The 101,405-nt window shown below is 72.9% G+C and carries 80 protein-coding genes, 2 pseudogenes and 1 riboswitch; of the genes and pseudogenes, 55 read left to right on the top strand and 27 right to left on the bottom strand.

Translation table 11 applies throughout. From position 1 onward, the window contains the following. On the bottom strand, positions 1–696 hold a 696-nt coding region (locus ACH5A8_RS28205), incomplete at its 3' end, for a maltotransferase domain-containing protein (RefSeq protein ID WP_399006603.1). A gap of 612 nt (positions 697–1,308) precedes the next feature. On the opposite strand from ACH5A8_RS28205, the gene ACH5A8_RS28210 reads away from it, so the two are divergent. Continuing rightward, entirely contained in the window at positions 1,309–3,957 is a 2,649-nt protein-coding gene (locus ACH5A8_RS28210; protein WP_399006605.1) for a glycosyltransferase family 1 protein, read from the top strand. Positions 3,958–4,020: 63 nt separating this feature from the next. On the opposite strand, the gene ACH5A8_RS28215 is transcribed toward ACH5A8_RS28210, so the two are convergent. The 9 genes and pseudogenes from ACH5A8_RS28215 to ACH5A8_RS28255 form a co-directional block, all read right to left on the bottom strand. Continuing rightward, positions 4,021–4,542: a DUF1990 domain-containing protein gene (locus tag ACH5A8_RS28215; protein WP_399006606.1), complete on the bottom strand. Its 522-nt coding sequence runs from the start codon at positions 4,540–4,542 to the stop codon at positions 4,021–4,023. A 72-nt stretch (positions 4,543–4,614) separates the two neighbouring features. After that, a complete protein-coding gene (locus ACH5A8_RS28220) occupies positions 4,615–6,267 on the bottom strand; it encodes a M4 family metallopeptidase (RefSeq protein WP_399006608.1) in 1,653 nt (550 codons plus the stop codon). A gap of 248 nt (positions 6,268–6,515) precedes the next feature. After that, positions 6,516–8,576 carry a M4 family metallopeptidase gene (locus ACH5A8_RS28225; RefSeq protein WP_399006610.1) on the bottom strand — a complete coding sequence of 687 codons (2,061 nt, stop codon included), beginning with the start codon at positions 8,574–8,576 and terminating at the stop codon, positions 6,516–6,518. Positions 8,577–9,085: 509 nt separating this feature from the next. Then, the gene (locus ACH5A8_RS28230; RefSeq protein WP_399006611.1) at positions 9,086–9,745 is read right to left on the bottom strand and encodes a 1,4-alpha-glucan branching protein; all 660 of its coding nucleotides are present in this window, start codon (positions 9,743–9,745) and stop codon (positions 9,086–9,088) included. A gap of 74 nt (positions 9,746–9,819) precedes the next feature. Then, a pseudogene (locus tag ACH5A8_RS28235) lies at positions 9,820–10,315 on the bottom strand (TetR/AcrR family transcriptional regulator). Between the two features lie 581 nt (positions 10,316–10,896). Further along, entirely contained in the window at positions 10,897–12,723 is a 1,827-nt protein-coding gene (locus ACH5A8_RS28240; RefSeq protein WP_399006613.1) for an ABC transporter ATP-binding protein, read from the bottom strand. Continuing rightward, positions 12,720–14,441: an ABC transporter ATP-binding protein gene (locus ACH5A8_RS28245; protein ID WP_399006615.1), complete on the bottom strand. Its 1,722-nt coding sequence runs from the start codon at positions 14,439–14,441 to the stop codon at positions 12,720–12,722. The genes ACH5A8_RS28240 and ACH5A8_RS28245 overlap by 4 nt, the downstream gene beginning before the upstream one ends. Positions 14,442–14,478: 37 nt before the next feature. Further along, a complete protein-coding gene (locus ACH5A8_RS28250; protein ID WP_399006617.1) occupies positions 14,479–16,338 on the bottom strand; it encodes an ABC transporter ATP-binding protein in 1,860 nt (619 codons plus the stop codon). Continuing rightward, positions 16,335–18,200, bottom strand: a complete 1,866-nt coding sequence (locus tag ACH5A8_RS28255) for an ABC transporter ATP-binding protein (protein WP_399006619.1) — start codon at positions 18,198–18,200, stop codon at positions 16,335–16,337. Before ACH5A8_RS28255 ends, ACH5A8_RS28250 begins: the two co-directional genes overlap by 4 nt. Positions 18,201–18,408: 208 nt before the next feature. Here ACH5A8_RS28255 and ACH5A8_RS28260 point away from each other — a divergent pair, with 208 nt between their 5' ends. Genes ACH5A8_RS28260 through ACH5A8_RS28275 form a run of 4 tightly spaced genes read left to right on the top strand, consistent with a single transcriptional unit; the run spans position 18,409 to position 22,027 of the window. Then, the gene (locus tag ACH5A8_RS28260) at positions 18,409–19,317 is read left to right on the top strand and encodes an ABC transporter ATP-binding protein (RefSeq protein ID WP_399006621.1); all 909 of its coding nucleotides are present in this window, start codon (positions 18,409–18,411) and stop codon (positions 19,315–19,317) included. Then, complete coding sequence (locus ACH5A8_RS28265) at positions 19,314–20,063, top strand: ABC transporter permease (RefSeq protein WP_399006623.1); 750 nt, start codon at positions 19,314–19,316, stop codon at positions 20,061–20,063. The genes ACH5A8_RS28260 and ACH5A8_RS28265 overlap by 4 nt, the downstream gene beginning before the upstream one ends. A 25-nt stretch (positions 20,064–20,088) precedes the next feature. After that, a complete protein-coding gene (locus ACH5A8_RS28270) occupies positions 20,089–21,339 on the top strand; it encodes a sensor histidine kinase (RefSeq protein ID WP_399006625.1) in 1,251 nt (416 codons plus the stop codon). Then, a complete protein-coding gene (locus tag ACH5A8_RS28275; RefSeq protein WP_399006627.1) occupies positions 21,329–22,027 on the top strand; it encodes a response regulator in 699 nt (232 codons plus the stop codon). Before ACH5A8_RS28270 ends, ACH5A8_RS28275 begins: the two co-directional genes overlap by 11 nt. Here ACH5A8_RS28275 and glgX read toward each other — a convergent pair. Further along, complete coding sequence (gene glgX / locus ACH5A8_RS28280; RefSeq protein ID WP_399007000.1) at positions 22,024–24,231, bottom strand: glycogen debranching protein GlgX; 2,208 nt, start codon at positions 24,229–24,231, stop codon at positions 22,024–22,026. The two genes, ACH5A8_RS28275 and glgX, sit on opposite strands and share 4 nt — an antisense overlap. A 509-nt stretch (positions 24,232–24,740) precedes the next feature. Here glgX and ACH5A8_RS28285 point away from each other — a divergent pair. The 9 genes from ACH5A8_RS28285 to ACH5A8_RS28325 all read left to right on the top strand — a co-directional run bounded on the left by ACH5A8_RS28285 (position 24,741) and on the right by ACH5A8_RS28325 (position 33,330). Further along, the gene (locus ACH5A8_RS28285) at positions 24,741–25,928 is read left to right on the top strand and encodes an Ig-like domain-containing protein (RefSeq protein ID WP_399006629.1); all 1,188 of its coding nucleotides are present in this window, start codon (positions 24,741–24,743) and stop codon (positions 25,926–25,928) included. A 178-nt stretch (positions 25,929–26,106) separates the two neighbouring features. After that, positions 26,107–27,366 carry an Ig-like domain-containing protein gene (locus tag ACH5A8_RS28290; protein WP_399006631.1) on the top strand — a complete coding sequence of 420 codons (1,260 nt, stop codon included), beginning with the start codon at positions 26,107–26,109 and terminating at the stop codon, positions 27,364–27,366. Between the two features lie 141 nt (positions 27,367–27,507). After that, the gene (locus tag ACH5A8_RS28295; RefSeq protein WP_399006633.1) at positions 27,508–28,275 is read left to right on the top strand and encodes an enoyl-CoA hydratase/isomerase family protein; all 768 of its coding nucleotides are present in this window, start codon (positions 27,508–27,510) and stop codon (positions 28,273–28,275) included. A 338-nt stretch (positions 28,276–28,613) separates the two neighbouring features. Beyond that, positions 28,614–29,117, top strand: a complete 504-nt coding sequence (locus ACH5A8_RS28300) for an ATP-binding protein (protein WP_399006635.1) — start codon at positions 28,614–28,616, stop codon at positions 29,115–29,117. A gap of 200 nt (positions 29,118–29,317) precedes the next feature. Then, positions 29,318–30,127: a polysaccharide deacetylase family protein gene (locus ACH5A8_RS28305; RefSeq protein WP_399006637.1), complete on the top strand. Its 810-nt coding sequence runs from the start codon at positions 29,318–29,320 to the stop codon at positions 30,125–30,127. Beyond that, positions 30,127–31,332, top strand: coding sequence for a beta-propeller fold lactonase family protein (locus ACH5A8_RS28310; protein WP_399006639.1), 1,206 nt, complete (start codon positions 30,127–30,129; stop codon positions 31,330–31,332). Before ACH5A8_RS28305 ends, ACH5A8_RS28310 begins: the two co-directional genes overlap by 1 nt. 153 nt (positions 31,333–31,485) lie before the next feature. Then, positions 31,486–32,103 (top strand): ADP-ribosyltransferase, encoded by a 618-nt coding sequence (locus ACH5A8_RS28315; protein WP_399006641.1) that lies wholly within the window; start codon positions 31,486–31,488, stop codon positions 32,101–32,103. Between the two features lie 126 nt (positions 32,104–32,229). Then, on the top strand, positions 32,230–32,442 hold the full coding sequence (locus ACH5A8_RS28320) for an EF-hand domain-containing protein (RefSeq protein WP_399006643.1): 213 nt from the start codon (positions 32,230–32,232) through the stop codon (positions 32,440–32,442). A gap of 144 nt (positions 32,443–32,586) precedes the next feature. Then, the gene (locus ACH5A8_RS28325) at positions 32,587–33,330 is read left to right on the top strand and encodes an NADPH-dependent F420 reductase (protein WP_399006645.1); all 744 of its coding nucleotides are present in this window, start codon (positions 32,587–32,589) and stop codon (positions 33,328–33,330) included. 7 nt (positions 33,331–33,337) lie between these two features. On the opposite strand, the gene ACH5A8_RS28330 is transcribed toward ACH5A8_RS28325, so the two are convergent. The 5 genes from ACH5A8_RS28330 to gcvT form a co-directional block, all read right to left on the bottom strand. Beyond that, positions 33,338–33,892, bottom strand: coding sequence for a GH25 family lysozyme (locus ACH5A8_RS28330; protein WP_399006647.1), 555 nt, complete (start codon positions 33,890–33,892; stop codon positions 33,338–33,340). 190 nt (positions 33,893–34,082) lie between these two features. Then, positions 34,083–35,450, bottom strand: a complete 1,368-nt coding sequence (locus ACH5A8_RS28335) for an L-serine ammonia-lyase (protein ID WP_399006649.1) — start codon at positions 35,448–35,450, stop codon at positions 34,083–34,085. A 135-nt stretch (positions 35,451–35,585) separates the two neighbouring features. Next, the gene (glyA, locus tag ACH5A8_RS28340) at positions 35,586–36,848 is read right to left on the bottom strand and encodes a serine hydroxymethyltransferase (protein WP_399006651.1); all 1,263 of its coding nucleotides are present in this window, start codon (positions 36,846–36,848) and stop codon (positions 35,586–35,588) included. Positions 36,849–36,866: 18 nt separating this feature from the next. Then, a complete protein-coding gene (gene gcvH, locus ACH5A8_RS28345) occupies positions 36,867–37,244 on the bottom strand; it encodes a glycine cleavage system protein GcvH (protein WP_399006653.1) in 378 nt (125 codons plus the stop codon). A gap of 109 nt (positions 37,245–37,353) precedes the next feature. Then, on the bottom strand, positions 37,354–38,481 hold the full coding sequence (gene gcvT / locus ACH5A8_RS28350) for a glycine cleavage system aminomethyltransferase GcvT (RefSeq protein ID WP_399006655.1): 1,128 nt from the start codon (positions 38,479–38,481) through the stop codon (positions 37,354–37,356). Positions 38,482–38,676: 195 nt separating this feature from the next. After that, a riboswitch (glycine riboswitch) is annotated at positions 38,677–38,777 on the bottom strand. Positions 38,778–38,944: 167 nt separating this feature from the next. Between gcvT and ACH5A8_RS28355 the strand changes: the two genes are divergently transcribed. From ACH5A8_RS28355 to ACH5A8_RS28400, 10 genes are all read left to right on the top strand, one after another. Beyond that, positions 38,945–39,646, top strand: a complete 702-nt coding sequence (locus tag ACH5A8_RS28355) for an AAA family ATPase (RefSeq protein ID WP_399006657.1) — start codon at positions 38,945–38,947, stop codon at positions 39,644–39,646. 41 nt (positions 39,647–39,687) lie between these two features. Further along, positions 39,688–40,491 (top strand): enhanced serine sensitivity protein SseB, encoded by an 804-nt coding sequence (locus ACH5A8_RS28360; protein WP_399006659.1) that lies wholly within the window; start codon positions 39,688–39,690, stop codon positions 40,489–40,491. A 212-nt stretch (positions 40,492–40,703) separates the two neighbouring features. After that, complete coding sequence (locus tag ACH5A8_RS28365; protein ID WP_399007001.1) at positions 40,704–41,459, top strand: enhanced serine sensitivity protein SseB C-terminal domain-containing protein; 756 nt, start codon at positions 40,704–40,706, stop codon at positions 41,457–41,459. 413 nt (positions 41,460–41,872) lie between these two features. Next, the gene (locus tag ACH5A8_RS28370) at positions 41,873–42,871 is read left to right on the top strand and encodes an ABC transporter permease (protein WP_399006661.1); all 999 of its coding nucleotides are present in this window, start codon (positions 41,873–41,875) and stop codon (positions 42,869–42,871) included. 37 nt (positions 42,872–42,908) lie between these two features. Next, the gene (locus tag ACH5A8_RS28375) at positions 42,909–44,675 is read left to right on the top strand and encodes an ABC transporter substrate-binding protein (RefSeq protein WP_399006663.1); all 1,767 of its coding nucleotides are present in this window, start codon (positions 42,909–42,911) and stop codon (positions 44,673–44,675) included. Positions 44,676–44,747: 72 nt separating this feature from the next. Beyond that, positions 44,748–45,755, top strand: coding sequence for an ABC transporter permease (locus ACH5A8_RS28380; RefSeq protein ID WP_399006665.1), 1,008 nt, complete (start codon positions 44,748–44,750; stop codon positions 45,753–45,755). Further along, positions 45,752–46,846, top strand: a complete 1,095-nt coding sequence (locus ACH5A8_RS28385; RefSeq protein ID WP_399006667.1) for an ABC transporter ATP-binding protein — start codon at positions 45,752–45,754, stop codon at positions 46,844–46,846. Before ACH5A8_RS28380 ends, ACH5A8_RS28385 begins: the two co-directional genes overlap by 4 nt. Next, positions 46,843–48,507 (top strand): ABC transporter ATP-binding protein, encoded by a 1,665-nt coding sequence (locus ACH5A8_RS28390; RefSeq protein WP_399006669.1) that lies wholly within the window; start codon positions 46,843–46,845, stop codon positions 48,505–48,507. Before ACH5A8_RS28385 ends, ACH5A8_RS28390 begins: the two co-directional genes overlap by 4 nt. Before the next feature lie 105 nt (positions 48,508–48,612). Beyond that, on the top strand, positions 48,613–50,004 hold the full coding sequence (locus ACH5A8_RS28395) for a M1 family metallopeptidase (protein WP_399006671.1): 1,392 nt from the start codon (positions 48,613–48,615) through the stop codon (positions 50,002–50,004). 56 nt (positions 50,005–50,060) lie between these two features. Further along, positions 50,061–50,717, top strand: coding sequence for a trimeric intracellular cation channel family protein (locus ACH5A8_RS28400; protein ID WP_399006673.1), 657 nt, complete (start codon positions 50,061–50,063; stop codon positions 50,715–50,717). On the opposite strand, the gene ACH5A8_RS28405 is transcribed toward ACH5A8_RS28400, so the two are convergent. Beyond that, complete coding sequence (locus ACH5A8_RS28405; RefSeq protein ID WP_399006675.1) at positions 50,626–51,954, bottom strand: alpha/beta hydrolase; 1,329 nt, start codon at positions 51,952–51,954, stop codon at positions 50,626–50,628. The genes ACH5A8_RS28400 and ACH5A8_RS28405 overlap by 92 nt on opposite strands. A 154-nt stretch (positions 51,955–52,108) precedes the next feature. Here ACH5A8_RS28405 and ACH5A8_RS28410 point away from each other — a divergent pair, with 154 nt between their 5' ends. Then, positions 52,109–52,969: a thioesterase family protein gene (locus tag ACH5A8_RS28410; RefSeq protein WP_399006677.1), complete on the top strand. Its 861-nt coding sequence runs from the start codon at positions 52,109–52,111 to the stop codon at positions 52,967–52,969. Here ACH5A8_RS28410 and ACH5A8_RS28415 read toward each other — a convergent pair. Then, complete coding sequence (locus ACH5A8_RS28415; protein WP_399006679.1) at positions 52,956–53,543, bottom strand: TIGR03086 family metal-binding protein; 588 nt, start codon at positions 53,541–53,543, stop codon at positions 52,956–52,958. The two genes, ACH5A8_RS28410 and ACH5A8_RS28415, sit on opposite strands and share 14 nt — an antisense overlap. 161 nt (positions 53,544–53,704) lie before the next feature. Between ACH5A8_RS28415 and ACH5A8_RS28420 the strand changes: the two genes are divergently transcribed. Then, the gene (locus ACH5A8_RS28420; RefSeq protein ID WP_399006681.1) at positions 53,705–54,772 is read left to right on the top strand and encodes a helix-turn-helix transcriptional regulator; all 1,068 of its coding nucleotides are present in this window, start codon (positions 53,705–53,707) and stop codon (positions 54,770–54,772) included. 112 nt (positions 54,773–54,884) lie between these two features. Here the strand turns inward: ACH5A8_RS28420 and ACH5A8_RS28425 are convergent, their stop codons facing one another. Then, on the bottom strand, positions 54,885–55,511 hold the full coding sequence (locus ACH5A8_RS28425) for a TetR family transcriptional regulator (RefSeq protein WP_399006683.1): 627 nt from the start codon (positions 55,509–55,511) through the stop codon (positions 54,885–54,887). A 152-nt stretch (positions 55,512–55,663) separates the two neighbouring features. Between ACH5A8_RS28425 and ACH5A8_RS28430 the strand changes: the two genes are divergently transcribed. From ACH5A8_RS28430 to ACH5A8_RS28440, 3 genes are all read left to right on the top strand, one after another. Then, positions 55,664–55,825, top strand: a complete 162-nt coding sequence (locus ACH5A8_RS28430) for a hypothetical protein (RefSeq protein ID WP_399006685.1) — start codon at positions 55,664–55,666, stop codon at positions 55,823–55,825. 110 nt (positions 55,826–55,935) lie between these two features. Beyond that, positions 55,936–56,202, top strand: coding sequence for a DUF4190 domain-containing protein (locus tag ACH5A8_RS28435; protein ID WP_399006687.1), 267 nt, complete (start codon positions 55,936–55,938; stop codon positions 56,200–56,202). Between the two features lie 81 nt (positions 56,203–56,283). Further along, positions 56,284–57,453, top strand: a complete 1,170-nt coding sequence (locus tag ACH5A8_RS28440; protein WP_399006689.1) for a cysteine desulfurase family protein — start codon at positions 56,284–56,286, stop codon at positions 57,451–57,453. Positions 57,454–57,751: 298 nt separating this feature from the next. Here the strand turns inward: ACH5A8_RS28440 and ACH5A8_RS28445 are convergent, their stop codons facing one another. Beyond that, positions 57,752–58,468, bottom strand: a complete 717-nt coding sequence (locus ACH5A8_RS28445) for an N-acetylmuramoyl-L-alanine amidase (RefSeq protein WP_399006691.1) — start codon at positions 58,466–58,468, stop codon at positions 57,752–57,754. Positions 58,469–58,528: 60 nt separating this feature from the next. Here ACH5A8_RS28445 and mnmA point away from each other — a divergent pair, with 60 nt between their 5' ends. Continuing rightward, complete coding sequence (mnmA, locus tag ACH5A8_RS28450) at positions 58,529–59,659, top strand: tRNA 2-thiouridine(34) synthase MnmA (protein WP_399006693.1); 1,131 nt, start codon at positions 58,529–58,531, stop codon at positions 59,657–59,659. A gap of 28 nt (positions 59,660–59,687) precedes the next feature. On the opposite strand, the gene ACH5A8_RS28455 is transcribed toward mnmA, so the two are convergent. The 3 genes from ACH5A8_RS28455 to ACH5A8_RS28465 all read right to left on the bottom strand — a co-directional run bounded on the left by ACH5A8_RS28455 (position 59,688) and on the right by ACH5A8_RS28465 (position 61,663). Further along, positions 59,688–60,227, bottom strand: coding sequence for an SRPBCC family protein (locus ACH5A8_RS28455; RefSeq protein ID WP_399006695.1), 540 nt, complete (start codon positions 60,225–60,227; stop codon positions 59,688–59,690). Between the two features lie 239 nt (positions 60,228–60,466). Then, on the bottom strand, positions 60,467–61,246 hold the full coding sequence (locus ACH5A8_RS28460; protein ID WP_399007002.1) for an alpha/beta fold hydrolase: 780 nt from the start codon (positions 61,244–61,246) through the stop codon (positions 60,467–60,469). Between the two features lie 84 nt (positions 61,247–61,330). After that, on the bottom strand, positions 61,331–61,663 hold the full coding sequence (locus ACH5A8_RS28465; protein ID WP_399006697.1) for a DUF427 domain-containing protein: 333 nt from the start codon (positions 61,661–61,663) through the stop codon (positions 61,331–61,333). 75 nt (positions 61,664–61,738) lie between these two features. On the opposite strand from ACH5A8_RS28465, the gene ACH5A8_RS28470 reads away from it, so the two are divergent. The 16 genes and pseudogenes from ACH5A8_RS28470 (at position 61,739) to ACH5A8_RS28545 (ending at position 81,420) form a co-directional block, all read left to right on the top strand. Then, a complete protein-coding gene (locus ACH5A8_RS28470; protein WP_399006699.1) occupies positions 61,739–62,278 on the top strand; it encodes a TIGR00730 family Rossman fold protein in 540 nt (179 codons plus the stop codon). A gap of 15 nt (positions 62,279–62,293) precedes the next feature. After that, on the top strand, positions 62,294–62,992 hold the full coding sequence (locus ACH5A8_RS28475; RefSeq protein WP_399006701.1) for an SDR family oxidoreductase: 699 nt from the start codon (positions 62,294–62,296) through the stop codon (positions 62,990–62,992). Between the two features lie 466 nt (positions 62,993–63,458). Continuing rightward, the gene (locus ACH5A8_RS28480) at positions 63,459–64,466 is read left to right on the top strand and encodes a methionine synthase (protein WP_399006703.1); all 1,008 of its coding nucleotides are present in this window, start codon (positions 63,459–63,461) and stop codon (positions 64,464–64,466) included. A gap of 15 nt (positions 64,467–64,481) precedes the next feature. Beyond that, positions 64,482–66,677: an NAD-dependent DNA ligase LigA gene (gene ligA / locus ACH5A8_RS28485; RefSeq protein WP_399006705.1), complete on the top strand. Its 2,196-nt coding sequence runs from the start codon at positions 64,482–64,484 to the stop codon at positions 66,675–66,677. A gap of 263 nt (positions 66,678–66,940) precedes the next feature. Further along, positions 66,941–69,205 carry a putative bifunctional diguanylate cyclase/phosphodiesterase gene (locus ACH5A8_RS28490; protein ID WP_399006707.1) on the top strand — a complete coding sequence of 755 codons (2,265 nt, stop codon included), beginning with the start codon at positions 66,941–66,943 and terminating at the stop codon, positions 69,203–69,205. Positions 69,206–69,247: 42 nt separating this feature from the next. Further along, a pseudogene (locus ACH5A8_RS28495) lies at positions 69,248–69,572 on the top strand (hypothetical protein); the annotation flags it as partial. 195 nt (positions 69,573–69,767) lie between these two features. Beyond that, positions 69,768–70,064, top strand: coding sequence for an Asp-tRNA(Asn)/Glu-tRNA(Gln) amidotransferase subunit GatC (gene gatC, locus ACH5A8_RS28500; protein ID WP_006130840.1), 297 nt, complete (start codon positions 69,768–69,770; stop codon positions 70,062–70,064). A 6-nt stretch (positions 70,065–70,070) separates the two neighbouring features. Then, positions 70,071–71,564 carry an Asp-tRNA(Asn)/Glu-tRNA(Gln) amidotransferase subunit GatA gene (gene gatA, locus ACH5A8_RS28505; protein WP_399006709.1) on the top strand — a complete coding sequence of 498 codons (1,494 nt, stop codon included), beginning with the start codon at positions 70,071–70,073 and terminating at the stop codon, positions 71,562–71,564. Then, a complete protein-coding gene (locus tag ACH5A8_RS28510; protein ID WP_037858086.1) occupies positions 71,561–71,803 on the top strand; it encodes a hypothetical protein in 243 nt (80 codons plus the stop codon). The genes gatA and ACH5A8_RS28510 overlap by 4 nt, the downstream gene beginning before the upstream one ends. Before the next feature lie 16 nt (positions 71,804–71,819). Then, positions 71,820–73,331 carry an Asp-tRNA(Asn)/Glu-tRNA(Gln) amidotransferase subunit GatB gene (gatB, locus tag ACH5A8_RS28515; RefSeq protein ID WP_399006711.1) on the top strand — a complete coding sequence of 504 codons (1,512 nt, stop codon included), beginning with the start codon at positions 71,820–71,822 and terminating at the stop codon, positions 73,329–73,331. Positions 73,332–73,525: 194 nt separating this feature from the next. Continuing rightward, positions 73,526–74,071, top strand: coding sequence for a hypothetical protein (locus ACH5A8_RS28520; protein WP_399006713.1), 546 nt, complete (start codon positions 73,526–73,528; stop codon positions 74,069–74,071). Positions 74,072–74,374: 303 nt separating this feature from the next. Beyond that, a complete protein-coding gene (locus ACH5A8_RS28525) occupies positions 74,375–76,603 on the top strand; it encodes an MMPL family transporter (RefSeq protein ID WP_399006715.1) in 2,229 nt (742 codons plus the stop codon). 295 nt (positions 76,604–76,898) lie between these two features. Then, entirely contained in the window at positions 76,899–77,537 is a 639-nt protein-coding gene (locus tag ACH5A8_RS28530) for a hypothetical protein (RefSeq protein ID WP_399006717.1), read from the top strand. Positions 77,538–77,739: 202 nt separating this feature from the next. Next, on the top strand, positions 77,740–77,925 hold the full coding sequence (locus tag ACH5A8_RS28535; RefSeq protein ID WP_399006719.1) for a hypothetical protein: 186 nt from the start codon (positions 77,740–77,742) through the stop codon (positions 77,923–77,925). A 155-nt stretch (positions 77,926–78,080) separates the two neighbouring features. Next, positions 78,081–81,134: an AAA family ATPase gene (locus ACH5A8_RS28540; RefSeq protein WP_399006721.1), complete on the top strand. Its 3,054-nt coding sequence runs from the start codon at positions 78,081–78,083 to the stop codon at positions 81,132–81,134. Between the two features lie 37 nt (positions 81,135–81,171). Then, on the top strand, positions 81,172–81,420 hold the full coding sequence (locus tag ACH5A8_RS28545; RefSeq protein ID WP_399006723.1) for a DUF6191 domain-containing protein: 249 nt from the start codon (positions 81,172–81,174) through the stop codon (positions 81,418–81,420). Positions 81,421–81,548: 128 nt separating this feature from the next. Here the strand turns inward: ACH5A8_RS28545 and ACH5A8_RS28550 are convergent, their stop codons facing one another. Then, positions 81,549–82,709 (bottom strand): PQQ-dependent sugar dehydrogenase, encoded by a 1,161-nt coding sequence (locus ACH5A8_RS28550; RefSeq protein WP_399006725.1) that lies wholly within the window; start codon positions 82,707–82,709, stop codon positions 81,549–81,551. A 375-nt stretch (positions 82,710–83,084) separates the two neighbouring features. Further along, positions 83,085–84,083, bottom strand: coding sequence for an aldo/keto reductase (locus ACH5A8_RS28555; protein ID WP_399006727.1), 999 nt, complete (start codon positions 84,081–84,083; stop codon positions 83,085–83,087). Between the two features lie 78 nt (positions 84,084–84,161). Between ACH5A8_RS28555 and ACH5A8_RS28560 the strand changes: the two genes are divergently transcribed. The 6 genes from ACH5A8_RS28560 to serA all read left to right on the top strand — a co-directional run bounded on the left by ACH5A8_RS28560 (position 84,162) and on the right by serA (position 94,576). Next, positions 84,162–85,151, top strand: a complete 990-nt coding sequence (locus ACH5A8_RS28560; RefSeq protein WP_399006729.1) for a 2-hydroxyacid dehydrogenase — start codon at positions 84,162–84,164, stop codon at positions 85,149–85,151. A 386-nt stretch (positions 85,152–85,537) separates the two neighbouring features. Beyond that, positions 85,538–88,732, top strand: coding sequence for a putative bifunctional diguanylate cyclase/phosphodiesterase (locus ACH5A8_RS28565; RefSeq protein ID WP_399007003.1), 3,195 nt, complete (start codon positions 85,538–85,540; stop codon positions 88,730–88,732). Between the two features lie 281 nt (positions 88,733–89,013). Next, complete coding sequence (locus tag ACH5A8_RS28570) at positions 89,014–90,858, top strand: acetolactate synthase large subunit (RefSeq protein WP_399006730.1); 1,845 nt, start codon at positions 89,014–89,016, stop codon at positions 90,856–90,858. Positions 90,859–90,878: 20 nt separating this feature from the next. Beyond that, positions 90,879–91,403, top strand: coding sequence for an acetolactate synthase small subunit (gene ilvN / locus ACH5A8_RS28575; protein ID WP_399006732.1), 525 nt, complete (start codon positions 90,879–90,881; stop codon positions 91,401–91,403). 119 nt (positions 91,404–91,522) lie between these two features. After that, positions 91,523–92,521, top strand: coding sequence for a ketol-acid reductoisomerase (gene ilvC, locus ACH5A8_RS28580; protein WP_399006734.1), 999 nt, complete (start codon positions 91,523–91,525; stop codon positions 92,519–92,521). A gap of 465 nt (positions 92,522–92,986) precedes the next feature. After that, positions 92,987–94,576 carry a phosphoglycerate dehydrogenase gene (gene serA, locus ACH5A8_RS28585; protein ID WP_399006736.1) on the top strand — a complete coding sequence of 530 codons (1,590 nt, stop codon included), beginning with the start codon at positions 92,987–92,989 and terminating at the stop codon, positions 94,574–94,576. Between the two features lie 71 nt (positions 94,577–94,647). On the opposite strand, the gene ACH5A8_RS28590 is transcribed toward serA, so the two are convergent. After that, positions 94,648–96,213, bottom strand: a complete 1,566-nt coding sequence (locus ACH5A8_RS28590) for an MFS transporter (RefSeq protein ID WP_399006738.1) — start codon at positions 96,211–96,213, stop codon at positions 94,648–94,650. Positions 96,214–96,310: 97 nt separating this feature from the next. On the opposite strand from ACH5A8_RS28590, the gene ACH5A8_RS28595 reads away from it, so the two are divergent. Beyond that, positions 96,311–96,916: a TetR/AcrR family transcriptional regulator gene (locus tag ACH5A8_RS28595; protein WP_399006740.1), complete on the top strand. Its 606-nt coding sequence runs from the start codon at positions 96,311–96,313 to the stop codon at positions 96,914–96,916. A gap of 48 nt (positions 96,917–96,964) precedes the next feature. Here ACH5A8_RS28595 and ACH5A8_RS28600 read toward each other — a convergent pair whose 3' ends face one another. Then, entirely contained in the window at positions 96,965–98,287 is a 1,323-nt protein-coding gene (locus ACH5A8_RS28600) for a PucR family transcriptional regulator (RefSeq protein WP_399006742.1), read from the bottom strand. A gap of 181 nt (positions 98,288–98,468) precedes the next feature. On the opposite strand from ACH5A8_RS28600, the gene ACH5A8_RS28605 reads away from it, so the two are divergent. Together ACH5A8_RS28605 and pruA are read left to right on the top strand one after the other, a co-directional pair. Continuing rightward, positions 98,469–99,449 carry a proline dehydrogenase family protein gene (locus tag ACH5A8_RS28605; protein ID WP_399006744.1) on the top strand — a complete coding sequence of 327 codons (981 nt, stop codon included), beginning with the start codon at positions 98,469–98,471 and terminating at the stop codon, positions 99,447–99,449. Between the two features lie 186 nt (positions 99,450–99,635). Then, a complete protein-coding gene (pruA, locus tag ACH5A8_RS28610; protein ID WP_399006746.1) occupies positions 99,636–101,267 on the top strand; it encodes an L-glutamate gamma-semialdehyde dehydrogenase in 1,632 nt (543 codons plus the stop codon). The last annotated feature ends 138 nt before the right edge of the window (positions 101,268–101,405 follow it).

The following is a 101,405-nucleotide window of genomic DNA, read 5'->3' on the forward strand; positions in this document are numbered from 1 at the left end:
GAGGGGCAGGGGCGTGGAGGCGGTGACCAGCTCGCGCAGCGGGTGGCGGGCCAGGACCGCGTCCACCTCCGGCGTCAACGCCGCCGCCAGGCGTGAGGCGGCCGGGCGGCCGTCGTCGCGCAGGGCCGCCACGGCGGCCAGCACGGCGGCCCTGCCCTCCTCGTCCTCGGGCACCCCGGCGGCGGCCCGCTCGTACAGGCGCGCGCCCTCCTCCAATACCAGTTCGGTGTCCTGGCCCGCCGGGATCTTGATCCGCGCGTGGTGGCGCCAGGTGGTCACCGGATCGCTCCAGGCCTCCACCGAGTACGTCCAGCGGCCGGGCTCGCCGACGGTGACGGTCGCGCCCCAGCGGTCCGTGCCGGGGGCCAGCTCGCGCATCGGCGTCCACGGACCCGGACGGCCCCGCGGATCGCGCAGGACGACGTCGGCGGCCACGGCGTCGTGGCCCTCGCGGAACACGGTGGCCGAGATCTCGAACGACTCGCCGGTCACCGCCTTGGCGGGCCTGCGGCCGTGCTGGACCACCGGCCGGACGTCCAGCACGGGGATCCGGCCGACGGCGGTGGCCTCCCCCGTGGCGGCGTCCTTCGGCGAGGGACGGGAGCCGGGGTCCGCGGCCGGTGGACCGGCGTCGCGCGGGCGCCTGCTGCTCCTGCTGGTGGTCGGGGGTGCTGCCGAGTGGTGCTTGGCGGGCATGACCGCTCCTGTCCGCGTCAACGAGGGTGTGGGCGGATGTGTGTGGGGAGGTGGGTCCTGCGGGGTCTGCCGGGGTGAGCCGGGGTGCGGATGTACCTCTGGATGTGCCTGGGGCCGGTCGGGTGTACCGGAGGAGCCTTCCCACCCTGTTCGGGTGAGCATTCCGGCACTTTGTTAACTACTCATGCGTATGTCCACACACAAGACCGGCCCTGTCCGGCCAGGCGTGAAGCCGGAACCGGCGTTCGGCCGCTGCACCCCCTGTAGCTGCGTAAACGTGTTCGACAGGCCGATCCCCGCCGCCGAAGAGCGCCGGAGACCTGGCCGGATACCTCATCCACTGGGCGCGTACCCCGCACGCACACCGCCACGCCCCGGCATCCGGGGCCGGGAAAATGGCCGATTCCCGGCGTGCCGGGACGAAGCCGTTCAGGTCGACGGCCCAGGACCGGCGGCGTCGGTCCCGGCCCTGCCCACGCCATGACAGGTACGGTTTTGAGTGACGGGGCGCACAGTGCCGTGCGTCCTTCCAGCGAAGCGCAAGGTGTCGTGCGCGCTTTCGGCGAAGCGCGCCGTGCCATGCGTCCATCAGCGAACGCGCCGAGGTGGAGTGTGAAGGCGATCCGTCGGTTCACCGTCCGTCCCGTTCTCCCCGAGCCCCTACGACCGCTCAGCGAGCTGGCCCGCAATCTGCGCTGGTCATGGCATGCCGAGACGCGTGACCTCTTCCAGTCCGTCGACCCCGAGCGCTGGTCCTCCTCGGGCGGCGATCCGGTACGGCTGCTGGGCAGCGTGCCCGCGGCCCGGCTCGCCGAGCTGGCCGGCGACCGCCGCTTCCGGCGCCGGCTGACCGCCGTCGCCGACGACCTGCACGACTACGTGAGCGGCGACCGCTGGTACCAGGAGCAGCCCGCCGGGCTGCCGGCCGCGATCGCCTACTTCTCGCCCGAGTTCGGCGTCACCGCCGCCCTGCCGCAGTACTCCGGCGGCCTCGGCATCCTCGCCGGCGACCATCTGAAGGCCGCCAGCGACCTCGGGGTGCCGCTGATCGGCGTGGGGCTGCTGTACCGGCACGGGTACTTCCGCCAGTCCCTCTCCCGGGACGGCTGGCAGCAGGAGCACTATCCGGTGCTGGACCCCAACGAACTGCCCGTCACCCCGCTGGCCGAGGCCGACGGCAGCCCCGCCCGGGTCTCCCTCGCGCTGCCCCGCGGCAGGTCGCTGCACGCCCGGATCTGGCTGGCCCAGGTCGGCCGGATCCCGCTGCTGATGCTGGACTCCGACGTGGAGGAGAACGACCTCGGCGAGCGCGGTGTGACCGACCGGCTCTACGGCGGCGGCAGCGAGCACCGGCTGCTCCAGGAGATGCTGCTCGGCATAGGAGGGGTGCGGGCGGTGCGGACGTACTGCCGGCTCACCGGGCACCCCGAGCCGGAGGTCTTCCACACCAACGAGGGACACGCGGGCTTTCTCGGGCTGGAGCGGATCGCGGAGCTGTGCGCCGGCGGGCTCGACTTCGACGCCGGCCTGGAGGCGGTGCGCGCGGGCACGGTGTTCACCACCCACACGCCCGTCCCGGCGGGCATCGACCGCTTCGACCGGGAACTGGTCGCCCGCCACTTCGGCCCCGAGGGCGAGCTGCCGGGCATCGACGTGCAGCGGATCCTGCAGCTCGGCATGGAGACGTATCCGGGCGGCGAGCCGAACCTGTTCAACATGGCCGTGATGGGGCTCAGGCTCGCCCAGCGCGCCAACGGGGTGTCGCTGCTGCACGGCAGGGTCAGCCGCGAGATGTTCTCCGGGTTGTGGCCGGGGTTCGACGCCGACGAGGTGCCGATCACCTCGGTGACCAACGGGGTGCACGCGCCCACCTGGGTGGCGCCGGAGGTGTTCCGGCTCGGCGCCCGGCAGATCGGGGCGCAGCGCGCCGAGGACGCGCTGTCGGTGGGCGGCTCCGACCGCTGGGACTCGGTCGCCGACATCGCCGACGAGGACGTCTGGGAGCTGCGCCGGGAGCTGCGCGGGCAGCTGGTGGAGGAGGTGCGCCGACGGCTGTGGGCGTCGTGGCGGCAGCGCGGCGCGGGCGCCGCGGAGCTGGGCTGGGTCGAGGGCGTGCTCGACCCGGAGGTGCTGACCATCGGCTTCGCGCGCCGGGTGCCCTCGTACAAGCGGCTGACGCTGATGCTGCGCGACCGCGACCGGCTGATGGACCTGCTGCTGCACCCCGAGCGGCCGATCCAGATCGTGGTCGCGGGCAAGGCGCACCCGGCGGACGACGGCGGCAAGCGGCTCATCCAGGAACTGGTCCGCTTCGCCGACGACCCGCGCGTACGGCACCGGATCGTCTTCCTGCCCGACTACGGCATGGCGATGGCGCAGAAGCTGTACCACGGCTGCGACGTGTGGCTGAACAACCCGCTGCGGCCGCTGGAGGCGTGCGGCACCTCGGGGATGAAGGCGGCCCTGAACGGGTGCCTCAACCTGTCGGTGCTGGACGGCTGGTGGGACGAGTGGTACCAGCCCGACTTCGGGTGGGCGGTGCCGACGGCGGACGGCGCGGACGGGGGTTCCCCCGCGCGGCCGGCGACGGGGGAGGACGCCGACCACCGCGACGACGTGGAGGCCGCCGCGCTGTACGACCTGCTGGAGCAGCGGGTCGCGCCCCGCTTCTACGAGCGCGGCCGGGCGGGGCTGCCCGACCGCTGGATCGAGATGGTCCGCCGGACCCTGACCCTGCTCGGCCCGAAGGTGCTGGCGGGGCGCATGGTCCGCGAGTACGTCGAACGGCTGTACACCCCCGCCGCGCACGCCCATCGCGCGCTGGGCCCGGACGCGGCGCGTGAGCTGGCGCGGTGGAAGGCGCGGGTGCGGGCGGCCTGGCACGAGGTGACGGTCGACCACGTGGAGACCTCCGCCGGGTCGGCCACCGCCGAACTCGGCAGCACCCTCGGGCTGCGGGTGCGGGTCGGGCTGGGCGGCCTGGGCCCGGACGACATCGAGGTGCAGGCGGTGTCAGGCCGGGTCGACGAGGAGGACCGCATCGCGGACGCCACCGCCGTCGCGCTGAAACCCGCGGGCGCCCCCGACCCCGACGGCCACTGGGTCTACGAGGGCCCCCTTTCCCTGGACCGTACCGGCCCCTGCGGCTACACGGTCCGCATCCTCCCCTCCCACCGTCTGCTCGCCTCCACCGCGGAACTGGGCCTGATGACGGTCCCCTCGGAGGGGGCGACGGGCGGAGCGGGAGTGCTGCTGCGCTGACCGCGCGGACCGGGGGCCGGGGCGGGGAGCACCTCCCGCCCCGGCCCCCGGCTCCCGGGGCGCTCAGGCGTCCGGGTCGGCCTCCGCGCACAGGTCGCGCAGGACCTTCGCGCAGCGGCGGGCGTAGGCGTGCTGGAGGGCGCGGGTGGCGGGGCCGCCGGCGCGGGCGTACCACTTGGCGGCGCGGCTGAAGGCGTTCACCGTGAGCCAGACCGTGCCGTCGCCGGTGCGGTCCACGACGAAGGACTCCTCGCCGCACTCCGGGTGGCCGGTCAGCGTGCCGTAGGCCCAGCCGGCGCGGCGGGGCTCCTCGACCGTCCACACGACGCGGCAGGGCGCCCTGACGACGCCGGCGAGGGTCACGGTGACGTCCGCGCCGGGCGCGGCGCGCTCGGCGGCCGTGGCGACGCCGACCCCGAGGGCGCGGTGCATCTCCCAGGTGAGCACGGCCTCGGCGGCCCGCCGGAACACCTCCTCGCCCTCGCCGATGCGGGCGCGCACGTGCAGGGGGTGGAAGCCGGGCGGGCAGTGGCCCTGTTCACGGGTCGCGCCGACCTCCTCGTAGGTGAAGTTGGCCGAAGACATGGGACCCAAGAGTAGGACGGCACCCGGAAGATCCCTCCTCCCGGGTGCCGCAGTACGTCAACTACCCCCTGTTCAGCTGACGTTCACCGCGGTCCAGGCCGCCGCGACCGCCTTGTACTCGGCGCTGGTCGAGCCGTACAGGGCCGAGGCCGCGCTCAGGGTCGCCGTGCGGGCGCTCTTGTAGTTGGTGGTGGACGTCATGTACGTGGTCAGCGCCTTGTACCAGATCTGCAGCGCCTTGTCCCGGCCGATGCCGGTGACCGCGGCGCCGTTGTACGTCGGCGAGTTGTAGCTGACGCCGTTGATCGTCTTGGCGCCGCTGCCCTCGCTCAGGAGGTAGAAGAAGTGGTTGGCGACGCCGGACGAGTAGTGCACGTCCTTGTTGCCCACCGAGGACGACCAGTAGTCGGCGGAGCCGCCGTCCTTGCTGGGCTTGTCCATGTAGCGCAGCGGGGTGCCGTCGCCGTTGATGTCGATCTTCTCGCCGATGAGGTAGTCGCCCTTGTCGGAGGCGTTGTTGGCGTAGAACTCCACGCCGGTGCCGAAGATGTCCGAGGTGGCCTCGTTCAGGCCGCCGGACTCCCCGCTGTAGTTGAGGCCGGCGGTGTTGGAGGTGACGCCGTGGCTCATCTCGTGGCCGGCCACGTCCAGCGAGGTCAGCGGGTGGTTGTTGCCCGAGCCGTCGCCGTAGGTCATGCAGAAGCAGCTGTCGTCCCAGAACGCGTTCACGTACGAGTTGCCGTAGTGGACGCGGGAGTAGGCGCCGACGCCGTTGTTCTTGATGCCGGTGCGGCCGAACGTGCTCTTGTAGAAGTCCCAGGTCTCCTGCGCGCCGTAGGCGGCGTCGGCGGCGGCCGTCTGGTCGGTGCTGGAGCTGGAGGCGGCGCCGGTGCCCCACACGTTGTCCGCGTCGGTGAACAGCGAGCCGGTGCCGGACGTCTTGTGCGCCAGGTTGTACGTCTTGTGCCCGCCGCGCGAGGTGTCGTACAGCTGGTACGTCGAGCCCGACAGGGTGGTGGTGAGGCTGACGGAGCCGGAGTACAGGGTCTTGCCGGTGCCGGTCGCGTTCTCGATGCCCTGGTACTCGAAGAGCTTCTTCCCGGTGGCCGCGTCGGTGATGACGTGCAGCTGGTTGGGGGTGCCGTCGTCCTGGAGGCCGCCGACGACCGTCTCGTAGGCGAGGACCGGGGTGCCGTTGCCCGCCCAGACGACCTTGCGCGGCGCCTGGTCGGCGGCGGTGGACGCCGAGCCGGCGTCCTTGGCCAGGCCCACGGCCTGCTTCTCGGCCTTGGCCGGGGTGACCTTCGGCGTCAGCGAGGCCACCTTGATGGTCGCCTTGACGGCCTTGGTGACGCCCTCGGTCTTGCCGGCCTTGGAGTGGACGATCAGGTCGCCGCCGAGGACGGGCAGACCGGCGTAGGTGCGCTCGTAGCGGGTGTGCACCGTGCCGTCGGCGTCCTTCACGACGTCCTTGACGACCAGCTTCTCCTTGGCGCCCAGGCCTATGCTCTGCGCCGTCTCGGCCGCGTCGGTCTGCGCCTGCTGGATGAGCGAGGTGCGGGCCGCGGCGGTCAGGGTGGTGGGCGCGGCGGCGAGGGTGGTGGCGTCGGACTCGGCCTGCGCCGAAGCACTGGTGGTCAGACCGGTGCTGAGGAGGGCTCCGGCGGCGACGGCGGTGGCGACGGCCAGAGTGGTGCGCTTGTGACGCGCGTAGCGGGGAGTCACACGAGCTCCTTTTGTGGGGGAGTCCGCCCGGCGTGGGGTTGCCGGACCGGATCGGGTGTCAGGTTGCTGTGCGGCGGGTGACAGGAAGAGTGGCACCTAGGGCGCGTACATGTCATGACCCCGAAGTGATGTTGGCCGAAAAATGACGAGCCGGTTGATGTTTCGGGGATGTGAACGGGCGCCGTTCCAGGTGCTTCACCACCGGAACGGCGCCCTGACCTGGGACCGAGTCGGTCTACAAGAGGCCTTTACGGGAAGGTCAGTTTCCAGCCGTCGATGTAGCCGGTGTCCTGCGGACCCTTGTCCTGGACCTTCAGCTTCCAGGTGCCGTTGGCCGTCTCGGAGGAGGCGTTGACCGTGTAGGTCTTGTGCACGTCCGGCGTCGGGTCGTAGCCGCTGCTCTTGAGCCGGTACGTCGAGCCGTCGGGGGCGACCAGGTCGATCTGGAGGTCACCGCTCCAGGTGTGCACGATGTCGACCGTGACCTGGAGGTTGGAGGGCGCCTTGCCGGTGCGCCCGGAGACCGTGATGGACGAGGTGACCGCCGAGCCGTAGTCCGGGATCTGGACGTCGGAGGTGTTCTCGAACGTCGAGCCGTCGCCCGGGTCGCCCGGGTCGCCGCCACCGCCGTCCGAGCGCGAGCCGACGTTCACGGCCGCCCAGGCGTCCTGCACCGCCTTGTACTCGGCGCTGGTGGTGCCGTACAGCTCGCCGGCCGCCGCGAGGGAGCCGGTGCGGGCGCTCGCGTAGTTGGTGGTGGAGGTGAACTTCGTGGTCAGCGCCCGGTACCAGATCTGCAGCGCCTTGTCCCGGCCGATGCCGGTGACCGGAAGCCCGTCCGAGGTGGGCGAGTTGTAGCTGACGCCGTTGATGACCTTGGCGCCGCTGCCCTCGCTCAGCAGGTAGAAGAAGTGGTTGGCGACGCCGGACGAGTAGTGCACGTCCTTGCTGCCCACGCCCGAGGACCAGGAGTCGGCCGAGGCGCCGTCCTTGCTGGGCTTGTCCATGTAGCGCAGCGGGGTGCCGTCGCCGTTGATGTCGATCTTCTCGCCGATGAGGTAGTCGCCGACGTCCGTGCTGTTGTTGGCGTAGAACTCCACGCCGGTGCCGAAGATGTCCGAGGTGGCCTCGTTCAGGCCGCCGGACTCCCCGCTGTAGTTGAGGCCGGCGGTGTTGGAGGTGACGCCGTGGCTCATCTCGTGGCCGGCCACGTCCAGCGAGGTCAGCGGGTCGGCGTTGCCCGAGCCGTCGCCGTAGGTCATGCAGAAGCAGCTGTCGTCCCAGAACGCGTTCACGTACGAGTTGCCGTAGTGGACGCGCGAGTACGCCGCCTTGCCGTCGTTGCGGATGCCGCTGCGGCCGAAGGTGGACTTGTAGAAGTCCCAGGTGACGGCCGCGCCGTAGTGCGCGTCGGCCGCCGCGGTGGCCGCGTTCGACGTGGTGCTGTTGCCCCAGGTGTCGCTGGACTGCGAGAACAGCGTCCCGGTGCCGGACGAGCCGTGGTTGAGGTTGTACGTCTTGTGGCCGCCGCGCGAGCCGTCGTTCAGCGTGTACGTCGAACCCGACTGGGTCGTCGTCAGCGAGACCTGCCCGCTGTACTGGGTGTTGCCGACACCGGTCTCGATGCCCTGGTACCGGAACAGCTCCTTGCCGGTGCTCGCGTCCGTGATGACGTGCAGCTGGTTCGGCGTGCCGTCGTCCTGGAGCCCGCCGATCACCGTCTCGTACGCCAGCACCGGCGTGCCGTCGGCCGCCCAGACGACCTTGCGGGAGGAGGGGGCCACCGAGGTCTTCTCCGCGCCGAGCGCCTGCGCGGTGCGCAGTGCCTGCTTCTCCGCGGTCGCCTTCGACACGGCCGGCGTGAGGCTGAGCACCTGCACGGCCGCCTTCGTGGCCTTCACGACCCGCTCGGTCCGCCCCGACTTCGCGGTGTCCACGACCAGGTCGCCGCCGAGGACGGGCAGGCCGGCGTAGGTGCGCTCGTAACGGGTGTGGAGGGTGCCGTCGGCGTCCTTCACGACGTCCTTGACGACCAGCTTCTCCTGGGCGCCGAGCCCGAGGTCCTTGGCCGTGGTCGCCTTGGCGCCGTCGGCGTCGCGGATCAGCTCCGCGCGCTGCGAGGGCGTGAGCCTCACGGCGACGTGCGCCGGGTTGAGCTTGCCGGGGTGCGGCGCCTGCGTGGGCGCGGCGCTGGCGGCGCCCGACTGGACGGCCGTGGCGATGAGGGCGGCGACACCGGCCAGGGCGACGCCCGCGGCCCGGCGGTGGGTGATGTGGGAGGTGCGTCTGCGAGAGCTGCTGCTACTCAACACTGACTCCTTCTGCGTGGCCACGGGTCGCGCGGCCATTGGGGAGATCCGGACGGGGGGTGAGCCGTCCGGGCAGAACTGCGAAGTGCCGAAGTGCCGAAGTGCGAAGTGCCGAAGTGCGAAGTGCCAGGTGCCGAGGTGCGCCGTGCTGACGTGCCTGGTGCTGACGTGCGCGGTGCCGAGGTGCGAGGCGCGCGAGGTGCACGGCGCCGAACGGCGGGATGCCGGCCGGACCACAGCCGCGAGACGGTGGGGGGTGCTGTGGGATGGCTGTGAACGGCCGAGGGGAAGAGTGGCAGGAGGACGCCGTCCTTGTCAGGACCGCGTCATCAACTTGGCTGGAAATCGTTCGTTGTCCGGATGTTCATGTTCGGTATACGGACCGGACGCCCGACCGGGCGCCGGACTCCGTTCGGCCCCGGCGCCTCCCCGGCCGCGGCTGGGAGCCCTGCCGCGCGGCGACGTGCGGCAGGGCTCGGGTGCGGGTGTCGCCGGGCGTCCGGCGGCGGTCAGCCGAGGGCGGGGTGGAGGGTGGCGAACAGTCCGTGGGCGCGGGCGCCGTCCGGCAGCTCCCAGGCGCCGGCGACATGGCCGATCGCCGACCGCGGCGGGACGGGCGCGGCGTCCGGGGCGGGCCGCAGGATCCGGTGCAGGCGCAGGGTGACGCCGTTCGGCGCGGACAGCCGGGTGTCCTCCTCGGTGTCGGTCGGCGCGGTGAAGCCGGCCGGGACCGGGTCCAGGGTCGCGCGGGCGGCGGTGACCTCCTTGTCCGGGGTGTCGCTGACGCTCTGCGCCTGGGGCTCGGCCCGCCCGTCGATCAACGCCGCCAACTGGGCGACCAGCACCGGGTCGTGGCAGCCGTCGTAGACCCAGCGCCGTCCGAGCACGCCGTGCTCCATGGTGCCGACCAGGGCGTCCTGAGCCCCGTCGAGCGGGGCGGCGCGGTAGGTGAGCGGCACCAGGCAGGTGACCGGCCGCGGCCCGGAGGAGTCGTTGACGACCATGAACTCGATCCCGACCTCGCCCTCGGGGTCGTCCAGCCGGAAGCCGCCCGCCCTGGCCGGACGAGGTGCGCCCGGGTCGCCCTGGTACCAGGGGCGGGAGGGCAGCCAGGCGGTGAGCAGCTCCAGCTTGGTCGGTTCGAGGGTGGTGCGATGGATGACGGCCATGCCGGCGGTTCTCCTCCGGTGAGTCGGGGCGAGCCCTCACACCTTCGCACCCTCCGACGGCAGGTGACGCCTCCTCAGCGCAGCGCGGCCGCCACCAGGCCGCGGATCTGTCCGGCCGGCACGCCGCCGCCGTTCACCAGGCGGTCGAAGACCAGACCGTCCACGCAGGTCAGCAGGGTGAGCGTCCGCTCGTCGGGTCGGCCACGCCCTGCGTGGCGAGGAACGCGCGCACGGCCTCGCGTCCCGCGTTCTCGCGCGGCGTCAGGATCTCCCGCAGCCCGGGGTGGCGGGCGCTGTCTATGGCGCACGCGTAGCGCGCCTGGGAGCGGTGCGCCGTCCGTCGCCGGTGAGCCGCCGCTCCACGAGGGCGGCGAGGCCGGCCGCGAGCCCCTCCGCGTCGCGCGGCGCCGGCGTCCGCTCGTCGGCCTCCTGGAGTTCGGCGTGGTCCAGCGCGACCAGGCGGCGTACCAGAGCCGTGAGCAGGGCCCGACGGGTGCGGAAGCAGGCGGAGGTGGTGCCGGGCGGCAGACCGGCCGCCCGGTCCACCGCCCGGTGGGTCGGCCCCCGCATGCCGCCGTGCGCGAGCACGTCGACGGCCCGGGGGAGCAGGCACCCGCACGGGCGGCTCCCGAGGACCGGTCACCGGGAGCGGGATCCGGGTCGCCTGCCGCGCCCGGAGCGGTCTGCGGGCACCCGCCTACCGGGACGGGTCCAGGGCTCCGGTCCGCCCGGACGGGCCCGGTGGGCCGGCCTGCCCGGACGGCTCCGGTGCGCCGGCGTCGGTCGCCGGGAGCGGGTTCGGGCGCGCCCGCCGTGCCGGGAGCGGCCTGCGGGCGCTCGTCTGCCGCGACGGGTCCGGGGTGCCGACCTGCTCGGACGGCTCCGATGCGCCGGTCGCCGGGAGCGGGTTCGCAGTCGCCCGCCGTGCCGGGAGCGGCCTGCGGGCGCCCGCGGGTCCGAACGGGACGAGGGCTCCGGTCCGCCCGGACGGGTCCGGTGCGCCGGCCTGCCCGGACGGCTCCGGTGCGTCGGCGCCGGCGCCGGCCGCAGCGAGCTCGTTGCCCGGCGCCCGCCCCCTGGCCGCCGCTCACCGCGTCCGCCCCGGGCCGCTCGCCGGGGCGCGCGTGGCGTCGGCGGGAGCCGGCTCCGGGCTACAGCGCCCGGTCCGGATCGGGGCACGGTGGGGCGTCCGCGGCCTCGTCGTCGGCGGAGGCCGGGCCGGCGGGCTCCCCGTGCCAGGTGTGCCAGAGCGCCGCGTACGCGCCGTCGGCCGCGACCAGTTCGTCGTGGGTGCCGAGTTCGGTCAGACGGCCGGACTCCATCACCGCCACCCGGTCCGCGTCGTGCGCGGTGTGCAGGCGGTGGGCGACGGCGATGACCGTGCGGCCGGCGAGCACGGCGGCCAGGGCGCGTTCGGTGTGGCGGGCCGTGGCCGGGTCGAGGAGCGCCGTGGCCTCGTCCAGGACGAGCGTGTGCGGATCGGCCAGCACCACGCGGGCCAGGGCCAGTTGCTGGGCCCGGGAGCCGTCCGTGCGGCAGCCGTCGGGGCCCAGCCCGGTGTCCAGGCCGGCCGGCAGCTCCCGTACCCATGCGTCCGCGCCCACCGCGGTCAGCGCCGCCCACAACTCCTCGTCCGAGGCGTCCGGTCCGGCGATGCGCAGATTGTCGCGGACCGTGCCGAGGAACACGTGGTGCTCCTGGGTGACGAGGACGACCTGACGGCGCAGCCGCTCCGGCTCCAGTCCCGCGATCGGCACCCCGCCCACCGTTACCGAGCCCGCGCTCGGCGCGTCGACGCCCGCCAGCAGCCGGCTCAGCGTGGTCTTGCCCGCGCCGGACGGGCCCACCACGGCCAGCCGCTCCCCGGGCCGCACCGTCAGGTCCACCCCGGCGAGCACCTCGCCGCCGCGCTCGTAGGCGTAGCGCGCCCCCCGCACGTCGATGCGGTCGTCCGCCGGGGCGGGCGAACCGGCGGCCGGGACCGTCCTCGGCGCACGGGCCAGGCCCTCCACGCGGGCGAAGGAGGCGCCGCTGCTCTGCAGTTGCTCCACGTGCATCAGGATCTGGTCCAGCGGCTCGGTGAACTGCCGCAGGTACAGCGCGGCGGCCACCACCGCGCCCAGGCTCACCGTGCCCCGCGCGTGCAGGAAGCCGCCGACCAGCAGCACCCCGGCCACCGGGAGGGTGTAGGAGATCTCGACCGCCGGGAAGAACACGCTGCGCAGGAACAGGGTGTAGAGGCGGGTGCGCCGGGCCGCGTCCAGCGTGTCCCGGCTCGCCGCGACCCGTCGGTCGGCCAGCCGGAACGCCTCCACCGTGCGGGCCCCGGCGGCCGTCGCCGCGAGGATCTCCGCGACCTCGGAGGTGGCCGCGCCCTCGGCGAGGTAACCGGCTCGGGCCCGGCGCAGGTACCAGCGCAGCGCCAGCCAGATCGGCGTCAGCGCCAGCACGCCGACCGCGCCCAGCAGCGGATCGATCACGAACACCGCGACCAGCACGGCGAGCGCCTGCATCCCGCACACCAGCAGTTCGGGGCCCGAGTCCCGCAGGGTGGTGCCGACGGCCGCCACGTCGGCGGTGCCGCGGGTGGTCAGATCACCGGTGCCGGCCCGCTCCACGACCGACGCGGGCAGCGCCAGCGCCCGGTCCACGAACTGCTCCCGCACCCGCGCCAGCGTGCGTTCGCCGAAGCGGTGCCCCGCGTACCGGGCCCAGCGCGCCAGCAGCAGCTGCGCCAGCGCGCACACCACGATGGCGAGCGCCATCCGGTCCACCCCGGCCGTGCCGCCGCCCGCCCGGACGTGGTCGACGATCCGGCCGAGCAGCCAGGGCCCGGCGAGGCCCGCCCCCGCGGCCAGCACGTTCAGCAGCAGGACGACCGCGACGGCCCGTCCGTCGGCGCGGATGAGCCGTGCCGCGGCCCGCCGCACCTCGGCGGGCTCCGCGATCGGCAGCCGTCCCTCGGTGGGTTCCGTCATCGGACCGCCTCCGGTGCGCTGAGCGCGTCGGCGTCCCGCGCCACCAGCTCCCGGTAGCCCGGCTCGCGGGTGAGGAGTTCGCGGTGGCGGCCGCTCGCCGCGACCTTGCCGTCGACCAGGAAGTGCACGGTGTCGGCGCGGTCCAGCACCAGCGGCGAGGTGGTGGTCAGCAGCGTCGTACGGCCGGCGCGGGCCGCGCGCAGCCGGTGCGCGACCGCCGCCTCGGTGTGCGCGTCGAGCGCCGAGGTCGGCTCCACGGCGAGCAGCACCTCCGGATCGGCCAGCAGCGCCCGCGCCAGCCGCACCCGCTGCCGCTGGCCGCCGGAGAGGCTGCGGCCCTGCGCGGCCACCGCCGAGTCCCATCCGTCGGGAAGTCCCCGCACGATGTCCTCGGCCACGGCCGTGTGCAGCGCGCGCACCACGTCCGCCTCCGGGTGCTCCGCGCGCCCCGACAGCAGCTCCCTGAGGGTGCCGGCGAACAGGTCGGCCTCGTTGTCGGCGACCAGGATCCGCTCCCGTACCTGCGCGAGCCGGATCTCGTCCAGCCGCCGCCCGCCCCAGGTGGCGTCCGAGGGCTCGTAGCGGCCCAGCCGGTCCACGACCGCCGCCGCGTCGGCCGTACGGGCGCACGCCAGCGCCGTGAGCCGCCCCGGCGGCACCCGCACGTCCGACTCGGGGTCGTGGAGCACCGCGGGTCCGTCGGGCGCGTCCGCGGTCCCCGTGTCGGCCTCCGGCTCCACCCGCAGCAGCCCCACCACCCGGCGGGCCGCCACCACTCCCCGGCTGAGGTCGTAGCCCATCTCCACCAGGAAGGCCACCGGGCCGACCAGGACGGCGACATAGCCGTACACCGACACCAGCTCGCCCACCGTCAGCTCGCCCTGGGCGGTCAGCCGGGCGCCGAGCCAGGTCACCACCGCCAGGAACAGCGTCGGCAGGCCCACCCCGAGCGCCTGCATCCAGCTGGTCACCGCGCCGACCCGGTAGCCCTGCGCGCGCAGCCGCTGCGAGTCCCGGCGGAAGGCGTCCGCGAACAGCTCCTTTCCGCCGAGGCCGCCCAGCACGCGCAGCCCGCCCGCGAGGTCGCCGATCCGCGCGGTCAGCAGCCCCTGCCGCTCCCGGTACTCGCCCTCGGCGCCCTGGAGCCGCCGCATCAGCGGCCCGACGAGCACGGCGATCACCGGCATCCCCAGCAGCACCACCACCGCGAGCACCGGCGAGACCCACAGCAGCAGCCCGGCCACCACCGCGTAGACGACGACGGAGCCGACGCCCGGCCCGATGACGGTGAGCGCCCTGCTGATGGTCTGCACGTCGCCGACGCCGATCGTGAGGACCTCCCCGGCCCCCACCCGGCGCGGCAGCGCGGCGCCCAGCCGCACCACGTGGTCGACGACCACCTTGACCGTGCGGAAGTTGGCGTCCATCCGCAGCCTGGTCATCGTGCGGTGCCGCATGATGGACACCCAGGCGTTGACGGCGCCGACCGCGACCAGCGCGGCCGTCCAGCCGGCCAGCGCCGCCGTGTCGCCCGGCTGGAGCCCGTCGTCCACCGCCCGCGCCATCAGGTACGGCGTCGCCGCCATCAGCACCATCCAGGTGCTGGCCAGGACCGCCCCGGCCACCGACCGGCCCGGCTGGCACAGCGCCAGCCACCACAGGTAGTGCCGGCCGCTCCGCCGGTCGGGCGTCCCCGGATCCTCGTACGCGTCGATCACGCTTCCCCCGATCCCCGTCACTCAGAGCCTCAGAGCCTCAGACGAGACTGTCGCGCCAGGCCCGGTGCAGATCCGCGAAGCGGCCCGCACCGGCGATCAGTTCGGCCGGGCGGCCGTCCTCCACGATCCTGCCGTGCTCCATCACCAGCACCCGGTCGGCGATCTCCACGGTGGACAGACGGTGGGCGATCACCACCGCCGTACGACCGTGCAGCACCGTGGCCATCGCGCGCTGCACGGCCCGCTCGCCCGGGATGTCCAGCGAACTGGTCGCCTCGTCGAGGATCAGGACCGCCGGATCGGCCAGCAGGGCCCGCGCGAACGCGACCAGTTGGCGCTGGCCCGCCGAGATGCGGCCGCCGCGCTTGCGGACGTCCGTGTCGTAGCCGTCGGGCAGGGCGCTGATGAAGTCGTGCGCGCCGATCGCCTTCGCGGCGGCCTCGATCTCCTCGCGGCTCGCCTCCGGGCGGCCGATGGCGATGTTGTCGGCGACCGTGCCGGAGAACAGGAACGCCTCCTGGGTCACCATCACCACCCCGCGCCGCAGCTCGGGCACGGCCAGCTCGCGCAGGTCCACGCCGTCCAGCAGGACGCGGCCCGAGGAAGGGTCGTAGAAGCGGGCCAGCAGCTTGGCCAGGGTGGACTTGCCGGCGCCGGTGGAGCCGACCACCGCGACGGTCTGCCCGGCCGGGATGGTCAGGTCGAAGCGGGGCAGCACCTCGCCGCCGGTGCGGTAGCCGAAGCCGACCGCGTCGAACACCACCTCGCGGCCCGGCAGTTCGGAGGCGGGCGGCGGCAGCGGCCGGGGCGCCGACGGTTCGGGCACCGACGGCCTCTGGGCCAGCAGGCCCGCGATCTTCTCCAGGGACGCGGCGGCCGACTGGTAGGAGTTGAGGAACATGCCGAGGCGGTCGATCGGGTCGTACAGACGGCGCAGGTAGAGCACCGCCGCCGCCAGCACGCCCAGCTCCAGCGAGCCGTCCGTCACCCGGTACGCGCCCCACAGCACCATCGCCGCGATCGCCGTGTTGGCCACCAGCCGGGAGCCGACGACATAGCGGGCCATCTCCAGCAGGGCGTCGCCGTTGGCGCGCTCGTGGCGGTGGTTGAGGACGGCGAAGCCGGCGTCGTTGGCGGCCTCGCGGCGGAAGGCCCGCACCGGCCGGATGCCGTTCATCGTCTCCACGAACTTCACGATCACCGCCGCGATCGCCGTGGACCGCTCCCGGTACACCCGCCCGGCGCGCCGCTGGTAGAGCCGCACCAGCAGGTACAGCGGCCCGAAGGAGGCCACCGCGACCGCGCCGAGCCCCAGGTCCAGCCAGAGCAGCATCGCCGAGATGCAGACGAAGGACAGGATGACCGTGACCAGCTCCTGCAGCCCCTCGTTGAGCAGTTCCCGCAGCGACTCCACGTCCGTGGTGGAGCGGGAGATGAGCCGGCCCGAGGTGTAGCGCTCGTGGAAGTCGACGCTGAGCGCCTGGGCGTGCCGGAAGATGCGGCCGCGCAGGTCCAGCAGCACGTCCTGGCTGACCCGGGCCGCGCCGATGACGAACGCCCACTGCAGCGCGCCGGAGGCCAGCGCGCACAGCAGATACCCGACGGCCACCGCCACCAGCGGTCCGCGGTCGTGCGCGCCGAGCGCCGGTACGGCGGTGTCGATCGCGTACGCCACCAGCAGCGGGCCCGCCTGCACGGCCGCCTGCTGGAGCAGCAGCAGGAGCGTCGTCCCGGTGACGCGGGCCTTCATGGGGGCGAGCAGCGAGCGCAGCAGCGCGGCCGTCGCGCCCGCGGGAGTGGGCAGCACGTCCCGGTCGAAGGGGTCGTCGGCGTCCTTCGGGCGCGGCGGGTCCTGCTCGTCCTCGGCCGCGGGGACGGACGTGGTGGAGGCCGTCATCGGTCCTCGTCCTCCTCATCCGGTGAAGATCCGCCCGACATCAGGCGGGCGTACTCGGTGTGGGTGCGCAGCAGTTCCTGGTGGGTGCCCAGGGCGGCGATCCGGCCGCCGGACAGCAGGGCGACGCGGTCGGCCAGCAGCACCGTGGAGGGGCGGTGCGCCACGATCAGGGCGGTGGTGTCGGCGAGGACCCGGCGCAGCGCGGCCTCCACCGCGGCCTCCGTGTGCACGTCGAGGGCGGACAGCGGGTCGTCCAGGACGAGGAACCGGGGGCGGCCGACGACCGCGCGGGCGAGCGCGAGACGCTGGCGCTGGCCGCCGGACAGGCTCAGGCCCTGCTCGCCGACCTGGGTGTCGGTGCCCTGCGGCAGCGCGTGCGCGAAGTCGGCCTGGGCGACGGCGAGGGCCCGGTCCAGGTCCGCCGCGCCCGCCTCGGGGCCGGCGCCCATGAGGACGTTGTCGCCGACGCTCGCGGAGAACAGGGTGGGCTCCTCGAAGGCCACGGCGACCAGGGAGCGCAGCCGTTCCCGGTCCATCGTGGTGATGTCCTCGCCGTCGAGGGTGACGCGGCCGGAGGTGACCTCGTGCAGCCGGGGCACGAGCGCGGTCAGGGTGGTCTTGCCGCTGCCGGTCGCGCCGACCAGCGCGAGGGACTCGCCGGGGCGGATGTGCAGGTCGACTCCGTCGAGCAGCGGCGGGGAGTCCTCGGGGGCGTCGGGGTAGCGGAACCGGACGTTCTCGAACCGCAGCCCGCCGGTGTGCCCGGGGCCGGCGCCGGAATCGGGGACGGTGGAAGCGCCGCTCGGGGCCGTGTCCGCCTCCGGTTCCGCGTCCATCACCTCGAAGTACCGCTCCGTCGCCGTCGCCGCCTCCTGGCTCATCGCGAGGAGGAAGCCGATCGACTCCACCGGCCAGCGCAGGGCGAGCGCCGTGGACAGGAAGGCCACCAGCGTGCCCGCCGACAGCGAACCGTCCGACACCTGGACCGCGCCCACCACCAGCGTGGCCCCGATGGCCACCTCCGGCAGGGTCATGATGACCGCCCAGATCGTCGCCAGCAGGCGGGCCTTGCGCAGCTCCGTGTCGCGCAGGGTGGCCGACAGCCCGGCGAACGCCCGCGCCTGACTGCGGTGCCGGCCGAACCCCTTGACGATGCGGATGCCGAGGACGCTCTCCTCGACCACCGTCGTCAGGTCGCCCACCTGGTCCTGGGCCAGCCGCGCCGCGTGCGCGTACCGCTTCTCGAAGAAGGCGCTCAGCGCGATCAGCGGCACGGCGGGCGCCAGCATCACCAGGCCCAGCGTCCAGTCCTGGACCAGCATGATGGTCACGCCCACCAGGATCGTCACGCCGTTGACCAGGAGGAAGGTCAGCGGGAAGGCGAGGAACATGCGCAGCAGCATCAGGTCGGTGGTGGCCCGGGAGAGCAGCTGGCCCGACGCCCAGCGGTCGTGGAAGGCGACCGGGAGACGCTGCAGATGGCGGTAGAGGTCCGCCCGCATCTCCGCCTCCACGTGCGACAGCGGCCGCGCCACCATCCACCGCCGCAGCCCGAACAGCACCGCCTCGGCCACGCCGAGCAGCAGCAGGTACAGCGCGCCGAGCCACACGCCGCGCGGATCCCGGTCGGCGACCGGCCCGTCCACCAGCCACTTCAGGACCAGCGGGATCACCAGCCCCACGCAGGAGGCGACGATCGCGACGGACGCGGCGGCGGACAACCGCGCGCGCACCGGCCGCACATAGGGCCACAGGCGCAGCAGCGTGCGTACGGCGGAGCGCTCGGCGGGCCCGGCGCCCTCGGGCCGGTCCGTGACGCTCTCCTCGGCGGTCTCCTCGGCGGGAGCGGGTGTCGTGGGCATCAGGAGCGAGCGTACGGATCGGCGCTGACGTCGCCCACCGAGTTTTGGCCGGACCCTGCTCCGCCGCTGGTCCTACGACCTGCGCGTTCGGCCGTCCGGGGGATGGACCGGGCCGCCGGGTCGTAGCCCGGCGTCAACCGATCGGCTGATGCCGCTTCGAGCGCGTCGGGCGATGCGCGCACGAGCCGCCCACCGGGACTCTGAGGTCATGTCCGTCATCGAAGTCAGTGAACTGCGCAAGTCCTACGGCGGCCGGGCCGTCGTGGACGGCGTCTCGTTCTCCGTCGAGGAGGGCGAGATCTTCGGCGTCCTCGGCCCGAACGGCGCCGGGAAGACCACCACCGTCGAGTGCGTCGAGGGGCTGCGGATCCCCGACTCGGGCCGTATCCGGGTCGCCGGCCTCGACCCCGTCGCCGACCACGAGCAGGTCGCCCGCGTCCTCGGCGCGCAGCTCCAGCCAAGCGAGCTGCAGGCCAAGCTCACCGTGCGCGAGGCGCTGGAGCTGTACGCCTCCTTCTACCCGAGCCCGGCCGACTGGCGGCCCCTCGCCGAACGCCTCGGCCTCACCGAGAAGCTCACCACCCGGTTCGCCAAGCTGTCCGGCGGCCAGAAGCAGCGCCTGTTCATCGCGCTCGCCCTCATCGGCGGCCCGCGGGTCGTCGTCCTGGACGAGCTGACCACCGGGCTGGACCCGCGCGCCCGCCGCGACACCTGGCAGCTCATCGAGGACGTCCGCGCCGGCGGCGTCACCGTGCTGCTGGTCACGCACTTCATGGAGGAGGCGCAGCGCCTGTGCGACCGGATCGCGGTCATCGACCGGGGCCGCATCGCCGCGCTGGACACCCCGCAGGGCCTGATCCGCCGCTCGGCCGGCGCGACCGTCATCAGCTTCACCCCGTCCGCGCCGCTGGACGAGCACGACCTGAACGCGCTGCCCGAGGTGGCCTCGGTGGCCTACAAGGACGGCCGGATCACGCTGTCGGGCACCGACGCCACCGTCGACGCCGTCCTCACCCTCCTCGCCCGCCACCACATCACCGCCCACCAACTCCGCGTCAGCGACGCCACGCTCGACGACGCGTTCCTGGACCTCACCGAGACGGAGACCGCCGCATGAGTTCCCCGGTCCTCGACACCGCCGTACTGCGCACCGAGATCCGCCTCTTCCGCCGCGAACCGGGCGCGATCTTCTGGATCCTGCTGTTCCCGACCCTGCTGCTGGTGATCCTCGGCTCCGTCCCGTCCTTCCGGGAGCCCGACGACGCGCTCGGCGGTCTCAGGCTCATCGACACGTATGTGCCGGTCACGGTCCTGCTCGGCCTGATCCTCGGCGGGCTGCAGGGCATGCCGCAGGTCCTCACCGGCTACCGCGAGCGCGGCATCCTGCGGAGGATGTCCACCACTCCGGTGCGGCCCGTGACCCTGCTCACGGCCCATATGGTGGTCTTCGCGGGTGCGGCCCTGGCCTCCGCGCTGCTCGCCCTGCTCGTCGGCCGGCTCGCCTTCGGCGTCCGCCTGCCCGAGCAGCCGTTCGGGTACGCCGTCGCCCTGGTGCTCGCCGTGCTGGTCGCCCTCTCGCTGGGCTCGGTGATCTCCGCGCTGTCCCGCACCACCAAGATCGCCGGCGCGGTCGGCAGCGCGGCGCTCTTCCCGATGATGTTCTGCGCGGGCCTGTGGGCGCCGGTGCAGGCCATGCCCCGCGTGCTCGCCCGGATCGTCGACCGGACGCCCTTCGGCGCCGCGGCCGAGGCCCTGAACGAAGCGGCCGGCGGCCAGTGGCCCGCCTGGACCCACCTGGGCGTGCTCGTCGCCTGGACGGTGCTGCTCACCGCCGGGGCCGCGCGCTGGTTCCGCTGGGAGTGAGCGGGCCGTGCCGGAGACTGGGCCCATGACGAACGCCGAGTGGAAGCCGCGCCGGGCCACCTTCGACGACTGGGGGCCCTACGCGCTGCTCGGCGTGGGCGCCCTGACGGCGGCCGGCTCGGCCGGCGCCGTCGGGATGGGGCGGACCGAGGTCTACGCGGCCGGGGCTCTGACGGCGGCCGCCGTGCTGCTCCAGCTGGGCTGGGGACGGGCCATCCGGAACCGGCCGGTGCCGGGCCGCGTCGGCACCTTCCTGTACTTCCTGCGCTGGGCCATCGCCTTCGTCCTGACCTGGCTCAACCCGTTCTTCGCCTTCTACGCCGTCACCGGCTACTACACCGCCGCCCGGCAGCTGCCCCGCCGCCTGGTGCCGGCCGGACTGTGCCTGACCGCCGTCACCATGGCGGGCAGCGAGGTCGGCGGCATGCCGCCCCGCGGGACGGTCGCCTGGCTCGGCTTCGTCGTGGTGCTCGCCGCCAACGTCGGGCTGGTCGCCCTGTTCACCCGGTTCGCCGAGCAGGAGCAGATCCGCGCCCGCGCCCAGGCCGAGACCATCGCCGAACTGGAGCGCACCAACACGGCGTTGCAGCAGGCCCTCGACGAGAACGCCGCCCTGCACGCGCAGTTGCTCGTCCAGGCCCGAGAGGCCGGGGTCGCCGACGAGCGCCGGCGCCTGGCCGCCGAGATCCACGACACCCTGGCCCAGGGACTGACCGGCATCATCGCGCAGCTCCAGGTCGTCGCCAACGCCCCCGACCTGACCACCGCCCGCACCCACCTGGAGCGGGCCTCCGCGCTGGCCCGGCACAGCCTGGGCGAGGCCCGCCGCTCCGTGCACAACCTCGCCCCCGTGGCCCTGGAGGACACCGGACTGCCCGAGGCGCTCGGCCGGACCGTCGCCGAATGGGGCGAGCGCACCGGCGTCCGCGCCCAGTTCACCGTCACGGGCACCGCCGAGCACCTGCACGACGAGGTGTCGGCCACGCTGCTGCGCATCGCCCAGGAAGCCCTCTCCAACGCCGCCCGGCACGCCCGCGCCACCCGGGTCGGGGTCACCCTCTCCTTCATGGGCGACGAGGTCAGCCTCGACATCCGCGACGACGGCACCGGCTTCGACGCGGTCGCCGTCCCCGCCCGCACCCGCACCGGCGGCTTCGGCCTGGACGGCATGCGCGCCCGCGCCGAACGCATCGCCGGCGCCCTCACCGTCGAGTCCGAGCCGGGACACGGCACGGCGGTCTCCGCTCGCGTACCGTTGGTGCGCCATGACCGATGACACGACCGTCTCCCTGCTGATCGTCGACGACCACCCCGTGGTGCGGGACGGTCTGCGGGGCATGTTCGAGTCCGCGCCCGGCTTCACCGTCCTCGCGGAGGCCTCCGACGGCGTCGAGGCGGTCCGCGAGGCCCTCGCGCTCGACCCGGACGTGATCCTGATGGACCTGCGGATGCCGGGCGGCGCGGGCGTGGACGCCATCCGGGAGCTGACCCGGCGCGGCGCCCGCGCCAGGGTGCTGGTCCTGACGACGTACGACACCGACTCCGACACCCTGCCCGCCATCGAGGCGGGCGCGACCGGCTACCTCCTCAAGGACGCCCCGCGCGACGAGCTGTTCACCGCCGTCCGCGCCGCCGCCGAGGGCCGCACCGTCCTCTCCCCGGCCGTCGCCTCCCGTCTGGTCTCCGCCGTCCGCGCCCCCGCCCCCGGCAACGAGACGCTGTCGGCCCGCGAGCGCGAGGTGCTGACGCTGGTCGCCCGGGGCACCTCCAACCGCGAGATCGCCCGCGAGCTGTTCATCAGCGAGGCCACCGTGAAGACCCACCTCACCCACCTGTACGCCAAGCTCGGCGTCAACGACCGTGCGGCGGCGGTGGCGGTCGCCTACGACCGGGGCATCCTCGGCCAGGGGCTTCCGTCCGGGGCAGGCCCGCGAGCCCGGCACGATCCGAACGAGAGACCCTAGGCCTGCTCCGCGACCCGGAGCAGCAGCACCGAGCGGGCCGGCACCGTGACCGCCGTCCCGGACCGGTGCGTCACGCCCGGCTCCCGTGCCTGCTCCTCCCGCGAGGTGTCGACGACCACCTCGTAGCGCTCCGCCCACGGCACTCCCGGCAGGACGAAAGCGGCCGGGCGGTCCCCGGCGTGCAGGACGGCCAGGAAGCTGTCGTCGAGGACCGGCGCGCCCCGCTCGTCGCGGCCCGGGATGTCCCGGCCGGACAGGTACATCCCGAGGGTGGCCGCCGGGGCGTACCAGTCCTCCTCGGTCATCTCCTCCCCGCGCGCGGTGAACCACGCCAGATCGCGCAGCCCGTCCGCCGAGTGCGCGCTGCCCGAGAAGAACGCCCGGCGGCGCAGCACCGGATGGCGGTGGCGCAGCGCGATCAGCCGGGAGGCCAGCGCGAACAGGGCCGCCCAGCCCGGATCCTCCAGCAGCGACCAGTCCAGCCAGCCGGTCTCGTTGTCCTGGCAGTAGGCGTTGTTGTTGCCGTGCTGGGTGCGGCCCATCTCGTCGCCGGCCACCAGCATCGGCACGCCCGTGGACAGCAGCAGCGTGGTCAGCAGGTTGCGCAGCTGCCTGCGGCGCAGCGCCCGTATCCGCCCGTCGTCGCTCTCGCCCTCCGCGCCGCAGTTCCAGGAGCGGTTGTCGTCCGTGCCGTCCCGGTTGCCCTCGCCGTTGGCCTCGTTGTGCTTGCGGTCGTAGCTCACCAGGTCCCGCAGGGTGAAACCGTCGTGCGCGGTGACGAAGTTGACGGAGGCGTACGGGCGCCGGCCGCCCCAGGCGTACAGGTCGCTGGAGCCGGACAACCGGTAGCCCATCTCCCGCACGTCCGGCAGCGCGTGGCGCCAGAAGTCCCGTACGGCGTCGCGGTAGCGGTCGTTCCACTCCGCCCACAGCGGCGGGAACGCGCCCACCTGATAGCCGCCCGCGCCCACGTCCCACGGCTCGGCGATCAGCTTGACCCGGCGCAGCACCGGGTCCTGGGCGATCACGGCGAGGAACGGGGAGAGCATGTCCACGTCGTGCATGGAGCGGGCCAGCGCGGCGGCCAGGTCGAAGCGGAAGCCGTCCACGCCCATCTCGGTCACCCAGTAGCGCAGCGAGTCGGTGATCAGGCGCAGCACGTGCGGCTGGACGACGTGCAGGGTGTTGCCGCAGCCGGTGTAGTCGGCGTAGCGGCGCGCGTCCTCCTGGAGCCGGTAGTAACGCTGGTTGTCGATGCCCTTCAGGGACAGGGTGGGGCCGTACTCGCCGGCCTCTGCGGTGTGGTTGTAGACCACGTCGAGGACGACCTCGATGCCGGCGGCGTGCAGCGCGCGCACCATCCGCTTGAACTCGCCGACCTGCTGTCCGGTGGTGCCGCCGGCCGCGTATCCGGCGTGCGGGGCGAAGTAGCCGATCGAGTTGTAGCCCCAGTGGTTGCGCAGGCCGCGGCGCAGCAGGTGGTCCTCGTGGGCGAACTGGTGCACCGGCAGCAGCTCCACCGCCGTCACGCCCAGCCGCGTCAGGTGCTCGATCGCCGCCGGGTGGGCGAGGCCGGCGTAGGTGCCTCTCAGCTCCTCGGGGATGCGCGGGTGCAGCTTGGTGAAGCCGCGCACGTGCAGCTCGTAGATGACCGAGTCCGCCCACGGCGTCTTGGGGCGACGGTCGTCGGACCAGTCGTCGTCGTCATGGACGACGACGCCCTTGGGCACGTGGGGCGCGGAGTCGCGGTCGTCGCGCACCGTGTCCGCGACGTGCTGGTCCGGCCAGTCCCGCACGTGCCCGTAGACCTGCGGCGGCAGCCGGAACTCGCCGTCCACGGCGCGCGCGTACGGGTCGAGCAGCAGTTTCGCCGGGTTCCAGCGGGCGCCGGTCCACGGGTCCCAGCGGCCGTGCACCCGATAGCCGTAGCGCTGCCCGGGCATCACGCCGGGCACGAACCCGTGCCAGATCTCGTGCGTCAGTTCGGTCAGCCGGGCGCGGGTCTCCTTGCCGGCCTCGTCGAACAGGCACAGCTCGACCGCCTCCGCGCCGCCCGCCCACAGCGCGAAGTTGGTGCCCGCGACCCCGTCCGGGCCGACGCGGAAACGGGCGCCCAGCGGTGTGGGGCTGCCCGGCCGCACGGGCACGGCGGGCGGGGGCGGCGCGGCCGGGCGCCCGCCGGCCACCACGACGGCCGCCCGCACGGGAGCGGCGACGCCGCCGTCGCCGTTCGGCCGCCCGTCGCCGTTCGGCCGGCCGTTCCCGGCCACCGGTCCGTCCCGGTCCGTCCGCCCGTCGTCGCCGGGCGCTCGCCCGGCCCCGACGGCCGGTGCGTCCCCGGCCGTCCGTCCGATGCCCGCCGCCGGTCCCTTCCCGGCCGGCTGCGGCTCCGCCGGCGGCTGTCCTGTCGGCTGTCCGTCCGCGGTGGCGTTCTCCTCGTCGGTCGTGTGCCCGTCCGCGGTGGCGCGCCCGCCCGCCACCGCCTCCTGCTCGGCTGCGCTGGACACCTGGTCGGCCCCTTTTTTCGGCTGTTGCGGCTCGTTCGCCCCCGGCCCGCTCCTGCGGCTTCCTCCCGGGCGCGGCTCCCCGGCGCTCGGTCCTCCCCACTGTTCTGCCCAGAGGTCGGGTCGCACTCACGTTTCCCGGGAGCGGGCCGGTCGTTGGGCAGCCCGTGAGGCACGTACAACGGCGCGCACGGCGCGCGAGGGCCGTGATGGCCGCCGTACTGACATGGGCAGGACTACTGGCCGGGGCCGCCGGCTGCACCACGGGCGGCCCGGACGCCCTCGGCCACGTCTTCGGCAAACCGCCGGCGCCCGAGGACGTGGTCCGCGTCGTCCCGGAGGACGGCAGCAAGGACGTGCGCCCGGGCACGAAGCTGCGGGTGCGGGTCGCGGACGGCCGCCTGGAGACCGTCAGGGTCGTCAAGTCCCAGGACGCGCAGGACACCGCGGTGACCGGGCGCCTGTCCCGCGACGGCCGGACCTGGCAGCCCGACGACGACCGGCTCGCCCTCGCCGCCAAGTACACCGTCGACGCGGTCGCCGTCGACGGCGGCGGACACCGCGCCGCCCGCCACACCACCTTCACCACGTACGTCCCCGACGAGCGCTTCATCGGATACGTCACCCCGGAGAACCGCTCCGTCGTCGGCACCGGGATGATCGTCTCCCTGTCCTTCAGCCGGCGGATCACCGACCGGGCGGCCGTGGAGCGCGCCGTCAGCGTGACCGCCGAGCCGCCCGTGGAGATCCGCCCGCACTGGTTCGGCAAGGACCGCCTCGACTTCCGGCCCCGGCAGTACTGGAAGCCCGGCACCAAGGTCACCGTCGATCTGCGCCTCAGGGACGTCCAGGGCTCGCCCGGCGTCTACGGGCTGCAGCACAAGACCTTCTCCTTCACCGTGGGGCGCAGCCAGGTCTCCCTGGTCGACGCCGCCGCGCACACCATGGAGGTGCGGCGCGGCGGCGAACTGCTGGCCACCGTGCCGATCACGGCCGGCGCGCCCAGTACCACCACATACAACGGGAAGATGGTGGTGATGGAGATGCTCGAGGTGACCCGCATGAACAGCCGCACGGTCGGCTTCGGCGGCGAGTACGACATCCCCGACGTCCCGCACGCCATGCGGCTCACCGACTCCGGGACCTTCCTGCACGGCAACTACTGGTCGGTTCCCGACCCGTTCGGTCGCACCAACGTCAGTCACGGCTGCGTGGGCCTGAAGGACGTCAAGGGCGGCAGTTCCGGCACCCCGGCGGGCTGGTTCTTCGACCGCAGCCTCGTCGGCGACGTGGTGGAGGTCGTCCACAGCGACGACCGGACGGTCTCGCCCAGCAACGGACTGGGCGGATGGAACGTGAGCTGGGCGGACTGGACGGCGGGCAGCGCGCTCGAGTGACGTGGCGAAGGCCGGTGTCCGGGGCGCGGACAAGCGGTTTCCGGCGGTCGCCGAAGTTGGGACGGAACAGTGACATTTGCCTGACAACTTGCCCCTGACCTTGTGGTTACTATGCGCGAGTGTGCGCGCCAGACGCGCTGGGGCATGGGTCTGACCGGCCCGGGGAGGGGAGACGGACTTGAACGTGCGGCCGATATCGGGGGCGTCGGTTGACGCGCGGGGGCGCGGGGGACGACCGGGGCGCCGGGGGACCAGGGCGATGCTCGCGCTGGTCTCCGGAGCACTGGTCCTCGCCGTCACCGGGTGCGGCGGCGGGGACTCGGACTCGGGGACGGGCAAGAGCGGGAGCAAGGAGGCGGGCGCGGCCCGCAGCGAGCAGTCGCAGGCGGTCGTCACCATCACGCCCGAGGACGGCGCGAAGTCCGTCGACACCAGCGGCGCGCTGAAGGTCGCCGCCGGCAAGGGCACGCTGACCCAGGTCGTCGTCAAGGACGACAAGGGCGAGGAGATATCCGGGGAGATAACCGGCGGCGGAGCCGCCTGGGCGCCGTCCACCCACCTGGCGGCCTCCACGAAGTACACCGTCCACGCGGTCGCCAAGGACTCCGCCGGCCGTGAGGCCGCCGAGGACTCCAGCTTCACGACCTTGACGCCGCAGAACACCTTCGTCGGCAACTTCACCCCCGAGGACGGCTCGACGGTCGGCGTCGGCATGCCGTTCTCGGTCAACTTCACCCGGGGCATCACGCACCCGGACGCCGTCGAGAAGGCCATCGAGATCAAGACCGAGCCGGCCGTCGACGTCCAGGGTCACTGGTTCGGCAACGACCGCCTCGACTTCCGTCCCGAGCGGTACTGGAAGGCCGGCACCAAGGTCACCGTCAAGCTCGACCTCGACGGCGTCGAGGGCCGCCCCGGCGTCTACGGCAAGCAGTCCAAGACCGTCTCCTTCACCATCGGCCGCAACCAGGTGTCCGTCGTGGACGCCGAGAAGCACACGATGAAGGTCATGCACGACGGCAAGGTCGTCAAGACGATCCCGGTCACCACCGGCAAGCCCGGCTACGACACGTGGAACGGCCGCATGGTCATCAGCGAGAGGCTCAGCGTGACCCGGATGAACGGCGAGACGGTCGGCTACGGCGGCGAGTACGACATCAAGGACGTCCCGCACGCCATGCGCCTGACCACCTCCGGCACCTTCATCCACGGCAACTACTGGGGCGACGGCACCTTCGGCAACGTCAACTCCAGCCACGGCTGCATCGGCGTGCGCGATGTGCGCGGCGGCTACGACAGCGGCGTGCCGGCCGCCTGGTTCTTCAACCACTCGATGATCGGCGACGTGGTGGAGGTCAAGAACTCCCACGACAAGACCGTCGCCCCGGACAACGGGCTCAACGGCTGGAACATGTCCTGGAGCGAGTGGAAGGCGTGACCGACCCAGGGCGCGGGCGTCCGCGCCCGACGTCCGCCCCGGGGCGTGAGCGCCCCCGGAAGTGACCGACTTTCACGGAGCCGGCCCGGTGTGATCGACCGCACCGGGCCGGTCGTCGTTAATGATGGTTAACCTGCTTTCATGACCGTAACTCTGGAAGTCGCCGGGGGCGTCGGCACGCTGCGCCTGGACCGCCCGCCCATGAACGCGCTCGACGTCGCCACGCAGGACCGGCTCAAGGAACTCGCCGAGGAGGCCGGGCGGCGCGAGGACGTGCGCGCCGTGGTGATCTACGGCGGGGAGAAGGTGTTCGCGGCCGGCGCGGACATCAAGGAGATGCAGAACATGGACCACACGGCCATGGTCCTGCGCTCCCGCGCCCTTCAGGAGTCCTTCACCGCCGTCGCGCGCATCCCCAAGCCGGTCGTCGCCGCCGTCACCGGCTACGCGCTGGGCGGCGGCTGCGAACTGGCCCTGTGCGCGGACTTCCGCATCGCCGCCGACAACGCCAAGCTCGGCCAGCCCGAGATCCTGCTCGGCCTGATCCCCGGCGCGGGCGGCACGCAGCGGCTGTCGCGGCTGATCGGCCCGTCCAAGGCCAAGGACCTCATCTTCACCGGGCGCATGGTGAAGGCCGACGAGGCGCTGACACTGGGCCTGGTCGACCGGGTCGTACCGGCCGCCGAGGTGTACGAGCAGGCGCACGCGTGGGCGGCGAAGCTGGCGCAGGGGCCGGCGCTCGCGCTGCGCGCCGCGAAGGAGGCGGTCGACACGGGTCTGGAGACGGACATCGAGACCGGCCTCGCCGTCGAGCGGAACTGGTTCGCGGGGCTGTTCGCCACGGAGGACCGCGAGCGCGGCATGCGCAGCTTCGTGGAGGAGGGCCCGGGCAAGGCGAAGTTCCTCTAGGGCGCCGGGTGAAGGGACGGAGGCCGCACGGTGAGCGCGCGTTCTCCGTCCTCGCGCCCTGAGGCGTCTCCCTCGCCGTCACGTGTGGTTGACGTGCCGTCCGGTGGCGTGTCCCTCGATGGGGCGGTTTAAAGGAGCCTTAAGGCTTCCCGGGGGCCGGCCGCCGGGGGAGCCGGCCCCGCGCCGCCGGCCGTGCCGTTCCCGCAGGTCGGGTCGGCCGTCGTCGTGGTCGAAGTGCCCGTGGCATATGACCGGCGGGTTCCTGGCGGCGGGGCGCCAAGGGGGCGCATTCCGTCGGAACGGCCACACGGGCCGCTTCGTGCCGCCATGATGGGGGCATGGCGGGGCTGGAGGGCATGGAACAGCCGCGGGGACAGGGGCACGCGTCCGCGGCACGCTGGTCGCCCGCGGTCGAGGACGAACGGGCGCTGACCGCGCTGGAGTTGTACGGCAACCCCGCGGAGTCGGAGATTCCGCTGCCGTCCCGTCCCGAGTCCGCTGCCAGCGCCCGCCGACTGGTCCAGGTCGTCGTCCTGCGTCATTGGGGGCTGACCCCGAAGCTGACGGAGGACGCGGTCCTGCTCGTCTCCGAACTCGTGGGCAACGCGGTCCGGCACACCGGCGCCCGTGTGTTCGGCCTCCGGATGCGCCGCCGCCGGGGCTGGATCCGCGTCGAGGTCCGCGACCCCTCCCGGGGCCTGCCGTGCCTGATGCCGGTGCAGGAACTGGACATCAGCGGCCGGGGCCTCTTCCTGGTCGACAAGCTCGCCGACCGCTGGGGCGTCGACCTGCTGCCGCGCGGCAAGACCACCTGGTTCGAGATGCGCGTGATGGACCGCTGACGCCCCGTCGGCCCCTCCGCGCCGGAGACGACGCGGTCTCCGCGCCGCCGCCCCCGCGAGAGCCGCCGACGCCCCGTCGGGAGCCGTCGCGGCAGGGCTCCGGCGCCGTGTCCCGCCGTGCCGAAGGCCCGTACCCGACCGACGCTCACCGGTGCGGCCACACGTGTGAATCGCCCGTTTTCCCGCCATACACCTCTTAAATGGTGCGGGTGACCACCACCGACCGCCGTGGCGTGCTGCGGGCCGGGGCCGGGCTCGTCGCCCAAGGCGCGCTCGCCGCCGGGTGTTCCGGCCCCGGCGCCGCCCCGCACTCCGCCGCGCCCGACGTCCCGCCCGCCGGCCACCCCGCCACCACCGCGCCGGCCCCCGCCGCGCACTCGCCCGCCCCCGCCCCGCGGTCCTTCCCCCACCAGCCCGCGCAGATCACCCACGGCCCCCGCGACAAGCCCCGGGTCGCCCTCACCTTCCACGGCCAGGGCGATCCCGGCCTCGCCCGCACCCTGCTCACCACCGCCGAGAAACGCGGCGCCCGCCTCACCGTGCTCGCCGTCGGCACCTGGCTCGACGAGCATCCGCGGATGGCCCGCCGGATCCTGGACGGCGGTCACGACCTCGGCAACCACACCCAGCGCCACCTGGCCGTCAACGACATGTCCGAGACCGACGCCCGCGCGGAGATCACCGGCTGCGCGGACCGCCTGGAACGCCTCACCGGATCGATCGGCGCCTGGTTCCGCCCCTCGCGCGCCCCGGCCGCCTCCCCGCTGGTCCAGCGGCTGGCCCGGGACGCCGGATACCCGCACGTCCTGTCCTACGACGTCGACTCCCTCGACTACACCCGGCCCGGCGCCCCGGCCGTCACCCGCAAGGTCCTGGCGGAGGTCCGGGGCGGATCCGTGGTCAGCCTGCACTTCGGATACCCCGACACGGTCGCCGCCCTCCCCGACGTACTCGCCGAACTCGACCGCCGCGGCCTGCACGCGGTCACCACCACGGAGCTGCTGAGCTGATGCACCCCACACCGTCCTCCCGCGCCCTCAGAGTCCTGATCGCCGGCGCCGCCTGTGCCGTGCTGGCCGCGCTGCCCGCGTGCAGCGGCACGGGCTCGACCCACCACAACGACGAGGCCCTCGGCAGCGAGGCCCCCGCCCGGCCCCAGCCGCCGAAGCGGCAGCAGGGCGCCAGCGTACTGCCGGGCATGCCACCCGTCCTCGACCCCCAGGACGCCTACGCCGCCGACCGCCCGGGACGGCTCTCCCCGGTGGTGAAGGACTTCCCCTCCCGGGTCTACGTCCCCAACACCAACTCCAATACCGTCACGGTCATCGACCCGAAGACGTACAAGGTCGTCGAGACCGTCCCGGTCGGCCGCCAGCCCCAGCACGTCGTGCCGTCCTGGGACCTGAGGACGCTGTGGGTCAACAACGACCTCGGCAACTCCCTGACCCCCATCGACCCGAGGACCGGCAAGGCGGGCAAGCCCGTCGACGTGCACGACCCCTACAACCTGTACTTCACCCCCGACGGCAAGTACGCCGTCGTCATGGCGTCCAAGGACCGGCAGCTCGTCTTCCGCGACGCGCACACCATGAAGACGGTGAAGGCCGTCCCGGTCACCTGCGGCGGCGTCAACCACGCCGACTTCTCCATGGACGGCCGCTACTTCATCGTCTCCTGCGAGTTCAGCGGCGAACTGCTCAAGGTCGACACCGCGAGGATGGAGGTCGTCGGCCGGCAGAAGCTGGACGTCCACGGCGCGATGCCGCAGGACGTGAAGATGTCGCCCGACGGCAAGAGGTTCTACATCGCCGACATGGTCGCCGACGGGCTGTGGATCCTGGACGGCGACACCTTCGCCAAGCCGGCGTTCCTGCACACCGGCAAGGGAGCCCACGGCCTCTACGTCAGCCGCGACTCCCGGCAGATGTACGTCTCCAACCGGGGCGAGGGCACCATCTCCGTCTTCGACTTCACCAAGGGGAAGCTCACCGCGAAGTGGCGCCTGCCGCAGGGCGGCAGCCCCGACATGGGCGGCGTCTCCGCCGACGGCACCGTGCTGTGGCTGTCCGGGCGCTACAACGCGGAGGTGTACGCCATCGACACCCGCACCGGGAAGCAGATCGCCCGCATCAAGGTCGGCAGCGGCCCGCACGGCCTCGCCGTCTACCCGCAGCCCGGCCGCTACTCGCTCGGCCACACCGGCATCTTCCGCTGACGGGACCGCCGACGCCGCCGCGCGGACGGGGCCGTCCGTGCCGCCCACGCCGACGCGGCGGCACGGACGGCCCCGGCAACGCGGAAGCCGGACACGCCTCCGATCAGGTGACGGTCCACGCCCCGCCGCCACGGAACCGGGATCGTGCTGCGCATGATCACCACTCGTCCGCGGCGGCGGGCAGCCGCCGCCGTCCTGTCCCTGGCGGCCGTCCTCGCGACCACGGCCGCCACCGCCCCCACGACCACCGCCGCCACCGGCCGGACGGGCGCGGCGCGGGCCGCCGCGCGCGCCTGCCCCCAGTTCGACGACAAGGTCAAGGCCGCGGCCGACCGGCGCGTCGACGTCGGCCGCATCACGCCCGCCCCGGCCTGGCGCACCACCTGCGGCACCCTGTGGCGCAACGACAACCGCGCCCCGGCGGCCATCTTCCAGGAGGGCTTCCTCCCCCGCGACGTGCAGGGGGGCCAGTACGACATCGAGAAGTACGTCCTGGTCAACCAGCCCTCGCCGTACGTCTCGACGACGTACGACCACGACCTCTACAAGACCTGGAAGTCGGCGTACAACTACTACATCGACGCCCCCGGCGGCGTCGACGTCAACAAGACCATCGGCAACACCCACAAGTGGGCGGACCAGGTGGAGGTCGCCTTCCCCGGCGGCATCGCCCGGCGGTACGTCGTGGGCGCCTGTCCGGTCGACAAGGCCACGAGGACCGAGGTCCTCAGCGGGTGCGAGAGCAACCCGTACTACGAGCCCTGGCACTGAGCCGCCGCCCCCGCGACCGCCGCCGAACCGTACCGCCCGCACGGCCCGCCGCGCCGTGCCGTTAATCTGACCTGCGTCAGTACGACACGCAAGCCAGATCAATCGCGACACAAAAGGGGCGGACCGGTGGCGGACATCGAGGAAGCACGCAAGCAGTTCCAGCGGATCGACGCGGACGGTGACGGGTTCATCACCGCGGCCGAGTTCAAGTCGGCCCTGGCCCAGGGCGGCGACTGGAACGTCACCGACACCGTGGCGGAGGCCATCATCAAGCAGCGTGACCTCAACGGGGACAAGGTCCTCTCCTTCGACGAGTTCTGGACCTACCTGAACAAGTGACGCGGACGACGAGGGGCGCCCGGCGAGCGGTCGCCGGGCGCCCCTCGTCGTGCGGTGCGCGGTCCTGTCCCGCGACGGGCGGCCCGTCGCGCGAGCGCCGTCGCCGGCCCCGCCGTCACCCGTCCGGCGCGCGCCCGGAATAGCGTGCCCGGTGCTCGGGTTGGGGGTGTTTCGCACGTCCGTACAGGATGCGGGCACCGACCTCCCGAAAGAGCGAGGCGAGCACAGATGAAGATCGGCATCATCGGCGCGGGCAACATCGGCGGCAACCTCACCCGACGGCTCACCGCCCTCGGACACGACGTCTCGGTCGCGAACTCCCGCGGTCCCGAGACGCTGACCGCACTGGCGAAGGAGACCGGCGCCACGCCGGTCCGCGTCGAGGAGGCGGCCCGCGGCGCACAGGTCGTCGTGGTCACCGTCCCCCTCAAGGCGGTCCCGGACCTGCCGTCCGGGCTGCTGGACGGCGCCGCCGACGACGCGGCGGTCATCGACACCGGCAACTACTACCCGCAGCGGGACGGACGGATCGCGGCCGTCGAGGACGACGGCCTCACCGAGAGCCGCTGGACCGAGCGGCACCTCGGCCACCCGGTGATCAAGGCGTTCAACGGCACCTACGCCCAGGACATCCTGGACCGCCACCGCCCGGCCGGCGACCCCGGCCGCATGGCGCTCCCGGTGGCCGGCGACGACCCGGCGGCCAAGGCGAGGGTCCGGGCGCTGATCGAGGAGCTGGGCTTCGACACGGTCGACTCCGGCGGCATCGACGACTCCTGGCGACAGCAGCCCGGCACTCCGGTCTACGGCCTCCAGGCGGGCGTCGACGAGGTCACCAAGGCCCTGGCGGAGGCGTCGCCCGAGCGCCCGGCGGACTTCCGCGGGTAGGCCCCCGTCACTTCTTCGCCCACTCCCGCAGCGCGGTCGCACTGGAGAAGTTCGCCACGTTCGTGTCGTGCGGCTCGTCGGTGTACTGGTGGAAGAGCCACTTGGCCTTGATGCGGGGGTGGCCGGCGCCGACGTAGTCGGCGATCCACAGGCCGTCGCCCGCGTACGAGGTGGTGTCCACGGTCAGCCAGAAGTGCCGGTTGGTGTAGAGGACCACCCGGTTGTGCGGGCGCAGCTGCTTCACCTTGCGGATGAACCGGTCCTTCTCGGCGTTGGAGGCGTGGGTGCCCTCGGCCGTGTTCTCCCAGTCGACGGCGAGGACGTCGCCCCTCTTCTCCGGGGCGTGCGCGAGGAAGTACTCGGCCTGGGCGGTGATGTTGCCCGGCCACAGGAAGTGGTAGAAACCGACGACCAGGCCGGCGTCCCGCCCGTGCTTGGTCTGGGCGCTGAGCCTGGAGTTGACGTACGAGCGGCCCTCCGTCGCCTTGATGAAGACGAAGGAGAGGCCGTTCGTGCCGTAGGTGGCGGACTGGTACGCGCTCACGTCGATGCCGTGCAGCATGCAAACTCCCTGAAGTGCCGTGGGGGGGGAGGAGTCGTCCCTTGATTCCTGCCCCACCCCGGTACGGACGATCCCTTCAGGGCGTTCGAACATCCGCTCAGTCCGGCCGCGGCACAGGAGCGCGCCGCCCGGCCCGCCGGGCGGCCACCGGGCCGCCGTCGGCCCGGCGTTCAGCGGCGCGAGCGGCGCCTCAGCACTCGATGATGTTGACCGCCAGCCCGCCCCGGGCCGTCTCCTTGTACTTCACCGACATGTCCGCGCCGGTGTCCTTCATCGTCTTGATGACCTTGTCGAGGGAGACCTTGTGGGAGCCGTCGCCGCGCAGCGCCATGCGGGCGGCGGTGACGGCCTTGACCGCGGCCATGCCGTTGCGCTCGATGCACGGGATCTGGACGAGACCGCCCACCGGGTCGCAGGTGAGGCCGAGGTTGTGCTCCATGCCGATCTCGGCGGCGTTCTCCACCTGCTCGGGCGTGCCGCCCATCACCTCGGCCAGCGCGCCCGCCGCCATCGAGCAGGCCGAGCCGACCTCGCCCTGGCAGCCGACCTCGGCGCCGGAGATGGAGGCGTTCTCCTTGAAGAGCATGCCGATCGCGCCGGCCGCGAGCAGGAAGCGGACCACGCCGTCCTCGTCCGCGCCGGGGATGAAGTCGATGTAGTAGTGCAGGACGGCGGGGATGATGCCGGCCGCGCCGTTGGTGGGGGCGGTGACCACCCGGCCGCCGGCCGCGTTCTCCTCGTTCACCGCCATCGCGTAGAGGGTGATCCACTCCATCGAGCGGGCCGCGGCGTCGCCCTCGGCGCGCAGCTGGCGCGCGGTCATCGCGGCCCGGCGGCGCACCTTGAGGCCGCCCGGCAGGATGCCCTCGCGGCTCATGCCGCGCCCCACGCACGCCCGCATCACCCGCCAGATCTCCAGCAGGCCGGTGCGGATCTCCTCCTCGGTGCGCCAGGCCCGCTCGTTCTCCAGCATCAGCGAGGAGATCGACAGGCCGGTCTCCTTGGTCAGGCGCAGCAGCTCGTCACCGGTGCGGAAGGGGTACTTCAGGACCGTGTCGTCGAGCTTGATGCGGTCGGCGCCAACGGCGTCCTCGTCCACGACGAAGCCGCCGCCCACCGAGTAGTACGTCTTGGTCAGCAGCTCGGCGCCCGAGGCGTCGTACGCCCACAGGGTCATGCCGTTGGCGTGGTAGGGGAGCGCCTTGCGGCGGTGCAGGACCATGTCGTCGTCGAAGGAGAAGGCGATCTCGTGCTCGCCGAGGACGTTCAGCCGGCCCTCGGCCTTGATCCTCTCCACGCGCGCGTCGGCCGTCTCCACGTCCACCGTGCGCGGCGAGTCGCCCTCCAGGCCGAGCAGCACCGCCTTCGGGGTGCCGTGGCCGTGGCCGGTCGCGCCGAGGGAGCCGTACAGCTCCGCGCGCAGCGAGGCGGTCGCCTCCAGCAGGCCCTCGCCGCGCAGTCGGCGGGCGAACATACGGGCCGCGCGCATCGGGCCGACCGTGTGGGAGCTGGACGGGCCGATGCCGATCGAGAACAGGTCGAAGACCGAGATGGCCACGGGGGACTCCTCAATACGGGGTGATGCCGGGATGCCGGGGTGGTGGCGGGGCGGCGCACCGCGCACGGCCGGGGTTCTCGGCCGTGCGCGGTGTCTGTGCGCGGATCTTCTACTGGGGTGTGACCCGGGGGCTTCCTACTGGGTCAGGCCCGGGTACAGCGGGTGCTTGTCGGCCAGGGCCGTCACCCGGGTCCGCAGCGCCTCGGCGTCGTAGGACGGCTTCAGCGCCTCGGCGATCACGTCCGCGACCTCGGCGAAGTCCTCGGCGGTGAAGCCGCGGGTGGCCAGGGCCGGGGTGCCGATCCGCAGACCGGAGGTCACCATCGGCGGCCGCGGGTCGTTCGGGACCGCGTTGCGGTTGACGGTGATCCCGACCTCGTGGAGGCGGTCCTCGGCCTGCCGGCCGTCCAGCTCCGAGTTCCGCAGGTCCACCAGGACGAGGTGCACGTCCGTGCCGCCGGTCAGCACGTCCACGCCGGCCGCCCGGGCGTCGTCCCGCACCAGGCGCTCGGCCAGGATGCGGGCGCCCTCCAGGGTACGCCGCTGGCGCTCCTGGAAGTCGTCCGAGGCGGCGACCTTGAAGGCCACCGCCTTGGCGGCGATCACGTGCTCCAGCGGGCCACCCTGCTGACCGGGGAAGACCGCGGAGTTGATCTTCTTGGCGAGTTCGGCCGTGGACAGGATCACACCGCCGCGCGGGCCGCCCAGCGTCTTGTGCGTGGTGGTGGTGACCACGTGGGCGTGCGGCACCGGGTTGGGGTGCAGGCCCGCCGCGACCAGCCCGGCGAAGTGGGCCATGTCGACCATCAGGTACGCGCCGACCTCGTCCGCGATCCGGCGGAACTCGGCGAAGTCCAGCTGCCGGGGGTAGGCCGACCAGCCGGCCACGATCAGCTTCGGCTTCGACTCCTTGGCCAGCTTCTCCACCTCGGCCATGTCGACCAGGCCGTCCTCGCCCACGTGATAGGCGACGACGTCGTAGAGCTTGCCGGAGAAGTTGATCTTCATGCCGTGGGTCAGGTGCCCGCCGTGCGCGAGGTTCAGGCCCATGATCGTGTCACCGGGCTTGAGCAGCGCGAACATCGCGGCGGCGTTCGCCTGCGCGCCGGAGTGCGGCTGCACGTTGGCGTGCTCGGCGCCGAACAGCTCCTTGACCCGGTCGATCGCGATCTGCTCGACCACGTCGACGTGCTCGCAGCCGCCGTAGTAGCGGCGGCCCGGGTAGCCCTCGGCGTACTTGTTGGTGAGGACCGAGCCCTGCGCCTCCATGACCGCGACCGGAGCGAAGTTCTCCGAGGCGATCATCTCCAGCGTGGACTGCTGGCGGCGCAGCTCGTCGTCGACCGCGGCGGCCACGTCCGGGTCGAGCTCGTGCAGAGGTGTGTTGAGAACAGTCATCGGCTCGCGTTCCGTTCCTCAGCCGGCGTTCTGGGCGGAGTACTCGTCGGCGCTCATCAGGCCGTCCGGCTCCCCGTCGAGGCGGACCTTGAACAGCCAGCCGCCCTCGAAGGGCGCGGAGTTCACCAGCGACGGGTCGTCCACCACGTCCTGGTTGATCTCCGTGACCTCACCGTTGACCGGGGAGTACAGGTCGGACACCGACTTGGTCGACTCCAGCTCACCGCAGGTCTCGCCCGCGGCCACCGTGGAACCGACCTCCGGGAGCTGGGCGAAGACGACGTCGCCGAGCGCGTTGGCCGCGAACTCGGTGATGCCGACCGTCGCGACGCCGTCCTCGGCGGGCGACAGCCACTCGTGTTCCTTGCTGTAGCGCAGCTGCTGGGGGTTGCTCATGGCCTGAATTCTCCTGTACGCGGGAGGGTGCTGGTGAATGGGGGACTGCGGAAGGCATGCGTGAACAGGGGCGATGTGCCCCACATCACCGCGGTCGGTTACGACGGTGTCACTTCTGCCGCTTGTAGAAGGGCAGTGCCACGACCTCGTACGGCTCGTGGCTGCCCCGGATGTCCACGCCGACACCCTCGGCGCCGGGGGCGGCGTGCGCGGCGTCGACGTACGCCATGGCGATCGGCTTGCCCAGGGTGGGGGAGGGGGCGCCGGAGGTGACCTCGCCGATCACCGTGCCGCCGGCCACCACCGGGTAACCCGCGCGCGGGACGCGGCGGCCCTCGGCGACGAGACCGACCAGGACCCGCGGCGGGTTCTGCGCCGCGCGCTCGGCGGCCCGCTCCAGGGCCTCGCGGCCGACGAAGTCGCCCTCCTTGTCGAACTTGACCACCCGGCCGAGCCCCGCGTCGAACGGGGTCAGCGACGTCGTCAGCTCGTGCCCGTACAGCGGCATGCCCGCCTCCAGGCGCAGCGTGTCGCGGCAGGACAGCCCGCACGGGATCAGCCCGGCCTCCGCGCCGGCGTCGGTCAGCGCCTGCCACAGCTTCTCGGCGTCGGCCGGGGCGACGAACAGCTCGAAGCCGTCCTCGCCGGTGTAACCGGTGCGCGCGATCAGCGCGGAGACGCCGGCCACCGTGCCGGGCAGGCCCGCGTAGTACTTCAGGCCGGCCAGGTCGGCGTCGGTGAGGGACTGGAGGATCGCCGGGGAGGCGGGGCCCTGCACGGCGATGAGGGCGTACGCGTCGCGGTCGTCGCGGACCTCGGCGTCGAAGCCGGCCGCACGCTCGGTCAGCGCGTCCAGCACCACCTGGGCGTTGGAGGCGTTGGCGACGACCATGTACTCCGTCTCGGCCAGGCGGTAGACGATCAGGTCGTCCAGGATGCCGCCGTCCTCGCGGCAGATCATCGTGTAGCGGGCGCGGCCCACGCCGACGGAGGCGATGTCGCCGACCAGGGCGAAGTTCAGCAGCGCGGCGGCCTGGGGACCGATGACCGCGATCTCGCCCATGTGGGAGAGGTCGAACAGCCCGGCCCGGGTGCGCACGGCCAGGTGCTCGTCGCGCTCGGAGCCGTAGCGCAGCGGCATGTCCCAGCCGGCGAAGTCGGTCATCGTCGCCCCGAGCGAGCGGTGCAGCGCGTCGAGCGCGGTGTGGCGCGGCGGATGGGAGGCGGAACTGCTCATCGGTCGTTCTCCAAGGCGATGGGGACCCCCACGCGCGAACGGAGCCGGGCGTCGGGGAGGGCGAGGACGGAACTCGTGTCCTCCCCATCTGTCATCGGAACCTGAGAGGTTCGCCATGACCGGCGTCGCACGGACGGGTCACGGCTTGCACCTTGGGTGGGGCCGCTGCGGCAGCGGCCCGCTTTTCAGATGTGCCTCGCCCGCGCGGTAACGGGGCCTGAGAGATTCAAGGGAGGGACTTGCTCCTTCGGCGCCCCGGGCAGACGTGCTGCCGGGAACTCTCCCGCGCGGATTCAAACGGCCGGTATGCAGTTGGCGCGCCCATCATTGCACGGCCCGCCGCCTCCTGGGAGAGCCGCATCTGTAACCGGCCTGTGGCAGAACGCGAACGGAAACACCGGGCGCCGCGCATTACGTTCTCTTTGCACAGGGTAGGTGAACCGCCACCGCCCAGGGGAGGACGATGACGGTGAACAGGACCGTGCGGCCCGTGCCGGCGTACGCGACGACCCACGCCCCCGCGCTGCCCGCCCAGCGGGCGGCCCGGGCCGGCGCGCACGACGGGCCGGGCGCCGCCCCCGTCGTCCGTGACCTGCGCGAGCGGGCCGGTCGCGGCCCGCGGACGCTGCTCTTCGGCCCGCGCGACCTGGTCGTGGTCACCGGCCTGCCCGGCAGCGGCAAGTCCACCCTGATGGAGCGCGCGGCGCACGGCGCCCGGATCGACTCCCAGGACGTCCGCGACCGCTTCGCCGCCCGGCTGCCGCGCCGCCTCCCCTACGCCCTGTACCGCCCCCTGGTCCGCCTCGCCCACTACGCCGCCCTGCGCCGCGCCCTGCGCTCGGGCGAGCCCGTCGTCGTGCACGACTGCGGCACGCAGACCTGGGTCCGCTCCTGGCTGGCCCGCGCCGCCCGCCGCCGCGGCGGCGCCCTGCACCTGATCCTGCTCGACGTCACCCCCGCCGCCGCCCTCCAGGGCCAGCGCCGGCGGGGCCGGGGCGTCTCCCGCTACGCCTTCGCACGCCACCGCCGCTCGGCCGCCCGCCTGCTGCGCGCCGTGGAGGGCGGCGAGCTGCCCCGCGGCTGCGGCTCGGCGGTCCTGCTGGACCGCGCGGCGGCCGGCGGGCTGCGCCGGATCGCCTTCGGCGGCGCGGGCGGCACCCGCTAGCCTTTCGGTCACAGCAGTGGTTCCCAGCAGGCGGTAGGCAGATGGACTTCCCGGCGGACTTCTCCGCGGACTTTCCGGGGGACTTCCCCGCACAGGCACACCCCCAGCCGCACGGCGGCTGGCCCGGCAACGAGCTGGAGGAAGTGCTCTCCTCCTCCGTCGGCGTCCCCACGGCCGGCGGCCGGATCGTCGAGGTGCTGGCCCGCAGCTTCCTGTGGGTGCCGCTGCCCAGCGGCGGCGGCCCGCACAGCGGCCCCCTCGACCTGCCCGCCCTGGAGATCGAGGGTCAGGCCTACGTCCCCGTCTTCAGCTCGGAGGAACAGCTGCGCCGGGTCGCCGGCTCCCACATGGCGTACACCATCGCGCCCGCCGTCGAGTTCGCGCGCGGACTGCCCCCGCAGATCGGCATCGCGCTCAACCCGGACGGCGTCGTCGGCATCCCGCTGCCCCCGCAGGCCGTGGCCGAACTGTGCCGGGCGGGACGCACCGAGCTGGACGGACCGGCGAGCGGTGGCCGGGTCCGCCTCTTCGAGCCCGACTGGCAGGACGACCCGGTGGACTTCCTCGCCGCCGCCTCGGCCGAGTTCGCCGAGGCCGGCGTCGTCCTCAGCGCCCGCCGCTGCCTCGCCGCCGTCGAGACGGCCGACCCCGTCATGTTCGTGGGCGTCGAACTCTCCCAGTGGGAGGGCGACCTGCGCGCCCGCCCGCTGGACGCCCTGGGCCGCGCCCTGGCCAAGGCCCCGGTCAAGTGGCCGGTGAACCTGGTCCTCATGGACGTGGCGAACGACCCGGTCATCGACTGGCTGAAGAACAACGTCCGCCCCTTCTACCAGTACGGCCACTGAGGGGCGCCCCACGCGGGCTGGGGTGACGCACGGACGCGGCTTCGCCGCGGGGCGCGAGGGGCCGGGCGAGCCCCGCGCCCGTGAAACCGCGACGGCGACCGAGCCGGCAGGCGGCCTTAAGCTAGACGCACAGCTCGGTGAGGAGTCACACGAAGGGGCGGTAAAAGGTGAGCGCCAGCGCGAGCGGCACCGCGGCCGGGCACGTGGAGCAGATGCTGCGCCAGGTGACCCCCGGCCGCTACGACGCCTACGAGGCATTGCTCCGCGCGCTCGCGGCCCCCTCCACCGGCCAGATCTGGATGCTGCTGTGGCACGGCCAGGCCGGCGCCCCGGACGCCCAGTACGGCCACATGGAGGTCGACGGCCACGGTTACGCGCCCTGCGTCACCTCCGCCCAGGAACTGTCGGCCAGCGGCTGGATGCGGTCCTACGAGGTGGTGGACGGCCTCGACGTCGCCCGCACCCTCTACCCCGACCGCTACGGCCTCTGGCTGAACCCGCACGCGCCGGGCGGTGGCGTCGGCGTCCCCTGGCTGGACCTGCGCCGTATCGCGGCCGGACTGGACCGCCAGCCCGCCGGTCCGCTGCGGCTGTCCGAACCGGCCATCGAGATCCCGCAGTTCTACGCCCTGCTCAGCCAGAACGCCCACCGCACCCCGGCGCTGCGCTCGCTGCGCCGCGCCTGGGTGCAGCCCGCGTACGGGGCGCCCTACCTCGCCATCGGCCTGGACGTGTACGACACCTCGCCGCCGGCCGTCGACTCGGTCCGGGCGATGATGCAGCAGTCCATCGGCGCCGTCCCGGACGGGCTGCCCGTGTCGACCGTCGCGATGTCCGACGAGTTCGACCCGGTCGCGATGTGGCTGCGAGCCAACTCCCGCCCGTTCTACGACCGTGACGCCCACGCCGGACCCGCCGGACACCCGGCGGGCGGCTACGGCTACCCGCCGGCCGGCGGCGCATACTGACTTCGGCGGCCCGATGCGGCCGCTTTGCGGTTTGCGCACAAGACCTCCGCACCGCGCGCACTTCTCCGCGCGTAGATGGCGGCGATTGCGCCCGAACCGCGCCGGAACGCCGAAGTGTCCCAACTGTTCAGCGTTCGGGGTGCGTTACCCACTGTTCGGATAACGGAATCCGCTGGACTGCATCACGGTTACGCATACTTTCGTCGTCAGCTCTGGCGGGTGATCGCGGCCACGCTGAAGACTCGCGAGTCAGACGCCAGGTCCATGACCTCGCGATCAAACGCAAGTTGACGTAACAGCCGGGTCACAGTGGCCGCATCATCTGCGGCCGGAGTCCGGCAGCCAAGTACCAAACGCCGCGCACAGCGGCAGGGCGCAAGCCGGTCACCACCGGCGAGAGGGGTCGGGTCATAGTGACCGCACCGATCGAGACCACCGGGGCGGCAGCCGAGGCGCAGCCGGAGGCTGTGCTCGCGGGCGCCGGTGAGGGGCGGATCGAGGGGCGTTCCCTCGGTCAGATCGCCTGGTCCCGGTTCAAGAGGGACAAGGTCGCCGTGACCGGCGGCGTCATCGTGCTCCTGCTGATCGTCCTGGCGATCCTCTCGCGTCCCCTGCAGGCCCTGTTCGGCCTCGACCCCAACGCCTTCCACCAGGACCTGATCGACCCCAACACCTCGCTGCCCAAGGCCGCTTGGGGCGGCATGAGCCTGGACCACCCGCTGGGCGTGGACCCCAAGTTCGGCCGGGACATCGCCACCCGCATCCTCGAGGGCTCCTGGGTCTCGCTGGTGGTCGCCTTCGGCGCGACGATCCTGTCCAACGTGATCGGCGCGATCATGGGCGTCGTCGCCGGCTACTACGGCGGCCGGGTCGACTCGATCATCAGCCGCCTGATGGACACCTTCCTCGCCTTCCCCCTCCTGCTCTTCGCCATCGCCATCTCCGCCACCCTGCAGGGCGGCGCGTTCGGCCTCAGCGGACTGCCGTTGCACCTGAGCGTGCTGATCTTCGTGATCGGCTTCTTCAACTGGCCCTATCTGGGACGCATCGTCCGGGGCCAGACGCTCGCGCTGCGCGAGCGCGAGTTCGTGGACGCCTCCCGGGGCATGGGCGCCAAGGGGCCGTACATCCTGTTCCGGGAACTGATGCCCAACCTGGTCGGCCCGATCATCGTCTACTCGACGCTGCTCATCCCGACCAACATCCTCTTCGAGGCGTCGCTCAGCTTCCTCGGCGTCGGCATCCAGCCCCCGCAGGCCTCCTGGGGCGGCATGCTCCGGGACGCCGTCACCTACTACGAGGTCGATCCCCAGTACATGATCGTGCCCGGCCTCGCGATCTTCATCACCGTCCTCGCGTTCAACCTGCTCGGCGACGGTCTCCGCGACGCTCTCGACCCGCGCAGCCGCTGACGAACTGCAGCCGAGAGAGCCCGAAAAGTTTCCGACAATGGAGGGGAACCCGCCCATCATGCGTAGGTCAGCGCTGGCCGCAGTTGCGGCCATCGGCTCCGTCAGCCTGCTTCTCGCAGGCTGCAGCAAGGCCGATGACAACAAGAACGACAACGGCAAATCGGCTGGGGCCAACGCCGCGACCAAGGACGTCGTCAACGCCTCCAGCAAGAAGGGCGGCACGCTCACCTACGAGCTGTCCGACGTCCCGGACTCCTTCGACCCCGGCAACACGTACTACGCGTACATGTACAACCTCAGCCGGCTGTGGGCCCGTCCGCTGATGACCTTCCAGCCCGGCGCGGGGGAGAAGGGCAACACCCTCGTCCCCGACCTCGCCGCGAGCAAGGGCGTGCCGAGCGACGGCGGCAAGACCTGGACCTACAAGCTGCGTTCGGGCCTGAAGTACCAGGACGGAACGGCGATCACCTCGAAGGACGTCAAGTACGCCGTCGAGCGGTCCAACTTCGCGCGTGACGTGCTCTCCCTCGGCCCGAACTACTTCCAGCAGCTGATGGCGGGCGGGGACAAGTACAAGGGCCCCTACAAGGACAAGAGCGCCAAGGGCCTGTCCTCCATCGAGACGCCGGACGACACCACGATCGTCTTCCACCTGAAGCAGGCCTTCCAGGAGTTCGACTACCTGGTCGCCGCTCCGCAGACGGCTCCGGTGCCCCAGGCCAAGGACACGGGCGTCGACTACGTCAAGAGCATCGTCTCCTCGGGCTCCTACAAGTTCCAGAGCTACGACGAGGGCAAGCAGGCCGTCCTCGTGCGCAACGAGAACTGGGACGCGAAGACCGACCCGCTGCGCAAGCAGCTGCCGGACAAGATCGTCGTCAAGCTGAAGGTCAACCCGGAGACGGTCGACCAGGACGTCCTCGCGGGCGACGCGATCGACCTCGGCGGCACGGGCGTCCAGGCGGCCACTCAGGCGAAGATCCTCAACGACTCGTCGAAGAAGGCCAACACGGACAACACCTACGGCGGCCGTCTCGTCTACATGGCCATCAACACCAAGGTGAAGCCGTTCGACAACGTCGCCTGCCGCAAGGCCGTGCAGTACGCGATCGACAAGGTCTCGGTGCAGACCGCCGAGGGCGGCCCGATCCGCGGTGAGATCGCCTCCACCGTCCTGCCGCCGGACATCCCGGGCTACGCCAAGGCGGACGTCTACGCGACGGCGGGCAACAAGGGCGACGTCGCCAAGGCCAAGGACCAGCTGAAGGCCTGCGGCAAGACGTCGATCAACACCAACATCACGGCTCGCAGCGACCGTCCGCAGGAGATCGACGCCGCCACGGCGATCATCGCCTCGCTGAAGAAGGTCGGCATCAACGCCAGCCTGAAGCAGTACCCCTCGGGCAAGTACTTCACCGACTACGCGGGTGTCCCGAAGTTCACCCAGCAGCAGAACGTCGGCCTGATGATGATGCAGTGGGGCGCCGACTGGCCGTCCGGCTACGGCTTCCTGCAGCAGATCCTGAACGGCAAGGCGATCAGCCAGTCCGGCAACACGAACCTGTCGCAGTACGACAACAAGGACGTGAACGAGCTGCTGGGCAAGGCGATCGCGACCCAGGACACCGCCGCTCGCAACGCCCTCTACACGCAGATCGACAAGAAGACCATGGACGACGCCGTGATCGTCCCGCTGGCCTACTTCAAGGTCCTGCTGGCCCGCCCGCAGAACGCCACCAACGTGGTCTCCACGGCGGCCTTCAGCGGTCAGTACGACTACCTCAACATCGGCACCACGAAGTAGCAGCCCCGGAAGGCAGGTGAAGGCATTGGCGCCCGCGGGTTTCGCCACCCGCGGGCGCCGGCGCCGGCCCCCGTGATCTCGTACATCCTCCGCCGGACGTTCGCAGCAGTGATCCTGCTGTTGGTCGTCTCCGCGGTCACCTTCGCCATCTTCTTCCTGCTGCCACGGATGGCCGGCCAGACCGCCGACCAGCTGGCGACGCAGTACCTGGGCAAGAGCCCGTCGAAGGCCGACATCCTCGCGGTCAAGCACAACCTCGGTCTGGACCAGCCGCTCTACGTCCAGTACTGGCACTTCATCAAGGGAATCGTGGCCGGCGCCACCTACGACCTTGGTCCGACCACGGTGCACTGCGACGCGCCGTGCTTCGGTTACTCCTTCAAGACCCACCAGGCGGTCTGGCCGGAGCTCACCTCCCGGATCCCGATCACCGCGTCGCTGGCCGTGGGCGCCGCCGTGCTGTGGCTGCTGTCGGGTGTGACGGTCGGTGTCGTCTCCGCGCTGCAGCCCCGGTCGTTCTTCGACCGCTCGTTCATGGGCGTCGCGCTCGCCGGTGTCTCGCTGCCCATGTTCTTCACGGGCCAGCTGGCGATCCTGCTCTTCAGGAACCAGTGGCCGATCTTCGGCAAGGACTACGTCCCGTTCACCGACAACCCCTCGCAGTGGGCCAACACGCTCTTCCCGGCGTGGTGTTCGCTGGCGCTGCTGTACTCCGCCATCTACGCGCGGCTCACCCGCTCGGGCATGCTGGAGACGATGAACGAGGACTTCATCCGCACCGCCCGCGCCAAGGGCCTGCGGGAGCACACGGTCGTCGTCCGGCACGGACTGCGCGCCGCGCTCACCCCGATCATCACCGTCTTCGGCATGGACCTCGGTCTGCTGCTCGGCGGCGCCGTGATCACCGAGTACGTCTTCTCGCTGCACGGTGTGGGCGAGTACGCGGTGCAGGGCATCACCGACAACGACCTGCCCAAGATCCTCGGCGTGACCCTGCTCGCCGCGTTCTTCGTCGTCATCGCAAATCTCCTGGTGGACCTGCTCTACGCGGCCGCCGACCCGCGGGTGAGGCTCTCGTGACCGAACTCTCCAAGACCGAAGCCGCCGTGAGCGAGCCGGTCGCCGCCGCCAAGGCCCCGTCGGCCTTCCTCGAGGTCCGTGACCTCAAGGTGCACTTCCCGACCGACGACGGCCTGGTCAAGTCCGTCGACGGGCTCAGCTTCTCGCTGGAGAAGGGCCGGACGCTCGCCGTCGTCGGCGAGTCCGGCTCCGGCAAGTCGGTCACCTCGCAGGCCATCATGGGCCTGCACCGCCTCGGCACCCGCGGCAAGAACGTCCAGATGGCCGGCGAGATCTGGCTGGACGGCAAGGAACTGATCTCCGCCGCCCCGGACGAGGTGCGCAAGCTGCGCGGCCGCGAGATGGCGATGATCTTCCAGGATCCGCTGTCCGCGATGCACCCGTACTACACGGTCGGCAACCAGATCGTGGAGGCGTACCGCGTCCACCACAAGGTCGGCAAGAAGGTCGCCCGCGCCCGGGCGATCGAGATGCTGGACCGGGTCGGCATCCCCGAGCCGGCCAAGCGCGCCGACTCCTACCCGCACGAGTTCTCCGGCGGTATGCGTCAGCGCGCGATGATCGCGATGGCGCTGGTGAACAACCCCGAGCTGCTGATCGCCGACGAGCCGACCACCGCCCTCGACGTCACCGTCCAGGCGCAGATCCTCGACCTGATCCGGGACCTGCAGAAGGAGTTCGGCTCCGCGGTCATCATGATCACCCACGACCTCGGCGTGGTCGCCGAGATCGCCGACGACGTCCTGGTGATGTACGGCGGCCGGTGCGTGGAGCGCGGGCCGGCCGACGAGGTCTTCGAGAAGCCGCAGCACCCCTACACCTGGGGCCTGCTCGGCTCGATGCCCCGCATCGACCGTGAGACCTCCGAGCGGCTCATCCCCGTCAAGGGCCAGCCGCCGAGCCTCATCAACGTCCCCTCCGGCTGCGCCTTCAACCCGCGCTGCCCCTACGCGGACCTCCCCAAGGGGAACGTCACCCGGACGGTGCGCCCCGAGCTGCAGCAGGTCGACGGCGGCCACTGGTCCGCCTGCCACCTCTCGCCGGAGGACCGTACGCGGATCTGGACCGAAGAGATTGCGCCGAAGCTGTGAGTGAGACGAAGAAGACGGACGCCGCGGCGAAGGCCGCGGTCCCGAAGCAGGCGGCGGCCGACGACCGCGACGTACTGCTCAAGGTCACGGGCCTGACCAAGCACTTCCCCATCAAGAAGGGCATCCTGCAGCGCCAGGTCGCCGCCGTGAAGGCGGTCGACGGCATCGACTTCGAGGTGCGCAAGGGCGAGACCCTGGGCGTCGTCGGCGAGTCGGGCTGCGGCAAGTCCACGATGGGCCGGGTGGTCACCCGCCTGCAGGACCCGACGGGCGGCACGATCCACTTCGAGGGCCGGGACATCACCCGGCTGAGCGCCGGTCAGATGCGTCCGCTGCGGCGGGACATCCAGATGATCTTCCAGGACCCGTACGGCTCCCTGAACCCCCGCCACACCATCGGCTCGATCGTCTCGGCGCCGTTCCGGCTGCAGGGCGTGGAGCCCGAGGGCGGGGTGAAGAAGGAGGTCCAGCGGCTGCTGGAGCTGGTGGGTCTGAGCCCCGAGCACTACAACCGCTACCCGCACGAGTTCTCCGGCGGCCAGCGCCAGCGCATCGGCATCGCCCGCGCGCTCGCGCTCAAGCCGAAGCTGGTGGTGGCGGACGAGCCGGTCTCCGCGCTGGACGTGTCGATCCAGGCCCAGGTCGTCAACCTCATGGACGACCTCCAGCAGGAGCTGGGCCTCACGTACGTGATCATCGCGCACGACCTGTCCGTCGTCCGGCACGTCTCGGACCGGATCGCGGTGATGTACCTCGGCAAGATCGTCGAGCTCGCCGACCGCACCTCGCTCTACGAGGCGCCGATGCACCCGTACACCAAGGCGCTGATGTCCGCGGTGCCGGTGCCCGACCCCAAGCGCCGGGGGCAGAAGAACGAGCGCATCCTGCTCAAGGGCGACGTGCCCTCGCCGATCGCCCCGCCGAGCGGCTGCCGCTTCCACACCCGGTGCTGGAAGGCCACGCAGATCTGCAAGACGACCGAGCCGCAGCTGATCGAGCTGAAGCCCGGCCAGCGGGTGGCCTGCCACCACCCGGAGAACTTCGCGGACCAGGCCCCGCAGGACACGGTGCTGCTGTCGGCCGCGAAGGAGGCGGCGGAGCTGGTGTCCGAGGAGGCCCTCGCCAAGTCCGCCGAGACCTCGGCGGCGATGGCCGCGGCCGAGCCGGCCAAGGAGCCCGCCACGTCCACCCCCGACGCCGACGAGCCGAAGCCGGAGGCCGCGAAGCCGGCGGTGGCGGCGAAGGCCGCGGCCGAGGAGACGCCCGAGCCGGCGGCGGAGAAGACCGCCGAGGGCGACAAGGGCGACAAGGTCGAGCCGGCGGTCGCGGAGAAGTCCGGGACCGAGAAGTCCGACGCTGAGAAGTCCGAGGCGCAGAAGCCCGAGGTGCAGGAGCCCGAGGCGGAGAAGTCCGAGGCCGAGGACAAGGCGGAGCCGGCCAAGGCCGCCGAGCCCGGTGCGGACGGCGGTGAGCCGGCGTCCGCGAAGGCGGAGAAGGCGGAGAAGGCGGCGAAGGCTGCGAAGCCCGCCGACGGCGACGCGGACCGCGACGGCGGCGAGGCCGGTGACGGCGCGGCCGCCGAGGGCAGCCGTGGCGAAGGCGACGGCGAAGGCCGGGCCGAGGACGGCGACAGCGCGGGTCAGGAGTCGTCCGACGACTGAGCCATGACAAGTTGGCAAAGTCATGTACATGGCTGAACGGGAGAGCGCAGAGTCGTCTCCGTCCGTGCGATCCACCGATCGACGCACGCGCGAAGGGATGACCTCATGGCACTCTCCCGTTCGGCACGTCTGGGGGCCGTCGTCACCGCGGCGCTCTCCTTCCTGACCGTCGCCGCCTCCTCCGCCCCCACCCACGGCGCCCCCGGCATCGGCGACTCCTATTTCCCGCAGGCGGGCAACGGCGGTTTCGACGCCCGCCACTACGCCCTCGACATCGCCTACGACCCGGCCTCCGGCCGCCTCGACGGACGCACCACCCTCACCGCCCGCGCCACCGAGAACCTGTCCTCCTTCGACCTGGACCTCCAGCAGCTCCAGGTCACGGACGTCAAGGTCGACGGCAGACGCGCGCGGTTCACCCGCGACGGCGACGAGGTGCGCATCACCCCGCGAGAGGTCCTGCGCAAGAACCGCACCTTCCAGGTCGCCGTCACCTACGGCGGTGTGCCCGAGCCGCTGAGCGGGCCGATCGTCTTCGGTTCGCAGTACGGCTGGATGAAGACCGCGGACGGCGTGTTCGTCGCCTGCGAGCCCAACGCCGCCTCCACCTGGTTCCCCTCCAGCGACCACCCCTCCGACAAGGCCACCTACGACATCCGCATCAAGGCGCCCAAGGGCCTGACCGGCGTCGCCAACGGCCGACTGGTCTCCACCCACGACAAGGGCGGCTCGACGTACACCCACTGGCGCGAGAGCCGGCCCATGGCCACCTATCTGGCGACCGCCACCATCGGGAAGTTCGACGTGCGCACCGGGAGGACCCCGGCCGGCACTCCGATCTACGTCGCCGTCGACCCGAAGCTGAAGGACAGCAACAAGGTCGATGTGTACGCCGTCACCGCCGCCGCCACCGACTACTGGTCGCAGGTCTTCGGGCCGTACCCGTTCGAGGAGACCGGCGCCATCGTCGACGACATGCCGCAGGCCGGGTTCTCGCTGGAGGTGCAGAGCAAGCCGGCGTACTCGGCGGTGCGCAGCGAGTCGACCATCGTGCACGAGCTGGCCCACCAGTGGTTCGGCGACTCGGTGTCCGTCGAGCGCTGGAAGGACATCTGGCTCAACGAGGGCTTCGCCACCTACGCCCAGTGGCTGTGGGCCGAGCACAAGGGCACGCGCTCGGCGCACGACTCCTTCCGCGCCGACTACGACTCCGTGCCGGCCGACGACTCCTTCTGGCAGATCGAGGTCGCCGACCCGCAGCGCGACACCATGTTCGCCGACGCCGTCTACGACCGCGGCGCGATGACGCTCCAGGCGCTGCGCGAACGCATCGGCGACAAGGCGTTCTTCAAGCTGCTGCCGGCCTGGACGAAGGAGCACCGCTACGGCAACGCGAACACCGCCGACTTCATACGGCTCGCCGAGCGGGTCTCGGGGCAGCGGCTGGGCGACCTGTTCGACAAGTGGCTGTACACGACGGGCAAACCCGCTCTGTAGAACCGGCCCCGCCTTGCATCGCAAGGCCCGCATCGCATCCTGAGTAAGAATGTGGGGTGCTTCAGCAACTGTTCAGCCCCTCCGTCCAGCACACGGTCGACGTGGTCGGCATCTTCGTGTTCGCCATCTCGGGCGCGCTGCTCGCCGTCCGCAAGAACTTCGACGTCTTCGGCATCGCCGTCCTCGCCGAGGTGACCGCGCTGGGCGGAGGGCTGTTCCGCGACATCGTCATCGGGGCCGTGCCCCCGGCGGCCTTCACCGACCTCGGGTACTTCCTCACCCCGCTGCTCGCCACGGTCGTCGTCTTCTTCCTTCACCCGCACGTGGAGCGCATCCAGCGGGCGGTCTACGTGTTCGACGCGGCCGGGCTCGGCCTGTTCTGCGTCTCGGGGACGACGAAGGCGTACGACTACGGTCTCAGCCTCACCTCGTCGGCGACCCTGGGGCTGGCCACCGCCGTGGGCGGCGGTGTGCTGCGTGACGTGCTCGCCAACGAGGTGCCCTCGCTGCTGCGCTGGGACCGCGACCTGTACGCGGTCCCGGCGATCGTCGGCGCCACCATGGTGGTGCTGTGCATCCACTACGACGCGCTGACCCCGCTCACCACCGCGCTGGCGGCGGTCACGGCCTTCGTGCTGCGTCTGCTCGCGATGCGATTCCACTGGCGGGCCCCGCGGGCGTGGAACCGGCGGTCGACCGTCCGGGAGGAGTAGCGGGCCGTCCGGGAGGGGCGGACCGTCCTGCCGGAGGAGCGCCCGGGGGCCGTCCCGGGACGCCCGGCCGTCCCGACGGTGAGGGATCGGTCCCGTGCGCGGGCCGGTCGGCCGCCTTCCCGCTCAGCTCCTCGGTCAGCCAGCGGAACGCGGCCGGAACCTGCGGCCGCCACAGCGCCATGGTGTGCCCGCCGGCGCTGCGCGGCAGGAAGACCGCGCGCACGGTCGTCGGCGCCTTGGCGACCTGCGCCAGCGCCACCGCGGCCTCGTAGCCGTCGCCGGCCTCGCCGGAGAGGTAGAGCCCGACGCGCGGCGGTGTGCGGGCCTCGCGCAGCAGGAGGTAGGGGTTGTTCGCCCGGCGCAGCGCGAGACTCTGGTTGGCCAGCGAGGCGCGCTCGCCGATCGGGTCGTTGTAGCCGGACAGGCTGATCGCCGCCCGGTAGCGGTCGGGGTGCGCCACGGCGAGCTTGGCCGCGCAGTGGGCGCCGGCCGAGTACCCGGCGGCGGCCCAGCCGTCCGGCGCGGCCTCGGCGCGGAAGTTGTCCGTGATCATCTTCGGCACGTCGATGCTCAGCCAGGTGTCGGCGTTGACGGTGCCCGGGATGTTGGCGCAGCCGGTGTCCGCCTTGGCGACCAGGTTGGTGCGCGGGGCCACCAGGATGAACGGGGCGACGCGGCCGGCGCGCATCAGCGGCTCCAGCTGCTCGTGCACGTGCATCGAGCCGTACCAGGCCTTCGCCGAGCCCGGGTAGCCGGACAGCAGCTCGACGACCGGGAACTTCTCGTCCTTGTGGGCGGGGTCGTCGTACTGCGGGGGCAGCCAGACGTAGACCTCCGCGTCCACGCCCGACACCCGGCCCTTGAGCTGGGTGACCCTGACCCCGCCGGCCGCGTGCATGCCGGGCCCGTCGGCCTGGGTGAAGCTCTGCCGTACCTTGGGCAGCTCGCGGTAGGCGATGCCGCCGGTCCCGTCGGCGCCCAGGTCCGCGGCGCGCTGCACGTGGTTGCCGGTGCCGAGCAGGTCCGCCCAGTTGTCGTACAGGTTGTTGGCGTTGTTCACCAGGACGAAGACCAGGGTGACGGCCGTGGTCTGGGCGAACAGCAGCATCAGCGCCCGCAGTGCGGCGCGCAGCACCCGGGGACCCCTCAGCCGCGTCCACAGCAGGAACGGCAGGGCCAGGGCCAGGGCGGCCAGCGCGACGGCGGTGTACAGGAACGGAGTCCCGGTGAGGCTCATGTCCCCATAGAGGGGATTCGAGGCCTTCGGGTCACGGACGGATGCGGACGCTTACCGGGATATTGCCGGGGCCTCACCTGAGGGATGATGTGTGTTCATACGATCGCAGCCTAAAAAGCTACCGCTTAGTAGTTTCCTGCTGTACCGTTCACGCATGTCAGAAGCAGCTTCCGCCCCGGCCGTGCGGGCCACGATCGGCGACAGCGAGTTCGACCGGGACACCGCGGTCTCCCGGCGCGCCCCCGGCGTGTACGACATCGACCTCTCCGCCGGCTGGACGATCATCAACGCCGTCAACGGCGGCTACCTGCTGGCCGTGCTCGGCCGCGCGCTCGCGGACGCCCTGCCGCACCCGGACCCCTTCACCATCTCGGCGCACTACCTGACCGCCTCCCAGCCCGGCCCGGCCGTCGTCCGCACCGACGTCGTCCGCACCGGCCGCACCCTCTCCACCGGTCAGGCCTCCCTCCTCCAGTACGACGACGAGGGCAACGAGGTGGAACGCATCCGCGTCCTGGCCTCCTACGGCGACCTCGCCGCCCTGCCCGACGACGTGCGCACCACGGCCAAGCCGCCCGCGATCCCGCCGATCGAGCAGTGCTTCGGCGCCGAGGACGGCCCCACGCCGGTTCCCGGCAGCTCGGCCATCGCCGACCGGCTGATGCTCAAGCTCGACCCGGCCACCCTCGGCTGGGCGCTCGGCTCGCCCTCCGGCAACGGCGAGATGCGGGCCTGGTTCGGTCTCGCCGACGGTCGCGACGCCGACCCGCTCTCCCTGCTGCTCGCGGTGGACGCGCTGCCCCCGACCGCGTTCGAACTAGGCCTCAAGGGCTGGGTGCCCACCGTCGAGCTGACCGTGCACGTCCGCTGCCGTCCGGCCCCGGGCCCGCTGCGCGTCGCCATCACCACCCGCAACCTCGCCGGCGGCTTCCTGGAGGAGGACGCCGAGGTGTGGGACAGCGCCGACCGGCTGGTGGCGCAGTCCCGCCAGCTCGCCCGCGTCAGGCTCGGGTGAGCGGCCGCCGGCCCAGCCAGGCCGCCAGCTGCTCGTAGGCGCCGGCCCCTTCGGGGGCCGGCCTGGCCGAGCCGAAGGGGAATGACGCGTCACGCTCCGGCTCGGACAGCACCCGGCGGGCGACGCCGAGGGCGAACTCGGCCGGCTCCGGGTCGAGCTCCACGGGGTGGCCCAGCGCCTCACCGAGGTCCCAGGTGTGGGTCACCAGTTCCATCACGTATCCGGACAGGGCCGCGTGGCCGGGCACCTCGCCCCACGGCACGTGGACCGTGGTCGCCATCCGCTCGTCGCCCTCCCAGGCCTTCAGGACACGGACGCGGACCTCCTCGTAGGCGGCGGACCAGCCGTCGTCCGGCACTCCGTCCGCGGTCGGGTCCACGGCGAGTCCGTCGCCGCCCTCGCCGACGACGGCGATCCGCCGGCTGCCGCCGACGACATGGCCCAGCAGGGCGCGCACGTCGAACTCGGCACACGGCGTCGGGCCGGACAGCTGCTCGGGCCGTACGGTCGCGATCAGCGCGGCGGCCTGCTCGGTGGCACGGGCGTAGACGGGACGCGGGTCGACGAAGTTCATGCTGCTGCCTCTTTCCTCAGACTTCTCCACGAACAACTCAGCACGCCACCGCCGCGTGCGCCGGGCGGCGCCGTCGCGGTGACAGGGACGAGCATCGACGCAAAACCTGACAACCGCCGTCAACATTTGTCCCGCCGAACCCACCGGGTCATCCTGGGGCCGTGAAGTCCGACCGCCTGCTGTCGATCCTGCTGCTCCTGCAGACCCGGGGCCGGGTGCCCGCCCGCGAACTCGCGGAGCGGCTGGAGGTGTCGGTGCGCACCGTCTACCGGGATGTCGAGGCGCTGTCGGCCGCCGGCGTCCCGGTCTACGCCGAGCGGGGCCGCCACGGCGGCATCGAACTGCTCGCCGGGTTCCGCACGGACGTCACCGGCCTGACCGCCGACGAGTCCCGCGCCCTGTTCGTCCTGGCCGCCGAGGGCGCGCACGCCGCGCTCGGACTGGACGCGGCGCTCGGCTCGGCGCTGCGCAAGGTGATGGCGGCGCTGCCGGCCCCGCACCGCCCGGCGGCCGAGGCGGCCGGCCGCCGGATCCTGGTCGACGCCACCCGCTGGAAGAGCGCCCCGCACCGGCCCGTCGACCTGGCCGTCCTGCAGGACGCGGTCTTCGCCGACCGGCGCCTCAGGCTGCGCTACCGGCACAGCGGCGACAACGAGTCGAGGACGTACACCGTCGACCCCTACGGGCTGGTCGCCAAAGCGGGCGTCTGGTACCTGGTCGCCGACCGGCGGGGGAGCCCGCGGCTGTTCCGGGCCGACCGGGTGCGCTCGGCCCGGCTGCTGGAGGACGCCGTGCGGCGGCGGCCCGGCGTCGAACTCGCCGACGCCTGGGAGGTGCTGCGCCGCCGGGTGGAGGAGCTCCCGGGCGGCTTCGACGTCACCGCGCGGGTGCGCCGCGGGCGCCTGGACATGTTCCTGCGCGTGCACGGCCCCTCGATGACCGCTCACCCCGAGGACGACGGCGAGGGCGAGTGGGTCACCGTACGGCTGTCCTACGGCAGCCCGCGCGCCGTGCGCCAGCTGCTCGGCTTCTCCGACCAGGTGGAGGTGGTGTCACCACCCGAGGCCCGCGCGGAACTGCGCCGGGCGGCCGCCTCCGTCGCACGGCTGTACGCGGACGGGGACGGGGGCGCAGGCGCGGACGCGGACGAAGAAGGGGCCGGCGGGACGGGCGAAGGAGGCGTGGGGGACGGCGAGGCTCGCGACGGCGGGAGCGCGGCGCACCCGTAGGCCGCGCGTTGAGGCGTGGACGTCGGGGCCTGGGCGACGGGGGCGTGGACGCCGGGACGGGGGCGTCGGGGCGTGGGGTGCCGGCGGGTGACGCGCCGGGCGGGGGGGGGCGTCAGTCCAGCCAGTGCCGGCGGCCGACGCTGATCAGCCGCAGCTGCCGGGCCGCGAGCCGGGCGACGCGCTCGCGCTCCGGGGCCGGGGCGGGCGGCGCCTCCAGGAACAGCGAGGCGGTGACCAGCATCTGGTCGACGTAGAGGTGGGCGAGCATGAGCAGGTCGTCCTCGCTCCAGCCCGCGGACTGGGGGTCCTTGGCCAGCTCGTCCTTCACCTCGCGGCCGAACCGGGCCAGTTGCTCCTGGATCGCCGCCCGCACCGGCTGGACCCCGCCGTGGCGCTCCCGCGCGATGAAACGGACGTGGGCCGGGTACGCGTCCACATGACGGGCGATCAGCTCCACGGCGCGCGTGATGCGTTCCTCGCTGTCGCCCGCGCCGGACACCGTCGTCCGGATCATCGGGTGCAGGCTGCCCAGCGCCTCCTCGACCAGGGCCACGCCGAGGTCCGCCGTGGAGCGGAAGTGCCGGTAGAAGGCGGTCGGGGCGACGCCGACGGCGCGCGTGACCTCGCGCAGGCCCAGGCTGCTCAGGCTCTGCTCGGCCAGCAGGGCCAGCGCCGCGTCCAGGAGCGCCTGCCGGGTCTTCAGCTTCTGGGCCTGCCGGACGCCGAGAGTGTGACTCATGCCATGCAGTTAACAACTGTTCTCCGGAATTTCCAAGCGGTCCGGCGCGCTAGACTGCATAGTCAGTGAACAACTGTAGCCACAACCGTTCACCGCAAGTTCGCGAGAGGCGTCCCGAGCCTCGGAAGAACGCTGGAGGGGGATCCGATCCCATGCTGTTCCTCGTCGCCGCACTGATGCTCCTCGGAGTGACCCTGGGCACCGTGGCCCACGCGCCGCTCGGCCTCAGCGCCGTCGCCGCCGTCGTGATCGCCGTCTGGCTGGGGATCTTCGCGCTCCGCGAGCGCCACTCCCGCCGCCGCGCCTCCCACTGATACCGCGTCCGGCCGGCGCCGCGCCCGTGGGCGCACCGCCCGCCGGACCCGCGTCCACCGGCGCCTCGGCCCCCGACGCGCCGACCGTCCGACCGCAGGGAGCACGCACCATGTACCTCACCGCACCGGCAACGCGCCCGACCGGCACGCGTGACGCCGACGGCACCGCCGTCGCGTCCTTCATCCTCGGCCTGCTCGGCCTCCTCGTCCTCAACCTCGTCCTCGGCCCCATCGCCGTCGTGCTGGCGGCGGTGGCCCTGTGGCGCGGCACGAACCGCCGCGGCCGCGCCTGGCTCGGTCTCGGCCTCGGCCTCGCCGACCTCGTCGTCCTCGCCGCCTTCATGCAGGCCGACCACACGGTGTCGTGGAACTTCTAGGCGACGCGCGGCGAGCGCGGGGGACTCGGCCGGACCGCGACCCGAGGCCTTGGCGGAGCGCCCCGTAGAATCGGCGTCACCATGGCTTACCTCGACCACGCCGCGACCACGCCGATGCTCCCCGAGGCGGCTGAGGCGCTGACCGCCGCGCTGGGCGTCACCGGCAACGCCTCCTCCCTGCACGCGTCCGGCCGCCGGGCCCGCCGCACGGTCGAGGAGTCCCGCGAGGCCCTCGCCGAAGCCCTCGGCGCGCGTCCCAGCGAGGTCGTCTTCACCGCCGGCGGCACCGAGGCCGACAACCTCGCCGTGAAGGGCCTGTACTGGGCCCGCCGCGCCGCCGACCCGGCCCGCACCCGCATCCTCGCCAGCCCCGTCGAACACCACGCCGTCCTCGACGCCGTGCACTGGCTCGGCGAACACGAGGGCGCCACCGTCGAGTACCTCCCCGTCGACTCCCACGGCCGCGTCCACCCCGAGGCCCTGCGCGAGGCGATCGCCCGCGACGCCGACGACGTGGCCCTGGTCACCGTCATGTGGGCGAACAACGAGATCGGCACCATCCTGCCGGTGCGCGAACTCGCCGAGACGGCCGCGGAGTTCGGCGTCCCGCTGCACGCCGACGCGGTCCAGGCCGTGGGCCAGGTCCCGGTGGGCTTCGCCGCCTCGGGCCTGGCCGCGATGACGGTCTCCGGCCACAAGATCGGCGGCCCGTACGGCATCGGCGCGCTGGTCCTCGGCCGCGAGCACACCCCGGTGCCCGTCCTGCACGGCGGCGGCCAGGAACGCCACGTCCGCTCCGGCACCCTCGACGTCCCCGCGATCGCCTCCTTCGCCGTGGCCGGCCGGCTCGCCGCCGAGCGGCGCGAGCGGTTCGCGCGCGAGATCGGCGCCCTGCGGGACCAACTGGTCACCGCCGTCCAGGACGCGGTCCCCGACGCGATCCTCAACGGCGACCCCGCGCCCGGGGGACGGCTTCCCGCCAACGCCCACTTCACCTTCCCCGGCTGCGAGGGCGACTCCCTGCTGCTCCTGCTGGACGCCCAGGGCATCGAGTGCTCCACCGGCTCCGCCTGCACCGCCGGCGTCGCCCAGCCCAGCCACGTCCTCCTGGCCACCGGCACCGACCCCGACCTGGCCCGCGGCACCCTGCGCTTCTCCCTCGGCCACACCTCCACCCGGGCGGACGTCGAAGCGGTCGCCAAGGCCATCGGCCCGGCGGTGGACCGCGCCCGCGCGGCGGGGCTGACCTGAGCGGATCCTGACGGGGCTCGGCAGCCGGCCGTCCGTTCGTCCGGCGCGCGGCCGGACTCGCGATCATCGAACCGGGGTCCGCGCCCGCGAACCGGGGCTCGCGCCCGGGAAGCGGGGCCCGCGCACCCGAAGCGAGGCGGGCTCACGCAACGAGGCTCGCTCACGAACCGGGGCTCGTGGCCGGGATCGGAGGCTCGCTCACGGACCGGGGATCATGGCCGGATCGGAGGCTCGTTCAAGAACCGGGGCTCGTGGCTGGGAACCGGGCGACGCCGCGACGCGGAAGCAAAGACTTCCGTCAGCCGGAGGTCCCGCCGGAGCCCGAAGGCGTGGCAGACCCCGACGGCGTCCCGGAATCCGGCGGCGCCGCCCGCACCAGGCGCAGATACCGGGCCCAGTCCCAGTGCGGTCCCGGGTCCGTGTGGTCCGTGCCCGGCACCTCCACGTGCCCGATGACGTGCTCCCGGTCGACGGGTATGCCGTAGCGCCGGCAGATCCGCGCCGTCAGCCGCGCCGAGCCGGCGTACAGGGCGTCCGTGAAGGACGACGCGTCCTCGACGAAGCCCTCGTGCTCGATGCCGACGCTGCGCTCGTTGTACGCCCGGTCGCCCGCGTGGAAGGCCACGTCCAGCTCGCGGATCATCTGCGTCACCCGCCCGTCCCGGCGCACTATGTAGTGCGCGGCGGCATGGTGCCCCGGGTCCTGGAACGCCTTGACCGCGCTCGCGAAGCCGCCCTGCGTGACATGGACGACGACCCGGTCGATCGGATAGTCGTCCGGGCGGTCCGCCCGCCGGTAGTTGGCGGGCGAGGCCGCCACCCAGCGGGCGCCGGCGAAGTCCACCGCGCCCTCGGCCCGCGGCCGCTGCGCGCCGGGCAGCTTCCACCACAGCCGCGACAGCGCGTCGTGCCCCAGCGCGACCCCGCCCACGACGGCCGCGGCCCCGCCGACGAGCAGGGCCCTGCGCCGCACGTGCCGGTCCGGGCCGCCGCCGGCGCTCTCGTTCTCCCCCATGTCGTCTGCAACGGATATCCGGCCGCCGCCGTTCCCGCGCGCCCGTACCCTGTAAGGGCTATGACTGAGACCCCGCAGCGCCCCCGCCCCCTTCGCGTCCTCGCCGCCATGTCGGGCGGCGTCGACTCCGCCGTCGCCGCCGCGCGCGCCGCGGAAGCCGGCCACGACGTCACCGGCGTCCACCTCGCGCTCTCCGCGAACCCGCAGTCCTTCCGCACGGGCGCGCGAGGCTGTTGCACCATCGAGGACTCGCGCGACGCCCGCCGCGCCGCCGACGTGATCGGCATCCCGTTCTACGTCTGGGACCTCGCCGACCGGTTCCGCGAGGATGTCGTGGAGGACTTCGTCGCCGAGTACGAGGCCGGCCGCACCCCCAACCCGTGCCTGCGCTGCAACGAGAAGATCAAGTTCGCCGCGCTGTTGGACAAGGCGCTCGCGCTCGGCTTCGACGCGGTGTGCACCGGCCACTACGCCAAGGTGGTGGTCGGCGCGGACGGCGCCCGCGAGCTGCACCGCGCCTCCGACATGGCCAAGGACCAGTCGTACGTCCTCGGCGTCCTGGACGAGAAGCAGCTCGCGCACGCGCTGTTCCCGCTCGGCGACACGGTCACCACCAAGGAGGACATCCGCGCGGAGGCCGAGCGGCGCGGCCTGGCCGTCGCCAAGAAGCCCGACTCGCACGACATCTGCTTCATCGCCGACGGCGACACCCAGGGCTTCCTCGCCCGCCGCCTCGGCAAGGCGGAGGGCGACATCGTCGACGAGACCGGCGCGGTCGTCGGCAGCCACGAGGGCGCGTACGGCTTCACCATCGGCCAGCGCAAGGGGCTGCGCATCGGCACCCCGGCCCCCGACGGCAAGCCCCGCTACGTCCTGGACATCTCCCCGGTGGACAACACGGTGACGGTCGGCCCGGCCGCCGCCCTGGACGTCGACGCCCTCACCGCCATCCGCCCCCGCTGGTGCGGCACCGCCCCCACCGGCCCCGGCACCTACACCGCCCAGCTGCGCGCCCACGGCGGCGAGACCGAGGTCCGCGCCGAACTCGTCGACGGCGAACTGCGGGTCACCTTCACCGAGCCGGTCCGCGGCGTCGCCCCCGGCCAGGCCATCGTCCTGTACGACGGCACCCGCGTGGTGGGCTCGGCGACGATCGCCTCGACGCGCAGGGCCACGGCCGGCGCGGCCTGAGGCGCACGCCGACGGGGCTCACCGGAGGTCAGGGGCGGCGACCACCCTCCGCCGCCTCCTTGATGCCGCCGAGGGTGGCCTCCATGCCCTTGCCCAGCTCGTCCAGGCGGAAGGCGACGATCGCCTCCTCGCGCTCCGGAGCGCGCTCGATGAACGCGCTCAGACCCGAGCGGCCCGGGCCGATCGTCGCCGACTGGCGCAGGACGGTGCCGCCCTCCGGGCCGGGGGAGAGGGAGAAGGACCAGGTGGCCATCCGGTCCGCGAGGTCGTCGGAAGCCTTGCCGTAGCGGCCGTCGGGGTCGAGGACGCACCAGGTGAGCGTCCGCGCCGGGACGCACTCGGTGAACTCCGAGACGGTCCGCCACTCGCCGTTGACGGGGTGCTGGTTGTGCCCCGTGTAGCGGGCGCCCACCGCCGGTCCGGTCGCGCCGTCGCACCACTGCACCCTGACCAGTTCGGGGCTCCAGCGGGTCATGGCCTCCACATCGGCCACGATCTCCCACACCCGTGCGGGATCGGCGGCGACGCGCACCTCGCGGTGCGTCGTGGGCTGGTCGGCGTAACGCATGGCGGCTCCCCGTGCGGACGCGGTCGTGCGCCGCGCCCGCACAGGATCCTAGATCGGCCAAGTCCCGCCGGGACATGTGGAGTTGCTTACACGCACGGGCGTGGTCGACCGCGGGCGCGCCGCCCGTGACCGGCCCCGGCACGGGCGCTCACGCGCCCGACCGACTCCCGCTCGACCAGCTCCCGCGCGATCGGCTCCCGCGCGATCGGCTCCCGCGCGATCGGCTCCCGCGCGGGCGCTCACGCGCCCAGGAACTCCGCCAGCGCCGGCGCCAGGACGTCCGGGTCCACCATGTGCGTCTGGCCCTCCAGACAGCGGTACGCGCCCTCCGGCGCCGCTTCCGCCGTGGCGCGGGCCGCCTCCTGGAGCCAGGCCGGGCTCGCCCCGCCCGCCAGCACCAGGACCGGCACGGTGATCGCGGCCAGCCGCTCGGCCGGGACCCGGCCCCCGGCCATCACCGCGTCGTCGTACGCCAGCGTCGGGGCGATCGCCTCCATGTCCGGCCACATGGGGGAGCGGCGGGCGTTGGCGATCATCGCCGGGGCCAGGCCGGTCAGCGACAGGAACAGCTCCACCGCGTCGCCGCGCCGGCCCGCGCCGATCGCCTCGGTGAGCCGGGCGGTGTACTCGGCGCGCTCCTTCGCGCCCTCGTCGGACAGCGCGTACGGCGGCTCGTACACCGTGACCCGTGTCACCGGCAGCCCGCTGGCCGCCGCCGTGAGGACGAGCGCCGCGCCCGACGAGACGCCGTACAGCGCCGCCTCGCCGCCCGCCGCCTCGACGAGCGCCGCGAGGTCCTCCACCTCGCGCTCCACCGCGTACGGGGCCGTGTCGCCGCTCGCGCCACGGCCCCGGCGGTCGGGGACGAGGACGTCGAAGCGGTCGGCGAGGCGCGCGGCCAGCGGCGCCAGCGTCGCGCCCGCCGACATCGCCCCGCTCACCAGGACGACCGCCGGACCCCGTCCGGCGCGGGTGTACGCGATGGGTGTTCCGTCACGCGAGGTGACCTTCTTCTCCATGGCCGTCTCCCTGCCCTTCTCCATGCCAAGGCAGACTGCCACGCCGGGCCGGGCTCATCGGGGAGGCGCCGGAGAGTCAGCCGCTCACACCACTTCCACGTCGTAGAAGCACAGGTGGTCCTTGATCGCCGCCACGTCCGGCTTCGGGTCGGGGTAGGCCCACACCAGGTCCGGCGCGTCCGGCAGCGACCAGTAGGACGCGTCGCCCTTGAAGGGGCAGTGGGTGTGCGTGCCGGAGGGCGTCAGCAGGTCCAGACGGACGTCCGCGGGCGGCAGGTAGTAGCGCGGCGGACAGCCCGTCTCGCGCAGCACCAGGGGGCGGTGGCTCTCCGCCAGGACCTGCCCGCCGCGCACCACGCGCACGTGCTCGTGGCTCGGCTCCACGGTGATCGTGTGTCCTCGGGTCTCTCGGGTCATAACAGGGGAGCACCGGCGGGCGCCGCCTTCTTCCCGTGTGCCGTACACATACCCGCCCCGCGTACCGTGGACCGCATGAACATCTGCGTCTTCCTCTCCGCCGCCGACCTCGACGACCGCTACACCGGCCCCGCGCGCGACTTCGCCCGCCTGCTCGGCAAGGGCGGGCACACCCTGGTGTGGGGCGGCTCCGACAGCGGGCTGATGAAGGTCGTCGCCGACGGCGTGCAGGAGGCGGGCGGGCGGCTCGTCGGCGTGTCGGTGGAGTTCCTGTCGGCCAAGGCACGGCCCGGCGCCGACGAGATGGTGATCGCTCCCGACCTCGCCGAACGCAAGCGGCTCCTCCTGGAGAAGGCCGACGCGGTGGTGATCATGGTGGGCGGCACCGGCACGCTGGACGAGGCCACCGAGATCCTGGAGCTGAAGAAGCACGGCCGGACCGAGAAGCCGGTGGTGCTGCTGAACACCGCGGGCTTCTACGACGGCCTGCGCGAGCAGTTCCGCCGCATGGAGGACGAGGGCTTCCTGCCCCGGCCGCTGGCCGAGCTGGTCTTCTTCGCCGACGAGCCCGTCGGCGCGCTCGCCTACCTGGAGGAGTCGCTGAACGCCCGCTGACCCCGGGGTGCGAGCATGGCGGGCATGGCTACACACGTGATCACCGGAGCCGGTTCCGGCATCGGCGCGGCCGTCGCCCGCCGCCTCCACGCGCGCGGGGACGAGCTCGTCCTGCACGCGCGCGACGCCGGCCGCGCCAAGGAGCTGGCGGCCGAGTTCCCCGGCGCGCGCACCCTCGTCGGCGACCTGGCCGACCCGGACCGGCTGAGCTGGGCGTTCTCCCACCAGACGCTCCCGGAGCGGGTCGACTCCCTGCTGCACGTCGCGGGCGTGGTCGACCTCGGTCCGGTCGGCGAACTGACGCCCAAGGCGTGGCGCCACCAGCTGAACGTCAACCTGATCGCCCCCGCGGAGCTGACCCGCCACTTCCTGCCCCAGCTGCGCGCCGCGCGCGGCCACGTGCTCTTCGTCAACTCGGGGGCCGGTCTGAACGCGAGCCCCGACTGGTCCGCGTACGCCGCCTCCAAGCACGGCCTCAAGGCGCTGGCGGACTCCCTGCGCCAGGAGGAGCACGGCAACGGGGTGCGCGTCACCTCCGTCTACCCGGGCCGCACCGCCAGCCCCATGCAGGCCAAGGTCCACCAGCAGGAGGGCAAGGAGTACGACGCGGCCCGGTGGATCGATCCCGAGTCGGTGGCGACGACCATCCTGATGGCGCTCGACCTGCCGCACGACGCGGAGGTCAACGACCTCACCGTCCGGCCCGGACGCTGAGCGGGTCGCCGACCGCAGCCGACCCGCCGACCCGCCAACCCGCCCGGCCCCGCAGCGCGCGGGGCCGCACGGGCGGCGGAACGGGGCACCCGCCCCGGCCTTGGGGACGAGGGGACGAGGGGCCGAGCGTCGGCTTCGCCCGGGTCGGCGGGCCGCGCGCCCGCACCGCCCCTGGAGGACGGCGGGCCGCGCCCGAATCGCCCTCGGGAACGACGGGCCGAGCGCCCGCACCGGTCCGGGGCCGACGGGCCACGCGTCAGCACCGCCCCCGGAGGACGACGGGCCGCACCCGTGAACCCCTGGGAGACGGCGGGCCGCTCGCCCGCACCGCACCCGCGGGGCGGCGGGCCGACCGCTCGCGCCGGCCTCGGGGACGGGGGGCTCGGCCGCCCGCACGTCACCGCGGACGGGCGGGCGCGGAGGAGGCCCCAGCCCGGCTCGACCGCCGGAGGCATACGCTGCCCCGGTGAGTGAAAACAGCCAGTTCCCGTCCGGTGCCGCCACCGGCGTCGGGTCGATGCCCGGCGGCGACGCCCGAGAGGCCGTCAAGACCGCCGCCGGGACGTTCGAGGACTTCCCCTTCCTGCCGGAACTGCCCGCCCGGGGGCCCGGCGCCGACATGATCGGGCGCAGCGCCGGGATGCTCGTCGAGCTGTACGCGCGCGTGGAGCCCAGCGGATGGCGGCTCGGCGACCGGCCGGGCCGGGACACCAAGCGGGCCCGCTCCTGGCTGGGCGAGGACCTGGACGCCCTGGAGGAGTTCACCCAGGGCCACGAGGGGCCGCTGAAGGTGCAGGCCGTCGGCCCCTGGACGCTCGCCGCCGGCCTGGAGCTGAAGAACGGCGAGGCCGTCCTCTCCGATCCCGGGGCCTGCCGGGACCTGGCCGCCTCGCTCGCCGAGGGCCTGCGGCTGCACCTGGCCGAGGTCCGGCGGCGGGTGCCCGACGCCCGGCTCGTCCTGCAACTGGACGAGCCCTCCCTCACCGCCGTCCTGCGCGGGCAGGTGCGCACCGCCAGCGGTTACCGCACCCACCGCGCCGTCGACCGGCAGGTGGCCGAGGCGACGCTGCGGGACGTCGTCGGCGTGCACGCCGACGGCCCCGTCGTGGTCCACTCCTGCGCGCCCGACGTACCGTTCGCCCTGCTGCGCAGGACCGGGGCGGCCGGGATCTCCTTCGACTTCTCGTTGCTCACGGAGCGCGACGACGAGGCGATCGGGGAGGCCGTCGAGGGCGGCACCCGCCTGTTCGCCGGTGTCGTCCCGGCCACGGACGGTCCGTTGTCAGACCCTGCCGGTAGCGTCATGGGTGTCAGAACGTTGTGGCGCAGGCTGGGGCTGCGACCGGAGCTCCTCGCGGACGCGGTCACCCTCACCCCGGCGTGCGGACTCGCGGGCGCATCCCCCGCCTACGCACGCCAGGCGCTCGCCCACTGCGTCCGGGCGGCGAGATCTCTCGCGGACAACCCAGAGTAACGGGAGGACAACACGGTGGCCGGCGACAAGCAGCAAGCGGAGACAGCGGTGCCCGCCGAGGCCCGGGAGAATCACGCGCGGCTCGCGGAGCAGGTCGAGGAGCACCGCTTCAGGTACTACGTCAAGGACGCGCCCGTCGTCAGCGACGCCGAATTCGACCGGCTGCTGCGCTCCCTGGAGGCGCTGGAGGAGGAGTACCCGGAGCTGCGCACGCCCGACTCGCCGACCCAGAAGGTCGCCGGGTCCTACGAGACGGAGTTCACGGCGGTCGAGCACCGCGAGCGGATGCTCTCGTTGGACAACACGTTCAACGACGACGACATGGCCGCCTGGGTCGACCGGATCGCCAGGGAACTGGGCGAGCAGGAGTACCACTTCCTGTGCGAGCTGAAGGTCGACGGACTCGCCGTCAACCTCACCTACGAGCACGGCCGGCTCACCCGCGCCGCCACCCGCGGCGACGGCCGCACCGGCGAGGACATCACGCCCAACGTCCGCACCATCTCCGAGATCCCGGACCGGCTGACGGGCGAGAAGGTCCCCGACCTGGTCGAGATCCGCGGCGAGGTCTACTTCCCGATGGCCAAGTTCGAGGAGCTGAACGCCCGCCTGGTCGCGGCGGGCGACAAGCCCTTCGCCAACCCGCGCAACGCGGCGGCCGGGTCGCTGCGCCAGAAGGACCCGCGCGTCACCGCCACCCGGCCCCTGCACATGGTCGTCCACGGCATCGGCGCCCTGGAGGGGTACGAGGGGCTGGCCCGCCTGTCCGAGGGGTACGACCTGCTGAGCTCCTGGGGCCTGCCCACCTCCCGGCACAACAGGGTGGTCGACGGCCTCGACGGCATCCGCGAGTTCATCGCGTACTACGGCGAGCACCGGCACTCGGTGGAGCACGAGATCGACGGCGTGGTGGTGAAGCTCGACGAGATCCGCCTCCAGGGCCGGCTCGGCTCCACCGCGCGCGCACCGCGCTGGGCGATCGCCTACAAGTACGCGCCCGAGGAGGTCAACACCAAGCTCGTCAACATCCGCGTGGGCGTGGGCCGCACCGGCAGGGTCACGCCGTACGCCCAGGTCGAGCCGGTGACGGTGGCCGGCTCGGAGGTCGAGTTCGCCACCCTGCACAACCAGGACGTCGTCAAGGCCAAGGGCGTGCTCATCGGCGACACGGTCGTGCTACGCAAGGCCGGTGACGTCATCCCCGAGATCCTGGGACCGGTGGCCGACCTGCGCGACGGCACCGAGCGCGAGTTCGTGATGCCGGCCGAGTGCCCCGAGTGCGGGACTCCGCTCAGGCCCATGAAGGAGGGCGACGTCGACCTGCGCTGCCCCAACGCGCGGACCTGCCCCGCCCAGTTGCGCGAGCGTCTGTTCTACCTCGCCGGCCGCAAGGCGCTGGACATCGAGCACTTCGGCTACGTCGCCGCCGCCGCGCTCACCCGGCCGCTGGAGCCCGGCGAGCCGCCGCTCACGGACGAGGGCGACCTGTTCGACCTCACCGTCGAGCAGCTGCTGCCCATCAAGGCCTACGTCCTCGACCAGGACAGCGGCCTGCCCAAGCGCGACCCGAAGACCGGCGAGGAGAAGGTCGCCACCGTCTTCGCCAACCAGCAGGGCGAACCCAAGAAGAACGCGCTCGCCATGCTGGAGAACATCGCCGCCGCCAAGCAGCGCCCGCTCGCCCGCGTCCTCACCGGCCTGTCGATCCGTCACGTCGGCCCGGTCGCCGCCGAGGCCCTGGCCCGCGAGTTCCGCTCCATCGACCGCATCGAACAGGCCGGCGAGGAGGAGTTGGCGAACACCGACGGCGTGGGACAGATCATCGCCGCCTCCCTCAAGGAGTGGTTCGCCGAGGAGTGGCACCAGGAGATCATCCGCAAGTGGCGGGCCGCCGGCGTCCGCATGGAGGAGGAGGGCCCCGGCGAGGACGAGGGCCCGCGCCCGCTCGAAGGCCTCACCGTCGTGGTCACCGGCACCCTGGAGCACTTCACCCGGGACGGCGCCAAGGAGGCCCTGCAGAGCCGGGGCGCCAAGGTGACCGGATCGGTGTCGAAGAAGACGTCCTTCGTGGTCGTCGGTGACAGCCCGGGGTCCAAGTACGACAAGGCGATGCAGCTGAAGGTGCCCGTTCTGGACGAGGACGGTTTCGGCGTCCTTCTGGACCGGGGACCGGACGCGGCGGCCGAAGTCGCGCTCCCGACCGGCGAGTAGGGGTTGAAGGCCGCCCGTACGGCGCATACCAGATGCATACGGGTGGCCGGGGTGCATTCGGGCAACCGTCGGCGACCGCTGCCCGTGGAAGCCTTCCGCGGCCTACTGTTGAGGGGTGCGCCCGCCGTGTCCGGCCGCGGTCGGGGCACGCCCGTGCTCCGACGGGCACGTGGAAGGGTTTTCCGGCGCGGTGCCGGTGCGGGCCGAAGGGGCGCCGCACCGGGCCGCGTGGCGTGGCACCGCCGGCTGTGAGAGGGACGGGAATGGAACCGACCGAGAGCGCCGCCCCGCACTCACGGCTGCGCCGGGTGACCGGCGCATGGCGAGGGTGCCTGAGGCGGACGGGGGAGCGTTCGGGTGCGGAGAAGCACGCGGGGCGCGCGAGTCGCACCGCGCGCGCTGCCGGACACCACACCGTGGCGGAGGTCCGGGCCCGCGCCGTCCCGGCCGGCGAACCGGCGTCCGCGCCGCCCGGCCCGGCCGAGCCCGGCCGCGCACCGCTGCGGAGCGCCCTGCCCCCGGCGGTCGTCGCCGTGGCCGGACTCGCCCTCGGCGCCGGTTTCCTGCGGGCGTTCGCCGGCGGTCACGCCCTCTTCCCGTCCGGCACCGCCGGCTGGTCGCTGGCCGTGCTCGCCGGGATCGTCGTCGGCCACCTGGTCATGCTCGGACGCTCCCGCTGGTGGGGCACCGGCTCCGGCACCGCCCTCACCCTCGCCGTGCTCCTGCTCTACGGCTGGGTGCCGGCCGGCCTGGTCAGCCTCGCCGTCGTCGTCCTGGTCGGCGTGGCACGGCGGGGCCGCTGGCGGCCCGGTGTGCTCAACGGCGCCGCGGACATCGTCGGGATCGGCGCGGCCGCCCTCGTCCTGGGCGCCTTCGGCCGCGTGCCGACCGTGGAGCGGCCCTGGGACCCGGGCACCTGGAGCGCGTACACCGCCCTCGAAGTGGTGCTGGTCGCCGCCGTCTATCTCGCGGTCACCCGCCTCCTGATCTGGTGCCTGCACTCCCCGCGCACCGGCCCGCTGCCCACCGTCGCCCGCACCGCCGTGGTCAGACAGGGTCTCCTCGCGGTCGCCCTGCTCGGCATCGCGCCCCTGGTCTGCGTCGTCGCCGTCGCCGAGCCGGTGCTGCTGCCGCTGTTCTCCATCCCGCTCATCGCCCTCGACTCCACCCTGTGGATCGCCCGCGCCCGCGCCGAGGAACAGCTGCGCGACCCGCTGACCGGGCTGCCCAACCGGCAGTGGCTCCTGGAGCGCATCTGGACCGCCCTCGACGACGCCGAACGCGCGGGCGCCCGGGCCGCCCTGATGCTGATCGACCTCGACCGTTTCCGCTCGGTCAACGACACGCTCGGTCATCTGGCCGGGGACCGGCTGCTGCTCCAGATCGCCGACCGGCTGCGGCAGGCGCTGCCGCGGGGTGCGGAGGCCGCGCGGCTCGGCGGGGACGAGTTCGCCGTGTTACTCCCCGTCGCCGACTCCACGACGTCCGCGACCCGCATCGCCCGCCGGCTGGTCACCGAACTCAGCTCGCCGCTCGACCTCGACGGCCTCACCCTCGTCCTGGAGGCCAGCGCCGGGGTCGCCGTCTTCCCCGACCACGCCCTCGACGCCGAGGGCATGCTGCGCCGCGCCGACGTGGCGATGTACCAGGCCAAACGGGACCGTACGGGCGTGGAGGTGTACGAGTCCAAGCGGGACTCCAACACCCCGGACCGGCTCGGGCTCCTCGGCGACCTGCGCCGCGCCCTGGACGCCCACGAGGTCCAGCTGCACTACCAGCCCAAGGTCCGCTTCGACGGCCAGGTCGCCGGCCTGGAGGCGCTGGTGCGCTGGGTGCACCCCGAGCGGGGCAAGGTCCCGCCGGACGAGTTCATAGCGATCGCCGAGTCCTCGGGCCTGATGCCCCATCTGACGGAGTACGTGCTGGAGACCGCCCTCGGGCAGGTCGCCCGGTGGCGCGCCCAGGGCCTGTTCGTGCCGGTCGCGGTCAACGTCTCCCCGCGCGACGTGCACACCCCCGGCTTCGCCGGCTCGGTGGCCGCCCGGCTGGCCCGGCACGGCGTCCCGGCCGGAGCGCTCCAGCTGGAGATCACCGAGCACGTGCTGCTGGAGGACCCGCAGCGCGCCGCCGACACGCTCGCCGGGCTCACCGCCCACGGCGTGAAGATGTCGCTCGACGACTTCGGCACCGGCTACTCCTCGCTGGTGCACCTGCGCCGACTGCCGGTGAGCGAGCTGAAGATCGACCGCTCCTTCGTGGCCCGGCTCGCGGTGGACACCGAGGACGCCGAGATCGTGCGCTGCACCGTCGACCTCGCCCACTCCCTCGGCCTGCTCGTCGTCGCGGAGGGCGTCGAGGACGACGAGACCTGGGAGCGGCTGCGGGACCTGCGCTGCGACGCCGTACAGGGCTGGCTGGTCGCCGCCGCGATGCCCCCCGACGAGACCACGGCGTGGCTGCGCGCCCGCGGCTCCCGCGGCTGGGTCCGCCCGGCGGCGGCCCTGCCCGCGGCGGCGACGGACGAGTAACCGCTCCGCGCGTCGCTCCGGCTGACGCATCTCGGACGCCCCTTCGTCCTGGACGGCGCGGCCGGACTGCTCTCCGGCGACGACGTCGTCACCGCCGAGCGCGGCGACCTCGTCGTCGTCCCGCCGGGCCGCCCCCACTCCCCCAAGCTCTCGGCTCCGCTCGAGCAGGGGGACCCCCACCGCCGCGGCCCCCGGCGTCACGGCCGACCTCCTCGTCGTGATCACCCCGGGCGTGGAGCGCTTCGAGTACTTCCGCCACCTCCAGCGCATCCGCCTCTGCGAGGTCACCCCGGAGAGCATCCTCGAAGTGCAGGACCTCTACGACAACCACTTCCTGAAGGGCGCCGCCTGGGACGGACGCCACTGACCCGGCCCGGGCGCGGCGCGCAGGCCGCCGCGCCCGGGCGACGCGGACGAACCGCTGCACAGGCAGGACGCGGACAAACCGCTGCACAGGCACAGGGCCCCGCCCCATAGGATTGGGGACTGGCGTCGCACTCCCGGCGGGAATGCGACGCCGGCCCCCGGCCCCAACCACACACTCACCCCAGAGGAACGCTGCATGCCTGGCATCACGCGCGAGGAGGTCGCCCACCTCGCCCGGCTGGCGCGTCTGGAGCTGAAGCCCGAAGAGCTCGACCACTTCGCGGGACAGCTGGACGACATCATCGGCGCGGTGGCCCGCGTCAGTGAGGTCGCCGACCAAGACGTACCGCCGACCTCCCACCCGCTGCCGCTGACGAACGTCATGCGCGCGGACGAGGTCCGTCCGTCGCTCACCCCCGAGCAGGCGCTGTCCGGCGCCCCGGCCCAGGAGCAGCAGCGTTTCAAGGTGCCGCAGATCCTGGGGGAGGAGTAAGCAGTCATGACGGACATCATCAAGCTCACGGCGGCCGAGACCGCCGAGAAGATCGCCTCCGGCGAGCTCACGGCCGTCGAGGTCACCGAGGCGCACCTCGCCCGGATCGAGGCCGTCGACGAGAAGGTGCACGCCTTCCTGCACGTCGACCGCGAAGGCGCCCTCGCGCAGGCCCGCGCCGTCGACGAGAAGCGGGCGCGCGGCGAGAAGCTCGGCCCGCTGGCCGGCGTCCCCCTCGCGCTCAAGGACATCTTCACCACCGAGGGCGTGCCGACCACCGTCGGCTCCAAGATCCTCGAGGGCTGGATCCCGCCGTACGACGCGACGCTCACCAAGCGGCTCAAGGCCGCCGACGTCGTCATCCTCGGCAAGACCAACATGGACGAGTTCGCCATGGGGTCCTCGACGGAGAACAGCGCCTACGGCCCGACCGGCAACCCGTGGGACCTCACCAAGATCCCCGGTGGCTCCGGCGGCGGCTCCAGCGCCGCGCTCGCCTCCTTCCAGGCCCCGCTGGCCATCGGCACCGACACCGGCGGCTCCATCCGCCAGCCGGCCGCCGTCACCGGCACCGTCGGCGTCAAGCCGACCTACGGCGCGGTCTCCCGCTACGGCATGGTCGCCTTCTCCTCCTCCCTGGACCAGGGCGGCCCCTGCGCCCGCACGGTCCTGGACGCGGCGCTGCTGCACGAGGTGATCGCCGGCCACGACCCGCTCGACTCCACCTCCATCGACGAGCCGGTCCCGCCGGTCGTCGAGGCCGCCCGCAACGGCAGCGTCGCGGGGATGCGCGTCGGCGTGGTCAAGCAGTTCCGCGGCGAGGGCTACCAGGCCGGCGTCGTCCAGCGATTCGACGAGTCCGTCGACATGCTGCGGGAGCTCGGCGCGGAGATCGTCGAGCTGGACTGCCCGTCCTTCGACCTCGCCCTGTCGGCGTACTACCTGATCGCGCCGTCCGAGTGCTCCTCCAACCTGGCCCGCTTCGACGGTCTGCGCTACGGCCTGCGCACCGGCGACGACGGCTCGCACTCGGCCGAGGAGGTCACCTCCCTCACCCGTGAGGCGGGCTTCGGCCCCGAGGTCAAGCGCCGCATCATGCTCGGCACCTACGCGCTCAGCTCCGGCTACTACGACGCGTACTACGGCAGCGCCCAGAAGGTCCGCACCCTCATCAAGCAGGACTTCGACAAGGCGTTCGAGCAGGTCGACGTGATCGTCTCCCCGACGACCCCGACCACCGCCTTCGCGATCGGCGAGCGCGCCGACGACCCGATGGCGATGTACCTCGCCGACCTGTGCACCATCCCGACCAACCTGGCGGGCAACGCGGCCATGTCCCTGCCCTGCGGTCTCGCCCCGGAGGACAACCTCCCGGTGGGCCTGCAGATCATCGCCCCGGTGATGAAGGACGACCGCCTCTACAAGGTGGGCGCCGCCGTCGAGGCCGCGTTCGTGGAAAAGTGGGGACACCCGCTGCTCGAGGAGGCTCCGTCGCTGTGAGTAACGCACTGTCCAAGGCCAAGGGCTTCAAGAAGTCCAAGTCCGGCACGTACCTGTCCATGGCGACGACCGCGTTCGGCGCCGTCAGCGTCATCAAGCAGGCCAAGAAGGCCCGCACGGAGAGCGACACGCTGCGCCTGATCGACGCCGCCGTGTCGGCCGCCGCCATCGTCACCGGCCTCGCCATCCTCTACCGCGAGCTGAAGCGGCTGGGCGACGACGACGTCCTGCTGGGCTGAGAGGGAAGTTTTCACCGTGACCACCACGACCGACCTGGTGTCGTACGAGGACGCGCTGGCGTCGTACGACCCCGTCATGGGCCTCGAGGTCCATGTCGAACTCGGCACCGCCACCAAGATGTTCTGCGGCTGCTCGACCGCGCTCGGCGCCGACCCGAACAGCCAGACCTGCCCGGTCTGTCTCGGCCTGCCCGGCGCGCTCCCGGTCGTCAACGCGACCGGCGTCGAGTCCGCCGTCAAGATCGGCCTCGCGCTGAACTGCTCGATCGCCGAATGGTGCCGCTTCGCCCGGAAGAACTACTTCTATCCGGACATGCCGAAGAACTTCCAGACCTCCCAGTACGACGAGCCGATCGCCTTCGACGGCTACCTCGACGTGCAGCTGGAGGACGGCGAGACCTTCCGCGTGGAGATCGAGCGCGCCCACATGGAGGAGGACACCGGCAAGTCGACGCACGTCGGCGGCGCCACCGGCCGTATCCACGGCGCGTCCCACTCCCTGCTGGACTACAACCGCGCCGGCATCCCGCTCATCGAGATCGTCACCAAGCCGATCGTGGGCGCCGGCGAGCGCGCCCCCGAGGTGGCGAAGGCGTACGTCCGTGAACTGCGCGAGCTCATCCGCGCCCTCGGCGTGTCCGAGGCCCGCATGGAGATGGGCCAGATGCGCTGCGACGTCAACCTGTCGCTGATGCCCAAGGGCGCGGACAAGTTCGGCACCCGCAGCGAGACCAAGAACGTCAACTCGCTGCGGTCCGTCGAGCGCGCCGCCCGGTTCGAGATCCAGCGGCACGCCGCGGTGCTCTCCTCCGGCGGCACGATCATCCAGGAGACCCGCCACTTCCACGAGGACACCGGGTCCACGACCTCGGGCCGCGTGAAGGAGGAGGCCGAGGACTACCGGTACTTCCCGGAGCCCGACCTGGTGCCCGTGGCCCCCTCGCGCGAGTGGGTCGAGGAGATCCGGGCGGCCCTGCCCGAGCTGCCGCTGGCCCGTCGCACCCGCCTGCTGGCGGAGTGGGGCATCTCGGCCACCGACATGCAGGCCATCCTCAACGCCGGCGCGCTCGACCCGATCGTCGCCACGATCGACGCCGGGGCCGACGCCGCCTCCGCCCGCAAGTGGTGGATGGGCGAGCTGGCGCGCAGCGCCAACGAGTCCGGCACGTCCCTGGACGAGCTGGCGATCACGCCCCAGCAGGTCGCCCGCGTGACCGAGCTGGTCTCCTCGGGCGACCTGAACGACAAGCTGGCCCGCCAGGTCATCGAGGGCGTCCTCGCGGGCGAGGGCACCCCGGACGAGGTCGTCGACAAGCGCGGCCTGAAGGTCGTCTCCGACGACTCGGCGCTGGGCACGGCCGTCGACGAGGCCATCGCCGGCAACCCCGGCATCGCGGACAAGATCCGTGGCGGCAAGGTCGCGGCGGCCGGCGCGCTGGTCGGCGCGGTCATGAAGGCCACCCGCGGCCAGGCCGACGCGGCCCGGGTCAAGGAGCTGATCCTGGAGAGGCTCGGCGTCTCCGAGTAGACCGGCACGACGACGGCGGCCTCGGCCGAGCCGACGTCACGAAGGGCGCGCCCCGGTTCCCGCCGGGCCGCGCCCTTCGGCCGTTCCGGAGGGCGGGGCCGGTGGTGCCCGCCGGCCCCCGCCGGCCCGCCGGGCAGCCGCGGCGCACCCCCGGCGCACCGCTGTCCCGGACCCAGCGGCTACGCTCGCCCGCCATGAGTGGACGTGCCGATTCCGAGACCCCCGCCGCCATGTCCCGGGCGGACGCCGCCGAGGCCGCCGGCCCGCGCGACGAGACCGGGAGCGGCCCCCGGGCGGCCGACGAGGACGGCCACCAGGACGCCGGGAAGTCCCCGGCGACCGAGGACACCGGGAAGTCCGCGGCGACCGAGGACAGCGGGAGGGCCGGAGAGACCGAGGCGACCGGGCCCATCGGTGCGACCGGGGACACGGACACCGAAGAGCCCGAGGATGCCGGCGGCCCCGAGGACGGCGACGACCCCGAGGACCCCGCCGAGGTCGCCCGCAGGGCCCGCTGGACGGCGTCCGGGGCCGGATCGCTGCTGACGCTCGCCGGGATCGCCGCGTCGCTGCTGCGGCTGGCCCGCTCGGCCCCCGCCCTCGTCGTAGCCGCCTATGCCACCGGAGCCGCCGTCTGCGCGCTGGCGGCCCTGCTCGGCTTCCGGGGCCGTACCCGGCGGGCGCTGTGGCTGATGATCGCCGGAGTGATGGTCATGGCACTCGGCGACCAGTTCGACTGAACGGGCCCGCCCGAACAGTCCGGGCCCGACTGCAATCGGCCTGCCCGAACCGGTCCGACCGAACCGGTCCGACCGAACCGGCCCGGCCGCACCGCCCCGCCCCGTGACGGACTTGACCGATCTCGCCCGGCTGTCGTGTGAAGTGGGCCGCACTGATGTGAATAACGCCACGAACACGGTAAACGATCACATTCGCCTGCAAGAGTGTTGTCACCTTGCTCATGCGTTCTTTGCGGGCCGTTCCGTTCGTTGACGACTGTTCCCGGTCAAAGATCCACAAATCGTCACCTGGGAGCACGTTTCGTGGCAGCCCTCGCGCGCTGGTGTGTCCGGCACCGCCTCGTCACCGTTCTGCTCTGGCTCCTCGCCCTGGGCGGGGTCACGGTCGCCGCCGCCGTCGTAGGCCCGGCGTACTCCAACGACTACGAGGTCCCCGGCACCGAGTCCGGCCGCGCCACCCAGCTGCTGCGCGAGGGCTTCCCGGGCCTCGGCGGCGACAGCGACACCGTCGTGTGGCACACCGCGCCCGGCGTCGTCCGAGCCGTCGACGTCGAGCAGACCATGACCCGCACCCTGGACCGGATCGCGGAACTGCCCGGCGTGGCGTCGGTGACCAGCCCCTACAGCGGCCACGGCGCCGACCGGATCAGCCGGGACGGACACACGGCGTACGCGACGGTCACCTTCGACCGCCCGGCCCAGGACATCGGCAAGGCCGAGGCGCAGGCCGTCGTCGGCACGGCCAAGGCGGCCCAGACCGACGGGCTCCAGGTGGAGCTCGGCGGCAGCGCCATCGGCGGCACCCAGTCCTCCGGCGGACACCTCGCCGAGATCGTCGGCGTGGGCGTCGCCGCCCTGGTGCTCCTTCTCGCGTTCGGCTCCCTCGTCGCGTCCCTGCTGCCCATCGCCACCGCACTGGTCAGCGTCGGCACCGCCTACGGCGCCATCGAGCTCCTCGGCCACGCCATGACGGTGGCCGACTTCGCGCCCATGCTGGGCATGCTGATCGGCCTCGGCGTCGGCATCGACTACGCGCTGTTCATCGTCACCCGCCACCGGCGCGGCCTGAAACGCGGGCTCACCACCGCCGAGGCGGCCGCCAACGCCGTCGCCACCACCGGGCGCGCCGTGGTCTTCGCGGGCGCCACCGTCTGCATCGCGCTGTTGGGCATGCTGATCCTCAGGCTCGGCTTCCTCAACGGCGTGGCGATCGCCGCGGCGTCGACCGTCGCCCTCACGGTGGCCGCCTCGGTGACCCTGCTGCCCGCCCTGCTGTCCTTCATCGGCCCGCGCGCCCTGAGCCGGCGCGAGCGGCGCAGACTGGCCGAGCACGGCCCCGAACCCGAGGTGCCCACCGGGTTCGCCGCCCGCTGGTCGGCCTTCGTGGAACGCCACCCGAAGCTGCTCGGCGTCCTCGCCCTGGCCGTCGTCACGGTGCTCGCGCTGCCCACCCTCGCCCTCCACCTCGGCACCTCCGACCAGGGCAACGACCCGTCCTCGGCGACCACCCGGCGGGCGTACGACCTCGTCGCCGACGGCTTCGGACCGGGCGTCAACGGGCCGCTGACGCTCGTCACCCGCGTCGGCGGCGCCGAGGACAAGCTCGCCCTGGACAACCTGGACGCCACCCTGCGCACGACCGAGGGCGTCGCCGAGGTCACCCCGGCCACGTACAACGGCGGCGGCACCACCGCCTACCTGACCGTGGTCCCCGACTCCGCGCCCCAGTCGCAGCGCACCAGCGACCTCGTCGACCGGCTGCGCACCGAGGTGCTGCCGCGCGCCGAGACCGGCACCTCGCTGGACGTCCAGGTCGGCGGGGTGACCGCCGGGTACGACGACTTCGCAGGCGTGATCGTCGGCCGGCTGCCGCTCTTCGTCGGCGTGGTCGTCGGCCTCGGCTGCGTCCTGCTGCTGCTCGCCTTCCGGTCCGTCGGCATCCCGCTCAAGGCCGCCGCCATGAACATCGTCGCCGTCGCCGCCGCCTTCGGCGTCGTCGTCGCGATCTTCCAGTGGGGCTGGGGCAGCGAGTTCCTGGGCCTGGGGCGGGCCGGGCCCATCGAGCCCTTCCTGCCGGTGATCATGGTATCGGTCCTGTTCGGCCTCTCCATGGACTACCAGGTCTTCCTGGTCAGCCGGATGTACGAGGAGTGGCTGGCGACCGGCGACAACCGGCGCGCCGTCCGCGTCGGCCTGGCCGAGACCAGCCGGGTGATCAACTCGGCGGCGGTCATCATGATCTCGGTCTTCCTCGCCTTCGTGCTCGGCGGCGACCGGGTGATCGCCATGTTCGGCATCGCGCTCGCCGCCGCCGTCGCGCTGGACGCCTTCGTGCTGCGCACCCTGCTCGTGCCCGCCCTCATGCACCTGCTCGGCCGCGCCAACTGGTGGCTGCCGCGCCGGCTGGACCGGGTGCTGCCCCGCATCAGCATCGAGCCGCCCGAGTGCCGCGCCGCCCACGAGAGGCTCGGCGACGTCGTGGCCGAACTGACGAAGGAGCAGCGGCGGGACGCACGCGACATCCCCGGGTGACGACGACGCCGAACCGCGCCCCCTGGCCCGCAGGCGCACCGAGGCGTGCCTCGCGCCCACGGACCCCGGGCGGGAGTTCGTCACCCGGTACGTCCCGTTCGGCGCGCACGCCACGGACGTGGACTCCGCACGCGCCTCCCCCCAGCCCGCGGACCGGCGCGCGCCTCCGGCAGCGGATTCCTGCACGGCCGTGGCCGGCCGGCGGATCACTGTGCCGCTGCGGCACCCGACGATCGCCGAGAGCACCTGGCGATCATTAAGGGACCTCTCAGAGAGCGTCCGTACGGTGCGGGGCATGGGAACGAAGACCGCAGACGAGACGACCACCGACCAGGAGGGGGCGGCCCCCTCCGAGACCACCACGGGCGGCGGTGAGGCCACGGCGCCCACCACCGAGACCGCCACCGCCACCGCCGCCCCGGACGCGCAGGCCGCCGAGCCCGCCGCCGGCGAGGCCCCCGAAGCCGCCGCCCCCGCAGACGAGGCGACCGACCTCGAAGAGGGCTCCGCGGACCACGCCGACGACGGCGAGCCGGCCGCTTCCTCGGGCGTCGGCCAGGGCGCCGGAGCCGTCGTCTCGGCCGCGCTGGGCCTCGTCTCGCTCAGCGGCGGCTGGCTCGGCACCGTCGCCGCAGCCCGCGAACAGCTGATCGGCCAGCTGCGGACCTCCAGCTCCGCGAGCGTCGCCACCCAGATCAAGGAGGTCTACGGCGACGCCTGGCACACCACCGCGCTGTGGGCCGGGCTGTTCGCGCTGGCCGCCTCGCTCGTCGGCGTCGTCGTCCTCGCCCGGCCCGCGTTCGGCGCCCCGCGCGCCCCGCAGGCGCCGTGGATCAAGTCGGTGGCCTGGGCGGGAGTCGTCCTCGGTGTCATCGGCCTGCTGCTGGCCGTCCTGAAGTACACCGACGCCCTCCTCGGACTGCCGTCCGCCTGAGCAGTGCCCCTGTCCCGCGAGGGTCCTCAGTACCGCCGTAGGCGCCTCACCACGGCTCTAAGGCCCCCCGCGCGGACCTCTAAGGCATCGGGATCCGCCGAAGATGCGGAACTCTCCCGATGCCGCGGGGCCCCCTGGGAGACGAGGGTGGAGGCATCGCCCCGAGCGATGCCGACAACCCGCCCTCCACCAGGGAGACACCGTGTTCGAGTACGAGTACCACCAGCTGCGGTCCGCCGAGCTGCGCCGCGAGGCCGAGCAGGCGCGCCTGGTCCGCGCCGTCGTCCGCGCCCGCCGGGCCGCCCGCCGCTCGGCCGGCGGGGACACCCGCGAGGCGGAGTCCCATAGCGGCCCCTTCGGCAAGCACCGGTTCACCCCCGCCGCATGAGCGCGGCGGCCCGCGGGGCCGGCCCCACGGGGGTGGACCGGCCCCGCCCGCCGGCCGCCCCCGGCGCCGCCCGCCCGGCCGCCGGCCGGGGCACGCCGCCCGCCGGCCGAGCCGCCGGCACGAAAACCGCTCCCGCGCCGTCACCGCCGCGTGCGATGCTCTGGTCCGTGGAGATCAGGTCCGTCAGTCCGGTGTTCGTCGGCCGTGAGAGCGAACTCGGCACGCTGTACGACATGCTCGCCCGCGCGACCGCGGGCGAGCCGCAGGCGTTGCTGCTCGGCGGGGAGGCCGGCGTCGGCAAGACCCGGCTGATCGAGGAGTTCGCGGCCGCCGCCGCCCGTCGGGGCGCCGTCGTCGCGCTCGGCGGCTGCGTGGAGATCGGCGCCGACGGGCTGCCCTTCGCGCCGTTCTCCACCGCCCTGCGCGCACTGCGCCGCGAACTGCCCGGCGAACTCGCCGCCGCGGCCGCCGGCCAGGAGGAGGAGCTCGCCCGGCTCCTGCCCGAACTCGGCGAGCAGGCCGCCGCCCGCGGCACCGGCCGGTACGACGAGGAGGGCGTCGCCCGCCTCTTCGAACTCACCGCCCGCCTGCTGGAACAGGTCGCCGCCGCCCACACCGTCGTCCTCGTCCTGGAGGACCTGCACTGGGCCGACGCCTCCACCCGCCACCTCCTCGCCTACCTCCTGCGCACCCTGCGCACCGGCCGCCTGCTCGTCCTGGCCAGCTACCGCTCCGACGACATCCACCGCCGTCACCCGCTGCGGCCCCTGCTCGCCGAACTCGACAGGCTGCGCGCCATCCGCCGCATCGAGCTCGCCCGCTTCACCCGGCAGGAGGTCGGCCGCCAGATCGCCGGCATCCTCGCCGCCGAACCGGCCCCCGCCCAGGTCGACGAGATCTTCGAACGCTCCGACGGCAACGCCTTCTTCGTCGAGGAACTCGCCTGTTGCGCCGGCGCGGACTGCCCCGTCATCAGCGACTCCCTGCGCGACCTGCTCCTGGTCCGGGTCGAGACGCTGCCCGAGGACGCCCAGCAGGTCGTCCGCATCGCCGCCGAGGGCGGCTCCACCGTCGAACACCGGCTGCTCGCGGCCGTGGCCCGGCTCGCCGAGGACGACCTCATCGAGGCGCTGCGCGCCGCGGTGAACGCGAACATCCTCATCGCCGCGTCCACCGGCGACGGCTACCGCTTCCGGCACTCCCTGGTCCGCGAGGCCGTCAGCGACGACCTGCTGCCCGGCGAGCGCTCGCGCCTCAACCGCCGTTGCGCCGAGGCGCTGGAGGCCGACCCGACGCTCGTCCCCGCCGACCAGCGCGTCACCCGCCTGGCCAGCTACTGGTACCACGCCCATGACCCGGCCAAGGCCCTCCCGGCCGTCCTGGAGGCCTCCGTCGCGGCCCGCGCCCGGCACGCCTACAGCGAGCAACTCCGCCTGCTGGAGCGGGCGATGGAACTGTGGGACGCCACCCCGGAGGAGGTCGGCGGGCGGCTGCGCGCCGTCGACTACGTCGAGGCATACCTCTGCTGCGCCAGCGACGGGGCGCCTGTCCCGCTGCGCTACCTCGATCTGCTGGCCGAGGCCGCCGTCGCGGGCCGGCTGTGCGGCGAGCGGGAGCGCGCCATGAAGCTCGCCAAGCGGGCGCTGCGCCTGCTGGACGAGGAGGACGACCCGCTGCGCGCCGCCTGGTTCTGGGTCCAGCGCTCCCGGCTGGTGCAGCTGAAGTCCCACGGCGACGGCTGGCGGGAACTGGCCACCGCGCAGGACCTGGTGCGCGGACTGCCGCCCTCCGAGGTGCACGCCGAGGTGCTGGCCCACGTCGCCAACTGGTCCATGATCCACACCCCCGGCCCCGACGCCGTCTCGGCGGCCGAGCGGGCCGTGGAGTACGCGCGCATGGTCGGCGCCCGCGAGATCGAGATGAACGCCCGGCTCACCCTCGGCGGCCTCATGGTCGACGCCGGGGACGTCGAGGCGGGCCTCGCCGAGATGCGCGAGGTCAACCGGCGCACCGTGGCCGACGGGATCTCCGCCGTCGCCGGCCGCTCCTACATCAACCTGCCCTCCGAACTGGAGGCCGTCGGCCGCTCCCGCGAGGCCGTGCCGCTGCTGGAGAAGGGCCTCGCCTACACGCGCGGCCACGGACTGCTGGACCACGAGGCCTGGGTCTGGGGCAACCTCACCGAGTCCCTGTTCAGCCTGGGCCGCTGGGAAGAGGCCGCCGAGGCGGTGGCCCGCTCCGAGCGCATCGGGCACAGCGCCAAGCCGGGCGCCTTCCATGCCAGGAACCGCGCCGAACTCGCCCTGGCCCGGGGCGACCTGCCCGAGGCGGCCCGCCAACTGGCCGTGGCGCAGGAGAGCTACGGCAAGTACGCGCACGCCCCCCAGCACTCCATCCCCCTGGCCCGGCTCACCATCGCCGTCGCCGCGGGCGAGGGCCGCCTGCCCGACGCCCGCACCGAACTCGAACGGGTCCTGGAGCGCGGCTTCCCGCCCGGCACCCACCGCTACGGCTGGCCCGTCCTGCTCACCGCCGCCACCACGGAGGCCCGCGCCGCCGCCCTGTCCGGTGCCGGCCCCGGCCACACCGCCACCCTCGAACGGGTCAGGGACGCCGCCCGCACCCTGCCCACCGTGGTGCCCCTCTGGCAGGCGTACGAGAGCTGGGTGCGCGCCGAACTCGCGTGTGCCGCGGGCCGCGACCGGCCCGAGGACTGGACCGGCGTCGTCGCCGCCTTCGAGACCTTCGAACGCCCCTACGACCTCGCCCGTGTCCGCTGCCGCCTGGCCGCGGCCCTGCTCGCCGGAGGGGACGCCGACGGACGCGACCGCGCCACGGAACTGCTGCGCCTGGCGCACGCCGTCGCCGAGCACCTGGGGGCCCGCCCGCTCGCCGACGCGGCGGCGCGGCTCGCCCGCGGCGCCCGGCTCTCCCTGGCCGCGGTCCCTCAGCGGCGGGCCGTCGCCGCCGACCCCGTCGAGTCCTTCGGCCTCACCCGCCGGGAACAGGACGTGCTGCGCCTGGTCGCCTTGGGCCGCACCAACCGCCAGATAGCCGAGGAACTGTTCATCTCCCCGAAGACGGCCAGCGTCCACGTCTCCAACATCCTCGCCAAGCTCGACGTCTCGGGCCGCGGCGAGGCGGCGGCGGTGGCGCACCGGCTGGATCTGTTCGCCCACGACACGCTCTCCGCCCCGGCGGCCGGATGAGCCGTACGGTGGGGAGACGACCGGAGGGGAGCGGGCCGTGTTCAACGTCTTCGAGGAACTGTTCGCACCAGGGCGCAAGCACACCAGGGACGAGCAGAAACGGCTGGAGCTGACCCGGGAGGACGTCGGGGACGGCGACCCTGGGCGCGGGCCGGTCGATCTCGCGTCCGGGAAGGTCGTCGTACGCCTGCCGAAAAGGGCCCCGGAGGCGGCCGGCCCCGACGGGGACACCGCGTCCGACGGAGAGGCCGAGCCCGACGGGAAGGCCGCCTTCGGCGAGGAGTGAGCGCGCCCGGGCGCCGCTCCGGGCGGCCCCGCCGAAACGCCGGGGCCGCGACGCGGAAAGGCCGGGGTCAGGTTCTTTCGTTCGGGGCGGGCCCGCTCCCTGACCCGGCATGGTCCAAACGAAAGACCCTAGGACACCCGCAGCTCCAGGATCCGGTCGTCGCCCTTCTTGGGGGTGCCGCGGCCGTCGGTGTTGCTGGTGACCAGCCACAGCTTGTCGCCCCCGGCGGAGGCCACCGTGCGCAGCCGCCCGTGAGCGCCGGTCAGGAACGCCTGCGGCGCCGCCGACGCCTCCGTCCCCTTGAGGGGGATCCGCCACAGGCGTTCGCCCTTCAGGCCCGCCATCCAGATCGATCCCGCCGCGTAGGCGATGCCGCTGGGGGAGGCCTGGTCCGTGTGCCACTGGGCGATCGGGTCGTGGAACTTCGCGTTCCGGGACCTGCCCTCCGCGTCCGGCCAGCCGTAGTCGTCGCCGGGCTTGATCGCGTTCAGCTCGTCCCACGTGTCCTGGCCGAACTCGGAGGCGAACAGCCGCTGCTTGGGGTCCCAGGCCAGGCCCTGCACGTTGCGGTGCCCGTAGGAGTACACCGGGGAGCCGGGGAACGGGTCGCCCGGGGCGGGCGCGCCGTCCGGGGTCAGCCGCAGGATCTTGCCGCCCAGGGACTTCGTGTCCTGGGCCAGACCGCGCGCGCCGCTCTCGCCGGTGCCCGCGTAGAGCATGCCGTCGGGGCCGAAGGCGATCCGGCCGCCGTTGTGGATGACGCCCTTGGGGATGCCCTTGAAGATCGTGTCGGGCGCCCCCAACTGGTCCCCGGCCGGGCGCTTCGGGTCGTACAGCATCCGCGCGATGCGGTTGTCGGAGGCGGAGGTGAAGTAGGCGTAGATCAGGTGGTCGGAGGCGTAGTCGGGGGAGAGCGCGATACCGAGGAGGCCGCCCTCGCCCTCCGGAGCCACCCCGGAGACGGTGCCCAGCTCCGTCTTCCGCCCGGTCTTCTCGTCGACGCGGGTGATCGTCGCGCGGTCGCGGGAGGACACGAGCAGGCCGCCGTCCGGGAGCGGGGCCAGGCCCCACGGCGTGTCCAGGCCCTCAGCCACCGTGCGCACCACCTTCACCGTGCCCTTGGCCGGCGGCGCGGTCTCGGTGGGGCGGGCCGGTGCGGAGGACCGCGTCGCCGTGGCGCCCGGCGTGGCGGACTGCCCGCCGGGCGGCGGCCCGCCGGAGGAACATCCGGCCGCCAGGACGAGGGCGGCGGCCAGCAGGCCGGGAACGGCTCGACGTTGCACGATCATGTCCCTTCGACGCGGCGGCTTCTCCCACTCATACACCGCCCGCGCCCGCCAGGTTCCCTCCCACCGCGGGGCGAAGCACCACGCCCGACCCGGTCCCGCCGCCCGCCCGGAGCCTCCCCCGAGCCGCACGCCGGCACACCCGCCCGGCCCCGAGGCCTCCGACCGCGTGACCGCACACCCGCCTCGGCCCCAGGACCCCGACCGTGCGGCGGCGCGCATCAGTCCCCGGAGCCCCGGCCGTGCGCCGGCACACCCGCCCCGGCCCCGAGATTCCCGGCCGTGCGCCGGCACACCCGCGTCAGTCCCAGGAGCCCTGGCCATGGGCGGCACACCCGCCCCGTCTCCGGGATCCCCGGCCGCGTGGGGGGGCATGCCTCAGTCCCAGGAGCCCCGGGCCGCCGGCAGCCGCCCCAGCTCCGCCAGGTCCCGCGCCGTCAGCCGCAGTTCCGCGGCGCCCGCGTTCTCGGTGACCCAGCGCTCCTGCTTCGTGCCCGGCACCGGGACGACGTGCCGGCCCTGGGCCAGCACCCAGGCCAGGGCGACCTGGGCCGCCGTGACCTGCTCGCCGTGCCGGGCGGCCACCCGCCGCAGACCGGCCACGATCGGCTGGTTGGCGGCCATCATCTCGGCGGTGAACCGCGGGTGCCGGGCCCGCAGGTCGTCCGGTTCGAAACCCTGGCCGGGAGTGAGCGTGCCGGTGAGGAAACCGTTGCCCAGGGGCATCGCGGCGAGGAAGCCGACGCCCCGCGCCGCGCACCAGGGCAGCAGGGACTCCAGCGCCTTCGGCGACCACACGGACAGCTCGGCCTGCACCGCGCTCACCGGGAACACCTGCTGGACCCTCTCCAGCCGGCGGATCGTCCCGTCGTGCGGCCGGGCGCCGGACCGGCGCCGGTCGTGCGCGCCCACCGCGCACAGGCCCAGCGCCCGCACCTTCCCGGCCCGCACCAGCTCCGCCATCGCGCCCCAGGTCTCCTCCACCGGCACCTCCGGGTCGGCCCGGTGGAGCTGGTAGAGGTCGATCACGTCCGTCTGCAGCCGCCGCAGCGACGCGTCGCAGGCCCGCCGCACATAGCCGGGGCGGCCGTTGGCCACGATGTGCTGGTCGCCCACCAGCAGGCCCACCTTCGTCGAGACGAAGGCGTCCGCGCGGCGCTCCTTCAACGCCCGCCCCACCAGCAGCTCGTTGGTGAACGGGCCGTACATGTCGGCGGTGTCCAGGAGCGTGGACCCCAGGTCGAGCGCCCGGTGCACGGCTCGCAGAGACGTCTCGCCCCGCTGCCGCGACGCGCTGTAGGACCAGCTCATCGGCATGCACCCGAGCCCTACGGCCCCCACCGCGAGCGCCCCCGCGCCGATCGTCCTGCGCTCCACCTCGCCGTAACCCTCCCTCGCCTGCGGTTGACCAACCTAACCTCTGCCTGCGCGCGGCCCTGACATAGCCTCCTGGACATGACTGCTGACGTGTGGCTTCCCATCCCGCCGGACGAGATCGAGGGGCTCCCGAAGGGGCCGCAGTACCTCTTCTGGGACGGAGGCGACGACGGGGAGCAGGAGTACCCCGGGGACCCGGCCGACTGCGCCTTCTACGTCGTGCCGTACATGCGGCCCGCGGCCCTCGCCGTGCGCCCGATGCCGTTGATGCGCTCGGTGCGGGTCGTGCAGACGCTGTCCGCCGGCACCGACAACGTCGAGCCGGGCCTCGGGCGCCTGCCGGCCGGGGTACGGCTGTGCAACGCGCGCGGCGTGCACGAGGCGAGCACCGCCGAACTCGCCCTGGCCCTCGTCCTCTCCTCCCTGCGCGGCGTCCCCGGGTTCACGCGGGCCCAGGACCGCGGCGAGTGGCGGGGCGGCTCCTTCTACCCCGCGCTCGCCGACAAGAGCGTCCTCATCGTCGGCTACGGAGCCATCGGCGCCGCCATCGAGGACCGGCTCGCGCCCTTCGAGCTCGCGCGGGTGGCGCGCGTGGCGCGCTCCGGGCGCGCTACGGTGCGCGGTCCAGTGCAACCGCTCACCGATCTGCCCGCGCTGCTTCCGCGGGCCGACGTCGTCATCCTGTCCACACCCCTGACGCAGGCCACCCGAGGTCTGGTCGACGCCGGGTTCCTCGCCCGGATGAAGGACGGCGCGCTGCTGGTGAACGTCGCGCGCGGCCCCGTCGTCGACACCGAGGCGCTGCTCGCCGAGCTGGAGAAGGGCCGGCTCACCGCCGCGCTCGACGTCACCGACCCCGAGCCCCTGCCGCGGGACCACCCGCTGTGGCACGCTCCCGGTGTGCTGATCACCCCGCACGTCGGCGGTCCGACCTCGGCCTTCCGGCCGCGCGCCGAGCGGCTGCTGGTCGGCCAGCTGACCCGCTTCGTGAACGGGGAGCCGCTCATCAACGTGGTCCGCACGACGGGCGCCGGGCGGGAGCCGGCCCCGGGCACGGCAGGCGCGTAGTCCTTTTCGGGTACGGTCCGCGTTCTTGCGGACGCGGTGCGTACGCGCATATGCGCTGGTCGTCACGGAGAGTAGAACGGCTATGTCCCTGAGTGACGATACTGGTGTATCGTCCCGACTGGGGCTGCGCCGTGCACGTTCGGCGCCGGGGACGGACATACCAGACTGCGAGGGGGGCGACGGGCGATGCACGGCCTATGGACGAACCATCCGACGCGGCGGGGCCGCCACCGCGGGCCCTGGCGCACGGCCGCGGGCGGAAGCGGCCGGCACCACCACGGCGGTCGTCACCAGCACCGCAGGCGGCAGCCGCAACCGGCGCGCCGCGACGGGCGGGACGCGGCGGCGCGGACCGGGAGCGACCGGTGAGCCCGCCTCCGTCCGTCATGACCGCGTTCGGCGCGGCGCCGTGCGGCCAGCCGTCGCCGGGGACCCTGCCGCCCCGGGCGCCGGGCGGCGTCGACGCCGCCCGCAGAGCGACGCCCCAGCTCCTGCTGGCGCTGGTGTGCGCGTCGTACGCCGTGGGATCCGCCTCCGGCTGGGGTTCGCGCGAGGTCGCCCTGTTCATGGGTGACTTCGGGCTGAGCGCCGCGGCCGGCACCGCCGCCGTGTCCTGCGTGCTGTACGCCCGCAGCCACGGGGTCCGCTTCCGCCTCGCCTGGCTGCTGTTCGCCCTCTCCTCGGCGATGGCGGCCCTCGGCAACGCGGTCTGGGGGTGGTACGAGGTCGTCCTCGCCGAGCCCGTGCCGAGCCCCAGCTACGCCGACCTGTTCTTCCTGTGCTTCGCACCGCCCGCGATCGTCGGTCTCCTGGTCCTCGCCAAGCGGCCGGTGAACAGGGCCGGCTGGGTGTGCCTGGTGCTGGACGCCTGGCTGATCGGCGGGTCGCTGCTCACGCTCTCCTGGAGCCTCGCGCTGGCCCAGGCGGCCAAGTTCGACGGACCGAGCGTCGCGTACACCGCGCTCTCGCTGGCCTACCCGCTGCTGGACATCGCCCTGGTCAGCATGGTCCTCGCGCTCCACTTCCGGCGCTCGCGGATCAACCGCAGGGCGGTGAACACGGCGATCGGCGGACTCGCCCTGACGGTGCTGAGCGACGCCCTGTTCACCTCGCCGCTGCTGCACAACCACTACCGCTCCGGGCAGCTCCTCGACGCGGGCTGGTTCGCCGGCTCGCTCCTGCTCGCGTACGCCCCCTGGGCCGCCTCCCGGAGCATCGGCACGGCGACCGAGCAGCACGACACGGCCAGAGCCGAGACGGACCCCGCCGCGCCCGGCGCCCACCCGCACGACACCCGCCCGTACGACCCCCACCACCACGACCCCCGCCACGACGCCCGCCCGCACGGGGGCGGCGACGGCGACGGCGACGCCCACGAACGCGTGGCCGACGGACCCGCGCCCGCCGCCGGCGGCCGACAGTGCGGGACCGTGGGGCACGTGCCCGGACCGCGCCCGGGCGAGCCCGGCGGCCACGTCCGGCCGCCCGCGCCGGACGGGGACCCCGACCGGTACCCGACCGGCCGGCCCCTCGCCGGCTCCCTCGCCGCCCTCACGCCGTACCTCGCCGCCGCCGTCTGCACGCTGGGGATCCTCTACAACGTGCTCGACGGCCACAGCGTCGACCGCGTGGTGCTGATCACCGCCGGCGCCGTGGTCCTCGCCCTGCTCGTACGGCAGGGCATCACACTGCTGGAGAACATCACCCTCGCCCAGGAACTGGCCCACAAGGAGAACCACTTCCGCTCCCTGGTGCAGGGCTCCAGCGACGTCATCATGATCGCCGCGCCCAACGGCGTCCTCAGATACGTCTCCCCGGCCGCCGCCGGGGTGTACGGGCGGCCCGCCGAGGAACTGGTGGGCACCGAACTGGCGGGCCTCATCCACCCGGACGACCTCGGCTGCGTGATCCACGAGGTGCGCCGCTTCCTCGCCGCCAGCCCGCACGAGGAGCCCACCACCCGCATCGAGTGCCGTTTCCGCTCCGGCGGCGGGAGCGGCTCCCGTCCGAGCGAAGCGGAGAGCGGTGGAGGCTGGCTCAACGTCGAGTCGACCATCAACCGCCACCACGGCGGCCTGATCTTCAACAGCCGCGACGTCACCGAGCGCGTGCGCCTCCAGGCGCAGCTCCAGCACAACGCCGAGCACGACCCGCTCACCGACCTGCCCAACCGCGCCCTGTTCACCCGGCGCGTGCAGCAGGCCCTGTCCGGCCGCCGCAGCACCGACCGGGGCACCGCCGTGCTCTTCATCGACCTGGACGGCTTCAAGGGCGTCAACGACACGATCGGCCACCAGGCGGGGGACGAGCTGCTCGTCCAGGCCGCCCGCAGACTCCAGGAGGCGGTCCGGCACGGGGACACCGCCGCCCGCCTCGGCGGCGACGAGTTCGCGGCCCTCATCGTCGGCGACGGCGGCCGCGAGCGCACCGCCCGCGAGGGACACATCCTGGAGCTGGCCGACCGGCTCCGGACGACCCTGTCGCAGCCGTACCTCATCGACGGCAACGATGTCCGGGTCGCCGCCTCCATCGGCGTCGCCTTCGCCGAACCGGGCCTCGGCGCGGGCGAACTGCTGCGCAACGCCGACCTCGCCATGTACCGCGCCAAGGCGGCCGGCAAGGACCGCGTCGAGCTGTACAAGCCGCAGATGCAGCAGGACGTCGTCCGCAGGGCGGGACTGGCCGGCCGGCTCAGGTCAGCGCTGCACGACGGCGAGTTCACCCTGCTGCACCAGCCGGTGGTGCGTCTGGCGGACGGCCGGATCACCTCGGTCGCCGCCCAGGCGCGCTGGCGCTCCGCCCAGGGGGTGCTGTTCACCCCCGCCGAGTTCCTGCGCGCGGCCGAGGACGGCGACCGGACGGCCGAACTGGGCCGCTGGACGCTGGAACAGGCCGTGGAGCAGGCCGCCGAGCGGGCCAGGACCGGCCTGGCCGTGTCCGTGGTCGTCCGCATGGGCGCCCGCCGCCTGGTGGACCGGGCCCTGCCCCCGGGCACCGTGGAGTCCCTGCTGACCCGCCACGGGCTGCCCTCCGGGGCCCTGATGATCGAGCTGGCCGACACCGACCCGCGGGTCCCGCTGGACGAGCTGGAGCGCCGGCTGTCCGTCCTCGGCCGCCTCGGCGTCCGGATCGCGCTGGACGGCTTCGGCGGCGGCCACGGGGCCGTCGCGGCCCTCAGGAGACTCCCCGTCGACGTCCTCAAGCTCGACCGCGGCCTGGTCGAGGGCGTCGTGGAGTCGGCCCGCCTGCACAAGATCACCAGCGGACTGCTCCGTATCGCCGGCGATCTCGGACTGCAGTCCGTGGCCGACGGGGTGGACCTGCCCGAGCAGGTCCTCGCCCTGCGCGCGATGGGCTGCACCCATGGGCAGGGAGCGGCGTTCTCGGGCCCGCTGGACGAGTACCGGCTGCGCCGCGCGCTCACCGCCGGCCACTACTCCGTGCCGCCCGGACCGGTGTACGTCGGGGGTGAGCGCGTCGTCGAAAGAGGGCTGGGCGCGTTCAGCGCCGGGGTGCCCGCCGTCCTCGGGAGCGGGACGGCGCTGCGCCCGAATAGTGAGACGCCCGTCCCACCCACTTGACAGTAGGTGCGCGCTGGGGGGAGGGTCAGTGCCATGCGCACCCGAATTCTCGTACTTGGACAGCGCGTCGGCTGAGCTGGGACCCACCGGAGGAGAGATCCGGAATCCCCAGCGACCCACTCCGGCGCGCTCCCCTCGCTTGCCTCACGGCACGAGGGGTTTTTTGTTGCACGGGCACCCTCCGTACAGCTCCCGCACACCGTGCGAACCCGGCGCAAGCCGACATGCCAGACCCTCGCAGAATCCTCGCAAAAAACCTCAGCATCGAGAAGAGAATGCCGATGACCGAGCAGGCCACCGGGGCCCATCCGCAGCCGCGGCCCCGATCCGGAGGACACCAGTCCGCACCCGAGCACGTCACGGGTGCGCAGTCCCTCATCCGCTCTCTCGAGGAGGTCGGCGCCGACACCGTATTCGGCATTCCCGGTGGTGCGATCCTTCCCGCGTACGACCCGCTGATGGACTCGACGAGGGTGCGGCACGTCCTGGTCCGGCACGAGCAGGGCGCCGGCCACGCGGCCACCGGCTACGCGCAGGCCACCGGCAAGGTCGGCGTCTGCATGGCCACCTCCGGCCCGGGCGCCACCAACCTGGTGACCCCGATCGCCGACGCCAACCTGGACTCCGTCCCGCTGGTCGCGATCACCGGCCAGGTGGCGTCCTCCTCGATCGGCACGGACGCCTTCCAGGAGGCGGACATCGTCGGCATCACCATGCCGATCACCAAGCACAACTGGCTGGTCACCAAGGCCGAGGACATCCCCCGGGTGATCGCCGAGGCGTTCCACGTCGCCTCCACCGGCCGCCCCGGCCCCGTCCTCGTCGACATCGCCAAGGACGCCCTCCAGGCGAAGACCACCTTCTCCTGGCCGCCGGTCATGGACCTGCCCGGCTACCGGCCCGTCACCAAGCCGCACGCCAAGCAGATCCGCGAGGCGGCCAAGCTGATCACCGCCGCCAAGCGACCGGTCCTCTACGTCGGCGGCGGCGTGCTCAAGGCCAGGGCCACCGCCGAACTGAAGGTCCTCGCCGAACTCACCGGAGCGCCCGTCACCACCACCCTGATGGCGCTCGGCGCGTTCCCCGACAGCCACCCGCTGCACGTGGGAATGCCGGGCATGCACGGTGCGGTCACCGCCGTCACCGCGCTGCAGAAGGCCGACCTGATCGTCGCCCTCGGAGCCCGCTTCGACGACCGCGTCACCGGCAAGCTGGACAGCTTCGCCCCGTACGCCAAGATCGTCCACGCCGACATCGACCCCGCCGAGATCGGCAAGAACCGCGAGGCCGACGTGCCGATCGTCGGCGACGCCCGCGAGGTCATCGCCGACCTGGTCCAGGCCGTCCAGAAGGAGCACGCCGAGGGCCACCGGGGCGACTACACCGCCTGGTGGAACGACCTCAACCGGTGGCGCGACACCTACCCCCTCGGCTACGAGCAGCCCGGCAACGGCTCGCTCGCCCCGCAGCAGGTCATCGAGCGCATCGGACAGCTGGCCCCGCAGGGCACGATCTTCGCGGCGGGCGTCGGCCAGCACCAGATGTGGGCCGCCCACTTCGTCCAGTACGAGCAGCCCGCCACCTGGCTGAACTCCGGCGGCGCCGGGACCATGGGCTACGCGGTGCCGGCCGCCATGGGCGCCAAGGCCGGCATGCCCGAGCGCACCGTGTGGGCGATCGACGGCGACGGCTGCTTCCAGATGACCAATCAGGAGCTCACCACCTGCGCCCTGAACAACATCCCGATCAAGGTCGCCATCATCAACAACGGCGCCCTCGGGATGGTCCGCCAGTGGCAGACGCTGTTCTACAACCAGCGCTACTCCAACACGGTGCTGCACTCCGGCCCGGACGACGTCAACCCGCAGGCCAGGGGCACCCGCGTCCCCGACTTCGTCAAGCTGTCCGAGGCCATGGGCTGCTACGCGATCCGCTGCGAGTCCCCGGCCGACCTCGACAAGGCCATCGAGGAGGCCAACTCCATCAACGACCGGCCGGTCGTCATCGACTTCATCGTCCACGAGGACGCCATGGTGTGGCCGATGGTCGCCGCCGGCACCTCCAACGACGAGATCATGGCCGCCCGGGACGTCCGCCCCGACTTCGGCGACAACGAAGACGACTGACAGAGAGCTGAGCGATAACCATGTCCAAGCACACCCTCTCGGTCCTCGTCGAGAACACGCCGGGCGTCCTCGCCCGGATCACCGCCCTGTTCTCCCGCCGCGGCTTCAACATCGACTCCCTCGCGGTCGGCGTCACCGAGCACCCCGACATCTCCCGCATCACCATCGTGGTGAGCGTCGAGGACTTCCCGCTGGAGCAGGTGACCAAGCAGCTCAACAAGCTCGTCAACGTGCTCAAGATCGTCGAGCTGGAGCCCACCCAGGCCGTCCAGCGCGAACTCGTCCTGGTGAAGGTGCGCGCCGACAACGAGACGCGCTCCCAGATCGTCGAGATCGTCCAGCTCTTCCGCGCCAAGACCGTCGACGTCTCCCCGGAGGCCGTGACCATCGAGGCCACCGGCTCCAGCGACAAACTGTCCGCCATGCTCAAGATGCTCGAGCAGTACGGCATCAAGGAACTGGTCCAGTCCGGCACGATCGCGATCGGCCGTGGTGCCCGTTCGATCACGGACCGATCGCTGCGCGCCCTCGACCGGTCGGCGTAGCAAAGGATTCGGGCGGTCGGGCGACACCGGCCGCCCGTATGCCGAGACCCCGAGACTTCCCGTCCCCTCACCGGCATACGGTGGGACGCACAACCTGCACACCAAGGAGAGAACCCAAAGTGGCCGAGCTGTTCTACGACGCTGACGCCGACCTGTCCATCATCCAGGGCCGCAAGGTCGCGGTCATCGGCTACGGCAGCCAGGGCCACGCCCACGCCCTGTCGCTGCGCGACTCGGGTGTCGACGTGCGTGTCGGTCTGCACGAGGGCTCCAAGTCCAAGGCCAAGGCCGAGGAGCAGGGCCTGCGCGTGGTGAGCCCGTCCGAGGCCGCCGCCGAGGCCGACGTCATCATGATCCTGGTGCCGGACCCGATCCAGGCCCAGGTCTACGAGGAGCACATCGCCCCGAACCTGAAGGACGGCGACGCGCTGTTCTTCGGCCACGGCCTGAACATCCGCTACGGCTTCATCAAGCCCCCGGCCGGCGTGGACGTGTGCATGGTCGCCCCCAAGGGCCCGGGCCACCTGGTGCGCCGTCAGTACGAGGAGGGCCGCGGCGTCCCGTGCATCGTGGCCGTCGAGCAGGACGCCTCGGGCGACGCGTTCGCGCTGGCGCTGTCGTACGCCAAGGGCATCGGCGGCACCCGCGCCGGCGTCATCAAGACCACCTTCACCGAGGAGACCGAGACCGACCTCTTCGGCGAGCAGGCCGTCCTGTGCGGCGGCACCGCCGCCCTGGTGAAGGCCGGCTTCGAGACCCTGGTCGAGGCGGGCTACCAGCCCGAGATCGCCTACTTCGAGTGCCTGCACGAGCTGAAGCTGATCGTCGACCTCATGTACGAGGGCGGCCTGGAGAAGATGCGCTGGTCGATCTCCGAGACCGCCGAGTGGGGCGACTATGTCACCGGCCCGCGCATCATCACCGACGCCACCAAGGCCGAGATGAAGAAGGTCCTCGCCGAGATCCAGGACGGCACGTTCGCCCGCAACTGGATGGACGAGTACCACGGCGGCCTGAAGAAGTACAACGAGTACAAGCAGCAGGACTCCGAGCACCTGCTGGAGACCACCGGCAAGGAGCTGCGCAAGCTCATGAGCTGGGTGAACGAGGAGGCGTAAGCCTCATGGCCGAGGGGCCGGAGCGTATGCTCCGGCCCCTTTCGGCGAACCCGGAGTAACGTCGGAGTCCGCGGTCGACTCGCGGCGTTGTCCACCCCGTCCAGCCACGGACGGGTGATCCTTCCGCAGCGGCGTAATACGACGCACGCGACGCCACTACACTGCTGCTCAACAACGCGTCAGGCCCACAGCGTCGTGCGTCTTCCACGCGGCTAAGCGACCCCGAGAAATTCCCGGCACACCCCCGCGCCGCCCGGCACGCTCCCCCAAGCTCTTCGAGCAGGGGGGACCCCCACTCGCTGCACCGGCCGGAGGCCCTGGTAGCTCCGCTACGAGGACCTTCGACCGGCACACCGAGAGCACGCGCCGAACGACGCGAGAGCACCGGGAGCGTCCCGGCGCCGCTCCCCTCCACCGCCTGCGGCCGTCGGGACGGCCGTCCGCATTGGACTTGTGAGGACTCACGTGAGCTCGAAACCTGTCGTACTCATCGCTGAAGAGCTGTCGCCCGCCACCGTCGACGCGCTCGGCCCGGACTTCGACATCCGGCACTGCAACGGCGCCGACCGAGCCGAACTGCTGCCCGCCATCGCCGACGTGGACGCGATCCTCATCCGCTCGGCCACCAAGGTCGACGCCGAGGCGGTCGCCGCCGCGAAGAAGCTGAAGGTCGTCGCCCGCGCGGGCGTGGGCCTGGACAACGTCGACGTCTCCGCCGCCACCAAGGCCGGCGTGATGGTCGTCAACGCGCCCACCTCCAACATCGTGACCGCCGCCGAGCTGGCCTGCGGTCTGCTGCTGGCCACCGCGCGCAACATCCCGCAGGCCAACGCCGCGCTGAAGAACGGCGAGTGGAAGCGCAGCAAGTACACCGGCGTCGAGCTGGCCGAGAAGACCCTCGGCGTCGTCGGCCTCGGCCGCATCGGCGCCCTGGTCGCCCAGCGCATGTCCGCCTTCGGCATGAAGGTCGTCGCCTACGACCCCTACGTGCAGCCCGCGCGGGCCGCTCAGATGGGCGTCAAGGTCCTGACGCTGGACGAGCTGCTGGAGGTCTCCGACTTCATCACCGTCCACCTGCCCAAGACCCCCGAGACCCTCGGCCTGATCGGCGACGAGGCGCTGCGCAAGGTCAAGCCGAGCGTGCGCATCGTCAACGCCGCGCGCGGCGGCATCGTCGACGAGGAGGCGCTGTACTCGGCGCTGAAGGAGGGCCGGGTCGCCGGCGCGGGCCTGGACGTGTACACCAAGGAGCCGTGCACGGACTCCCCGCTGTTCGAGTTCGACCAGGTGGTCTGCACCCCGCACCTGGGCGCCTCCACGGACGAGGCCCAGGAGAAGGCGGGCATCGCCGTCGCCAAGTCGGTGCGCCTCGCCCTCGCCGGCGAGCTCGTCCCCGACGCGGTCAACGTCCAGGGCGGCGTCATCGCCGAGGACGTCAAGCCGGGCCTGCCGCTCGCCGAGCGCCTCGGCCGCATCTTCACCGCGCTGGCCGGCGAGGTGGCCGTCCGCCTCGACGTCGAGGTCTACGGCGAGATCACCCAGCACGACGTCAAGGTGCTGGAGCTCTCCGCGCTCAAGGGCGTCTTCGAGGACGTCGTCGACGAGACGGTCTCCTACGTCAACGCCCCGCTGTTCGCCCAGGAGCGCGGCGTCGAGGTCCGCCTGACCACGAGCAGCGAGTCCGCCGACCACCGCAACGTGGTCACCGTGCGCGGCACCCTCGCCGACGGCGAGGAGATCTCGGTCTCCGGCACGCTGGCCGGCCCCAAGCACGTCCAGAAGATCGTCGCCGTCGGCGAGTACGACGTGGACCTCGCCCTCGCCGACCACATGGTCGTCCTGCGCTACGAGGACCGTCCCGGCGTGGTCGGCACGGTCGGCCGGATCATCGGCGAGGCCGGTGTCAACATCGCCGGGATGCAGGTCGCCCGCGCGGCGGTGGGCGGCGAGGCGCTCGCCGTGCTCACCGTGGACGACACGGCGCCGGCCGCGGTGCTCGCGGAGGTCGCGGCGGAGATCGGCGCCACGTCCGCCCGTTCGGTGAACCTCGTCTAGTCACTGGTTCCCGCGAAAGGCGCCGGAGGAGCTGAGCTCCTCCGGCGCCTTTCGCATGCGTATCGAGGGGGTCAGAGCGCGGCCTTCGCCGTCCCCGTCGGCTCCGCCCGCTCGGGCTCCGGCTCGGGAGCCCTGACGTGGACCTTGCGCAGGGTCGTCGCCGCCACGGCCGCCAGCAGCAGGACCGCCGTCGCCGCGAGGGCGGCGCCGTGCATTCCGGTGGTGAAGGCCTGGCGGGCCGCCGTCGCCAGGGCGGCGCCCGCCCGGTCCGGCAGACGACCGGCGACCGCGAGGGCCCCGCCGAGGGTCTCGCGGGCCGGGGCCGGGGCGCCGGAGGGCATCCGGTGGCGGTAGAGGGCCGTACCGATGGAGCCGAGCACCGCCATCCCCAGCGCGCCGCCGAACTCCGAGCCCGTCTCCAGCAGCGAGGCGGCCGTGCCCGCCTGCTCCAGGGGGGCCGCGCCGAGCGCCAGGTCGGTCATCTGGGACATGACCATCACGATCCCGGAGGCGAGCACCGCGCACCCGGCCAGCACCAGCCAGAGCGAGTCGGGACCGGTCAGGGCCAGCATCCCGTAGCCGGCCGCGGCGATCGCGAAGCCCGCCGTGACGACGTAGGCGCGGTTGACGCCCTTCTGCACCAGCTGGGCCGCCACGGGCGCCGCCATCCCGATCGGCACCGAGGGCAGCAGCGACCACAGCGCGGCCTCCATCGCGCTCTTGCCGAGCACCGACTGCAGGTACTGGGTGGTGAAGAACGCCGAGCCCATCATCGCGAACGCCGAGACCAGGTTGAGGACCACCGCGGGGGCGAAGCCACGGCCGCGGAACAGGGCCGGCGGGATCATCGGCGAGGCCGCCGTGCGCTGACGGTGGACGAAGAGGCCGGCGAAGAGCAGGCCGACGGTGATCGAGACGACGTAGAGCGGGCGCACGCCCTCGGACGGGATCTCCTTCAGGCCGTAGATCACGGGCAGCACCGCGGCCATCGACAGCGGCACGCTCAGGAGGTCGAAGCGGCCGGGCGCGGGGTTCTTCGACTCGGGCAGCAGGAGCGGGCCGAGCACCAGCAGCAGTGCCATCGCCGGCAGGTTGACCAGGAAGACCGAGCCCCACCAGAAGTACTGCACCAGGACACCGCTGAGCACCGAACCCAGCGCGATGCCGCCGGTCATGACGCCGGACCAGACGCCGATGGCCTTCGCCCGCTGGGCGGGGTCGGTGAACATCGTGCGGACGATCGCCATCGTCGAGGGCATCAGGGTCGCGCCGCCGATGCCGAGGACCGCCCGGGCGGCGATCAGGGTCTCGGCGCTGTTCGCGTACGCCGCCACCAGTGAGGCGGCGCCGAAGGCGGCGGCGCCGACCAGCAGCAGCCTGCGGCGGCCGATGCGGTCTCCGAGCGAGCCCATGGTCATCAGCAGGCCGGCCAGCACGAACGCGTAGATGTCGAAGATCCACAGCTGCTGGGTGCCGCTCGGCTCCAGGTCCGCGCTGATCGCCGGGATGGCGAAGTACAGCACCGAGACGTCCATGGAGACCAGCAGCAGCGGCAGCATCAGCACGCTCAGGGCGGTCCATTCGCGGCGGCCGGCCCGTCCGGCCGCGCTCGGGGTGGTGCTCGTCGGGTTCGTCATGACAGGGAATGTACAAGCGTCTTAAACATCTGTCTAGAACGCTTGTATATGACAGCCGTCTGGGACGTCTGTATGGACGGTGGGTAGGGTGGAGCGCATGGGACATCGTGAGGATCTGCTGGAGGGCGCCAAGCGGTGCCTGCTGGCCAAGGGCTTCCTGCGCACCACCGCGCGCGACATCGTCAAGGAGTCGGGGACCAATCTCGCCTCCATCGGCTACCACTACGGCTCGAAGGACGCGCTCCTGGTCCGGGCGTACGTCTCGCTGATCGAGTCGGTGGGGGAGACCATGGCCCCCGGCTGGGGGGCGGGCGGCGAGGTGAGCGCCGAAGCCGGGTCGCTGGAGCGCTTCCAGGCGGTGTGGGCGAACGTCATCCGCTCGGTGCCCGAGTCGCGCGGGATCTGGATGCTGAGCTTCGAGCTCATCCTGCAGGGCGACCGGATCCCGGAGGTGCGCCGGCTGCTGGGCGAGGCCCAGGAGGAGGGGCGGTCGGGCCTGGTCGCCATGTTCACCGGCGTACCGGAGGACGAGGTGGACAAGGAGAGCGTCGACTCCGAGGGCCGCTTCTACCAGACGCTGCTGAACGGGCTCATGGTCCAGTGGCTCTTCGACCCGGACTCGGCGACCGACGCCGAACAGCTCACCGAAGGCCTGCGCCGGGTGATCGCGGGCGCGGCGGGGGAGCGGGAGGGCCGGCGCTGAAGGCCGAGCGCTGAAGGCCGGCGCCGGGGCCTCAGGCCCTGGGGCCGGTCAGAGGCGCGCGGCCTTCAGGGCCATGTGGAGCAGCAGCCGGTCCTCGCCGTCGTCGAGGTCGAGGCCGGTCAGCTGCTCCACCCGGGACAGCCGGTAGTACAGGGTCTGCCGGTGGATGCCCAGCTCGGCGGCGGTGCGGCCGGCCTGCCCCGCGCAGTCGAGGTACACCTCGGCGGTACGGGCCAGTTCCTGGTGACCGGGGGCGAGCAGCGGGCCGGTCACCGCGTCGTGCGTCGCCTGCGGGGGCAGCGAGGTCAGCAGGCGGTACGGGCCGATCCGCGCCCACTCGGCGACCGGCCCGAGCCGGGGCTCCGCCAGGGCCGCCCGGGCCGCCGCCGACGCCTCCGTCCAGGCCGCGGCCAGGTCGGCGAGCCCGATCCGCCCCGCGGCGACACCGGCCGCCGCCTGTTCGCGGGCCGTCCCGCCGCCGGAAGGCCTGCCGCCGGCAGTCCTGCCGACGGCCCCCTTCCCGTCGCCCGGCTTCCCGAGGGCCACCGCCCTGCCGCCCGCCGCGGCAGCCGCCGTACCGCTCCCGGAGGTCCCCCGCTCGGGCACGGCGCCCGCCTCGGCCTGCTCCAGCAGCCGGGTCGCCGCCGACACCGCCGCCGTCAGCGTGTCCGGGGACCGCAGGCGCACCAGCAGCGCCAGGCACTGCTCGGTCGTGCCCCACGGCACGGTGCACAGGGCCGTCGCGCCCGGCAGCGTGCGCACGGAGGGGGCGTCGTCCGGATCGGCCGAGGGCCACGGCGCCACGCACACCACCGTGTGCGGACCGTCCGCCCGCACCCCCAGCGCCGTCCGCAGCTCCGCCACCGCCATGTCGCGCGGCCAGCCCCGCTCGGCGGTCAGCACCGCCCGCAGCTCCCGGGTGAGGTCGGCGCCGTGCTGCGCCTCGTCCGCCAGCAGCGCGCCGATCCGCCCGGTCACCAGCATGGCGGCGGCCAGCTGCTGGTCGCCGGGCCCCGGGTCGTCGTCGAGCAGCCAGACGTAGCCGAGCACGACGCCCCGATGGCGCACCGGCAGACAGATCCGTCCCCGGTACACGCCCGCCTCGGGGGTCGGCGGGATCCGCACCGGGCCGGTCGCCCGGGTGATGCCGAACCCCTCGAACCAGCGGCGGACGGCGGCCGTGGAGCGGCGGGTGAGGATCGAGCGGGTGCGCACCGGGTCCAGGGCGGACGGGTCCAGGTCGCCCTCGCTGTCGTAGGCGCCGAAGGCGATCAGCTCGAAGTTTCGGTTCTCCAGGGTGGCCGGGGCGCCGAGCAGCTCCGAGATCTCGTCGACCAGCTCCTGGTAGTCGCCCTTGTACGCCGCCGTCATCCGGCCATTGTCCCGCACCTCGCCGGGGCCTTCATACATCTGTCTGAGATCGACTCCGCTGATGCGTGACAGCTGTCGATGGCAGACGATCGGAGGGTTCCCTAGCTTTCACAGTGGTTCTCCGTGCCGTCCCCGAATGGACGGGTTTCGGCCTTTTGACTGACTGTTGTGGAGGTTCCCCGTGCTGGGTCCCGTGATTCTTGCCGCGTCGCGCAGCGACCGGATGCGACGACTGATCTCGGCGGCCCCGGTGACCAAGCAGGTCGTGGACCGCTTCATCCCCGGCGAGACCGTGGCCGACATCGTCCCGATCATCGAGGACCTCACGGCCAAGGGCCTGGAGCTGACCATGGACGTGGTCGGCGAGGACATCACCACCCCCGAGCAGGCCACCCACGCCCGCGACGCCTACCTGGCCCTGATCGACCACATCAAGGACCTGGACCTCGGCCCCCGGGTCGAGATGTCCGTCAAGCTCTCGATGTTCGGCCAGTCCCTCCCGTCTTCCGCCACCGCCCTCGACGGAGAGCCCTCCGGGCTCGCCGCCGCGTTCGACGGCGGCCACGAGCTGGCCCTCGCCAACGTCCGCCCGGTCGTCGAGGCCGCCGCCGCCATCGGCACCACGGTCACCCTGGACGCGGAGGACCACACCACCCTCGACTCGATGTTCGCCATCCACGAGGAGCTGCGGAAGGACTTCCCGCAGACCGGCTGCGTCATCCAGGCCTACCTGTTCCGCACCGAGGCCGACGCGCGCCGCCTCGCCGCGGCCGGCAGTCGCGTACGGTTGGTGAAGGGCGCCTACAAGGAGCCCGCCGAGGTCGCCTACCAGAACAAGCACGAGATCGACAAGGCGTACGTCCGGATCCTGAGGACCCTCATGGAGGGCGAGGGATACCCGATGGTCGGCTCGCACGACCCGCGCCTGATCTCCATAGCCCAGGAACTCGCCCGGAGCGCCGGCCGCAAGCTGGACGAGTACGAGTTCCAGATGCTCTACGGCATCCGCGGCGACGAGCACCTGCGCCTGGCCGCCGAGGGTCACCGCATGCGCGTCTACACCGCCTACGGCACCGACTGGTACGGCTACTTCATGCGCCGTCTCGCGGAGAAGCCGGCCAACCTGCGCTTCTTCGTGCGGAGCATGCTCAGCCGCGGCTGACCGGCGACCGCTGTGCCGCACCCCCTGCCGGGGGTCCGGGGGCGCCCCCGGGCAGGCACGGCACGCGTCGTCTCGCGGGGAAGCCGGCCGGCCTTCGCTTCTTCGTGCGTTCGATGGCCGGCGAGGGCTGAGCCCGCACCGCACCCACACCCGCAACACCGCTCACCTCAAGGAGTTACGGAACACATGGACGCTGTGACCCAGGTCCCCACCCCGGTCAACGAGCCGGTGCACGGCTACGCCCCCGGCTCGCCCGAGCGCGCCCGTCTGGAGGCCAAGCTCAAGGAACTGGCCGAGAACCCGGTCGAACTGCCCTGCACCATCGGCGGCGAGAAGCGCCCGGGCGGCGGCGAGTCCTTCGAGGTCGTGCAGCCGCACAACCACAAGGCCGTCCTCGGCACCGGCCGCCACGCCACGAAGCAGGACGCCCAGGACGCCATCGACGCCGCGCTCGCCGCGGCCCCCGCCTGGCGCGCCATGTCCTTCGACGACCGCGCGGCGATCATCCTGCGCGCCGCCGAGCTGCTGGCCGGCCCCTGGCGCGAGACCATCGCCGCCTCCACCATGCTCGGCCAGTCCAAGACCGCCCAGCAGGCCGAGATCGACAGCCCCTGCGAGCTGGTCGACTTCTGGCGCTTCAACGTCCACTACGCCCGCCAGATCCTGGCCGAGCAGCCCCCGGCCAACTCGCCGGGCGTGTGGAACCGCCTGGACCACCGCCCGCTGGAGGGCTTCGTCTACGCGATCACGCCGTTCAACTTCTCGGCGATCGCCGCCAACCTGCCCACCGCGCCCGCCCTCATGGGCAACGTGGTGATCTGGAAGCCGTCCCCGACCCAGACCCACGCCGCCGTGCTGCTGATGCAGCTGCTGGAGGAGGCGGGCCTGCCCAAGGGCGTCATCAACCTGCTCACCGGTGACGGCATCGAGGTCTCCGAGGTCGCCCTGAACCACCGCGACCTGGCCGGCATCCACTTCACCGGCTCGACCAAGACCTTCCAGCACCTGTGGAAGACGGTCGGCAACAACATCGAGAAGTACCGCGCCTACCCGCGTCTGGTCGGCGAGACCGGCGGCAAGGACTTCGTCGTCGCCCACCCGAGCGCCGACCGCGCGGTGCTGAAGACCGCGCTGACCCGCGGCGCCTTCGAGTACCAGGGCCAGAAGTGCTCGGCCACCTCCCGCGCCTACATCCCGGCCTCCCTCTGGAACGCGGGCTTCAAGGAGGAGTTCGCCGCCGAGGTCGACGGCCTCGCCATGGGCGACGTCACCGACCTGTCGAACTTCATCGGCGCGGTCATCGACGAGCGGTCCTTCGCCAAGAACAAGGCCGCCATCGACCGTGCCGAGCAGGACCCGTCCTGCACGATCGTCGCGGGCGGCTCCTACGACGACTCGGTCGGCTACTTCGTCCGCCCGACCGTCATCGAGTGCACCGACCCGGAGAACGAGGTCTTCACGACCGAGTACTTCGGCCCGATCCTCGCCGTCCACGTCTACGAGGACGACAAGTACGACGAGATGCTGACCCAGATGGAGTCGGTGTCGGACTACGCCCTCACCGGCTCGGTCATCGCCAACGACCGCGCCGCGGCCGCGTACACCATGGAGAAGCTGCGCTACGCGGCCGGCAACTTCTACATCAACGACAAGTCGACCGGCGCCGTGGTCGGCCAGCAGCCCTTCGGCGGCGGCCGTGCCTCCGGCACCAACGACAAGGCCGGCGCCCCGCAGAACCTGATGCGCTGGACGCTGACCCGCGCCATCAAGGAGTCGCTGGTCTCCCCGACCGACTACACCTACCCGCACATGGGCTGACGCCCAGGGCATGCCGACGGGCCGGGTCCGCGAGGACCCGGCCCGTTCGCAATCCCCCGGGCGGGGGGGGCCGCGGGCGGGGGCGCCGCGGGCCGGGGCGGCGGCCCCGCCAGCCCGGCAAAACCCGCCGCACCCCCC

Source organism: Streptomyces sp. NPDC018610 (genome assembly GCF_044391765.1).
Taxonomy (GTDB): Bacteria; Actinomycetota; Actinomycetes; order Streptomycetales; family Streptomycetaceae; genus Streptomyces.

Coding starts and splice junctions, on each gene's coding strand:
- ACH5A8_RS28215 (WP_399006606.1), bottom strand. CDS start 4,542: ATGTCTTCGGCCAACTTCACCTACGAGGAGGTCGGCGCGACCCGTGAA.
- ACH5A8_RS28230 (WP_399006611.1), bottom strand. CDS start 9,745: ATGGCCGTCATCCATCGCACCACCCTCGAACCGACCAAGCTGGAGCTG.
- ACH5A8_RS28240 (WP_399006613.1), bottom strand. CDS start 12,723: ATGACGGAACCCACCGAGGGACGGCTGCCGATCGCGGAGCCCGCCGAG.
- ACH5A8_RS28250 (WP_399006617.1), bottom strand. CDS start 16,338: ATGACGGCCTCCACCACGTCCGTCCCCGCGGCCGAGGACGAGCAGGAC.
- ACH5A8_RS28255 (WP_399006619.1), bottom strand. CDS start 18,200: ATGCCCACGACACCCGCTCCCGCCGAGGAGACCGCCGAGGAGAGCGTC.
- ACH5A8_RS28260 (WP_399006621.1), top strand. CDS start 18,409: ATGTCCGTCATCGAAGTCAGTGAACTGCGCAAGTCCTACGGCGGCCGG.
- ACH5A8_RS28265 (WP_399006623.1), top strand. CDS start 19,314: ATGAGTTCCCCGGTCCTCGACACCGCCGTACTGCGCACCGAGATCCGC.
- ACH5A8_RS28270 (WP_399006625.1), top strand. CDS start 20,089: ATGACGAACGCCGAGTGGAAGCCGCGCCGGGCCACCTTCGACGACTGG.
- ACH5A8_RS28275 (WP_399006627.1), top strand. CDS start 21,329: ATGACCGATGACACGACCGTCTCCCTGCTGATCGTCGACGACCACCCC.
- ACH5A8_RS28285 (WP_399006629.1), top strand. CDS start 24,741: ATGGCCGCCGTACTGACATGGGCAGGACTACTGGCCGGGGCCGCCGGC.
- ACH5A8_RS28295 (WP_399006633.1), top strand. CDS start 27,508: ATGACCGTAACTCTGGAAGTCGCCGGGGGCGTCGGCACGCTGCGCCTG.
- ACH5A8_RS28300 (WP_399006635.1), top strand. CDS start 28,614: ATGGCGGGGCTGGAGGGCATGGAACAGCCGCGGGGACAGGGGCACGCG.
- ACH5A8_RS28305 (WP_399006637.1), top strand. CDS start 29,318: ATGGTGCGGGTGACCACCACCGACCGCCGTGGCGTGCTGCGGGCCGGG.
- ACH5A8_RS28310 (WP_399006639.1), top strand. CDS start 30,127: ATGCACCCCACACCGTCCTCCCGCGCCCTCAGAGTCCTGATCGCCGGC.
- ACH5A8_RS28315 (WP_399006641.1), top strand. CDS start 31,486: ATGATCACCACTCGTCCGCGGCGGCGGGCAGCCGCCGCCGTCCTGTCC.
- ACH5A8_RS28330 (WP_399006647.1), bottom strand. CDS start 33,892: ATGCTGCACGGCATCGACGTGAGCGCGTACCAGTCCGCCACCTACGGC.
- glyA (WP_399006651.1), bottom strand. CDS start 36,848: ATGACTGTTCTCAACACACCTCTGCACGAGCTCGACCCGGACGTGGCC.
- gcvH (WP_399006653.1), bottom strand. CDS start 37,244: ATGAGCAACCCCCAGCAGCTGCGCTACAGCAAGGAACACGAGTGGCTG.
- gcvT (WP_399006655.1), bottom strand. CDS start 38,481: ATGAGCAGTTCCGCCTCCCATCCGCCGCGCCACACCGCGCTCGACGCG.
- ACH5A8_RS28355 (WP_399006657.1), top strand. CDS start 38,945: ATGACGGTGAACAGGACCGTGCGGCCCGTGCCGGCGTACGCGACGACC.
- ACH5A8_RS28360 (WP_399006659.1), top strand. CDS start 39,688: ATGGACTTCCCGGCGGACTTCTCCGCGGACTTTCCGGGGGACTTCCCC.
- ACH5A8_RS28365 (WP_399007001.1), top strand. CDS start 40,704: ATGCTGCGCCAGGTGACCCCCGGCCGCTACGACGCCTACGAGGCATTG.
- ACH5A8_RS28375 (WP_399006663.1), top strand. CDS start 42,909: ATGGAGGGGAACCCGCCCATCATGCGTAGGTCAGCGCTGGCCGCAGTT.
- ACH5A8_RS28395 (WP_399006671.1), top strand. CDS start 48,613: ATGGCACTCTCCCGTTCGGCACGTCTGGGGGCCGTCGTCACCGCGGCG.
- ACH5A8_RS28405 (WP_399006675.1), bottom strand. CDS start 51,954: ATGAGCCTCACCGGGACTCCGTTCCTGTACACCGCCGTCGCGCTGGCC.
- ACH5A8_RS28410 (WP_399006677.1), top strand. CDS start 52,109: ATGTCAGAAGCAGCTTCCGCCCCGGCCGTGCGGGCCACGATCGGCGAC.
- ACH5A8_RS28415 (WP_399006679.1), bottom strand. CDS start 53,543: ATGAACTTCGTCGACCCGCGTCCCGTCTACGCCCGTGCCACCGAGCAG.
- ACH5A8_RS28425 (WP_399006683.1), bottom strand. CDS start 55,511: ATGAGTCACACTCTCGGCGTCCGGCAGGCCCAGAAGCTGAAGACCCGG.
- ACH5A8_RS28430 (WP_399006685.1), top strand. CDS start 55,664: ATGCTGTTCCTCGTCGCCGCACTGATGCTCCTCGGAGTGACCCTGGGC.
- ACH5A8_RS28435 (WP_399006687.1), top strand. CDS start 55,936: ATGTACCTCACCGCACCGGCAACGCGCCCGACCGGCACGCGTGACGCC.
- ACH5A8_RS28440 (WP_399006689.1), top strand. CDS start 56,284: ATGGCTTACCTCGACCACGCCGCGACCACGCCGATGCTCCCCGAGGCG.
- ACH5A8_RS28445 (WP_399006691.1), bottom strand. CDS start 58,468: ATGGGGGAGAACGAGAGCGCCGGCGGCGGCCCGGACCGGCACGTGCGG.
- mnmA (WP_399006693.1), top strand. CDS start 58,529: ATGACTGAGACCCCGCAGCGCCCCCGCCCCCTTCGCGTCCTCGCCGCC.
- ACH5A8_RS28455 (WP_399006695.1), bottom strand. CDS start 60,227: ATGCGTTACGCCGACCAGCCCACGACGCACCGCGAGGTGCGCGTCGCC.
- ACH5A8_RS28460 (WP_399007002.1), bottom strand. CDS start 61,246: ATGGAGAAGAAGGTCACCTCGCGTGACGGAACACCCATCGCGTACACC.
- ACH5A8_RS28465 (WP_399006697.1), bottom strand. CDS start 61,663: ATGACCCGAGAGACCCGAGGACACACGATCACCGTGGAGCCGAGCCAC.
- ACH5A8_RS28470 (WP_399006699.1), top strand. CDS start 61,739: ATGAACATCTGCGTCTTCCTCTCCGCCGCCGACCTCGACGACCGCTAC.
- ACH5A8_RS28475 (WP_399006701.1), top strand. CDS start 62,294: ATGGCGGGCATGGCTACACACGTGATCACCGGAGCCGGTTCCGGCATC.
- ACH5A8_RS28490 (WP_399006707.1), top strand. CDS start 66,941: ATGGAACCGACCGAGAGCGCCGCCCCGCACTCACGGCTGCGCCGGGTG.
- gatC (WP_006130840.1), top strand. CDS start 69,768: ATGCCTGGCATCACGCGCGAGGAGGTCGCCCACCTCGCCCGGCTGGCG.
- gatA (WP_399006709.1), top strand. CDS start 70,071: ATGACGGACATCATCAAGCTCACGGCGGCCGAGACCGCCGAGAAGATC.
- ACH5A8_RS28520 (WP_399006713.1), top strand. CDS start 73,526: ATGAGTGGACGTGCCGATTCCGAGACCCCCGCCGCCATGTCCCGGGCG.
- ACH5A8_RS28530 (WP_399006717.1), top strand. CDS start 76,899: ATGGGAACGAAGACCGCAGACGAGACGACCACCGACCAGGAGGGGGCG.
- ACH5A8_RS28540 (WP_399006721.1), top strand. CDS start 78,081: ATGCTCTGGTCCGTGGAGATCAGGTCCGTCAGTCCGGTGTTCGTCGGC.
- ACH5A8_RS28550 (WP_399006725.1), bottom strand. CDS start 82,709: ATGATCGTGCAACGTCGAGCCGTTCCCGGCCTGCTGGCCGCCGCCCTC.
- ACH5A8_RS28560 (WP_399006729.1), top strand. CDS start 84,162: ATGACTGCTGACGTGTGGCTTCCCATCCCGCCGGACGAGATCGAGGGG.
- ACH5A8_RS28565 (WP_399007003.1), top strand. CDS start 85,538: ATGACCGCGTTCGGCGCGGCGCCGTGCGGCCAGCCGTCGCCGGGGACC.
- ACH5A8_RS28570 (WP_399006730.1), top strand. CDS start 89,014: ATGACCGAGCAGGCCACCGGGGCCCATCCGCAGCCGCGGCCCCGATCC.
- ilvN (WP_399006732.1), top strand. CDS start 90,879: ATGTCCAAGCACACCCTCTCGGTCCTCGTCGAGAACACGCCGGGCGTC.
- ACH5A8_RS28590 (WP_399006738.1), bottom strand. CDS start 96,213: ATGACGAACCCGACGAGCACCACCCCGAGCGCGGCCGGACGGGCCGGC.
- ACH5A8_RS28595 (WP_399006740.1), top strand. CDS start 96,311: ATGGGACATCGTGAGGATCTGCTGGAGGGCGCCAAGCGGTGCCTGCTG.
- ACH5A8_RS28600 (WP_399006742.1), bottom strand. CDS start 98,287: ATGACGGCGGCGTACAAGGGCGACTACCAGGAGCTGGTCGACGAGATC.
- pruA (WP_399006746.1), top strand. CDS start 99,636: ATGGACGCTGTGACCCAGGTCCCCACCCCGGTCAACGAGCCGGTGCAC.